We start from the raw sequence: 115343 nt of genomic DNA, 5'->3' as shown, positions 1-115343 counted from the left end.
TGATCGACCGATATCATGAGATAAGGTACTTAGCTTGGGTGTTCAGTACGCGCGATCCCCTTGACGAGGTCTTAATTGCGACTCCATTTCTCAGATTATCGCCCAAAGCATCGATTCTACATAACCCCGAACAGAATTTTCGGCAGCGTTCTATCCTCGCTCCGATCCGCCTGCAAAAATTTGTAATGGATTCAAACGAAAAGGCGAAGACAAGCTACATACCAGAATTATCTGTTCGAAAGGATCAATGGAAGGAAAATCAAAAACCGCATGAGCTGCTTAGATATTCAGGCATACAAATATACGATAAGGACAAATATTACGCACGCATGAGCCTCGAAGAAATAAAAGGATTGCCATGGCTGAATAAACACACAATCCGACTGCCCGTTGACTTGTTTTCCGATAACAAGCTTGTTGCAGTTCTCGTCGCAGAAAAACCCGAATATGACGTCAAACCAAGGGTTAAATATGACAAAGCATATTTCGATATTTCCGTTAAGGTGAAGGCCGGAGTAAATGAGCTACATGCAGACGTTACGGAGCAAGAACTCACGCAACTGGCTCAAAAAAAAATTGAGCATCAAATTAGGCAGACCTTTCAAACCGCGTTTGAAAAGAGAATAGATATTTATAATCTAGGGGAATCTCTTTTTCGCAGGAATCCGTATGCGTGGAAACGGATTGCATCTGGGACTGTACTAAACAAAGATTCCTTACGAACGATCAACGTTAACGTACAAATCGTATACCCTGGCAGGTATAAACTTTCACCTTGATATTTGGTTGTGATTTACTTTGCGGGTGGTGTCAGCTTCGCTGGTACTGCCCCTATATGGGGCATTGGGCGACCGGTGCCCGTTTCATTTGAGTTATAACCTCCTTGACAAACTGCACTGGAAGGAACGGGCTATCGGGCGAAAACCCGGTTTGCCCGTTTTTACAATTTGCCGGAACTGATGAATATGTTCAAGGAAGTGGCCGACATCCAGACGGCGGACATGCTTCAGCTTCCCGTGCCGAAAGCTCATTTCAACAATGTTGCTGTGCCGCCAAGCGACTTTCAGCGCGATATGGTTGCGGATCTTGCCCGCCGCGCCGAACGGGTGCGGGCGAAGGAAGTGGAGCCGCACGAAGACAATATGCTGACGATCACCAACGACGGACGCAAACTCGCGCTCGATCAAAGGCTGGCGAATCAGATGCTTCCCGACGACGAAGGCAGCAAAGTGAGCGTTTGTACGGACAACGTTTACCGGTATTGGGCGGAACATCAGGAGCAGCGGTTGACTCAGTTGGTGTTCTGCGATCTATCCATCCCCAAACAGGATGGTTCCTTCAACGTCTACGACGAGCTGCGGCGCAAGCTGATGGAATGGAAAAAGGTGTTCCTGCTGAGGAAATCGCCTACATTCACGACGCCAATACCGAAGTCAAGAAAAAGGAACTGTTCGCCAAAGTACGCAGCGGCCAAGTTCGGATACTGCTCGGATCGACGTTTAAGATGGGGGCGGGCACGAACGTGCAAACGAAGCTGATTGCACTTCACGATCTGGATTGCCCGTGGCGTCCAAGGGACCTGGAGCAACGCAGCGGACGCATTATCCGGCAGGGGAATCAAAACAGCGATGTGCACATTTTTCGCTACGTCACCGAGAACACGTTGGACGCTTATCTTTATCAGACGCTGGAGAACAAGCAACGCTTCATTTCGCAAATCATGACCAGCAAGTCGCCGGTGCGTTCCGCCGAGGACATTGACGAGACGGCCCTCTCTTATGCCGAGGTCAAGGCGCTGGCGACCGGCAATCCGTACATCAAGGAGAAGATGGACTTGGACATTCAAGTGTCGAAACTCAAGCTGCTTAAAGCGAACCACTTGAGCCAACGCTACGCGCTGGAGGATCGGCTGCTCAAAATGTTGCCGCAGCAAATCAAGTCCACGGAGGAACGGATTGTCGGCTATGAGCAGGATGCCGCTTTGTTTTTACGATCCAAAGCGAATGTACAGGAGGAATCGGAGGAATCGAAGTTTCCCGGAATGGTTATCAAGGATTTTACCTATACGGAGCGAACGGCAGCAGGCGCGGCTTTGATGGACGCTTGCAAAGGCATGACTTCGCTCGATCCGCAGGAAATCGGCAGCTACCGCGTTTTTTTCTCATCAGGGGGCATTTCTCGCATGTATTCTTTATCAAACGTTTTGCCATCTGGCATTCCTCCTAGACATAAAAAAAATAGAACCGGCAATCAAGACCCGCTCCTTGTTCATTCAATATGGGATTACATTTGCTGCAGCATAGATAACCGTTCGATTACCTACTTGCGCGCTGAGTACCCTTTTGATCCAATAGAATCTCCTCCCTCGCATATGATTTCCTACGCAAAAAAAAGCCCCAGCAGAGGGAATCCTTGGAAACAAGCAGACTACACCTGTTCTCATAAATTCCGCCACTAGGGCATTTGACTTCACGTAAGGTTAAAACAAGATTCTTAGTTAAATATACCACAACCCCCTCTCATATGGAATAGAATACCACGCATTTTTTCATTTATGCGTCTTATAACCTTTTACATTGAAGAAATCCTACCTGCTGCCTCTTCTGCTAGAAGTCTCTCAATGATCATCATATCTTCGTTTGTGCAGCGGTAGCCTTACCTTGTTACTTAATAAATTACAAGAACATCCTTTTGTAGTGATTTGCCATGTCTATGACCTTATCAAATTCAGCCTTAGCTTGTTCGAACGTACCGTCGACGAAGGCAATCGTCGGAATATATTCTTCCTTAAGCTGCCTCGGCTCGTACTGGCAGTATCCCAGTTCATGCACCCCAGTGCTGCCCCGGCTTGGTTCGGCTTCGAGCAGATGGGCGACCATTCTCGCGTATCGCCCTACCCAGCTAGGGTTTTTCAGAAATGGTCGACTTTGGAACGTGGGGAATATTGTAAGCAAGCCGTCGTACCAATTCTCGGCGGTGACCAAGACATCCGGTCTATCCTTCACAATTGCATTTTTCAAGCCCTTGAGTCCCTGACATACATCGAAATCCGGATCGTTCACCCAGTGATGGGCGGTATCCAGGAAGACGGAATCGAAGCCATATCGATCCATCAGACGAGTGACCTGCCGAGTCAACTCTGTTTGCCAGGAGGGAGCTCCCGGATTGAGCCAAGCCTGCCATCCGGTATCGTGAGATCGGCTCAAATCCCAATCCGGTACGTTGCCATGATATTGGTTTCGCGAAGCCGTTTTCATATTGGCATCTGTCCCGTACTGCGGGAAATTAGAGAACCAAGCATTCACGCAGTTGGCCCCGAACATCGGCATGATATGGACCCCCAGCTTTCGTGATTCCTCGCATAAACGCTGGAATCCTTCCTCCCCACCAAGGAGCGGATCCGGACGATAATCCCCGTATTGCCAGTAATACCGACCTTCCCAACCTGGTAAATAGGCCAAAATATTTTTGCCATCTGTACGCTCTGCGGCATAGCGGATAATCTCCAGCATTTGATCGTATGTGTTGAATATGTAACCGGACCAATGCATTCCATGCAGCGTGAGACAAAGCGAGATTTGCTTCGCCCAGGACGGCATATCGGTTCTGTCCTTCCAAGGTATTAAGCCGATACCGTTTGGAGACTCGGCAAACTCAAGATATTGGTTGAGGAATGCTGTTGGCTCTACATTGCGGCCAAGCACCCAGGCTGGAACGTCGATTTTATCGTCAAATTTGCTTGCGGACTCTTCGTGAATCAATTCGACCGTATAGGTACCTGTGTTTGCACCCATTTTTTCTGGATAAACCGCAAACCGCTTGTCCCTCACTTTATGATCTTGGCATTGAAACGCCAAGCAGCCATCCTTATCGATCTCACGCACAAAAAATGCAGGAATCTTCAAGTTATTCTCACGATGAATCCAATTATACGGGTAATGATAAATATCCCCAGCAGCACCCACGACATCTTCTTTTTCGGTGCTTGCATTGTACACCGCTATGGCATCCAATTCACGCACAAGCACCTTCACACAACGGATTTTATGAGAGGCCTCTGCCGATATTTTTAACACCAACTGCCCTTGATCATTAGTAACCGCTTGGAGTGTGAAGCGGCCTGGTTTCTGCTGCTGCTGACCGGCGAAGCTTAGCTCCTCACAAACCAGCTTCCAAGAGCCGTCCTCTTGCGTAAACTGTGTTTTTTCTGGATTTAAGCCATAAGTGTTTTCGAGTGTAATAATTTGAAAACTAAGTTTCCATCCGTCGAAATTGTAAATCGGATCTCTGAAATCAAAACTAAAAAATTGCAATTATTGTCATCCCCTCAATATTAAATGGCAGCTTTTTACTTGACAGCACCGTTCGTTAGGCCGCTGATGAAAAACCGCTGGAGAAACACAAACAAAATGATCATTGGCAAAAAGTTGATGATGGAACCTGAAGTTAGCAGTCCCCAATCGTTGCCGTACTGGCCAATAGCCATATTCGTCAACCCTATGTTCAGGGTTCGCATATCATCCGTTGTCGTGAATACCAGCGCGACAATATAATCGTTCCATGTTGTGTAGGCAGAATGTATCGCTACCGTTGCAAGCCCCGGCCAAGCGAGTGGAATCATCAGCTTAAAAAAGATTTGGAATTCCCCTGCCCCGTCGATCAATGCGGATTCACGTATGGCGTCCGGCACAGCGTCGAACGAATTAAGCATCATAAATACCGCCACCGGAAGATGGAAGGTGACATAAATGATAATGAGAGCAAGATAGGTATTTAGCAGATTGAGGCTCTTCATTATGGAAAACAGCGGAATTAACAGCGTCTGAAACGGAATCATGAGCGCTATTAGAATCAACAAAAGAAATATTTTGCTGAAAGGGATCTCAAGCTTGGAAAACCCATACCCTGCGAGCCCACCAACCAAAACGATGAGCAACACTGAAATGATTGTCAGTACGATTGTGTTGAACAAATACGTTTGAAACAAGCCGTTGTTCATGCCCCAGATTTCCTGATAATGCTCAAAGGTGATCGAGGACGGGATCCATTCCGGAGGAGTTTTAATAATTTCCTTTGACTTCTTCAGCGATGTGCTTAGCGTCCACGCGAACGGAAGAAGAAATAAGACAGAAAGTACGATATTGAATAAGTATTTGAATTTGTGCCGCTTCAATGTATCGAGAAAACGAATCAAAGCCATAAAGTCCCACCTTTAATAATTTACCGGATTCCTCAGTATACGCATTTGAATTAAACTTAATATAATTAGGATAAAGAGCAGAACGAAGGTCATCACCGAGCCATATCCCAGATGGAAATATTTGAATGACGTTTTATAAATCAAGTGAACGACGGTTGTCGTCGTGTTAGAAGGCCCGCCTTGAGTCATGATAACAAACTGCTCGAAAGCAAGCACCGAACCGATTACCGATAATATCAAAGCTAAGGCGAACGAAGGACGCAGCAAGGGAAGGGTAATATACCGAAGCACTTGCCAGCGGCGTGCGCCGTCCACATTAGCAGCCTCATAAATGTCCTGAGGTATAGATTGCAGTCCAGCGAGCAATATGATCATCGTAAAGCCCGAGGTTTTCCATGCGATCATAAGCACGATAGCCGGCAACGATGTGCTTGCATCGCCCATCCAAACAATAGGCTGCTGAATCAAGCCCCACTCCAGCAAATAGTAGTTCAGCAGACCATATAAGTCATTGTATATCCATAGCCAAACCAAGCTGGAGGACACCATAGAAATCACGACGGGTGTGAAATAAACGGAACGAAAGAAGATAATTCCCGGCAATCGTTTATTTATAAGGAGCGCTAGGCCAAAAGCAACAATAAAGATGAGCGGAGTTACCATAAGCGTATACTTCAGGGTGAACCATAAGGTACTCCAGTAAGTTTTATCCTTGAACAAATCGATGTAATTATCCAAACCAATAAACGTTTTTTCCCCCAGCACCGGCCAGTTATAAAAGGACATGATGAGGGAACGGATTAGTGGATAAATAAAAAAGATCAGATTCAACAAAACAGCAGGAAGTACGAATAGCAGATGGACTGGTTTGATGCGGATTTTAGTCATGTGTCCTCCACTGCAAGGAAAGGGGAGGTCTCTCCCCATTCCGTTGCATTATGTTTTATTTCTTTTGCAGGATGGCGTCCATGTCTGCAGCGGCTTTCGTGAACGCATCTTTAGCTGGTGTTTTACCTAGAAGCGCCGATTGAACGTTACTGAGAATCGGATCATATAGTTCATTGTACTTCGTGGTAAAAGGCGTTACCGCCACATCAAGTGACTGTGCGAACATCTTATACTTCGGTTCTTTATCGAAATAAGGATTGTTGTAGAAGTCCTTGCGTACCGGAATAGATCCATTTTTCGCGAACGTCTCGACCTGAACTTCTTTGGACAACGCGAACTCGATAAATTTCCACGCTTCTGGCAGCTGTTTTGAACCGGACGTGATTGCGATAAGCTCTCCTCCACCGAAGGAAGCGTGGCCTTTGCCCTCATTTTTCGGGATCATTCCGACACCGTACTCGATATTGGAAAACTTCAGATTCAAATCAGACACTCGGAAGTTACCATTGACCATCATGCTCGCCTTGCCAGACGTGAAGGCGTCAAAGGCTTGTTGGGACGTATAGGTCGGCGATCCAGGAGGAACCACTTTATCCTTATTGGTAAGGTCCGATAAAAATTGCAGCGCTTCGATCGCTTGAGACGAATTCACCATCGCCTTGGTACCATCTTTGTTGAGGAACTCCCCACCGTTGCCCCAAACGTAAGGCATGAAAGTAAACATGAGTGTACCGGCAGTACCACCGCCATACACGTATCCAAAACGGTCTTTATTCGTTAATTTTTTCGAGTACTCTTGAAGCTCCTTCCAGGTAACCGGCGGTTTTTCCGGATCAAGTCCTGCATCCCGGAAATGTGCCTTGTTGTAAATAAAAGCAGAGACGTCTGCGTTAAACGGTAAAGCGAACTGTTTGCCATCCTTCTGTCCCTGGTTCAGCATACTCTTGCTAAGCTGGTCCTTAAAGCTTAGACCATTATACTGCTGTGTGATATCTTTGAACGCACCAATTGATGAGTAATAGGGAGCCAGAACAAGATCCACGGATACGATATCCGGAACCGAATTGGACGATAACGCAGCGGTAAATTGCTGATTAAAGCTCTCGGTAGGAATCGATGTGACTTTGATTTCTACGCTTTTATTTTCCTCGTTGTATTTTTTAACTGCTGCTTCTAATAACCGGGCGCCATTCTCACGAGTCCACATCGTTACGACTTTTTTGGCTCCACCTGAATCCGGAGCAGCTTTCGCTCCGTCATTCGCCTTTGCCCCACCATTCGTTGCGGCCGGTTGTCCGGAGCAACCGGTCAAAGCGAGTACGAACAAGCTGGCAAGCAGTGCTGCATTCACTAGTTTTTTTTGCATACATAAAACCTCCATTGATATATCTTTTGGGCATTTGGATTTGCTTGTTGAAAAGGATCTAAAAGCTCCCCGCTTCAATTACATCCCTGCCGATTCGATTAGCAACCGCTTACATAAGTACTTTAAGAGCGTCTCCTTATTGCAGTTCTCAAGTATATCGAAGATCGTATTTTCTTGTGTGCGAATCTCTTACCGCTCATATCAAGCAATATCTTAAAGGACGTTTTACCACAGTTCTTGCACATTGTACATATTTAGAAGCGGAGATGCACTCTCCGACTCGATATGGTATCAGTTTTTGATAATAGGCTGATACTACCATTGCACTCCAAAAACATCAATACGATAATCCGAGTTTTATATAAGAAGACGATTTACAAATTTCAACTTATTATCTTCGGTAAAAACTGACACACCCTTTTCAGCTCGATAACTACAAGGTTAGCGTTTACACTCCTAAAATGAGGAAAACTAACGATAACTCCCCCCTTTGATTCTGCTCCTTAGTTTACTAATGCTAACAATTTCAAGTATATTAATAATAGTGAATGTGAAACAGTATAATGTTGACCCAATTTTAGCACAATATGACACAATATAATTTAGGTGATAGACTTGAGTTATTTCCATTTTGAATCACCACCGTTACCTCATTTCGTCGCTTGTGGGGAAGCTACTTATGCGATTGGAAGAAGCCATGCCGAACGTTCAAACATCGGTGTGTTCGATATGATTTTCGTCACTCGTGGAAGCCTACTGATGATGGAAAGTGATACACAGTGGAGGACGGGACCGGGTGAATGTCTAATTTTGCGGCCCGATGGTTATCATTTTCAGTTGAATCCATGTGATGAAGAAACCCATTTTTATTGGCTTCATTTTCAAAGCATCGGCAAATGGATCGAAATACAAGAGCAGAATCGCGGCTTCTTAGGTGTGCAAAGCCATTTCATGCTTTCTTTTAATGTTTCGATACCCCGATATTGGAAATTGCTAAATCCGACCAATGCTTACGAGCAAATACGCAATCTACTCACATTAAAGGGCCAGCCTGCTTATTCGTCCCGTTGGGAAGAGCAAACCATTTTTCAAAAGCTGTTCTTTGATCTTCATATTGAACAAGAGCCTTTATCCTCCGCCGTCAGTAGATTGGCCGATGATACGGCCCGATATTTACGGCAAAATTCCCCAGAGCAAATTACTTACGAACAGCTCGGGAAAATTTTTAACTTTCATCCCTCCTACATCACGCGCTGTATGAAAAAAGTGTACGGTTGCACACCTGTGGAATATTTAACGATTGTTCGGCTCGACCAATCGAAAATTTTACTGCTTAATACCGATTTACCGATTGGGCGCATTGCCGAGGAAGTCGGCTTTCACAGCAGCTCCTACTTCACGAAATGCTTTTGCAAAGCCGAAAAAATTACCCCCCACAAATTTAGACAGCAATTCAGATATAAAGGCGGAAATTAGAGAATAACTCAAAAAATCCGCAAGCATCGACCGAGGTCGAGCTTGCGGATTTTTGTATAGTAATTATTGTGTTCGCGTTACTTTTGCACTACCGGGAATTCACCAATACGTAAACGGGCACTGCCATAAGGGACCAACTCCAGATCTACGACTGGCTGCGTCGGATCCAGCTTTGGCTGCATCGGCGGCGTTGCCGCGGAATGCATGTCAAAGCCCCAATTGGGCAGCAGTTGTCCTTTTAGTATTACGCGCACCGGGGCATTGGATGCCTGATAGGGTTGATAAGGTATTTCATCTTCACTGATGGTGATACGTGTGTCCGTCCCGTCAATTAGACCGTATTTCCAAGGAGAAGCTGGATATACCTCCCAATCACTGAAACGTTCCCGGTTGCGCATGCAAGTCCAGCTTTCGGTAATAGGCAGCACGTACACCAAAGGCCCTCTTTCCACGCTTGCCGCGAAGTTGCTGCGGCGAGATTGCTTTACTTCCATCGGAAGCGACAAGTCAATCTCGTCGCCGTCACCCCATTCGCGTTCGATGCGTGCATAACCATCCTTCGTGGTGAACGTTTGACTGCTTCCGTTGATCTTCAGGACGGCACCTTGGCACCAAGCTGGAACCCGCAGGTAAAGCGGGAATGTCTCGCTGCCCTGCAGCGAAAGCCGGATGTGAATGCTTTCTTTAAAGGGATAATCGGTGATCACCTCAGCAGTGATTTGCTTGCCGCTACCCGTCGTTGTACGAACGAAGCACGGTGCGTAAGCAACAGCAGCAATCCCGCCATCCTGTGTGGACATCCAAAGATGAGACACAAGCTTGGGCCAGCCTTGATGCATATTTGCTGTGCAGCATCCGAAATTCGGGGCTAGTCCGAACGTATTGGCATCATCCCGATTCACCCAGTTACGTTTGGCCACATTACACACAACCTGATTCACCTGCTGATCGTATTGATGTGAAGTCCAATCCGCCGAGATCGTAGCCGGCAGAGCGTTATAGGCAACTTTCTCCAAGGTGTCTCCGAATCTCCCGTCCCCAAGGATGCTGGCAACATGCTCCAAGCTGAACATGTACTCAACCACGGCGCATAGTTCGACCCCCTGGCTTGGATGGGTACCGGATAACCACTCATCGCCGGAGAACATCCCGTGGGCTTGCCCATGATACTTCATTAGGCTTTCCAGTCCTCTGTACACAGCCTCCCGGTGTTCCTCCTGTCCGGTCAACCGATAGAACAACGCCGGCGTTTTCAGTGCCATAGCCACATTCACTACATGTGTGCGATGATCGAACTTCCCTTCATATTTTCGCCAAAATGGGAAGTCATTGAAGATGCCTGGCCAATCCAACGTTTGCTTTCTTATTTTATCTGCAATCTGAAGCAGGAACTCTTCATTTGTCCGTTGATGCAACCAGAGTATGGACAGCATCAAATCTGCTCCGCGTGCTTGTGCCCAACCCTCTAGAGGCATCTGCTCGATCACCCCGTCAAGATACCGGAAAAACCGCGTTAAGAATGGAATGACCCGCTCATCACCGCTGGCTTCTTGATGCTGGGTCAGTACCTTCAGCATAATGGTAAAATGCCACCAGTCATGTCGTTTATTCACATCATTATTAACGGTCGTGATGTGATTGGGGCCAAACATGCCGTCTTCCCTTTGACTGGATAACGCCCATTCCACCCACTTCATGGCTTTGCGGATGAGTGTCTCATCTTCCAGTAAGTAGGCGAGCGGAAAAAGCCCGTCTACATAGTAAGGACCACGCTCCCAGCTTTCTCCTTTGCCGCCCAACCATCCATTGTCTGAACCGACGTCTTCCCAATGCTCCTCCAAATGTCCAGTTAGTCCATCTGCCTGTATGTTCAATTGGTTGCGAATCCACCCAGATGGTTTGATACTCCCCAGCGGCAAAGGGGTAAAAATCGGTTGTTTTAACATCATGCCATCCCATCCTCCCAAGAATATTGAAATCATGTCCCCCCACATTGTAGTGGATGCTAGGAGTGTCAAAAAACTACATTCCCAACTATTTTTAGTCCGATTTAAACCAACGAGCTGGATTTACAATCAAGATAATAAAGGTTACGATGAGGGGCGAAGTAGAATAATGCTAACGTTCCGATGAAGAAGGGGCCTGCTCACATGAACTCATTTCAATTGGTATGTCCGCCTTTGCCGCACTTTCTAATTTGTGGAGAAGATGTGTATGAAAGGGGACAGCGACATCCCAGCCGTCATTCCATTGGCGTGTTTGATTTGCTCGTGGTAACTCGCGGTTGCTTATATATTGGAGAAGAAGAACGCCAGTGGCGTTTAGAGGCCGGTACCTTCCTGCTGCTTCGCCCGGATCGATACCATTATGCGACACAAGGCTGTGAGGAGGAAACCCATTTTCACTGGCTGCATTTTCAACCGATGGGTGAATGGTCAGAGGTTCCAGAGGGGGCCGCTATTCCGCAGCCCTTCCCGGAAGAATCGCAGTTCGTTGCATTCATCCCCCGCTTTGGCCGACTGTCACTAGACAGCAGTGTTTATCAGCAGCTGGAGTCGTTACTTGGCATGGTGCGTCGTTCCAGTGTGCAGTGGAAGCATCAGATTGCTTTCCAGCAGCTGCTTCTGGCGTTGGGTCAGGACAAGTCGGACAGCCATACGTCTTCCGTTTACCGCATTGCCGAACAAACCGTCACCTACTTGCGGATGCATTACCGTGAGCCGTTTCGCAACGAACTGCTTGGAACGAGCCTACGCTTTCATCCGATGTACATCACTCGCTGCATGAAAATGGTGTACGACTGTACTCCGTTGGAGTACATCACAAGATACCGTATTGAACAGGCGAAGCGGATGCTTATGAATACGGATCTGCCAATCGGGCGAATTGCCGAGGAATCCGGATTTGAGACCTTTTCTTTTTTCAGCAAATGCTTTCGTAGGACTACGGGTACCAGTCCGCGAGATTACCGCAAGCGAATGTGGACACCTGATTGATATTAATAACGATCAGGCGAATGAAGGAGTTTGGGACATCCCGTTATGTCTGTCCTTGTAGATGCTCTTTTATTTTTCTGTACAGAGTAGCGCGGTTAATGCCTAACCGTTTTGCAGTTCTGGACTGATTGTACTCCTCTTGCTCGAGTACCATGAGAATAATGTGTCTTTCAATTTCCTCCAGGGTCATATCTTTAGTTAAATCAGGGACAAGCTGGTTTCTAGGATTTATCGAGAATTGCTTATCAAGAATGGGCTTCGCAATTTCCATTGTAACGAACATCGAATTCGCCCTTTCAATTAATTCGCACAGGACGTGTTTTAGCTCCGTCAGGTTACCGGGCCAATGATAAGACTTTAATTTTTTAAGAACATCCGGCTTAAAGCCTATGACTTGCTTGTTTATCGTCATGCTAACTTCTGCAAGATACCAACGAATGATGTCATCCAGGTCTTCAATCCGTTCGCGCAGAGAGGGAATCGAGATACATTGCGGCCGCAATTGGTAGTAAAGCTCCATATGGAATCGGTTAGCGTGCACTTCCGAAAGTAAATCGATGGAGCTCGAAGTCACCAATCGGAAACGGGACGATTGATTTAGCAATATTTCGCTTAATTTCGACTGAGCTGTGAGTGGTAATTTACCTATTTCTTTAATGTAAAGCATTCCTTCGCGGGCCTTTTCAATTAACCCTTCCGTTTGCTGATTCTCTGTCCCGAAAAGGCGGTTAACCACTACTTCAGGTGGCGATACGAGATGCTCGTCAAAAGCAATAAAAGGGCCTCGATTAAATTGGGAGTTATGATATAAAGCCTTTGCGAGTACGCCTTTATTGGTGCCTGCCTCTCCACAAATAAGAACGGGTTTGCAAGCCCGATCCCACGCTTCTAAGTTACTCAAATCCCCCTCGGCTACTCTCAGCTTTTTCATGACCTGTTTAAGGGTTACTTTTCCTTCCGGCAATAAGGTGTCACCGTTTAGCTTTCGTCTCAGTATTCGCTCGAGATCTAAAATTTGCTCTGTCTCTTGCAAGGTAAAAATAAGTTCATCCTTTGAGGATGGGCATTTTTGAAGGATAAGCCATTTTTGATTCCAATTTATTAAACGATGCTTCCGGCTCGTGAGCCCGGCTAAGTCGTCCAACTGCCATTTTTCTAGCCACTCTTTCCATGTTAATTGGGTGATTGATTCTTTAGGTAGATTAAGTAATTCCTCCGTTTTATTATTAATCAGGATGATACGGTTATTGGAATCAATGATAAATATCCCTTGATTTAACTTATCCAGCAAGGATGAGAACCTGATATTTCCATCCTCGATCTGATTATAGAAATAATACAGGTCCGTAACTTTTTTTAAGGCACCATCAATAGCTTCCTTGCCTGATGCGATCATGACGGTTTGGATCCCTTTGGACTCGGCCAGAGAAGCCGTAAGCGCATCTCCGATAATAACTTCAACCCCCTGCCTAATGGCCTCCATGACCGCTTGCTCAAATTGTTCGAAAGTCTCAATTGTTTGCGCCAGCACCTCTATTTCCAATAACTCCGTTATCAGTTTGACATTTTGGAGCACGTTGGCGGAACCGATCATCCCCATTTTACCTTTAAATCCTTTAAGTATCGTAAGCGTGCGGAGTATGTCATAGCTTGTAATTTCTATCTCAATAACTGGAATTTGACTATGCTTCTTAAATAACTCAAAGGTTGCTCCTCGGCAAATGACGACATCATACCCGTGATACTCTACATGATTAAGAAGCTCCTCACCCCTTCGGATATTCCCAATCTCTACATCGATTCTAAAAGGGTAGTTTTCTCTTATATTAAGAATCATCTCTTTAAAGCCCTCATACGGTGCTATGACAAAACACTTAAACATATATGGTATCTCCTTTGTTTATTTCTAAAGCCGGCATTTTTACTGGATAAGTATATATTACAACCTTTTATATTTGTACATAACCATTGGAGGTCACTAATGTTTAATTTCAATAAAATTTTAGTACACTATGCTATATTTTGCATCACATCTCTCTTCTTAGCGTGTTGTATTATGAAACTTCGAAAAATATAATGATTTCAGATAGGCAAAACGAATGAGAAATTACATCCATTATATCGAAATGGGGAGATTAAATGAGCGGCAATCGCAAGGTTACGATGGGGCTTCTGTACGGTGATGCGACGGGTATAGGATCTGAATTGGTGGCAAAAGCCCTGCAAAATCAGGACTTATTTGAAGACGTTACTTGGGTATTAATTGGAGATGAGAGGGTCTTTCGATTAGGGGCGGAAATTGCTAATTGTTCGCTCCAATACAGAAAGATTGAGAGCATAGACCAGATCGACCCGAATGAAGAAACGACTTGGCTCATAGATACGGCAAACACCGATCCCCTTACGTTACCGTTAGGTAAACTTTCCGCTGAGTCCGGCAAAGCAACAGGCGATAACTTGACACTCGCAACTCGACTCGCCCAAAACAAGAAATTGGATGGTGTAGTTTACGCTCCATTAAATAAAGGCGCGCTTTATAAAGGCGGGTATCAATTTGAGGACGACATTCACTTACTTGCGTCGCTGTTTGACTATAAATCGGGTTTCGGTGAAGTCAACGTCCTAGAGGATTTATGGGTAACAAGAGTTACATCCCACATCCCCATGAAGGAAGTCGCGCAACATATTACTAAATCAAGAGTACTGGAAGTAATTCGGTTCGCGAATGTAATTCTCAAAAAAGCTGGTTTTACGAACCCGAGGATTGCAGTATCTGCATATAACCCACATGCAGGAGACAGTGGTTTGATTGGAATGGAAGAGATTGAGGAAATTATTCCTGCAGTTGAGGCTGCTCAACAAGAAGGACTTAACGTAGTAGGACCATTTCCAGCAGATACGATTTTCCTTCGTTTAAAGGAAAACCCGTTTGACTGTTTAGTATCCATGTACCATGATCAGGCACAGACGGGGATGAAGTTAATAGGATTCGATAAAGGTGTCACTGTAAACGGAGGACTTCCCGTTGTATTGGATACGCCTGCCCATGGAACGGCATTTGACATCGCCGGTAAAGGAGTAGCCAATCCTGGCGCTATGATCACTGCGATGAAATTGGCGGTTAAAATGGTTCGAGAATAAATCCCGGGGTCATGGCAAGGGCTATAAAAACATCTCCGGCCGCTTTTGGACCGGAGATGTTTTTACCCCTCGGAACTTCTGCGGAGCAATTCGAAAGCAACGAGGCCATGTTGTTTTTCCGAAAAAATGAATAGAGGAGCCAAGAAACGGATGAGCGAATTAGGCATCATTGCCGATGACTTAACCGGGGCTTCCGACTCCGGTATGCAGTTTTCGCGGCTTGGTCGGAATGTGAAGGTTATCTGGGATATAGGCAGATTGGAGCAGTCACCGACCGGCCGAAGTGATTGTAAAAGCTTTGTCAGATCAGGTTGTTTATGAGAAGTGCAGACCTTTTGTGATTGGGGACATCAAACGGCTGCAAAAGGCGGAAGCTATATTGAAAGCGGGTTTGGTTATCCGTTCCATTCAGCCGTCGGATGACGCCGACTTCCGCTTCGGAACCGTGGACTGCCTGGATCTTGATCTGCTGCCTGTTGACCTGCCGTTCGGTGCAGTTTCCGCTGAGGCGGGGAACGCGGGGTTCTAATATTCGGTAACTGCGATGCCGCTTCCGGGGGTGACGACTCGACGGCAGCGCTGCTCTATATGCTTTATGGCTATAATGTACCAAAGGAAAAAATAACTCTTTTTCATTCTCGCGTGGATGGTCCCCCCGAAAATGAAGTCTTCTTCGGTTGGCCTGAAACCGAGTCGTATCTGGAATATCTTAGTCGTTACTTTGATTTGCCTCTTATTATTGCTTGGGGGAAAAGGGGTTTCTAAAACGAATTGAAGATAGGGGAATGTTTCCGGACAGTTCCGCGAGGTACTGTACATCTTATCTCAAGAGAGATGTGTACTTGAAATATGCGAGGACCAGGAGCGGAAACATTTTATGCGTTACTGGCGATGATAAGAAGCCTGCCATAAAGCTGTTGTTCCGACATGAGATGTTGCATTAATGTTTGCTCCTCGGTCTAGTACAAATTGTACTTCTTAAATATTCCCCCTTCTAGCTGCACCAACAATTGCGGGGCAATGTGAATCATTAAGTTCCGCTCCATTATTAATCAACAACTTTACTATTTCAAAGTCATATTCGCGAAATCCACACCAACAGTAATCTAAATATGTTCCAGTTCCTGGGGCTCAATAATTCAAATCGATCCCTGAAGAGATTAATGATTTAACAGCCACAATATCTTTATTTTTAAACACATTTATCAACTCTTGATTCATCACTGAGTATTCACCATCCTAAGATTTATACCATACAAATGCAATATATTTGTAATAATTCCATCCTTACAATCATTATTCTGCCAGTTAGTTTAATAAAAAGAACGCTTCCCGCGCCTTCGCTTGGGCTACGTCCTCCTCATTACATTCCATTTCCAATTACCTATTATTGGACATACGCGAGTAGCATGTATTGCTTAAACAGGGGTCTCATCTTAACCTAAGCACTAAGAAAATACTTTATTTTCTCAGTCTAGAACTTTATTTTCTTCGAACATTTAGGAAAAGTAAGATTATCAGTTTTTTTTAGTCTAATGGTTTATTTTCTTTTACCACCATGAAGAAAATATTCTAGAATGACTTAGACGAACGGGCGGGGGGCAGGAAAAATAAAGAAGCACCCACATAAGCGAGTGCCTTGATAATGCTGTTATGGATTATAGGTAAATTTATTATAACCATTTTTACGATTACGAATATATTCGGACATTGCTGACTTTGATTCAGCCGTTTGCCCTCCTGATTGAGCTAAGATACCAACAGGATCAATGATCTGAGCTTCTTTAAAATTAACTGTTCCGATAGTAACACATAAAGGCTGTCCATTTGGATTTATTCGGATACCAAACAATAATTTTCCAATCATAATACTATTATAGTATACTCTAATCCAGTGGTTTGATACAACACCATCAATGCCAAATTCTGCGCGTTGGTTTAGCTGCGCCGCTTTATTTTTTCAGTCTTAGTACTTTAATTTCTTGGAACACCATTTTCTAAAGTGGACACCAGTATTATCAGGACTCCTTCGCCATCGCTACTGAGCCTAGTCAATAGTTCTTAATCTCGCTTTCAACAGTGCAATCTCAATAATTTCCCTTTTATCATAATCATTAAGATTCCTAAAAACCTCAATTAATTTTTCTTCATAATAGTCGTCATATGTATCCCCATCATTCGAATCAACTCCGGTTAACAACCAGTTTAGGTTCACATTATATTGGGTTCTAATTGAAATTAGTGTTTCCGCAGACGGGTTACTATTTCCTTTTTCAATTTCACTCAGGTTACCTTGGGAAATCCCTATACTTTTCGCGAATTGAGATTGGTTCTGTTTGTTTTCTTTTCGGATACACTTTATTCTATATCCAATTTCATTCATACATCTCACCAGCTCTCTCTACAAAAATTAAAGAGGGTAGCCTTAGAATATTCCATCAGCTACCCTCTTCGATGTAGATAAAAAAGTTCACTTTCCGACTTTCTTAACTACTTTCCAACATTCTTTACTACTTTCCGAGTTTTTTACATCGGGACAACAGGTGTTAGGTGTAAAAGATCTCTTGAACCAATCTTGTTGATTTTATTGGGTTTGCCGCGGCACATGATAAACACAAAAAATAAAATGTCATGAACCACCAGTAATTACCATGAAAAGAATATTGTGAACCACTCTGCTAACTGCTATTACTAACTCAACTTTCGCAGCTTAGTTTCCCAAACAAACCCTTGATGTAGTTAGGTAAACCAGCCATCCATTCCTGCACTTGACTCAAGATGGTAGACTGTTTTCGTTTTGGCTTCGACTAATTCTACAAAGAATGAAATGAGTTGTTGCAAGGCCAGTTTCAAATCTATGTCACGGACCTCGTCCGAAAATAGGAAGAACAAACCGCCAAGCGAGCGCTGGTCATTCTCCTGACGACGCTCCCACTCCATGACTAAATAGCGGGTAAACACAATAGTGGTATGGCTTATGAGCATGTCGAAGGAACGCCCCTGAAATTCAGATCCAAGCTTTAGGAACGACTTGGTGAATTTGAAAAAGGTTTCGATGCTCCAGCGCATTCCGTAAATTCGGACGATTTCCTGATCGTCTAAATCGAGATCAGTGCTAAGGATAACCAGCCACTCCCGACGTTTGTTTCGGTTTTGTACGAATACCAGCTTAATTGGCAATCCGCAAGCCGTATGAACCAATACCGAGCCCAGGATATCTGCTTTTTTGGATTTGGGTAAGGAGGCATACAATTCCTTCAGAGACAATCGTTTGTCGCCAAGGAAGTAGCGCTGCTTCATGTCCTTGATCATTCCAATCACATGCAGTCCCCGGGTCATCAGATCTTTTAATAACGGAACTTGCGTAAACCAACTATCCATCAGCACGAAATCAGCCGAAAATCCGGCTTTTAACGCATCGTCCAACAAAGAGACCACCGCATCGGGTTTGCGAGTCAGCGCTTCGGTCCGGCGCTTGTAACCCTGTGAACGCTTAAAGAGATGATCTTTCATTTCGCAAAAGCGGTTTGCCAGTTTGGCGGAGCTTAGCATGACAAAATCGATCGGCGCAAAGCTGAATCCATCCGACCAGCCAAGCGTCAACATCGTATATCCGCGAACGAAGCGACCGGTCGTATGATCATGGACCCGGGCGAGTAGTTCAGCCTTCTTACTGCGATTACGGTTAATAACGGAATCATCGATGATAAACGCTTTAATGCGTGAGGATGAAGTGAGCGATTCAAAATGGCTGACCATCTTCAAACTGAGTGCATGCAGAAATCGCCGCCAAGCAAATCGAGAGTGATTCAGAAAACGATAGACTACGTCTTTTCCCGGCAAGGAGGATCTTCGTTCTCCTTCCAAAAGACGAAACCAGTTTCGACCCTGGAAAACTAGAGAGAAGATCAGTTGAAAGACCGCTAAACTAGACATTCCAAAGGATTTTTTGATGCCAGCTTTACGAAGGATCTGTCCAATACCTAAAGTCGAAAATAAGTCAGAAATGCGTTCTTTATCCTTCTCAGACAGCGGATTGTGGTGTAACATAGGAAGTACAACACCTTTCTTTGTTTGGGATGGTTGCTAGTCACTTCCATTTTACCAAACAAGTGAGGTGTTTTTCTGTCAAGAACGATCATTTTGCGGAGGCATTGCCTGTTACATCAAGGGTTTGTTCGAAATTTCAAGCTGCGAATGTTGAGTTACTAATTTATTCGATGAGCCCGCTATCCCAATCAGATTTATCTTCAACTATAACATTGTTTAATCCTGTCATTAACATTTCTTCACCACTTTGGTTCTGTAGGAAGAAAATATATTCATTTTTTCCTTGAAGCCTTCACAAAAGGCCTCAAACCCACCAGTATTTTTATCAGTAATTCCAGAAATCATATACTCCACTCAAAGAAAAATCATTTGTCATTTCAAGTCCCAAGCTTTTTATAGAAACAGGACTATTGCTTAAATAATTAAAAAACATATATAGGGCTACTGTATCTTGATACTCAAGACCTGAGGAATTGTGCCCCTCCGGTATACAGAGGACCAAAATATGAATGATCCACTACAACAACCCCTTATCTGATTTCTTAAAATACTATTTGTGTTTGCTTTTGCACGACAGGGTTTACTGTTGGTCATGAAATATAAGAAAGGACCTTTCAAATTATACCTTTGAGATCCCATACATTTCTTATAAACGTTTTCTTACAGATCCCGGTAATTTGTTTTTTGTTATCGGGTAAGCATGAAAACCGATGTTTGCGATGCTGAATGGATTGCAAGACTGTTACGAGTCGGATTAATCGAACCGAGCTTTATTCCCTCTGAGGATCATGCTAGGTTTGCGAGCGAAGATCATGAAGGTTTATTACTATACATCTACCCATCAATGCATTTTGGGATACCTTTGAAATCTCCGGCACACAAATAAACAAATTCTTTTTCGCCCTACTACAAGCTACATAGTTAACCCTGTGATCTTCATTCCCATTTATATCAGGATCAAGTAAGAACCCTAAATCCCTTTCTTCATTGTACTTATAACCGTCCTTACCTTTGACAATTACCATTACATTATTGAACTCGCTGCCTTTAGCTTTATGGATAGTACGATGTAAGCTACTATCCTCTGTTATCTTCACACTTAACGCTATGCCCGAATATATCGTAGATTTATAATAGTCTTCTATTAATGAAGGTGCTTTTTCTCCCTTACTCTCCATAATCTTTGGAATGTCAAAATATCCTGTCTCTTTTACCCTACAATAAAGTTTCCACAATGGTTCATCGCTATATGTACTGTAATCATTCAACATCATCCTAATAAAATCTATTGCGGACTTTTGTCCATTATAATCATCTTTATTTCTTAAATGTCTACTTAACTCTCTTATTGCATCCTTGAAATGATTGAGCCTTGCATACTCTATGGCCTTGATAATTGAGATTATAACCTTTCTGCGATCAGCGTTGGAATCTACAAATGCCTCATCGATCAACATCCACTTTTGCCCGTCTTTATAATCCTTCTTATTTCTAACGGAATTCGCCATGAGATTGGAATATGAAAGAGTAACAACTTCTTCCTCGCCTACAACATCCTGCACATGTTTTAACGCCTGCAAAGGTTCGCCTACGATAATACATGGGGTGCTCCCTACTTTATTGTCTGGGCTTCTTTGGATAATATCTTTCCTAATTACGTTCAACAGCTTAATTATGTTTTCAGTACTTCTGTGGTTATCTTCCATTTTGTAGGAAGCCATACCTGGCAAGAAAAAATTATCAAATTGCTTAACATCCGCACCTTGGAACTCATATATAGATTGAGCTTTATCTCCAATGACACCTACAATTGTTTCTTTCTCAGCTATTAGTTTTATTATTTCAGTTTGGACTGGGTTCGTATCCTGGAACTCATCAATGAAGAAATAAGGGAATTTAGAACGTATTATACGAAGGATTTCTTTAGATGAATTTAAAATCTCCCAAGCAAAGGCCAACACATCTTCGTAATGTATTATCCCTTTTTCCCAAAACATCTTCTTATATTTAAGTAGGCTCTTATGAAAGTCACTCTTCCTACCTCGTATATGTAACTTGCACGAAGTACCCTCAATAAACCAAAATACTTTCTTCATGTCTTGCTCTTTTATGTTTTTCATACCCAAATCTGTTTTTCTAAAATAACCATTAGAGATAATATGTTCGTAGGGTGCATCTATTTTTAAATGATTGATCCCATGTTTATCACTAATTAAATACAGATATGGCTTAACGATATGCATAAAGAGAAAACTATGTATAGTACTAACTTCTACATGGTCAAGTTCATCACCAAGTCTTTGTACAATGGTCTCGACGCCCACATTTGTGTAAGTGATACAAGCTATTTTTCTATTTCGCCCCAACCGATTTGAATTATGGAGAACGTTCTTAATATGACTAATTAGAAACTTTGTTTTCCCTGCTCCTGGACCAGCAGTAATTTTAAAGTGTTTTTCGATGTCAATCAAAGAATCCGAGTTAATTAACTGCAAACCCATGCTATCGCATCCTTAATATAAGCTGGAACTTTAAAATTCTCGATATTCTTCTTTCGGTAGTTTTCTTCTAACGCTATTGCTAACTCGTAAGCATTCTCACCCTTTTGTAATGAATTTAAGTATCTCGATGCAATCAAATGTTCCCTATTATCAGAACCAACATACTGAGCGATGCTTTCAGCAATTCTAGAATTCTCCTTACCCTTCTTCCCTAATAATTTGAGCATCTGATCAAGTGTTTTACCTTGCTTATAAGAATCGATTAATTGTGAGAGTTCCTTCGAATTAGAAATAGACTCGGTAACTATCAACTTACAACCAGGATTTGTATACGCAAGAGCATATTCGAATGTCTTCCCTTGGCCGATTTTTTGTGAAAAACAAGCAATATTTCCTTTGAGTTCTTTCTTTTGAGGATCAATTGAATACTTTCCAACTAAATCGTTTGAACATGATTTATAAGTGTATTTTTCCTTATCTTGGTCTAGTTCATATGGATAACATTTTTCGAAACTTGCGTCTTCTACGTTCTCTTTCCTAACAGGATCAAGATCTGTAATGCAGGCAACTTTCTTGTGAATGGTATGTTTATTATCTGAGTCGAAAAGTTTAAGAAAGTGCCCGAAATAGCGTCCAGCTATATTAATAACCGATATGTGGCTGCTCTCTAAATCGTAACCTTCGTATTGAGCGAATAAAGACATATTTAGTTGCTCAGTAATTCCCTCAACAAGGATTACCCCCTTAGCAAACAACATGTCACACTTTGTGGAATCCAAAAAACGCTGTACGTATGCTTTTGACTTTAAATCGTCACCAAAAGCTTTGCCTAAATATCCAACATTTAATGTATTATCGTTCTTCCGATGAAAACAGATAATTTCATCTAAACTAACTGCCGCGGTTATATTCGGCGAATGAGTTGTAACAAAAACTTGTCTAGCCTTATCCTTTATATTATTCCTTATAAACTTTAAAAACTTATACTGCATAGCAGGATGTAGATGTGCTTCAGGCTCCTCAATAACTAATATGGGAAAAACCTTCGCATTACTGCCAAGATAATCACCCGAAGCATCTTTCTGCATTTTAGCCAATAGTAGAGACATAAATATTAGATTGTTGTATCCCAACCCATTATGAGTTGCAGGAATAGATATGCCTGTTTGATATTTAACAATTAATCTTAGGGCTGAATACAGTTCTGTATCCATTATGTGACCATCGAAATCTGGCTCTGCATTACCAAACGAAGCTCCAGTATTATTTGCGTAACTAAGCATTTCTTTTTTTCCATGCTCCATTCTTCGTTGCAAGGTCTTAATCAACGAAGATGCATGAGTAGAGAATTCTTTTTTTAATTGCTCTATCTCTCCCTGTTGTTTTGTTTTATCCTTGGTTTTATCACTCTTTATTTCATAATCCATAAAAAAATCAATGACTTCTCGTAAAAGTGTGTTCTTGCCAGTAAACAGATCGCGCTCAACATCCCTGATGGCATCTAAAAATTGAAAATCAAATTTCTTCAAGCTTTCTGTATCTGCAACTTGTTTAAAATCTGGGTTTCCCCCGTAAATGTTGCTCTTATACTTTCTTAGAAAATTATGTTTTATTGCTAACCAATACTGTTCAATATCATCGGAAGCAATGTTTGCTAATGTTCTTTTATATTCCGCCTCTTCCTTTTCAGGCAAATAAAACACATACGTTAATTGCGCTTGATAAGGACTTTTCAATTGAGTTAACCATGTCGATACTGTTATCAAATCCTCAGAATATTCAACTTCATTAGCAGATTCTGCAAAAGTCACCGTTATTGACACTTTAGGTGATTTTTCTTTTAATTCTTGAATGCTTACTTCCTTGTTAAAGTCATCTATTGATAATCTTTTGGAAGATCCATAGTTTAATACTAAATCAAGTGCTTTTAGTAGATTCGATTTACCAGAGTTATTGTGGCCAATAATTACATTGACGCCCTCATTAAATTCTACAATGTTGTTTGATCCTTTAAAATTTCGAAAGTTTTCTACACTGATTTGTGATATATACACTTTCTATGACTCCTCTTCTCTTGCTTAGCATTATTTAAGTTATCTATCTGTTTATGTACATGAATCGTATTGGCCCCCAGAAAATACAATGAAGAGAATCCATGACACTGGTATGATCGCCATCTTAAAACAAAAGCTGATCTTATGTAACTCCATAAGTCAAATCAATTCTTATTATTTTCGAATGACCCCTTCGATTTGTCTTGCTTTGGTCGGTTAACTTGTTCTAATAACCAAATAACGTGCCACATTCCGGGGAGAAAGAGAGCCGCAGCCCATTCATTGTAGATAAAATCTGTAAAGAAGATAATTCCTGCGGATAGGATGAAGAGAAGAAGATGCACAGCCATCTTACTTAGTTCTAATCGCCAAATAGATGGGCAATAGCGATTTGCTATTGATTTCCCTAAAAAATACAAACAAGCCATTAGCAAATAAAGAACTACAAACAAAGCATGTGCTCTTGTAATGTCAGAACCATATAGACTTACATAACTTTCATAAAAGCTCGAGAGCACACGGGATAAAAGACCTGACATCACTAAAATAACCCAACCAACTGCTAAAAATAAAGCTATTGTAAGTCTAACCCCAAAATGTCGCTTATTCCGAGCTTGCTCAAACTCTATACGTAAGTTTTTGAAGCCTGTATAAACAGAGTCACCGACCTGAGTCAACGTCCGTCGAACTGAATTTGGTATATTGCGCAATCTATCTATCCTTTTTCTACATCGCGAGATAATTGCTGCACGTTTTTTTTGCAGCCAACTTTTGCGACGAGATCGGTACGCGTTTAATAACGGTACGTATGAGTGAAGGAGATAGTGGCCATGAATCATTCCACGGATCGAGCCTCCTCCAAAATAGATCGCCTTACGTAACAAGGGCATCATTTCAGAGGCGGGGACGTTGGTATTGCTGCATGCACTATCAAATACTTTTTGTCCTTTGCTCTTACTGGCCGCTTCTCTATATTTGAATATAAGGATTGGAAATGTTGTACCTAATGAAAAGGGCAAGATCACATATTTCAATGTTTGCTCATAAAACAATCTGAACCCAGCTTCGTCCTTAAACTCAAGATAAGAAAGCATCTCTTTGTTAGTCTGCAAGTAATCGAACAATATTTGTGAAATAGGCTGCGCCATAAGAAGACCGAGAACCGATACTGCTCCAAAAAGGAAGGCCACTGTCTCTAGGGCCAGCCTACTTTTTTCTAGTTTATAGACAGGTTGAATGATAACATACAACAGTTGGAATGCGAACGAATACATAAAATTATAAAAGGCAAACCTTTTGTCTGTTCCAGATTGAACAAACATGTAAACATAGCTATCAAAAAAGCTGTTCAGTGGTATCGAATATGGAATGCCTGTAATATGAGATAAGTATTGGTTTATTTCATTTAATACACTTAGGAAAAGTGATAAGGAAATAAATGGGCTGGTTAAAGAAACCAATGGTATAAGCCAGCGTCGGCTCGTAATGGATAAAAAGCAAAAAGCATAAAAGATTAACCCAAGCCATCCTGTAAAGACAAAGTCATTAAACAACCACCTATCAATTGAAAAGGCGAAAGGTCCCCACACCCAACTTACAATAACACTAAAAGATACAAAATAAGAAAATAGCAGCGAAATCCCTTTTCTGAACAATCTCAATCTAGCCTTTAAATCCTCAGCTGTACTATCAATTCCAATATAGTTAAACTTTCTAATTCTATGCCACAGACGACAAGTTAGCTTGGTCTTTGCTACAGTTATTCCCAAGTACGGAATTAACCATAATGCTGCTAATAACACTTTTAAGCACCATGGCAATAAAGAGGAGAAGTAAATCAAAAGAAGGAGAACATCAATAATCAAAAAGCGACTTACTAACCCCAATTTTCGGCTACGGCGCAAAACTTTGAAAATGATTTTTTTGTTGCAATTCTTATAGATTCTTATAAAAGTGTTTAACCTGGTCAATTCATAGACCTCCGTTAGGAACCAAGTAAGCTGTAGCGGTTTGAGGCCGCCCTTTTATACTGTGCGAAGCGGCATCATCCATGCCGTATAATAATTAGGGCTCCTAGGTTTCCCAACGCTCCTTACAAATATTCTCTGCTTCCTCAAGAGACAATTGTTCAAGAAGCTGCTCAAACTCAAGAATGATCGCGGCTGCATCCATCGCTTCCAAATAGCCAACTTTATTCAACGAAGCTATTAACGTACCTACTGCTCTTTTGGCAGTAATCTGGTTACTTAGATGATAGGCAAGATTATCTATGAATAATTCACTATTGGAAATTGCCGCCTTTTGATTGATTGAATCTTTTGTACTTAAGAAAAAACGGATTGATTCAAGATAATTAGCAAAGGTATCTTCACTGGGAAGTTTTTTAATATGATGATCCAAAATACTTATCAGAAATGCCACTTTCTCTGTATCGTTTAGTAAAGTCAAGTTCTTTCACCCCCATGTTTATTCGTAAATACTGCCGCGGCAATGCATGTACGAAGTTTGGACAAAGCCTATTGCAATTCATGAAAGTGCTTGGTAATACATGGTTTTCGCATGCACATGAGTCCTTAATTTCCAACAAGCTCCCCAACTTTTTCAACAAGCTTTTGCCAATCAGTAAGTAATGCAGTTGTTGCAACAACCCCCTTTGAAGCTGATGCCATATAGCTTTTTATGTTTTCCATCGCCTTCCTTAATCTAGGCAATTTGGGATTAGGTGATTCCACCTGCTCTTGAATAGTCTCCAAATCGTCAGTCAAACTTTCTTTTTCATCTACTGACAGTTCACTTACCTGAATAGCAGGCAACAATTTTTCAATCAGTGCCTTAATCTCGTTTACATCGTTATTGGTTATATTGCCAGTGTAAGTGACATCTCTTCCAGCTGCGTTGACGTTCCCGTAGTTATTGCCAATGTTTTGATATATATTGCCCATAACCTTATCTCCTTCCAGCAGCATCATTTTCTTAGCCAATGCATCAACAACAAAATCAACCAAGGACTTGAACGCGCTGTCCAAAAAATCCCTGACTATGTCATCCCAACTTCCTTTGCCGTGAATAAAGCTGTGCGCAACCCCTTTAACATCCTTATTTTCTGAGCACAAATACGACATATAATCATATTGGGCTTTCAAATGACTAGCCTCATCAACAGGAGGTTCTATATAGTTCCATCCGGAACCTTCTATCAGAAAACACTGCTTATAGTCGAACTCCACTCCTCTTATTCGATCCTGAATAATGCTGCTTATAACCGGAGTTGAGTCGATATAGTTTTTGAAGCGTTTTAATTGAACCGTTGCAGTATCCGCATCACACATCAGCATGTTGCTTGAAACTCTTCTAAACTCTAAGCTCAAGAGTCTGTACTCTTTGTACTCCGTTGTATTCACTATATATCCACCCCACAATAAGGACAGTAGACTTTCGAAACACCGGCACAATAAAGAACTTTCACATGCTGCTCGCAACAGCTGCAGGCAAAAATCTCTTCCGTTGTGTCACGATCCTTCAGTTCTCTAACGTTAACCGTCTTAAGAGGCTTGAAATCCATTTTTATGACCCCTTTGCTCGTGCTATTAATGTTACGAGCCATTTTACCAAAAGTCTTATTTAGTTGTTCAATAGCATAATTCATGGCCAATGCTTCTATCTTCTCGACAGTCTCTTTGGTGTAAAAGTTATTTTTGTTGCTCGTTAGCCCGCAATATGGACAAAACAGATCCATAACTGGCTTCTCGTCGTGTTGTAATTCATCCGCTCTCACCTTAAATTCCGAACTGCAGAACGGACATTCAAAAGTCACAAATCCTTCACTATCGCCCTGGATTGTAAATGATAGGGTTACCTGGGTCACCCAAATCCCCTCCCGAGTTCATTTCGTATGCTTTACCCTCAGCCCCACTAATACTTTATACCTAGTTTATCATCCCATATTTCTATTGTTAAGTCTTGTAAAAAGAACCAAGCAGATAGATTGCTTGGTTCTTCTACAGTCAAAATGTCATTGTCTCCAATTGGTTAATGATCCTTTCGTCCACCTCTGCTGTACTTCTCCTGTACATCGGGCTGAACGTTTTTATACTATCAAGGGAAACGACTCTCTTGTTGTATTTTTTCATCTGTTCAATAATTACTGGAAGATGGCGGATTAAGTAGTTTGCGTCTGACTCAACCTTGCTTTTTAGTAATTCTGTAACTCTTGGGAATTTTTCAGGTGCATTCTCTAAATGCTCGGTAATAATCTTGGGGGCATGAGCCAAAATAGTATACTTTCTTATCTGCTCAGCGGGATTTGATCTGTACAGGTCATCTGCTGCCGCGGCTAAAATTTTGCTGTATTCAAGATCTAACTTGGCCCAATCCTTTCGAATCCGATTTTTTTTGCTGGGAGGCAAGTTTTTCTCCATCCAATCCCGGTCGTTCTTTAACATTTTATGATACAGATGATTATATCTTTTAGCCAACTCAGTTCTTGAAATGTCGCTATTTTCCCGCATTATTGCAAGTATCTTTTTGCGATTTTCTGTTAACAACGTGGTGACCTCTGATGTTGCAGCAACCTCGTCATTATTATCCATAGACGATGCCCATAACATTTCAAGCGACTGAAGTATTCTAGTGTCTGAAGCCGGCTCTTTATGCCGGTTCAATGAACGTTTTATTTGGGTTGGGGATGTCTTTAACCTTTTTGCAATAGCATTATTACTTAAACCACTTGAATGAAGTTCCAATACAGTTGAATGCCACAATGGACCCATTGTTAACACTGCATAAGGCTTCTCGTTACTATGATCGTTTAATTTCCATCTTCTTGAGAAACTAAAGCCACATAGCGGACAACCAAATAATCCCGAAATATATCTTCCATCATGATCAACACGAACACATTTTTTGATAACTCCTAAGCCATATCCTTCACATACCGGGTTATTGCAAATCCATGGCCCATTCCCAAATGGTATCGGTATACAAAAGGCTCCGTTCTCCGATATAAAATGTTCAACTGAACCAGATAAAAACATCATAATCAGCACATAGAGCAGAATATTTTTAACACCCTTACATGAAAGAAAGAAACTGTCCGAATTAACCTGTGCTTTCAAGTCGGTAGTCAAGTATCCCTTTAAACCATTGTCTTTCAGGAAATTATCAAAGTGCTGAAGAATTTGTTTTCTGTCAACGCCACCCGAGTACTTCATGTATCCTTTTAGTCCCAATGCATTTTTCAATTTTGCAAATATCTCTTCCCGCGATACCTGCTTGGAGTACCTAACCATCTGATAGAAGTTCGTAAGGACTCTCTGTTCGATATTATAGTTGGAGGAAACCGATTCTTCTTGACAATCTGATAGATTGCAACCACATTCACACTCTATAGAAGCTAATAATTGTCCATCTTTCGCTCTAGCCAACTTCTTATTACAGCTTGGGCAATGCACAATCAATTTACTGCCATGTTCTGGGCAGCATGTTATAAAAGTCAGTTGGTGTGTCCTATGCAAATAGACTTCACCATACTTTTGGTTGTCATTCTTCATGCACACGGGACAATAACGTAAGTCCTCTGAAATAAACCGATCTTGACCTTTGCCTAGTAAAACAGCAATATTGGAATCGCCTGCATTTTCCATGATCTCTTCAATGGCCCTTGATAACCGGTCTTCAGGTATGAATGGTTTGACCCAGTGAAAATAGGTATGGTTAAACAAAAAATCACCCACGGACATAAAGCGACTTGGCAACTGTTTAATTAAAAAATTTAAGTTGCGAGGAAATACGGTTAAACTGTAGACCTTTCTTCCGAACAACTCTGAATTTGTTACTGAAAAATCGCTGTTACCCGAAAGCACATGGTACCTAAATATTATGGACCTACTATCTTCATCTGGATATAAGATCGGTAAATACGATAACATAAGCATCGTCCCTCTTTCATGACTGACACTCAACGAGTTCCATAAATTTGTCTTTAACCATTTTCTTTAATGGATGATTCAAGCCGGCTAGCTTCAATAATCTCCATCCTAACACCTTACCTTCCGTCTCATTAAGCTTGCTTGCTGCCCATATTAACCTGCGAACTTGAAATGTCTCTGTAGAATCGACATGTTTCTTAATGAATTCATTGGTTCTGGGGAGCTTGTTTAGATTCTTCATAAGCTTATGTGTCAGGTTACCTGAATCCGTATATCTAGCTATTGAGGCCAACGATATTCTTAGGGGATTAGGCAACTGTTTCATCTGTTCGACCGCCTTTGCCACCACATCATACAAAATCTCGTCTCGCTGATTCCAATCCACTTTTCGTTTGACTTTCGATAGCGAACATCCTTTCTCGTTGTTTCTGTTTCTTCTCGACCTGGCAGGTTGACTTTGATTTCTCATCTTATGCAAAGCTGCTTTATTAGTATTAAGAAGCTCCGTTTGAGTTTTTACAGTCCCAGGGTCGACACCGAGAATTTTTGCTTTCTGACGAAGGGATGTATTGGTTTCATTAAGACACCTTAGTTTGTCATACCAAACTGGACCAAAAGCTTTAATTCTGCCTATGCGGTTTCGATCCTCATCACTTGTATCCGGACCTCTTCTTGAATATACAAATCCGCAACAGCAATGGAAGGTGCCGACCGGCTTTGAAGTTGTTGAGCAACGAGTAACTACACATTTTTCAACAACACTTTGATTGTAATGATCAGCCGCTTTATTGAGACATGGCCAGGGGCCGCTTCCAAATGGAAGATTGTTGGGGGTGACCGAAAAACCACCGACAGATTTTTCAAAAAAACCGATTAGTAATAGATGCCTTAGCGGATGCGTGATTTCTTCTTGATCCCTGATTATTTTATGTAACCACGTATCAGAGCTGTTTGAATCGATACCACAGTCTAGATAATCCAGCAGTTCATCAGTGTAGAAATTCCGAAAATCATGTATAAGACGATTAAATCGTATCCGGCCGCCTACTGTTTGGTATCCTTCCATCGGCAGTACCCTTCTATAGGATGTGGTCTCCTCTTTAGATTTTGACTGGGACTGTAGAAGTAAATTCGATTGAACAGCAATGTATTCCAGATGATCACACCAGTTGGCGTCAATAACGGGTTCGGTAAAATTCGATTCACCGTGTATTGCCAAAGGCACAAATGAATATTTGTGATGAAGAGTTGAGTATTCTACCGTACTGACCCTTAAGATGATCTTATGCAACGGACACATTATAACACCGGGCAGCTGATGGCAGCGATGCCAATAAGGCTCGCAAATCTCACTATCTGCTTTATAGCAATCAGTACAAAATCTTAGCCTTGCCGGCAATTTTATAGAAGTAGCAAGCAATCCCAGGAAGGCATGAACTTCCCCTTGTTTACTCCCATTTTCCATCAAGGATTGTACTTGATGAATTTTCTGTTGCTTCATAAAGTAAGTGTAATAGGGAAGTAGGGTATGATTGTTGATGATTTGATCGGTCGTATATTGTCCATTCAGATTATCGGCAAGACTCATTAGGTGACTTGGCAGATCTGCAGTCGCACAAACCGATCGATTACCGAAAAGGTCCTCGATGGTTTGTCTTTGTATCTTATTTCCTGAAATTACATGGTACCTGGCAATCCCGCTGTAAAGCAATTCATCCTCATAAAGAGTCGGAAAATAAGCTAGCAATAGAATCACCCTCTCAGATAAGATCCTATTGCTAGTTTTCCCTATTTTACATGTCCCTAGTACTCAAACAATCCATTAAATTATTAGCTTCGATAGCTCATCCTCCGACGGGATACTTCCTATATCCACTAGCTTTTCATAGATTACCTCTGTATCCTTTTCATTGTTTGCTACGGCATTTCTAAGGTCATCCTCACCAAGCATAACCTGCTGCTTTTTCTTCTTTTGGGCTTTACTGTTCCCCTTTTCTTGGGCTTCTTTCCCCTCGTTACCACGGTTTTCATCTTCATCCGTCATGGAGTTGAACGTAATATCTTTAATAAGTTGTTTTCGTAAATCAGCCATATCCTTCTCAGCCTCATTAGACTGAAGAACCCTATTAGCAGCTTCATAAGCCATATCGTAAGAAGCCCCGAAATCCATTGCTGTTTTTACAAGCTCAATTAGCTTCTCTTCGTCCTGCTCAATTTTTCCATCACGCAATATTTTTGTTCTGACCTCTCCTTGAATATTGACTTTCTCATCTGCCTTTTGTAAATATTGATCCAACACGTTCCACTTAGGATATAAATCATCTATTGCCTCTAACGCTCGGGGATCTTTACTTCTCAAAACCTTTAACATAGGCTGAACCAGCTGCATGTGCTGTTTGGCAACGGTCTCCAGGAGAGCCCCTGTTATTTTTTCATTATCGTTTCCGTCCTCGATGGCTTGCCACTGGGCTAACATGTACAACTTAACCGCAATATCTACAATTCCCTGAGAAAGCTCATACATTTTCTTACTCAAATGAGGCTTTAGAGGCGTTTCAGTAGCAGTCCATTGATATTTCCACAGAGCATTTAAGAAGAAATCCCACTCCTCGCCTTCATTTAGTCTATCCATGATCAGGTCCCCTTGTCCCGTGCTTCTTCTTGCTTGACTGAAGGAACCTGAAAGAAGCTTCATTGCCTTAAACGTCCCTACTAATACCACAGGAACACCAATCGTATTAATCAATTGAGTAAAGTAATTAAGCATCTTCTCAGCGCCGCCACTCTTAAGAAAACTCAAGTTTTGAATTTCGTCAATGACTAGTACTCCTAACCCATGTAATGTAGCGATATGAGCCATCACTGGAATTAACATATCTACCGATACTTTTTGAGTCGAAAATTTCCGGAAATATTTAGTACCCAAATGCGAATCTACGGATTGTAAAAAGTTAAAGCACAACCCTTTCAGCGAACCATCAAACGGGCAATTTAATTTCAGCCAAACAACTTGCTTACGGATAAAAGGTTGCCCTTTATAAGTCGAGTGATGGATGACCTGCGGGTATAAAAGTAATGAGCTCTCGATTGCCGTTGTCTTCCCCTGTCCACTTACTCCAAGGATAGCGAATCCGGCAGCGGTAGATCTCACCCCTGCAATATTGCTTCCTGTTGAATCAACTCCTCCTTCAAGAACCTCTTTAAACCCTATATGGAATTGTCTCATGACTGCTGGAGAGAAAGGATTTCTGGCTTTATAACCATGGCGGATTAATCTCGACAGCCTTTGTTCCACCAGAAAATGTGAAGGTAACGGCTCGACATAATCGGATATCTGTTGAACAAGATGCAGCCTTGTCTGCCGTCCTAATTTACGTTGCCTTTCATCGTAATCAGGGTATTTCCTGATTTGTAATGCGACATCTTCTTCTTCAAATATCGGAGGCAAAGCTTCTATAAAAGGATTACCCCTATAGTCAGGAATCTCCTGTTCAGAATAGCTTGCCTCCTCTTGCCTGCCTATAAGGCTCGGAGAATACTGGTAATAATCAACCTGCTGTTGAGCTTGCTTAACCATGCTTTTTCTCCTCCGTCTCCCTTAATTTTGCGAGTAGACCCAGCTTTGATTTAGGCTTATATGTTTCTAGAGGGATTACATGATCTCCAGGAATAGATGGTTCGTCCGTCTCCTCATTTGGAGACTTACCCAACTCATAAGCTTGTTCTTTTCGCAGCTTTTCTCTCTCAACGGCTTTAGTCCCTTTAATATTGGACTTCCGTTCAGACTTTGTTAAGGAATGGTCTTGGCTATCGGCACTCCGCTTCATTGCTTCTTTCTTAATCGCTTCTAACTTCGCGCTTAAGGTTACTTCTTCCTGAAGTTCCGTTTCATCATAGTACAAGCTTCTTGACAGTTTTTCCTCGTACCGGGTTGACTTGACCTCTTCAAGGCTCATATTTATGAATCGGGAAGACTTGGCCAATAAGTCGCACTTTATAAAACCCTTGCCATTGTCCGTCTTCACATAGACATGATTCATACATCTTCTGTCATAAGCGATCGGCACCTTTTGTGTTTTCCCTTTAACGAACCAACCCTGACGCGCTAATTCTTCACAACCATAATACATTCCTTCAAAGTATATCCCCTCCCGATTCACAGTAACTTTTGCCTCGGGCAATACATTCAATCGAACGATATCCGGATGAACATTCTTCAAATAGTGATTATGAGATATCCCCCAATTCCATAAATCCCTTGCAACGGGCCGCACTTTATCCAATGCCTGATCTTTGTCTAAAGGGTAGTATTCCATGTAATGATAGTTGTTCCTTTGAAGAATCATCTCGATCATCATTTGTGTAAATTCTCTAAGTGTGAGCTTCGCATCTAAAACGTAATCCGGTCCCCCGCGCTTTTTGTATTCTTTCTTCACAGCACCAGGCGTCCATGGTTGGAGCGTCACGTTCAATGTTCGAAATTGCTGTTCCACAATCCCCTTTAGATCAGCACGATACGGAGGCGCGTTCTTTAGTTTAATTCCTAGCGCTTTACCAAGCGAGTCGGCATTTTTACTCTCCATCTCGCCGCGGTCAGCCATAAAACTTTCTGGCATATGGTGACACGGCCACTCTTCCTCTGTAATTTCGATATCATACTGCCTGCAGAACTCAACCTTATTTTCCACTGTATTTTCAATAGCCATCATGACTCCAAGCCAAGACGGACCTTCAAACCCAACATATAACCCGACAACCATATGACTGTATACATCAACAACAATATATACGACAGGCCTGCCGACAATAATATTGGGATCAATTGCACTTACCAAATATACATCTGTTACCGTTGCATCAACTTCGAAGATTTGGCCTGGTCCATTAGCTTTCCTAGTTTCTGATCCTAGCAAAGGCCTGAAATCACGATTGAATGTAACCTCGCCTTCTCGGGCGATTAGCAGCTTGCGCTTGGTATAATACCTTCGAATGTGATATCGCAATTGAGCAATACTTGGTACATCGTGTCCTGGAGGTATTATCGGGATCTCATATTTCCCCTTCTTAATGGTATCAATTTTATAATGATTCTTTAGCATCTCAATATATGTATATTTCACGGAGTCCCTTCGATTTATTTTTAAATAAACATCTCTTATAGCCTTATCGAATATTTTTCGATGACCCTCACTTATTAAGACTCCTTTTAACTTGGGATCTACAGAAATGCTGGTTTCTCTGGGTCTGCCCATCTTTTGAGTTGGATTCTTCTTACTGCCCTTCCCCCCGCATTTTCTGAATCTGGGAAGTAGAGCATTCACCATCTTCCCCCCAGTCCAGTAATAGCGTAAGTATTTATAGTAAAGGTTTTTTCCCTTACCGGTTCTTTCCACCTCGCTCTTTATGATTTCATACCGCTCTTTTGGATTGTAGATGTTAGGCTCCAGTTCAACTATGTCTTTAATACATTCCCAGGCTTCATCTCTAAGGCGAATTTCTTTTGGGGTTAGAAGTTCTTCCGAAACCATAAATCTGGAATATGGGTCATGCTCGCGCTTAATCATCGTCCCTTCAATAAGCTCTTGTTCAATAGATGAGATACGCTTAAACTCAGGAACCCCGGTTTTTTTTATAATAGAAATGGTAACGGCACAATCCTCCGACTGATTCAGCCACAGGACCCTCTCGCAATCAACAAGCTTTGATTCCGCGTCTCTCTTTTCAAGCAGAGTATTGATAAATAGCTCCATTTTATTCTCCTCCAATTTCAATAATGGTTAGGATAGGTCTTGTAATTACATTAGGATTGGCCGAGTTAATTACGCATATATCAGCTATTGTTTGATCTATTTTGATCGCTTGAATCGTCTGGCTTTCCTTTATTAATTTGGACTCTAAAACAGACTTTAATGTAGCCTCGTTATCTTCTAGAGATGCTAATACGATTATTTTCATGGCCAGCCCTCCAGTTTTGAAAATGATTCACTCGTACTTCTAATCGTTTTTGTGTAGGAAGAATTCGACGACTCATATCAACTTCCCACAAGCGATTAGCGATCAGATATCGGACAACATTCATGCTGGTCCCCATTGGTAATTCCATCTTTGCATCAAGGTCCAAGGTGATTTTGGCTAACGGCTTGTCTATATTAACAATCGATTCGTATAGTACAGGCTCCAACTTATAAACCAGTTCATTATTTAGATACGCCATCTCATCCAAAATTTTGGCCGAATGCAACCATTCCACGTTTTTAACCAGATCATAATTGATTTGATTTTCAGTAATCAGCCGCCATTCAATATCCAGATCTTTGAAGTAGTACTTTTCTATTTGAAGCTTGTCTAATACCCTTCGATTTAACTTTGCCGATGGCTTTATGGAATGAGCTATAAACCTAAGTTCTCCACCTGACCTTACGGTCAATAACATGTCTGTGGTCATTACAATGGGATGCTTGGTCTTCGGATCAATTGGATGTCTGATGCCCAGCTTTTGTGCAATGAACAGTGTTTTTTCTAAAGGCAACAAAGGATATTGCTCCCTAATATCAACAACGTCCATGGCCCACTCCATTTGATAATGATGAGCTAATTCAAAATGCTCCGACAAATAATGGTGTAATCGTCCACTCTTCCAACCCCGAACTCTCGTTACAACCCCATGGGATGGAACATCATGAATGGTTAACCAAGGCTTATATTCCGCAAAATGCCCAATACCACGCCCTTCCTTAATCCACCTTTCAATTGTTGCTGCTGTAGTGCGCCGACGTCTTTTCGACATGAACAACTCCTCCATCAATTTATAGATTTTTTATTTACAATCGCAACGCATTAAAACGATTTACGATTGACTTTGATGATAAACGATACTAAATCGACTTGTCAACACCATTTAGTCGATTAATTTACAACTCCAACGTATTATGTTACCATTAAGTAAAGTGTTCACTTTACTGTTCAGTTTTGTATTCAGTTAAGCAGATTATGGGTAGGGGGATTTATGTTAATATTAGGAGAAAGAATTAAAACCTCGCGTATATCTAGAGGGTGGACTCAAGAAGAACTCGCCGGAAAGATCGACACAACGAAACACGTTATTTCTAATTGGGAACGCAACAAAGGAAATCCAGACCCAGAGCAAATTACCGCATTAGCTAATGCCTTTGAGGTTTCGGCAGACTACTTGCTTGGGTTAAGCAATTTTCCCGAACCACATTTTCGGGACCCATTCGGGCAAATCTCCTTGATGCCTGCAATTGACTATTCTTTTGTGAAAGGATCGACATGGGATCTCCTTAAATTGTTAAGCTCTGGTATTCCACTAACTGTAGATGGTAATGAAATTGCCCCTAAAGATAAGAAACTGATCGCCACCATTATTGAAGCCATTCTTACCAGAAGCAACGAAGATGCTTGCGGGGTTATAGAAGAACCGCTTAATTCTCAGTCCAATATGGATCAGGATTCTCAGCTGTTTTAAGGTCTGCCAGCTCATCACCAATCCTCTGTTAGATCCAGGACCCTTTTACATATATCACATCGCACCTCGATGATTAACCCAAGTCCAGTGGGAATGAAGGTATAAGCGAATTTAGCGCCTGTAACGTCAACAGGTTTGCATGAATCCCAAACTTGTATTTTCTGAAGCATCTCTTCTGTAATCTTAAAAATCATCGTTCCATCTCCATTCTCATGTTTCATTTTCATCTGATGAAGCGCATCGTGAATAGGGGGAGACATGAGATCTCGAGCCTCCCTCTATACAGAGATGCCTTCCAGTTGTTCGACTCTACTCTCTAAGCGCTTCATAAAGGTCAACATTGCGTCAAGAGTACATGGAGTCACAAATCCGGGCACGCCGTTCCTTTCGATGTTAATCCTGTTAGCGAACTCCTTGCTTCTTCTTGGCTCTACCGGTCCCCATCTATGTTTTTTGTACTTCAGGATTTTCCCCAGGCAGATTGTCCAAACCTCTAATGTCTTCTGCAGCATCATAAGTTTGTAATAATGATCCGGGTTATTTGTGAACGGGTAATCATAGTACTTCTTCTCTCTTTCAATGCTCAACTTGTAAACGCTGATGATTTGTTCGACATCTTCAATTAATTCTTCCATCTTCCCACCTTTGCTTATCTCGGTTTATTCTATACGCCTCGTTATTTTGCATTTTCCGCAATGCTTTAAGTTTCTGAATACTCTGAAAATAAAGCTGAAGTTTAACATCCGAAGGCGTCCTGCTGTCATCTATTCGGTTGCACTTTTCCAAGTCGCCATTATCTTCTACGACGTAAATTGCTGATAAATTCTTGTTGAGGGTATATACAATCTTTACCCGCCACTCTTTCTCAAAGGCAGCTTTTTCGAACCACTGATCTCTGATTGCTGTTGGGCACGTAAACCTGGCGCCCTTGAAAATAATGCCTCGTGCCGTCACTTTCGCACACCCATTTCTCATTAAATGTCTATTCATTCCCATAGAACAACTCCTTCATAGATTCTTCTATCACTAGAATATCCCTTATAATATATTTTATACGTATATCGTATTTTAGATATTTTGTGATAGACCTTCCCCCACTAATCTTAAAATATATACCTTTGATGCAAACGGCGCAGACAACTTCCTAAAGCTCATCATCATCCTTCATGAATCCATCTATCTTTCTGCCCATTAAGTAAATCGCTAACATTAACGTACCGATACCGATCGCCTCAATTGCTTTTCTCCAATCCTCCTGAATACTAATCATCCCTACACCAAAACCAAATAACATAACAATAGTGACTCTTATTAAAATATCCTCAAGCATCCCTGCCCTTTGCTTCATTAAAGCCACACTCCTGCTTCGTTTTGTTTGATCAGGTACTAGCCCAAACCCATTTCATATCAGTGTTGCCAACAGCGATGCCGGCTAACTGTTCACATTGATTTAACGGGAAATGTTCAAAAAATAAAAGCCCCAGCCGAAAGAATTCCTTGGCTGAAGCCGCTTGGTCATTCAACATTACAACACTAACTGAAGTTCCTTCCATTCCTCATCTGCAACATAGCGATACGACTGCGGGGCTACGAAATGTTCAAAAACCTCTTCAGGTTGAACAGGGGTCTCATATTCCCGATATTCCTTAATTTGAATCGCATATCCGGTTTCTCTATCTGAAAAATACTGCTTGAAGAAGTCTTCAGAAATTCCCGACTGCTTGTGAGTTTGATCCCATAGCGCTTGAGGAGTATCCGATAAAATATGATCGAATGTAAATTCCCCGACAATCATCCCTACTGGCTTCGTGCAATAAATGATGACGGATTCAACCTCTTTCTTAAAAATCCGCTTCCGGTATTCGAAGAGCTTCTTACCGTTTACAATCTGCTCCACAAACTCCGGTCTAATCGATAATAATACTTTCAAGTACTCCACCTTCTTCTAGTATACGAACAAACTGTTCATCCGTGATTTGAAAGAAGCCCCAATAAATGTCGCGGTCAATCCCAATCTGCTCAATAAGCTTCTGGCGAATCAATCGTTTGCTTAATGCTGCGTTATAGGTCATCTTTATTGTATAGCACCCGCCTCGGTTATACCAATATTGTAAATCATTTCGATCAAATACACTATATTTTGTGGCATAAGAATAAAACGCTTCAAAATTTTCAAATTCGGTTTGGTAACGGACTTCTTCCACTACACATATTGAGCTGACGACAGAGCTGTACTCTGCTTTTTTTCCTTCATCCTTGGTTCGATACATGACCAATATATCTCCTCTTACCAGAGGATATACCTTCATCCTGGTCACATAGATCTTGTGAATGCTATTCGTGTATGAGACATCTTCAAGGATGTTGACGTTCTCATTTCTTAAGATAGAATCCGGGAACATGACGGAATGATATTGAGGATAAATCGAAAGAATGTATTTGTTATTCCCTTTTATCGAAATCAAAGGATAATCCGTTAATATGTCGCCCGTAAATGTGGTCAGAGACTTTACAAACACCAACTCAGTTCCGTTTACTGTTACCTTTACTCCATGGCGCGAAAACCCATATTTTTCAAACAGATCCACGAGGGCCTTATGCTTTTCAAATACAGTGACGTAACACTGTTCCACACCCATCACAATTGCATAATCGACGGCCTTTTTGATAAAGCGTTCGCCTAAGCGCGTACCGTGTGGATTTATTTTGAGCGTACCTATCTTCAGGAGGTGTCTACCGGTAATGACGGGCTCTACATCTGTAATGGGTCCTGATTCAACTTTGAAATAAAGAAAGCCTTGAATAAACCCGTTTTCGTAATACAGATATGCCTCTTCATCTCCCTTCCGTTCAAACCAAGCTGCAAATTCCCGATAATCGGATTTAAGAGAATCAAAAAAGGGGTCGTTCAGATTAACCTCTCTAAACTTCTTCCGTTCCAGTATTCCGCTCATCGGGTGCCCTCCTTGAAACATTCGCTTACGAAACCGCTCAAATCAAACGTATCGGTCGGAGTAATAATACAAACAGGGCAATGCAATTTTTCCGACACGTATTGTGCGTACTCTATTTCCTCATTTTGAAACTTCTCTAGAAATGAAAGGTCATAATGCTGAGCATCTCTAGCACCTAATCTTTCGTAAATGGAACACACGGCATCCTTTAGAAGGATTAGTCCAGATGGATTAAGATCTGCAAATGTTTGGTACGGCACCCTTTCAATCTCATTCTTTTTGTTCACAAGACAAAAGTGCCCGTCTAATAAAAATTTCTGGGACGCGCGGGTACGCCTCACGGCGGATAGAAGCAACAGTTGGTTTTCCTCAACTTGATCCACTCTCTTGTCGCTTGTAAAGGAATCGTTTCTTTCTTGAGCTATTAGCGTACTTGCTGAGTAGTGAGCTATACCTGCATGAGCAGACCTTTCTTTGCACCAGCTTGTTTTGCCGACACCGTGTATACCACCAACGAATATCAAGGACTTCACCTCGGAAACATAGTTTTATTGCACTACTATTTCGACAAATTACAGTAATTTCCTCCGATCTCATTTAAGGAAAACTTGTTTTCAAGCAAAAAGAATAATTCCGTATATCGAAGGCCAAAATTTACAATGGTGTCAGTTGATCCTAACTGAGTAATAGGATACGGCGACTATGACTAATGAAAGTACCCGCACGTGAAAGAACTCTGCCCAGAATTGATCCAATTCGGCAGCGATTTAACTTGAAGGTGGAGACAGTCTATGGCAATCAAAGGTAGGAGCTGCTATAGGGCAGTCCAGTCAACGTTGCTTACCCTCGAAAGGGTTCGAAGCATTATGGAACCTTGTTTGCCTGTAGCGAATGATAAGGGCAACGCTCACCAAGAAACCGCTAAATGAGAGCTTCCTTCTGGAACTGTCGGAAATGAAAGAGCCGCTGGAAGCCCCATTCCAGCCTACCAACATAATAAAGTTGATTTAAAATCGTTGCACAAAATGCAGCAAACCCGGCCAATGATAACGCGCCGGGTCAGAAGCATAGTTTATTTATTGAGTTAACGTTTCCCGTTGCCTGAACCACGATTAATCAAAAGGAAAATCAGCAATACGCTGCTAAAGAAGTGTCGCGGCTTCATTCCGCTACGATTCTCAAATTTTTCAAAGACAGCAAAAGGTCTTGGTCCACTGCATTGGCCGAGGCAGGATTTACACCTAAACGGTGCACACCTTGTTAAGTTTCAATCCAATTTGCAATCGCTATTCAATCCAGTGAAGCAATTCATAATAATCGCCGGCCTCCTTCCATTCAAAATAATAATCCCGGTTCAGCCGAATTGGTTCCCCATATGGTTTCTCCGTGCGATAAGTAAGGACAGTTCCATGCTTGTAGGTCGCACCATGGGATAGGTCAAAATCGTTGGTCTGTAAAGATCTCGGCTTTATGGTGTAATGAATATGATCCGTGATCAGTATGAAGGCCCCTATGTCAGCTTGTTTTGCGGCCACATAAGCTTCAAGATTATTGAGATCCATGAACGCGTCATATCGATTGTTCGGTTCACGTTGATTTTTTGCTTGATAATGCTTTAACTCAATGGCAGCCGTCACAGTTTGTTCAGGATGCTGCAAATCTTGAAAGGTAACAACGAGATCGATCAGCGCCTTCTTGGTCTTACTTTTCATAAGTGTTGTTGCCGAAGTAAAGGGAACCTCTAACGCGACATGGAAAGATTCGCTTTTAGAAAAACAGTATGTATCGCCAATCTGTTGAAGGATCATTCCCATATGTAGTTGAAGAGAGGCTTCGCTTGTCAGCGATAAGCGGCCGCAGGCCAACTGTGTAGTTACCAGTTCCACACCTTGTGAAATGACAATTTTGAGTTTTTCGATTTGCGATAAAGTGAAGGCTGAGATTGACGGTATATTTCGAAGCATCGGATACCCTCGCTAACTTTATTCAGAAGTTGCTCCCATCATCATATCTAACATCTGATTCCTTTCCAATAACCAAACTACTATATCGATGAAAATGTTATTTGATAGTAAAGTTGTTTAAGAGGTCGCAAAAAGGCAGAAAACCCAACCTATGAGGTGGACCGGGCAAGAAATAAAGTTGTTTAAAATCATTGAACAAACGTCTCCGTTAGCGTAACGATTTCATATGATTAATGACTACCCCTTCTTTCGTAAGCGAATCGTAATGTATGTCTTTATCATAATTGGTTTTACAGTTAATTCTTTATAGGTGCTCTGGAAGTCTTTATACTCTTTGTACATCAATTTGGCTTGCTCAACAGAGTATCGTTTTGAAAGCCCCTTGTCTCTGTAAATATCTGCATCATTATCATTTTTACAACTAATTCTTATTGAGGATAGTTTTCCGATCAAGAATTCAACAGATACATTACTAATGAGTGTGGCCGATGGTTCGCTATCATGTATGGCTATCTCTGCAGTAAACTCGGCACTATCCACAGCATGAAATGCCTGACGAATCGCAGTTTCACTCTTCTTCATTGCTGCATCGGTCATATTTTTGCTGGTTGATTTCATTCTTTCTCACATCCTATCGCATAGAAATAAAAAATTTACAATAAATATAGCACTTTATATAATTTAGTTAAACGGTTAAATGGGGCGAAGAGCTTGTTATCCAACTTTGATGTTATGCGGGTTGTTAATTGGTATGTTGGCGTTGATGGCGGATATCTTGTTGGCTTTTCATAAATAAGTCATACCGAATTCTACCCTATGTACTACGGGCTGGATATTGAACCTAATCAATGTATTGGGAACGGTTTATGAAAATTCTTTCGGAAGCTGACGACACAAGCTAGGATTCTGCGCGGCGTTTTGGAGTATTGCCCCGCGGACGATGAATACCATGTGGAACGGTGCCGAAAGCATAAACCGGAAATCGAAGAAATGATTCGGCGCCTTGAAGGTGAATCACAGCCTATCGTTGACACGCCAAGTCTTACCATAACGTCCAAGGTCATTGAAAGAGCGATTGCGGAAGGATAAAGAACTGCCAGTCTTTTAAATATACATAAAATTCTTATTAGTGACTTGTTAAACAGACTCTTTCGTAAAGATATATATCGTCTTCAGTACCCTACTGGAAAAGAAATCAGAGGCCGTATAAAGCTGAGAACTCACGCCAACAATTTATGGAAGAAGGGGGGGCCTTATGTCGAAGGTATGTTGCGTGCACTGTTTCACCAACGATTTTATCCAGGCTACCATTCGGAAAGCTCGTAAAAAGGGGGAATGTGATTACTGTAACATGAAAGGGAATAAACAGGTCTGGGTCGCCGACGTTGGGGATGTCGGTGACTTCATTCGAGAGAGGCTTGCGCTCGGCTATACTAATGCGACTCGGGATGATGTCCCCTTTCATGCCTTGCGATCCATTTCCACGACCATTGAGGATGTTCTAATCTTTGAGGAAGAGATATTTTCGGAAGAGTTGGATAACAAGGGTAAAATTGGGGAGATATTGGGTGACCTGTTTAAAGAAAGCGGTCCGTCCTATAGAGACATCGCCCAGGGGGCAGATGACGAATGGGAGGGTGGTGACGCTCCCATCGTTCTCAAGGATGCTTTCTTTGTATCCGGAGACGATAATCCACTAACCCTTTCCTGGTCCGATTTTACTTATTATGTGAAGCATATCTGCCGGTACTTCGATATGGGCGCTGCCCCATACCGGGAATCCGCATTAGCACGTTTCCTACCGATTATTCGAGGGATGGCTACGACGCTGCCTCAGGGCACGGACATATGGCGTGCACGGATCATGAAGCCAGGGGACGGAAGAGTGTTAAAAGCGACCCGGCACTTGGAGTGCGGGCCCCCTCCGCGGAATAAGGCGATCCCACTCCGGATGAATCCATCCGGCATATCCTACTTTTACGGAGCGGAGGATATTGCTACGTGCTTGGAGGAAGTTCGTGTGAAGCGAAGGGACAGGGTGCTGCAGGGGAAATTTCGGACTAAACTGGACCTTACCATCGTGGACCTTAGTCACAAGGTGGTACTCGGAGTGCGAAGTGTCTTCGACCCTAATTACGACCATGACTATAACTGGGCCTCTCACTTTGTAGAAAATTTTATTGAGGAGGTTTCACGGCCGATTTCAACCAAGGAGGCCCCAATCGAGTATGTGCCGACCCAGATTCTGTGTGAATACATCCGGAAACTCGGTTATGATGGGGTGCGTTACAAGAGCAGCCTGACCGGAAAGATGAACTATGCGTTATTCTGCGGGCGGGCAGAGACGAATGTTACAGATGCCTGGTGGCGACATCCCGATCAAGTTCCGGATTTTACTGGTTGGCTGGAACTCGTAGAATTTAAACAAGAGCGGCACTAAGAAAAGGTGGGAGCTCCAAATGACTTTTATCTCGGCCGTCATGACAGATTTATTCTTATCGGTCACAGCAGACCGCCGAGTGACTAGGCTTACCCCTGACGGTAGCTGTGGACAGGTTCTTGACGAGGACACTGTAAAAATATTTTCGGTAGGGATCAATGGGTTCTATTCGATCACAGGCGCCGCGGACACGGCAATAGCCATAATGGATGCAACAGCGTTTCTAAGTACCGTCTTTTCGAGGATCGGTATTATTCGTAATTCTAGGCTTAATCAGTGGTTAGAAACAAATCGGGAACTGTTAAGGAATGAGCAGAACTCCTTTCAGTTAATCTTTGGAGGCTTGACCACCGAGGGAACCTATAAGTTATTTGATCTTGATAGTGAAGAGGGAGTTTTGGAATCCATTGTACGGGCACCGATTTTACAATATAAGGTGTTTTCCAGCGCACACTTTGTAGATGATGAGACTCTGCCGGCGCAGTGGTTTGAAGAAATGTTGGTAGCCACACCACCGCGATCCCTTGCCCATTTGCAGCAACTTCAATCCCGATTGAATGACAGGGGCGCTGACCGGGACCCGTCTGTGAACAATAGAGTGACCGAGTTTATCCTTCCTTTCTCGGATTAATGGGTGGTGAGGAAACCCGTACCTTATTTAATCAGCCGGAGCAGGACTGGAGTAACGTATTCGTATCCATGTTCTTTAATAAAGTTGTTGTTTATGGTTTCCAAAAATGCATTAAACCCGACCTATGATACAGGTCGGGTCAGAGATAAAGTTGTTTAAAATCATTGATCTGACGTACCCGTTAGCGAAATGAGTTGTTAAGCTGGGAACATTCTCCACATATTTTTAAATAACCATTTTCATTTAGGTTAAGTGGTTTGTCGGACACGGAGCTGGCGCCCCTAAAGTCAGTGAGGGTTCGTGAAATCCAGAACGTACGGATTTGGCCAGTGCGTGGTTGTCTACTGAGTCCACTTCCCCCGAAATGCCCTCTACAGACTAAGGCCGTTTAGGCCCGCAACGGGTTACGGCCATCGAAATTCATCCGATCAAATAAGCGTCGACCGCTGCCGACACGTTCTTGTCCGATAAGTAACAACGGCACATCCCCTTCCGAATCTCCACACGCTCCTTTCTTCCTGAAGGAAGTCAATAAGCTAGAGGGTCGATTGAAGGTCACCGTTCTCTATCAACCCTTGGATTACGCTCGTGGCATACTCTACGCGAATTCGCAGATCAGAAATTCGAGAATAACCATTGCCTCGAGGCAGCTATTTCATCTTGTAGCCCATAATGTTCCACAACGAGTTGCATCGCCCCCAACTGCTGTCGGTCGTTCGGTATGTTCTCTAACAACGCCTTCGCCTTTCGGACTTCATCCGTGAAGTTTATTAACTAAACTGTCGCCGCATACCTGAGACACATAATTGCTTCAAGTAACTTTATCTCGCAAAAAAAAAACGAAAAATTGTGATTGCTGCAGCTCGGCTTGTTCATTTCCGCCACTCATTGACCAGCGACACTTAATCCTAGAATTGCGTTTTGAAACCGAGCGAACTCCTCGTCTCGCTTCACTAGTTCCTCAATGTCTAGCTTATTTGCAGCTAATCGGGATTGCTCAATGCGATTCTTAGCGCCCCATTTCCGGAGTTGATCAACATCAAGGTCAAGCCAGACTTCAATAGAAGGATTGGGAATGACAGAAATCCATTCGTTAAATTCAAGGCCTTTCACCAACATATCTTTTGTAGCGGTGGGGTCACCGTCACCATCGACCACTATCAGGACCTTAGAGGCAGAATAGAACGTTTTCCAAAGTGCGTTTGCTACACGCGAAATTGTGATCTTCCCCATGGCGACCATAATTTTGATCGATCGATTGGAACCGGCATTACCCAGGATCCTCTCAGACAGCGTAGCAATCACTAACTGTATTACCTTCACACACGATTAAAAGATCTGCCTCAGCGGCTTCAACTGGATGCGTAGCCAAGACTCCGCCCGTTGTCGGGTCGTAATGAAGCTGGTCGATTTCGACGACCTGCTTCCGTTCGGCGGTGACGAGTTCGCCTTCTGAGGGGAAATAAATAGCTCCTTCCTCAGCAGCTTTCCGGAGCTTGAGTTTGAGAACATTTGTGAATCCCAATCCACGGTTGATCGCTGCGTCCATGTCACGACCGTCGAACAAAATGATGTTCAGCGCCTTGCCAAGGACAAGCGCATCAACGGCGTCCTCTGCGTATCCTGACATCGAAATAAATATTCCAATAGTACCAGACAACTTTCCTTCAACCTTACCCTTGAACTGATAGAGAGTCGATGCCGGTAGTGGATCTGCGTGCCATTTGGCTTCCAGGAGATATGTACGTCCGTCAAGATAGATGGAGCCATCAATCTGTTCGCCCGCCGGCCTGTAACCTGTGCGCGGTTCGAGTTGTTCAATGGTAAATAGCTTATTCAGCATGCGCTCGAAATTAAAGCCACGACGCCGTTTTTCGACCGCATCTGCGTCGGCGGCTAAGTTCAGGAGTTTCCAGTATTCTTCTTTAATGTCACTCAAATTGGTCCCCATTTTTCTTCCCCCAAATTTCTGCTTGGCGAATTAAGTTTTTCCAGCCCGGACAATCAACTCTATCGCTTTATATTGATCCGTAAGAATCTTTTCATGCCTTCTCTTTTATTTTAATTGAAGTCTACACTTTAATGTCTGTTCTTGGGTCTTTATCTCGATAGCTCCATGTATAGGTAATGTCATCTGGTTTTATCCTTTCATTGGACGGGATTGTCCATGTAGTTGGACTCACTGCTGCATTCTCAGGAATATGGGGGCAGTAAGAATAGAGAAGAGGTGCGCACTTGATGTCCGGTGAAGCTGGCAAATAAAAAGAAATGATTTTCGTTCCGTAAGTAAAACGTATCAAATAAGGGTAGTTTATCGAATCAGCATGAGTGGTCTTTAGTACCTCCAGTATAACATTAGCAAAACCATTACCTGGAACAAATGCTGTATCTAAATAAAGCGGATAGATGTCGATTTTCCCTAGCAACCAATTTGGTACATAGGAAACCAACGTCTTATCTTCATCTTCTAAAAGCGCCCAACCCATATGAGTTAAGCACTTACATATGTCTTCAGGTCTATAGGGAGGGGGATTATTTATTTTGAAAGTAATAATGTTTTGTCCTTCTTTTTCTGCAACATTAAAAATGCCTTCTTGCTCAAGAATAGCAATGTTGAGCTTACCGCTATTCATTTCTAACGCTGATTGCTTACCTTTTTGCTTATATTTTGGAGCGCCGGACCCAGGTCGTTTCTGAGCACTAATAAATATTCTATCGAAGGTTAGAAAGTTAACCAGTTCATTTTCATAATAACTGAATCGGGTATTACAAGTATCACACTCGTTCAGATAGAATAACGTTCTATTTCCTAACCCAGCTGGTATAACATGAGCATCTTTTTTAAAAGTGACATTCGGACGACTCTGTCCACAAAAGAGACAGGTCGTCTTCGAATTATCACCAACTAAATCTTTATCTGCTCCTGTAATATCATGGGGATAAAAAATAGAGCTCAGCTCTGCGTAATGATGTTGACCGTGATTCATATGTGCATTCATCCTTTTAAGCTTTATCGGAAAATCTATAAATGGCCCGAGGCCATCTTAAAAGACAGCTTCCGTAATTTGTTGTTTACGCTATTGTTTACTATTTTTATGGACTGTTCTAGATCCTATAGGATCATCAACAAAACAAGGAAGATATGATAGTTTGGGCTGAAACATGGTCTGATGAACAGATTAATAAAGTTAGAAGAGAAGAAAATAAACGTAGAGCGAAAGATAATAAAGGTATCGCAAATTTTCTTAAAAGGTTATTTAAATAGTCTTCAGATTTAGTCAAGTCTTAGAATCCTTTTGAATTTTTATAATCTTTCCGACTGTTCTGAGTTTTTCCTTCGGTCAGGGACTGTAAAATATTTTGTGTAAACTCTCAAACCTAAATCTATTACAATGGAGATTAACGAAAGGTTGAGGGAGAACACATCATGAAATTACTACCAAAAGATCAACTGCGCCAATTCATCAAAGACAATAACTTGAAAACCGTCGAAGACGTACAGAAAACGTTGAAGGAACTCTTTGCGGAGACACTTCAGGAAATGTTGGAAGCCGAACTGGAAACGGAACTCGGCTACGCCAAGCATGATATAAAGAATAAGGAGACTCGCAATAGCCGCAACGGACATAGCAAGAAAACAGTAACGTCGGAGTATGGTGAGGTCGAAATTGAAGTCCCACGTGATCGACTCGGCGAATTTGAACCGATGGTTGTCAAGAAGCATCAGACACAGGTCACCGGCATCGAGGATCAGATCATATCCATGTACTCCAAAGGAATGAGCACAAGAGATATCCAGGATCATCTAAACCAGTTGTACGGCATCGACGTCTCCCCAACACTCATTTCCAATGTAACGGCTAAAATTATGCCGCTTATCAAAGAATGGCAGAATCGCCCTTTACAAAATGTCTATTCCGTCGTCTTCATGGACGCCATTCACTTCAAAGTGAAGCAGGACGGGCAAATTATCAACAAAGCCGCTTACATGGTCGTAGGCATTGATTTAGAGGGTTACAAGGATGTACTAGGCATTTGGATTGGCGAGAACGAGTCCGCGAAGTTCTGGCTGAGTGTTCTAACCGATCTGAGGAATCGCGGCGTCCAAGACATTCTCATCATCTGCGTCGATAATCTGAAAGGATTTAGCGATGCCATTGCCGCATGCTACCCGCAGACAGAGATTCAGAAGTGTATCATCCATCAAATCCGCAATTCAATCAAATACGTATCCTACAAAGATTTGAAGAAGGTTACTGCCGCGCTACGCCCGATTTATACCGCTCCAACGGAGGAAGCTGCTTTGCAGGAATTGGAACAATTTGAGGCGGTTTGGGGCAAGCAATATCCACTGATCATACGTTCATGGCGAAACAATTGGGATGAACTCGCAACGTTTTTTAAATACTCGCCAGAACTGCGTAAATTAATCTACACGACGAATATGATTGAAAGCTACCACCGCCAGCTTCGTAAAGTCACAAAAGGAAAAAGTATTTTTCCGAACGATGAATCGCTGCTCAAGATGCTGTATCTTGCGACAATGGACGTTCTTCGCAAGTGGACAGGTCGTGTTCAAAACTGGGGACAAATCTTGCTGCAACTCACGGTGCACTTCCCTGACCGCGTACATGTCCGCTAAAGGACTTTACATGGAGAGGCGGGCATGATAGGCTGGTTAGCCACGCGATACCGACTTTCCAGTATCGCCCAATCGCGAAAAGTCATGCCCGCTGGAGGCTCCATGTCAAGTCCGGCACCAAACTTTGGCATAACCGAGTTTACACAAAATTCTTGACAGACTCTTCGGTCACAAACAATCATTACTCCCTATAGTTCAACAAAAAGGGGCCCATTCGGCCCGAGTTCAGTCTTCATTTTTCAGTTTCAAGCTTTATAAAGCTAACACCAATCCGCCGCGGACTCATTCTCCACTCCCTCAAACCAGTAGTGAGCATCTTCACATCCCAACGAATCGTATATTTTATCCAGAACTTCAATTCGCCTGCGATAAAACGTCCGGGGCGACCAGCTGAGTTCCGCCATGATCGAAGGGTTCAAAACTTCCTCAAAATATTTGAGCCTGACGAACTCCTTTTCCTCGGCACGCAACCCGGAGTAGGCAATATCGATGAGCTTCACCCGCAGTTCCAATCGCGGAAGCTCCTTTTCCCTGATCTGGAACCGACGTATGATCTCATTCGGTATGCTTTCATTGGGCTGCCCTTTTCCGTAAATCGGCACAAGGTCCAATCGCTGAGTCAGTCCTGGAATATGCTCGAGTTGAGCCTTCAGCGTTTCGATTCGCGTTTTCCAGGACGGATATTTCGTCAACCATCTTTCCACTTTTCCGTATGGCGTCCGCTTTTTCTTCCTATCATCCTTTTTCCCGTTTTGGTCATCTTTCACCTGTCATCCATCCTTTATCTTCTTTTTGACAACAGGCTCACCGGTGAGTGCCTTTGCAATTACATTGTACTTCCCGCCTCATAATGGGATAAGTTGGAACTTTTTATAGAACCTTTTTCCGCGAAGGTTCTATTTCATATAGAACTTTTTTAAATCCAATAAAAAAGGCTCAACTCTCCATAACGGGAAAGTCGAGCGCTTTTTCATTATTTACTTTCGACCAGATTCTCTTAACCCCCATGGAGTAAATCGTTGATGCCATGTATTTTCATCAAACGATTCCTTCTGGCTATCGCCCCATCCATAACGGGATCGAGAATTCGTTCATTGTGACATGAATCCCGATACAAAAGGAGGGATCACGTCCCCCCTGAAACCATTAATAACTTTGTTTGTTTTTGAGTTCGTTCAATTGACGACTCAGTTCCGCATTCTGTTTTCTTAGTGCGTCCATCTCAGCGTTTCCATGCTCACTCCGGTTTCCTTTGTTCCCGTGCATTCCCTTCATCATGATCAGCATCATGAGGGGACAAGCGAGTGCCAGCAACCAAGCCCAGTCCATTTGACCACCTCCTCCCGGACGAATTGTTTTGAAGCAGTCTCCTTTCTTCTTCGCGCGATTTCTCAGGTCCGATCGGGTCAGAAGCAACATTTCGCGTATCAGAAGGTAATATCCCTGCGGCATCATTCTGCTTCTCCTCCCTTTCCTCTTTTTTCACTTGCGTCGCTTGTCGGCTTTCCTTTCTTAAGAAGACGGATAATCCAACTCCCAACAACATCATCAAAAGATATACGGTTTGTTCCCCTGAGAAACTGAAAATAAACTCTGTTTTTGTATCAAAGAACGTCACCACCATCAATCCCATACCGTAATACGTCAGTGTGTTTAACAGCCACTTTCCCGTGCCCATGAGAAGAGCATTCCGCCATAACCATAGCAACATTGGCAAGGTGATGATCAAGCGATATATATTGACGGGATGGTACTTAAACTCAGGATTTTCAATCGAAATCCCCCATGGAAGCGAAGTGGGCATTCCATACTGCCAGCTGAGCAGGTTGTGTACCAAAACCGCGACAACACCCCCAACTGATAACATATCCCCAACCAACCGCCATGGCACGCCGATTTTCCTCCAACTTCGGTACAAATACAATGCAGCAACGGCAAGCCCAAACCACCATCCGATATCGGTTCCGGGTACCGTCAGCCATAATAACGGGTGCTCCCGTAAGAGAGACGGTGAAAGTAAGATCGGACTCATTTTCCAAACGAAAAATATGATAAGCAGAGCGTTCACCAAAGGTTCGAGAAAGGGTCGATCATGTATATCGGACCGCTTCCATTTCCATTGCATGGCGGCATATCCTGCGAATCCGGAAACCGCCAGCACGACCCAATCCATCCTGATCATAAAAGGACCCAACTGCAAGATGTCCGGCAACGTATCTCCCTCCACACTTTTTTTGTCGATGAGTTCGGTAAGCAAACCTTATGGCAACAGTTTTTTGAATTTAGCTTCCATCGACTGTGGGTCAACAAGTCCGATCACTTGATCGACAATCACACCATCCCCACCCACAAAAAACGTCGTCGGGATCGGCTGAATGCCGTATTTTTGCGAAACTTCTCCTTTATCGTCCAGCAGGACGGGAAACGAAAAACCGTATTCATCTGCGAAAGCCCTGGCTCCTTCAACCGAATCGCTGGCAGTCACATTAATCGCATAAATTTCGATCTTTCCTCTATATTTTTCATAAAGCCGTACCAATTCCGGAGCTTCGATCCGGCACGGCCCGCACCAGGATGCCCAGAAATTCAGAACGACAGGCTTGCCGTCCAATTTTTTCAGCGTATACGTTTGACCATCCAGAGCCGGCAATGCAAACTGCGGCGCTCTATACCCTTTTTTAGGCAGCTCCTCGCGATTGGCAGGCGAAGTTTGAAAGAGGGCAACAATTGCAAGAACGATAATGGCTGCAAGCACCAACCATTGCTTTTTCATGACCCTCCCTCCATTCTTCAGAATGTCCAATACGTCCATGTGTCGCTTACGCCTAAAATGACAAACAATACACCGGCTATTTTTTGAATCCGAATCCCCCAACGTTTGGCCCGTTTCACCATGATACGATCAAAGCCGAAACCTACGGTGAGCGCGGCAAGTAGCAGGAACGGCATGGCTGTCCCTATCGCAAAAACGGGGGGTAAAATACCGCCATATGAAGTTTGCATAGCGAGAGGCATGAGTGAACCGAAGAACAAGACGAACATGGTCGGACAAAAGCCGACCGAAAATGCAATCCCCATCAAAAATGCACCGCCTTTACCCCCTACCCGATCGGCAATGTTTCGCATAAACGAGGAAAAACGAGCACCCAACTGAAAAGGAAGTCGCACCCGCCCAAGCAAAAATAAGCCGATGACGACCAGCAATGGTCCTAACAGTTTCCTCGCAGATGCGAATAGCGGAATAAAGTCGCGGGAAATTTGCTGTCCGAAAAACCAGAACAATACGCCAAATAAGCTGAATAGCACGATTTTCCCTAAAAGATACATAACCGTTTCCGACCAGGAAAGCTTGGCTTGTGCCTGACGGTTGCCAAAATACACGATCGCGGCGACATTCGCCGAGATCTGGCAGGGCGCCACTGAACCGACAAATCCAAGAAACAGCGCGGCCAAAAAAGCAATATTCGAATGTGCTGCACCTAAGAACGGTTCGCTTAAGAAGGAACTGATTTTGCTGAAAAACGAATACATTCTCATTCCCCCTTAGAATCCGGTAAATCCACCGTAAAGCTTGATCAGATAGATCGTAATTTGCGTCATTTTATCCGTATACAGCAAAATCCCCGTCAATATCATCAAAGCTCCGCCGGCTTTCATGAATCCGTTCGAATATTTCAATATCCAACGCAGCTTTCCGATAAAAAAGGCCATAGCAAAAAATGGAAGAGAGAATCCGACGGTATAGGCAAAAGTATATACCACCGCCTGGCCGGGATTGCTTACTCCTAACGCCAGAACGGCAGCCAAAATGGGTCCGACACATGGCGTCCATCCAGCCGCATAAGTGACGCCCACCAAGATGGAACCCAAATATCCAAACGGTTTCCGTTTCCATTCAAACCGCGCATTTTTGAGCAATAATTTAGGTTTAAACACACCGAGCATGATCAGTCCCATGACAACGACCATAATGGCCCCCAATTGCCGGATCACATCCCGATTGCCGGAAAACAAATTCCCTACGAAGCTGGCCGATAGTCCCAAGGCGAAAAAGATGATCGAAAATCCGATGATAAAGAACAAGGTGTGCAAAAATGCCTGCTTTTGAAGCAGCCCTTTGCCCTCCTGCAAATCTTTAACCGAAACCCCCGTGATATATGATAAATACGAAGGGTAAAGGGGAAGACAACAAGGTGAAATGAATGATAAAAAGCCTGCACCGAACGCGATCCATACCGTTAAATCAGCAGCATTCATAGCAACCCTCTCATTTATACTACGAATTGTAGTGTTTTTGTTTAAGAAAAAGGCGGGCTTATGAACACCCGCCAAACAGTAGACTGCTCATCAAAAATAACGTCAAAGAAGATAAAAACAATGGTCGGTATAGTGTCAGCGGGACTTCAACTGTTTTTTGCGGTTCCAATAGCTGCTGAATCCGATAATTGATCGCGGTATTCGCAAAATAGACACCCGCCGCGCGGTATTGAACCATTTTTGTGTGATTCGCCAATGTCAACAGTACGTTACCGAGGTCAATCTCGGTTCCCATTTGTTTCACCGCGAAACGGTCAGCCAGCAGTTCTTTCCATGTCTGATAATATTGGGCGGTCGATTTCACGATGGGTAAGTACCCAAATGCATCGACCATTAACGTCGAAAGGAAGAACTTCAGATTGTCGCGGTTACGGCAATGGTACCACTCGTGCAGCAGAATGGCCCGAACTTCGCGTTCATCAAACAAGTCGAACAGCGCCGAGGATACAATGATTTTCGGTTTCCACACTCCCAGAGCGAGAGCGAGAAAAGCATGATCCTCAATAACGATAAACTCGGTATTCCAATGACGATATTTCTTATTCAACCGCTTTGTTAATTTTTGATGTTGTGCCTCGCGAAATCTGCACAGCCATTTACGGGTTAAAACCCACTGCTTTCCGATGCGCCAAGCTATTTTGCCCACAGTGTAGACGATAACCAAGTTGAATACCAGCTTCACCCAAACATGTCCTGACGATTTTTCGCCGATTGCGGTTACGCAGTATTGAATAATATTCCATCGAAGCGGTATGTTCCAGATTTGATGGGCTACATACATCCCCATTTGCAATAGCATAAGGAACCCGAACAGAAGCATCACGGCGTAAACCCACTTGACTTTCGTTTCGGGTTTCATGACTGTTTCCTGCTTTTCATTTCGTTTATTTTCCGTTCAAGCTTGGAAATCAGTTCCGGATCGACATCGTCCAAGGCATCGATCATATGATTGACAACAAGTCCTCCGAATTCCTCAATAAGTCCGTGAGTGACGGCTTTTGTTTGTTCCGCGAGAAATTGTTCTTTGGACAGTACAGCTTCAAAAGATGTAACCCGATTTCTTCCTTTGCCGGTCGTTGTTCTCTTCAGAAGCCCCTTTTCCTGCAAGCGGCTCATGACGGTCATTACAGCATTGAAAGAGATGGGATTTTCCTGGTTTAAAATGGATTGCATTTCCTTGATCGTAATACTTTCAGAAGCCCAAACGATCTCCATAATACGCGCTTCAAGCGGTCCGAAAAAATGATTCAACCCGGATTCATGCATATTGAATTTTTTAATTTTCATTTTCTTCACACCCTTACACTACAAATTGTAGTATACAAAAATTGTCGCTGTCAACATAACGAAACTTTCTTGTCCGTGCTCACAAGTTCTACACATTTTTGCTTTATGATCGAAATGAAGAGACCACAGTACAAAATAAAAAAAGAATGGGGGATAACCATGAAAACCGGTTGGAAATTGAAAAGCGCAGCTGTTGTTGGCGCCATTGCCGTTTTATTGACGGGATGCTTCAACTCCAGCGGTGGTTCGATGGGCGGCATGGATCATTCAAAAATGAACATGGATGATAAATCGGCGGCCCAACAACCAACGAATACGAATACTAGCACCACAGTGAAAGTCGCAACGTTAACCGGTAAAGAGTTTACACTTACAGCAAAAACGAGCAATCAAGAACTTGCACCGGGAATAACGCTGCCGGTCTGGACGTTCAACAATTCCGTTCCTGGTCCGGAGCTTCGTGTAAAACAAGGGGAAACCGTGAAAATCAACCTTAAAAATGAATTGCCTGAACCGGTGACTATTCATTGGCACGGGGTTCCGGTTCCGAATGCGATGGACGGTATTCCGGGCGTTACACAAAACGCGGTTCAACCCGGACAATCGTTCACTTATACATTTAAAGCGGACGTACCTGGAACATACTGGTATCATTCCCACCAAGACAGCGTAAACCAGCTAGACCGAGGATTGTACGGTTCGTTTATCGTGGAACCGAAAGATGGAACCAAAGTAGACCGCGACTATACGCTCGTCCTGGATGAATGGATGAGTACCGGCATGAGCATGTCTGATATGAATATGTCCGGCGGCAACATGTCTAAAATGGATATGTCCAACATGGACCACAGCAAAATGAATATGGGGAATTCGAATAACAAAGGCAGCAATTCGATGGATCATAGTCAAATGAATATGGGACATGATATGAGCATGTACGATTTGTTCACGGTTAACGGCAAATCCGGATCGCTCGTGGACAAACTGCCCGTAAAACAAGGGGAAAAAGTACGAATACGGCTCATTAATGCCGGTTACCTGTCTCATCAAATCCACCTTCACGGACATGAGTTTAAAATTACTGCATCGGATGGCCAGCCGATTCACAATCCGGGTATACTCAAAGATAGTGTCGTCACGATTGCACCAGGGGAACGTTACGATATTGAATTTGAAGCCAACAATCCCGGTCAGTGGCTGATTGAAGATCATGGCGAAAACAAGGCCGTTGCAGGGATGAAAGCCGTAATCGCTTATGAAGGGGTTGCCGCAGGTTCGGATAAACCGAACGACAAAGAAAAACTACCGGTTGTCGATCTAACCCGTTATGGTCAAGCCGGAAAAATGAACTTTACCCTTGATCAGAAGTACACGATGGAATACACGATGAATCTGAATACGGAAATGAAAAATGGCGATATGGTTTATACCATCAACGGAAAAACATTCCCGGAAACCGAACCGATTAAAGTCAAAAAAGGTGATACAGTCAAAGTTCGTCTCGTGAACAACTCCAAGACCGACGACCATCCGATGCACCTGCACGGCCACTTCTTCCAGGTGCTAAGCAAAAACGGCAAACCTTTGGAGGGTTCGCCAGTCATTAAAGATACGTTGAATCTGAAACCGGGTGAAGAATACGTCGTAGCGTTTGAAGCAGACAATGAAGGCAACTGGATGTTCCACTGCCACGACCTGCATCATGCATCGGCCGGCATGGTGACAGAATTGAAGTATACGGACTATAAAACCGACTTTGTTCCAGATCCGAAAGCCGGTAACAAGCCTGAATAATATTCAAATTGTTCTTACTTGATCCCCCTGGGAACGGACGCTCATCCGTTCCCTTTTTGCATGTTCAGTATCGGTTGCATAAGAAATTGAGGCCTATTCCTACTTTCTGATGAGAAACCCCTTTCCCGTAGTTCTGCATATTCTTCTATTATCTTTCCTTGTCGGAGTTTTCTAATAATTTACGTTTATGGTCGAACTCTTCATCACTGAGTTCACCTTTGGCATAACGTTCTTTTAATATCATGAGGGGATAATCTTCCACCTTGCTTTTCCTCATTAACAAGCGGACAACCACGTAAACAGATACGCCAACAGCTAAGATCAACAAAAGTAATCCGAGCACCATCATCATACACATCATGCCCATCATGGAACCATCCATCATCGTTGATCCGTCCATCATGATACATACCTCCCATCATTAGGATTATCATTTTGTGCACCGAGCATTCCTTTAACTTGCCTCGACCTTCTTTGTTAAGCCTTTTCGATCTTCCCCAACCATTGATTTACAATTTCGGTGACGTTACCTAAGCAACAACTGCCTTGCGGATTATTAACCTCACAGCCACAGCGGTTAGCTTGGACGTGCCCGCGAATTTGATCAATGGGATTGACATTTTGCTGAGATGCCTTGAAAAGCTTTTCTCTCGTCCACCCGAAACAGTAACAAACTAAAACATTGGGCGCTTCATCCTTCTGAAACACTGGAACTTTTAGATCCCCTTTGTCAAAAAATGAACCCTCTGTAAAATACACAACAGAACACGAGGAATTGGGGCAAAAGGCAAATGACGCTTCCGGATCGAGTCTTTCCAAAGCAGATGGAATAAGCAAAGCTTTCAGCGTGATAAGCTGCACACTTTTTCTCTTGAAGTTACAAATAGGACATCGCATAACGCTCCGTTGAGAAGCCGCTGAACTTTTACAACAATCGTTCATTCAGATGCACTTCCTTTATTCGAAAAGCGTTTCCGCTTTTTGTAATAGATCCAAACCGCTGCCGCGGCGACCAATGCGGCGCGTAAGAAGTAAAGCGTTTCTTTTCCTTACAAACGAAAGTTAATGGTCGAATCCTTCGCTCATCGCGCCCCTCACATCCCTTTTCCTTGATCGGCAATTTTTGTCCAATTGATTCCCTTGTCCTTGGATAAATAAACATCTTTTTTATACGTAGCGAAAACGAGCTCTTTATCGTTGACCGGATTTTGTGCAACGTAAGCTGCGGCGTCTTCAACGAGAACAGGAATGGTTATCTCCTTCATTTGCTTTGTTGCCGGATCCATCTCATAAAGTTCGCCGTTTTGCTTATAGGCACCAATAAACAATGCCCCCTGCTGATTAAAAGAAAGAGCTGTCACTTGCAAATCTGCCACTTTTTCGAAAAGGTTTCCGCTATCCTTCGAAAGATACAATGCTTTTTTAGTTCCAACCGCCACGATCGCATCGTTGGTCGGATGGACCGCCAATGCAACAGGCTCATCGGTCAAACCATTCATCTCAGATTTGGTCCAGGTTTTCGTTTCATCCATCGTATAATACAAACCCGCCGTTTTGAGACGTGTATTCGGTTCCGGGTTAAAGACGTACAGAGTGTGTGTATTATAGGCGGCATTCAAGAGATGAAAGTCAACTTCCCCGTATAAATCAAGATGTTCAAGACTTTTTCCTTCGTCGGAACTTTTCACGATTCCTAACGGATTCTTCATGTTTGACCCGGGCGCCGGGTGTCCGCTGCTATAGAACCCGTTACTCACGGTCGTGAATCCCATGTAATCATGCTTTTCTCCTGATGCTTCCGACCACGTTCCTTGCGAATACACTTTCAGCCCATCATGAGAAGGAATCATGATTCGCTGTCCATCTGAAGAATAACCCAATCCATGAAGGTGGGGCATGGTAATTGTCTTTGCTCCTTTACTTTGCAGCGTGAAGACACCGCTTATAAGGACACCGATCAGAGCTACGATCCATGCCCATTTTAAACTGTTAGCCTTTTTTGCGAATTGAAGCCTCTTCTCGCGGTCTTCCTGTTTTTTGGCATTGCTCAGTTGCTTCGCTTTTGTATTGAATGAAAAAAAGAAGTATAAAAATAAGACAAACAGAACGGACGAGCCAATAAATAGAAACCTCATCACAAAGCAAATCTCCTTCCAGATCCATTCTGATAAATAAACATTTTGCAAGGATAAAAACATTCCCGCATCATTTTATCATAACACTACATATTGTAGTATAATTATATATAATTGCACAAGTTTAACTCCCTCCTCGTGTTAGTCTGTACTTTTTGTCATAATAATACAAAATGCTTAACAAGGGTGAAACAATGATGAAGACGATTTTAATGGTAGATGACGAAGACAAAATACGTGATGTGGTGGTTTCTTATTTGCAAAAAGACGGGTTTCGTACTTTGGAAGCCGGTACAGGAACGGAGGCGTTACAAATGGTACGAAACGCTCCGATCGATCTGGTCATCCTTGATTTGATGCTGCCGGATTTTCCCGGCGAACAGGTTTGTCAAACGATACGCAAACTTTCATCCGTTCCCATTCTGATGCTTACCGCCAAAGTTGCCGAAGAAAACCGGATACAGGGGCTCACGATTGGTGCTGATGATTATATGACGAAGCCATTCGATCCCCGCGAGTTGGTGGCCCGGGTCCGGGCCATTCTGCGCCGGACAGATGATCATTACTTGTTAGCAGACCGAATCTCGTTTCACAATGACGAATTGGTTATCGATTCGGCCCGTAATGAAGTGTTTTCTCGCGGCGAACCGGTTAATTTGACCCCAAGCGAGTATAAACTGCTGCTCGTCCTGGCTCGTCACCCGCTGCGGCAGTTTACCCGCGAAGAATTGGTGGAGAAAGTTCTAGGCTTCGATTTCGAAGGGGATGCTCGCGCCATCGATCAGCACATCAAAAATTTGCGCCAGAAAATTGAACCCGATCCCAAACAACCGAAGTACATTCATACCGTTTATGGGAAAGGTTATCGATTTGTCGGAGGTGTATAATGAAACGCGGGTTGCAATTTCGCCTATCCCTGCTTTTGATCGGGGTTGCATCGGGAATTTTGCTTATTGCGGGAATCAGCTTCATGGCAGGAACCCATTATCATTTTAGATTGTACCAAGACCAGTACGGGATGGATCACAGCCTGCCGGGGCTGGCTTACCATCTGGAACAAGCTCTGCTTCAATCGATGATGTGGACTTTAGTTGGAGCCGTCCTTCTGTCCATCATGATCAGCCTTTATGTTGCCAAACGTCTTTCAGCACCTCTCGTAGAAATGAAAAACGCGGCGGAACAAATCACACGAGGAAAGCTTACGGTTCGGACAAGCATCCGAGGCAACGACGAACTCGCCGATCTTGGGAAAGCTTTAAATCACCTTGCGGAACAATTACAGAAACAAGAGAAATTACGTGTCACGATGACACAAGACATCGCCCATGAATTAAGGACGCCTCTCGCCACTCTGAAAAGCCATATGCAGGCCATGCTGGACCAAATCTGGGATCCGACGCCTGCACGGCTGCGAGCTTGTTACGAAGAAACTGAACGTCTCATCGCATTAGTCGCCGATTTGGAACAATTAACGGTGATGGACTCCCCTCATTTTCGCTTGCAGCGTAAACCGGAAGATCTATCGACGCTCATTCAACAAAGTTTGGGCATTGTAGCTGCTGCGTTTATGGAAAAAGGCGTTCGACTCGACGTGATGCCCCATCTTTCTGTCCGCCTGCATGTCGATCGGGATCGTTTCATACAGGTATTGGTCAATGTTTTAACCAACGCACTCAAATTTACACCTGAAAAAGGGCAGGTCAAAATACAGGTGCAAGACGAAAACGATACGGTTCTCATTGCTATACAAGACACGGGAACTGGCATTGCCCCGAACGATTTGCCGTATGTTTTCGAACGGTTTTATCGGGTGGACAAATCACGAAACCGGAAAATGGGCGGCGCCGGAATCGGCCTGACGATTGTCAAGAAGTTAGTTGAGGCGCATGGCGGTACAGTGTGGATCGAAAGCGACAAAGGTACAACGGTCTACCTTCGTTTTCCAAAGTAACATTAGTCCAATTTTTTAGCGCTATATAAAGATAGGGTACCATATACCGTCATGAATCGATTCTCCTCCTTGACGTCGGCAAAACCAGCCTTTCGGATCAGTTCCGGAAACACACCGGTTACATGATCGGTCGTTGTAAGGAACCCGTCAAGTAATTGAACAGAAAAGAATGCGGTTCGCATGATAGCATTTTGGGCTTTGCCCCAATCGGCAATATGCAGTTCTCCGCCCGGCCGCAGAACCCGATAAACCTCATGTAACGTTTTGCTTTTATCTTCCCGCGTCAAATGATGAAACATCAAGCTGGAGATAACCCGGTCGAACGCATTCTCCGGATAAGGCAGTTCGAACGAGAATCCGTGAACAAATTGAATATCGGAATGAAGCTTAGACATTTTATGACGGGCAATCTCCAACACTTTCTCATCCCCATCAAGTCCATCCACTTTGGCTCCGGATGGATTTTTTTGATCAGAAGTGTAAGCGTCCCCGTTCAAGTACCCGATGCCTGTCTCTGATATTTGCTTGTGTCACCAACTGATGTTTAAAAGTCTCTACACGAATTGTCCAACGCATTATCGGATCGTAAAGCGATGTCAACCAATTGTAGCGAAGTGCAGGTATGATTTTCTTACGTTCATCCATAATGATACCCCCCAGATACGGATTGGATGTCCTATACTGACGAATATTGAAGGTTCGCTTGGGAAATCTAAATGATGTGTTTAACACCATCACAGTTTTTGGAAAGGAGAGCTTTTTCATGTCTGTCATGATGCATACAGCTCAACGTCAAACTTGTATCGATGCTTGCAACGCCTGCCTTCAAGCTTGTGAACATTGCTTAACCGCCTGTTTGAATGAACCCGATGTACAGGCAAGAGTCCGCTGCATTCAGTTACTGCGGGACTGCGCAGACATATGCTCGTTGGCATCTCAATTCATGTCACGGGATAGTTCGTATGCCAAGCAAATTTGTAATGTATGTGCAACCATTTGCGATGCTTGCGCCGCGGAATGCGGCAAATTCAAAGATGAACATTGCCAAAAATGTGCCGATCTTTGCAAAAAATGCGCCGACGAGTGCAGAAAAATGGCTGCTTAATCATGGCAGAGGGAGCAACTGCTCCCTTTTTTCAAAACAACCGAAATAAGGGGTCGGTTTACGTGAACTTTCGCTGGTTATTTGTCATTTGTTTGACCATTGTACTGCTTTCAGCCTGCGCTCAAAAACCAAAGCAAAATCAGACGATGCCGGGCATGGATCACAATCAACATAATCAGCCGTCCGGCGGAAAAGAATCAACCAATACGTCGCAAGTTCAGGCCGTTTGGAAATTTGCCGATTCTGCACCGCAAAGCGGAAAGGACGAACAGATTTCCATTCAGATCCAGGATAATACGGGGAAGCCGATTGAGAAATTTCAAGTCAGTCATGAAAAACAAATGCATTTAATCGTTGTTAATAAAGATCTGTCATTTTTTAATCATATCCATCCTGATTACAAGGGAAAAGGGCTGTTCCAAATTCGCACTCAATTCCCAACAGGGGGAGATTATAAACTCATCGCTGATTTTATCCCAGAGGGCGGTGAAGCGAAAACGGAAAGTCAATGGGTCAAAGTCTCCGGGGATGTTCCTGCCGCTCAGCCACTTACACCGGAGACTAACTTAACCAAAGTCGTTGAAGGGAAAGAAGTATCTTTATCCTTCGACCAGCTTCAGGCAGGAAAAGAACTGACCATGACATTCAATTTTCTTGATGCCAGTACGAAACAACCGATTACAAACCTTGAACCGTACTTAGGTGCAGTGGGTCACGTCGTTATTTTGAGTGCCGACGCAGAAAAATACATTCATAACCACCCCCTGGAAGAAAAGGCAACTGGACCACAGGCTAAATTTGGAACAGCATTCCCTGCAAGCGGGATTTATAAGTTATGGGGGCAGTTTAAACATCAAGGTAAAACCTTCATTGTCCCCTATACAATCCAGGTTCCGTAAAAGTCAACGAAAACATGGTTGCAAGTAAATTGCGGCCATGTTTTTTGCAGATTTTATGCTAATTCATGCTGATAATTATCGGTAATAACCGCCCCTTCTTTTACCTCTGTCTTTTGTATTTTGCAGCAGGAGACGACCAACCCGATGATCACATCATCGCCCTCTTATCCGAATACGTTTTGCTCACTATCAACCTTATGTTTGTCGAAAATCAAAGCCGCGCATGGCTTGGATCGAGCCCGGAGGCGCGGGGTATAGTCTAACCTTGAATGGCTGACTTGGATTTGTTGTTTGATCGTCTCCGGAAAAACCAATAAATAAGAAAAACTACGGAAAGAAAGAGAACATAGATCAATGATGTCCAAAGAACATCACGCAAGTCGGAGAGCAATTGGTCTCCAATGACGGCAAACACAAACATAACAGGTATTTTCCCAAGCAACGTAGCCGCAAAAAAAGGTCCAAATCTCATTCGACTGATTGCAGTGTAAACATTTACAGCGGCAGCAGGTACAAAGGGGATAAGACGGGCCGTCAAAACCGCGAGAAACGCGTTCCGTTCCATCAACTCCGTAAACCGGTCCATTCGCTTGTATTTTGACAAAAGCCTTCTTCCCTGCTCCTGAAAAACCGTCCTCACAGACAAGAATAGCAGAGCGGCTGCAAGGGTGGAGCTAATGACATTCAGGAATCCTCCCCAAAAAGGGCCGTATTTGGCCCCCATTATTCCGGCAACAACGCCATAAGGGACAATAGGAATCAGGGCCAATAATACAGCTGCACCAAATAGCAGTAGAAGATGATTAGCACTCTCAGCATCCAACCAACGAAGGATCGGACCTTTGTTCATGACGATCACGATGATGGCCGCCACGTAGCCGAGAAGTGTAATCCACTTTTTTATCATCTTTCAGCATTCTCCTGAGAATTCTGTTATTATTGCCAGATGGTGAGAGGGCAAATTTCTTAATAAGCCAATTCCCTCACTCCCTTATTTAACAATGGCTCGCTGCAGCCTGAGTGCGTTGAGTACGACCGAAACCGAACTGAACGCCATCGCCGCGCCTGCCAGCCAAGGAGCCAAATATCCTGCTGCTGCGATGGGAATGCCGACTACATTATAAGCAAGAGCCCAGAACAGGTTTTGTTTAATATTTCGCATTGTTTTCCGGCTCATCAAGATAGCATCCGGAATGCTGTTCAGGTCGCCGCGCATCAGCGTCACATCTGCAGCTTCCATGGCAACGTCGGTACCCGTACCGATGGCCATTCCGATATCGGCTGTGGCAAGTGCCGGGGTGTCATTGATGCCGTCGCCGACCATCGCCACTTTCCTGCCCGATTGCTGTAATTTCTTAACTTCATCCGCTTTGCCTTCGGGCAGCACTTCCGCCAGTACCCGGTCGATCCCGACCTGCCTTGCAATCGCACGGGCGGTTCGTTCGTTGTCACCGGTGATCATGACGACATCGAGGCCGAGTTCTTTCAACCGGGCAACGGCTCGCCTGGAAGTGTCTTTGATCGTGTCAGCCACCGCTACGATACCGGCGTAACGCCCATCAACGGCAACAAGCATCGCGGTTTTTCCCGATTCCTCAAGTGCATTCATCGTTGCGAAAGCCGATTCCGCATCGATCTGATTTTTGACCATCCATTTTCTTGTTCCGATCAGAACCTCTTTGCCTTCGACGACCGACCGAATGCCATAACCCGGAACGGCTTCAAACGCTTCAGTTTGCGGCAGAACGATGTTTCTTTCCCGCACGCCGGCTACGATCGCTTCCGCAAGCGGATGCTCGGAGTTTTTTTCGGCCGCTCCCACCAAAGCAAGAAAGCGGCTTTCATCGATAAATTCCGAAACGATAACATCCGTCAGCTCGGGTTTGCCTTTCGTTACCGTACCGGTTTTATCCAACACGACAGTTGTAATTTTATGCGTCGATTCCAGGTGTTCTCCGCCTTTGAACAGAATTCCGAGCTCCGCCGCGCGGCCAGAGCCGGCCATAATGGAGGTTGGCGTTGCCAATCCGAGCGCGCACGGACAAGCGATGACAAGCACCGCTATCGCTTTTTCCAAAGCGCCGGAAAAATGACCGGGTTCGACACCGAAATACCACACCAGGAAGGTGATCACAGCAATCCCGACGACAATGGGAACGAATATACCCGAGATCACGTCCGCAATCCGTTGAATCGGCGCTTTGGAACCTTGCGCTTCTTCGACGACTTTGATGATTTGCGCAAGCGCGGTTTCTTTTCCTACTTTGGTTGCCTCAATGCGGAGCATGCCGTTTTTATTGATGGTGGCTCCGATCACCGGATCGCCCTGCCGCTTACCGACAGGAATGCTTTCACCCGTCAGCATCGACTCGTCCACAGAAGATGAACCTTCAAGCACGATTCCGTCAACAGGCACTTTTTCGCCGGGTTTCACGATTACAACATCACCTACGGCAACTTCCTCTATCGGTATGGAAACTTCCTGACCGTCGCGAACGACAAGTGCGGTCTTGGCCTGCAATCCCATCAAGGTTTTGATGGCTTCCGATGAACGGCCTTTCGCTAACGCTTCAAACAGTTTTCCGAGAACAATGAGCGTAATCAGCACGGCGCTTGTCTCGTAGTACATAGCAGGCACATGATGCGCCCCAGCCTGGTTGGCCCATTGAACCGTTAAATAAAGACTATAGAAGTAAGCGGCCGACGTGCCGAGCGCCACCAAAACATCCATATTGGCGCTGCCATTCCGAAGCGCTTTATACGCTCCGATATAAAAATGCCGGCCGACGATAAATTGAACGGGCGTTGCCAGAAGCAATTGAAACCACGGATTCATGAACAATTCGGGCACCCAGATCCAGGCGGTAAACGAAAAATGACCGACCATTGCCCATAACAGCGGCAGTGACAAAAGGGAGGAAATGAGAAGCTTCTTTTGTTGTCTCTTGATTTCTTTTTTTCTGTGGTCTGCAGACTCTTGTTTTTCCTGTTTTATCGCTGCTTTGTAGCCGAGCTGCTCCACTTTCCTCACCATATCCGAAGCGGACACCTCAGCAGGTGAATATTCTACTCGTGCCGTCTCCAGTGCCAGATTGACGGTTGCTTTGTACACTCCGGGCAGTTTGCTGAGCCCCTTCTCAATCCGGGCGGCACAGGCGGCACAGGTCATGCCGCTGATTTCAAAATCAACGGCTTCTTTGACGGTATCGTATCCGATCTCTTGAATTTTCCGCTCGATTTGGGGAAGTTTAACTTTATCCGGATCGTAAGTAACGGACGCCTGCTCGAGAGCAAAGTTAACTGTCGCTTCCGATACACCTTCCAGTTTGTTTAATCCTTTCTCAATCCGGTTTGCGCATGCGGCACAAGTCATACCCGATATTTGCAAGGTCGTTTGCTGTTTTTTTGGGGATTCCGTGTTTTGCATGTAAACCGCCTCTTTCATACCCCTATAGGGTATTTATAATAATAAAAAGAAAGGCCACCAGCAAGTGACCCCCCATGCCTGTTAGGCAACCTCGTAGCCTTGTTCTTCAATGGCTTCCTTCACGGCATCCAAGGATAATTTATTTTCATCGTATTCTACAGTAACCGAGTTGCCTTTCAGATCAACACGAGCCGACGCACCTATTTCTTTTAAGGCTTTCTCAATGGAATTGACACAGTGTTGGCAGGACATACCGTTCACTTTAAGTGTTGCTTGTTTCATACAAATCCCTCCGATATTTATGATTTCATTATTTCATTAATTTATTAACCGTAATCAACAATTCGTCAATGACTTCATGTTCTCCGGCCTGGATGCGTTCCACGACACAACTTTTCATGTGTCCTTCAAGCAAAAGCTTGCCAACGCTGTTTAAGGCTGACTGAATGGCCGCGATCTGGTTCAGTACATCGTCACAATAAGTATCCTTCTCAATCATCCCTTTAACTCCGCGAATTTGGCCTTCGATACGGTTCAAACGGGATATCAAGTTGTTCTTCATTTTGTCCGAATGATGGCTTTTCCTTTCGCTTTCTGGAGAACAACAAGAACGGTCAGCTTCATCCGGTAGCAATTCCTCTTGGTTCGCCACGACTTATCACCCCACAACAAATATACTATACCCCCTTAGGGTATGTCAAGATGAAATTATTCTAGTCAAATGAATTTGTTCGTCTTTAACTCAAGAAGAAGCTTAATGTTTGTAGGACAGAAAAACAGCCCGGTCTTCCATTAAAAGCCGGACTGTTTGCTTTGAGATTCTAATCAATTATCCCAAGACGCTTGGCTTTTCGGGCAGCTTCACGGCTGGAGCGGGTTCCCAGCTTCTTCAGAATACGATTCACATGCTTTTTTATGGTGCTTTCAGTTGCATGCAGTTTGCTTTGAATATTTGATTGCTTGTACCCTTTATGAATGAACCTTAATATTTCCTGCTCGGCTGAGGTTAACTGCTTACTACGTTGCTCTCTTTTCATCCGCCGAAATTCCTTCACCAGCACACCAGCCGAATCCGGATGAATGTAATTCAAATTATTGTAGGCAGCGCGAATAGCGCAGGGAATATCTTCGAAGTGGGCCTTCGTTACATAATTGACTGCCCCTGCCGCATACGTATCCATAATTGCCTCTTCCTCGTCGATGCCGGTCAGCATAATGATCTTGGTTTGCTTTATTTCCAAAATATCCATGGCCGCTTCAAGTCCGTCATACCCATTATCGGATAAAATAAGGTCCATGCGCACAACATGCGCGTCACTAAGCCTGGCGAGATGAACCGCATCCTCCCTGTTCGCCGCCGAACCGACGACGACAAGATCATGCTCGCGGCTCAGGAAACTTGTGAGTTGGTCACGCCAGACGGCATCATCCTCAACCAACATAACCTTGATTTGATCCAATGTCCCTCACCTCGGTTAACGGAAGCGAATGGGATCGAATCCTTTTGTGTGGAATTTGAATTACGACCGACGTCCCGACATTCAATTCGCTTTGAATATCGATCGATCCGTCATGCTGCTGAATAACATTGTAGCAGTACGTCAATCCGAGACCGAAGTTTTGCTTGCGATGTTTGGTCGAATAAAATGGATCGAACAAATAGGTAAGCTCGTCTTGTGATATTCCCTTTCCGTTATCCTTAAAGACGATCGTAAGATGCTTCCGCGTTTCGCATACCGAAATGAACAACATTCCTCCCGGCTCCATCGCTTCGGCCGCGTTCTTTTTAGCCCCCTAATGAACTTGGACAGAATAAGGTCTTTGAAGTACAATGTCCAGTGTTAGGGAGGAATGTAATATGCAACGTAAACAATACAGTCCCGAATTGAAAGAAAAAATCATTTTGGAAGCGATCGAAGTCGGCAGTCCAACTCTTGTGGCACGTAAATACGAAATCAATGCCAATATGCTTGGGAGATGGGTTCGCAAATATAAAGAGGGTAAAAAGACCTCTTCGATACCGGAAGAACATTCCGTTTCCGTATCGGAAATCACGATGGAAAATCGGCAGTTATCCCAGGAGAATGAGCAACTCAAAAAACTACTAGGCGAAAAGGATCTCGAAATTGCCATTTTACGTGATCTCATAAAAAAGAAAAACCCTCACTTGCTGACAAAATTGAAGTAGCCCGCAAATGGATTAACCTCGGATATCCGATTGTGAAAGTCCTTCGAATTGTGGGTGTAGCCCGGTCAACGTACTATTACCAGACCAGTTACAAAACAGCTGAGAAACGTGTAAGTGAGGGTAGACCGATTCCGGGCTACTCGTATACAAAGCAAGGCACTCCTGTGCCGGATGAGCAAATACAGGCTTGGCTTTTGCAGTTCATCGAAAATGAAGGGGCTTCTTATGGCTACCTTAAGCTGACGATTTTATTGCGCCGCTATTATCATCTGATCATTAATAAAAAGAAAGTATATCGGTTATGCAAGGCGATGAAGGTTCTTCGTCCTCAGCGCGTGAAGAAAATTCATTATCCAAAGCGACTGGCTCAAAACCGGACAGTTACTGCATCCAACCAGTTGTGGGAAGCCGATCTGAAGTACGGCTTCATTACAGGGGAACAACGTTTTTTCTTCATCTTGTCGATTATAGATGTCTATGATCGTTCCATCATCGATTACCATATCGGATTACGCTGTGAGGGCAAAGATGCCGTTCAAACGTTAAAGCAGGCTTTATGGAAAAGAAAACACTATGCGACCGATCAGAAGCCGGTCATCCGTACAGATAACGGTCCTCAGTTTACGTCTTACGCCTTTCAACGCGCTTGTGAAGAGCTCGGCATCGAACACGAGCGTATTCCGAACCGAACGCCCAACATGAATGCGCATATCGAGGCCTTCCATCGCATCTTGCAAGACGAATGTTTGTCCAAGCACGAATTTGAAACGTATGCCGAAGCTTATGAAGAAGTGGCAAAGTTTATTCGCTTTTACAACGAAACCCGTATTCATTCCGGTATCCATTTTCTATCGCCACATGAATTTTACAAGAGAAAAGAACTGATTATTCCATCGATTCACCTGTAATGCAGGGAGCTTGGCCGTCAGGCGAACCATTGACATGGAGTGGCGGCGGATGATAGGCTCATTTGCCTTGCGAAAACTTGTAGGCTTCGCCCTTTCGCAAAGAATCCATCCGCCGCGGAGGCTCCGAGTCAATGGCAAGCGGTGGAACTTTTTAAGCAATGAAAAACGAAGAATGAGCTTATTTTCGTGAGCATCTGTCCAAACTTAAGGGGTTAATCCGCGTTGACGATGATATTGTGGAACGTTTCCTGAAGATGAACCGGATCGCAGAGTAGATAAATCGCCTTATTATCAACATCCGTATGAACCTGAACGCTCCGCTTTTCCAAGAACACTTTCGTCATCGAAAGCGCGCGGCTTAGGATGTCCGTTACCTCATGAATCCCCTCTTTCAGCATGATATCTTGCGTCCGGTTTTGAATGCGCGGCACCATATCCAGCATATGCTTGGTCGAATCAAGCACAACGGCTGCATCGCTCGCAATTTTCTCCTGATGAGACGAAGCTGCCAGATTTCGAATCTGATCGGCGACAATCCGGATTTTTCCGACCTCATTTTTAATCGTGTGGTTCAATATGCTTGTCCCGTACGAGATGGCGCGCATCGTACCGTCCAACCGGTCCTTTTCGAACTTTATCCGGACGCCGAGTACGCCATATTTGATGCCGAGGAGCAAAAATGTTACCAGCAGAATCGTAATCACAAACGGCATAAACCGCCATACTTCCTGAACATCGAAAAACGCCTTTAATGTATAGTTCGCCACGATTTGAAACAGGATCGGGGGAAATGCAACAATATTGGAAAATAAACGGCTTCTTTTCCGTTTCGGATTCTTCTCTTTCATAAAACTGTATGTTAACAGGATAAGACCAACGATCAGATAAGGTACGCACCAAAAAAACAGCGCTTGAAAGTTATGCTGGATCGGGGGAGTGAACGACGTGAGGAAAAGCATCCCGATGATCGGGATGGGAAGCACCCCTGCGAGGATCATTTTCTTTTTACGGCGGAATAACCCGGAGTAGCTGACGGCGAACATCAAAAAACAATAAGGAAGTCCATTATGATTCATAAACGAGCCGAACATGTGCATCTTTAATAAGAATGCTTCAAGGGAAGGCGTAGAGATTTGATACTGCTCCAGATAGGGCAAGATCGTTTCGGTTACCGCGCGCGACAATCCCCCGCCACCGCCTGTAAATGCGGTAAATGCCGCCCAGCGTGTCGGTTCATTTTTGGGATTGATAATCAGCAAAATGGCTGCAATCGTCCACAATGCAATGAGTACAAAGACCATTCGGTCCAACTCCTTTAATCGTTTTGACTACCGATTAAAGAGGAGCGCCGTCGTGGACAGAGGCTTCAATTATGCTCGAATCAAGACAGCCTCCCTCTGTATCGACTTCATCCATTTCTTTTTCTTGTTTGCCACGATGATCGGGTAATGGACATGCTCCAGCATCGGCAGATCGTACTTGGAATCTCCAATCGCCATCGTCATTGCAGGATTCAAGCGTTGGATGTAATTGCGCTTAAATCCTTTCAGCTGAGAAAAGTCGATTCGAATCCTCGAATCCTGTTTAACGACGGGCAAACATACATAGGGAACCTGAAAATACGCTCCGTAATGCTTTACGATCAAATCGAAATTGGTTGACAACAACGTGACCTGAACTCCTTTTTCCTTCAAATAAAAGATGAGATCGTGCACAGGAACGATAAATTGCCTCTTGAGCATTTCTTCAAAATACCTTTGAGCGTATTTCTCTAGCTGTTCATAGGCGTACTTCCCGAACTTTCTTTGCACAAATACGTGATTAAACCAATCTCTCGACAAACGATCCACTGCAAGATAGAATGGAGCCGCAGCCAAGCAGTAAACAAGAAACAGCCACCATAGCAGCCGGTTCTTCAGGCGTTCTCTCTTGATGAACAAGTAAAACTGTACGATGTTGCTTTTGGTAATCGTATTGTCGACATCAATAACCGCATGATTCACCCCATTGGCCAATATTCCGTCAAACTGCGAAAAATCTCTACTGTGCTTCATTACATCTCCCCTCAGTTAGTTTGAATTTCCTAAGACCTCGATCTCACATTAATCCCAGGACATATCGAAGACGATCACTTCCTTTCGTCAATTTTTTCTAAAAAACAAAAAAGACACTACCCCAAACACGTAGTATCTTCTGGATGACTGTAGGGTAACCCGGCTATCATTGCATAATATTATGCAGAAGACCCGTGGCTTTGCGTCCCTGCCTTTCGAACAGGTTTGCCATTATCCAAGTCAGACTTATTACCTATTATTATATTACCAGGTTGTGGAACAGGCAAGAACCAAAATGGGAAATTTTTGAATTTGTCGAATAATCGCTTGAAAGAGTTTAGTACTTTTTTCCTCAGGCCCAGATAGTCTTTGTTCTCAAATCATATTTGGTAGATTATCGTGACATCTAGCGACACGTCTATTTCAACTCCACCGATGAGTGCAGAATTGAGTGATATTTGCCATGGTAACCCGACATTGGAATAATAAAAGGCTTTTAAACCTTCTTTGCTTACATGATTGGCTAACGAGAAATCGTCCATTCCAATTTGATATCGGTAATTCCATAGGCCGCCAAGGTACGATTGAGCAACGTCTTCATCCGATCGGTTTCTTCCATGCTCACTTCATTTGTCGAACGGAGCGTTACGACGCAAGAATCATGATGAAAGGAAACCCGCTCAAGCGAAGTGTCTGCCGGAAACGGATTGTCAAATCCTTCAGGCCGGGTGCGCAACAATTGTTGAATCGTTGTTATTCTTGGCGCTTTAACGGAAGTCTTGTTGATCACCGTTGTCTCCACCGGAACGGCGTTGCCGTTTTGGAACAAATAGATCGTGTAAGTTTCGGTAGTCTCCCGGTTTTCTTCCCGCGGCGCTTCCGATCGCAGCGATCCTTCTTCTATCTGTCTAATCAAGTTCCATACCTCTTCCGTTTCTTTAAAACCTTCAATACGGTACAATTCAACGCCGCTGTCATCCAAAAAGAGCGTGGTGGGATTCATCTTAATGCGATATCGATTGGTCGTTTCATGGTCAACATCCACATAGACGACTTCATATGCAAGCTCTTTTTTGCAGGCAAGCAATTCTCCGATGACCGTATTCATGGAGCGGCCCATCGGACAAGCGGATAGTGTTAACAAAATCAATTTTTTAACCGATTGACTCATGCGGCATAACCTCTCCCGTCTTATTTGATATTGGAAACAGCTTCTTTCATAATGTCGTAATTAATCGCGCCCTGAAACTTTTCCCGAATCACTCCGTCCGAGTCCAGCAAGAATGTCGTGGGATAGGCGACAACCTGATAGGTTTGCATGACGTCTCCTTCCTTGTCCAGAACGATGGGGAACGTGAGCTGTTGCTCTTTCACAAATGCTTGTACGTTATCCGGATTTTCCTCGGTAGGTGTCAGGTTAACACCCAAAATCACAACGTCTTTCGATTGGTAATCCTCATAAAATTTTTGCATATGGGGCATTTCCACCCGACACGGCGGACACCATGTCGCCCAAAAATTGACCAGCACTTTCTTGCCCTTAAAATCAGACAGGTGAACAGGATTCCCTTGCAAATCCGTAAGCGAAAATTCCGGCGCAAGCTGCCCCTTCAGAATGCCCGTCTCCAGGTTTGCTTCCCCCGATTCCGCAATTTTTCCGGTTTCTGAAGAAGACTTGTGAAAATAATCGTATCCGCCATAAACGACGAGCCCTATCAAAACCAGAACAGCGATCATGCTTTTTTTCATCCGTTTCATCTCCACTCGTTAAAAGTTGATCTCCCAAAACGTATATTGGGATAGCCAGGCGCTGATCTTCTGCAATTGCCCGGTAAACAACAGAAACCCCAGCCCAATGAGCAGCCAGCCATTCAGTTTGGACAGGAGAGGTATCCATCTGTTCATTTTTTTCATGAACTGCAGCGAATACGTCAGCAACCATGAAATCAGTAAAAACGGAATACCCAATCCGAGGGAATACACGGCCAACAACCCAACCCCGTTCCACAGCGTTTCGGCAGACCCGGCCAGAAGCAAAATAGATGACAACGCCAACCCTACACAGGGGCTCCAGCCGGCGCCAAAAGCCACGCCGGTAAGCAGCGAACGGATTGCGCCGCGGCTCCTGTTCGTTTTGATTTCCCATGTTTTACCGGACATCAACAGCCGGAGATTTAATAATCCGGCCATTTGCAGACCAAACACAATAATCAACAGACCGCTTATTTCTTGGATCAAATCGCGTTCCTGGGCAAAGAAGCGGCCAATAAAGCTTGCCGAAGCCCCCATCGCGATGAAAACGAGACTAAAACCCACAATAAAACTAAGAGACTGAACAATCAGTTTCCCCCGATGCACGACCAGTTTGCCATCTTGAAAGGACGAGCCCGTCAAATGGGAAACGTAAGCGGGAATGAGCGGAAAGACGCAAGGGGATAAAAAGGATAGCATCCCCGCGGCAAAGGCTGCGAAAACCGAAATATTATCCATGAGAACCTCCTTTTTTCACCTTCTCGTCCAACCAGGCCCATCCGGTCAAACCCGTGGCAACGAGCAGAAAAATCAACTGCTGTTTACTGAAGGACAAAAGCCACATCGGACGATCGGGGACCAGAAACCATAGCATCGCATGTCCAATCGAGAACCAAATGGCGTATGCAAGTCCTATTGGCGAATCGGATCCTCTTGAAGAAAACAAGAAAGACATGAAAAGAACCGCTGTTAATCCGGCGCTTGCCGCATGAAACCAGGCCGGCTCCTCCCCGATCATGAATAACAACACTTGGCAGGCCGACCAACCCGCGAATGCATACGTGATGAAAATGTCGACCCACATTTTTAAAGGAATGTTTTGCTTCAAAGCCTTCTGCCAAATATAGACCGCGGCAACCAGGCTTGCCATCCATTTCCCGCGTTCCCCGCCATCGAAATAGATGAAAGAAACAGGCTGTTGGATGGCTTCAACCGGATGAAAGAGCAGGTAGCTCGCTTTCCAGACGATCAGCCACAGCCAGAATGCGTTTGATACGCAGGACAAGATCAACCCCCGCTCCGGCATGTTTCGGAGCCGATATTGTAACATCAACCAGCCCGCCGCCCCAAAACTGAAATACAAAATCAGTTGTCCGTTCAAGACAAAAGAACCGATTTGAATGCTGCGCAAACCCCCACCTCCTTGCAGATGAGGATAACGCTTCTTTTTAAAGAAATGATTAAGCGATTGGAAAAATGTACATCCAGGTTCACTGCATCTCCTGTGATAGGCTTGGATTAGACCGCGAGCCGATATTTTCCGCCGCGGGAATTATCCAAATCCACAAGGAGGAATTGCAGTTGATGAAGAAAAAACTGGCTATGGCACTGTTTGTAACGACTTTTATTGCCGGAACGATTTCATTGGGACAAGACTCCGCTTCGGCGGCCAAGGGTGATGCCGTCATCGTGAAAAGTGTCAATTTTCGGGACAAGCCTTCCCTAAGCAGCGAGCGCATTCGTTATTTGCAGGCAGGTGAACATGTGAATATTTTGGAACGGGTGAACCCCTATTGGTACAAAATCAAGGATGGCCAGGGGCAAACCGGTTATGTCACAACACAGAGCCGGTACATATCAGTGGGAGGCGCCTCTTCCGGTGAAACCGCACAAACTGCTGCCGGCACAGCCAAAAACGTGATTGAAGCCGGTATAAAATATTTGGGAACGCCTTACGAATTTGGTTCCAGCCGCTCCAATACCAGGACTTTCGACTGCTCGGACTTTGTTCGACAAGCGTTTAAAGACGGGGCCGGCATCATTCTTCCCGGCAATTCCCGGACACAAGCCGAATATGTAAAAAAAATTGGAAAAACAACAACGAATTGGCGAGACTTGAAACCAGGAGACATCATGTTCTTTATGTCGTATAAAGGAAGCAAAAGTTCCAATTATTCCGGAATCGACAAATCCGCACAACGAATCACGCATAACGGCATTTACTTGGGGAATGGCAAGATTTTGCATACGTATTCCGTGAAATCCGGCGGGGTAAGAATCGATAGCATTGAAGGCAAGCACTGGGAATATCGGTTTGTGTTCGGCGGCAGTGTTCTCAAGTAACGCGGAGCGGAAGGGACAGCCATGTCCCTTCTTTTGTTTATGTTTTAATCCTGGGAGCCCTATTGCGGGTATTGGCGGAAGCACGGAGCATTTCCTTCCTTACGAAGGAAGGATCAAGATCGATGGCGGTACACAACGTTTCGAACCAGTCGGTCTTCAAGAAGCCAAGCGCTTCTTGTCGCATTTGGAAATTTCGTCCTCCTTTCCGGGCCTTTGTTTTCAAATCGAAATAAGTTTGGATCAAAATGGCGCAAACCAGAACCCGGTACCCAAACGACATCCTCATCTCTCCCTTCCCGGATGTTCTTCGTTTGATCGTACCGGCCTTGTGTTAAGTTCTGATAAAGAAGGTTTAAAAACAGGCTGGAACTCCCCATACTATCCATAAGCTTGGGATCACATGCTTCAACAAGGGGGCTTAAGTGTGGAACTCGTATTGATTCAACAAAATGACACGCACGGTTGTTTGGACGCCCATCCGGAATTCTTCTGGGGCGATCCGCGTCCGTTCTACATTCATTGCGGGGGCTTTTCACGCATCTTCCGCTATGTGACATGTTTAAAACAACAACATCCCCACGTACTGTTTGTTGACGGGGGCGATTTGTTTCATGGTACAGGACCGCTAGTTTTGTCCAAGGGTGAAGCCGTCTTGCCGCTACTCCGACAAATGCCGCTCGATGCTTGGGTACCTGGGAACTGGGACTTTGCTTACGGACCCCAACAGCTATTTTCTTTGATAAGTCAAGTTCCGGCACCGGCATTGGCAATGAATGCCAAGCCAATCTCCGGCAAAGTCAATCCTTTTCATTCGCATATGATTCGGGAAATCGAAGGTATACGGGTCGGTTTGACGGGATGGACTTATCCTTTTGTAGATCAAACGATGCCTCCTTCTTTCTCGGAAGGATTTACTTTTTCGCTAAATATAGACGATATGAGAAAAGTGGTTCATCAATTACGGGAGAAGGAGCGAGCGGATCTTATCGTGGTGATCAGCCATATGGGACTGCCTTTGGATATAAAAGCGGCATCCTGCATTGAAGGGATCGATATCATTTTAAGCGGGCATAGTCATGATCGAATCGACAAACCAATCAGACAAAATAACACATGGATTGTCCAATCCGGGGCAAGCACTTCGTTTCTCGGAAGAATCGATATTTCCTTTGAAAACGGAAAAATAACCCATATTCGGCATCAACTTATTCCGCTTTACGCGGACGAATACGAAGAAGACCCGGAATTCTCGCGTCTTATCCGGGAGATCAAGCAACCTTACGAGACGCTCCTGCGCGAAGAAATCGGCAAGCTGAAAACACCGCTTCATCGCATGTTTTTGAATGAAACGCCGATGGACCGTCTCATCACCGACGCGTACCTGTATGCGATAGATGCCGATATCGCTTTGTCTCATGGTTGGAGGTACGGCGCCCCGATTCTTCCGGGAGTCATAACTGTGGAAGATTTATATCAAATCATACCGACGAACCCGGAATTGTTTACACTAGAACTGGAAGGGCGATTCATTCTTGAAGCCTTTGAAACGAACCTGGAGCAAGTCTTTTCCCCGGACCCGTTTCAGCAGAAAGGCGGATATGTGTTGCGAACTTCCGGTGTCATCATGGCTTATAAACCATATAACCCCAAAGGACGGCGAATCGAACATTTTCTCGTTCAAAATAAACCGCTTAAACAGGATGCCATATACCGAATTGTCAGTGCCGGCGAACAAATCCTCGGGCAATATCAGTCCGTCAAAAAGCATTTGGGAATTCATGCCCATGATGCGATCAGGCACTTTTTTCAAGCCCATCAAACCATTGAAATTCATGATACGCCCCGCATTTTCAGTATTTAGCAGTTATGTGCACAAGCCCTTGCAACAATAAGATAGTGCTGATCGGAAGGATAGGTCAGTTTTTCAACCAAGAACCCATTCTCTTCAAATGCTTCTGCAAGCTCATTGGAATGTATTCGATGACGGAGAGGAGGGCCTTGTTCCGTTTGTTTTTTTTCCCATTCGATACATAATACTGTTCCGCCCGGCTTTAGCACTCTGCTCATTTCTTGGAGTCCTTTTTCCAAAGGTTCTACTTCGTGTAAGACGAATGAAGCGATCACATGGTCGGCGATTTGTCCTGCCAGGGGAATACATTCAATGGCTCCTTCAATTAACTCGACATTGTCCAGTTTTTCCTCCTTCACACGCTTTCCCAAATATTGCAGCATCTGTGGTGCAACGTCCAAAGCATACACTTTCCCGTTGGTAAGTCCTGCCGCGGGTATGGTAAAATAACCGGTACCTGCCCCCAAATCCAGAATAATGTCGTTATCTTGGATTTCCAATAATTCCAATAACTTTTCTGGAGGCAGAACTTTTCGCCGCTCCGGGTTGTCCAGTTTCTCCGTATGTTCAGGGTTAAACCGGCGCTCCGTCATGATTCTTAACCACCTTTACCGTTTTTATTTCCAAAGGGAGAGTAACCCAAAAATTATGCAGATTACCATCCGAGTGCAGTCCGACTTGTCCGCCGAACCGTTCCACAATTTCTTTTACAATCGCAAGACCCAGCCCAGTACCGTTCCTGTCTTTCTCCCGGTGTCTTGACGGATCCACGCGATAGAACCGCTCAAAAACCAAATCGCGAGCTTCACCCGGTATTGATTCTCCCATGTTGGAAACCGTGATGCGGTATTGTTTTTGTTCCCTTTTTCCCGTAATCTTTATCTCATTCCCTGTATTATACATGAAAGCATTCTTGAGCAAATTGTTCATGACCTGTTTGATTCCGTCTTCCTCGCCAAGAACGACTCCCTCTTGTATGGAGACGTCCAATGAAACACCTGCTTTGTCGCTTTCCAACTGAAAAGCCTGAATCGTTTGTTGCAGAAGTTCATGTATTTTGATTTCTGTCTGATACAGACTGTTATTCCCTCGAGCTTCCCAGACCGTCAAATGATGAAGCTGTTCTACGAGACGGGTGAGGTGCTGAGATTCTTCAAGCAGAGATTGATACAATTCCCGATTGCCTTCTATGACACCATTTGATAATGCCTCCAAATAGCCGTTCAAGTTGCTTAGAGGCGTGCGCAGTTCATGCGATATATTGCTTAGAAGACGTTTTCGGTTTTCTTCCGTACGCTTCAATGTTTTTGCCAATTCGTTAAAGTGCTTCGTAAGCTGACCGATTTCATCATGAGATTTCGGTTCGATGGGCTCCGGGTAATGTCCCTCGATCATGAGCTGCGTTGACTTCGCGAGCCGTTTTAAAGGAGAAAGTATTTTTTTGATAAAAACATAATGAATGATGGCGGCAACCAAAATGGCCAAAAAACTTGCTCTCCATAAATAAAACTCCATTGTTTCATTGAAGAACCTGCTTTTTTCCTCACCGACCAGCTCATATTGGCCCACCACCATGCAAGCAAAATCTTTTACGGATACCCCAGCGAGCCAGATCACAACAGCGATGACCAGGCCGTTGACCATAATGAGTTTCATCGTCAAACGCTTTCGCCAAAACATCCAATGTTTAATATGCATCAAATCGATATCCCATCCCTCTTATCGTTTCAATAAAACGGGGGGCTCCTTCCATTGCTTCGATCTTTTCCCGGAGCTTGCTGACATGGACATCCACGGTCCGGTCGATTACAGAACGTTCTTCATTCGGATACAGCTCTTGTAATATTTGTTCTCTTGTCAATATTTGATTCGGATGCCGCATCAGAAAATATAAAAGCTTAAATTCATGCATCGTCAGCGGAATAAGTTCTCCGTTGAACTTCACTTCTCCTCGAAGCGGTTTCAGCGTTAGTCCTTTGTAACTGATTTTACTGCATCGATTGGCCGTTCTTCGCAGGACGGTTTCGACCCTGGCAACGACCTCCTGCGGGCTGAAGGGCTTGGTAATATAATCGTCCGCCCCCATTTGCAGCCCCTGAATCCGATCCGATTCGTCCACCTTGGCCGTCAGCATGATGATCGGAATATCGCTTTTCATATCGGAACGGATCCATTGACACAGCTCTTCCCCGCTTTTATGCGGAAGCATGAGATCCATAATCACAAAACATGGATCGAGCTTTTCAAACAACTTCATTCCCTCAGAGCCGTCTGCCGCTTCTAAGATCTCATATCCTTCTTTTTCCAAATATATTTTCAGCAACTGCCGGATCTTGGCGTCATCTTCAACAATCAGGATCGTTTTGCCCTTCATTCCTCTAACATCCCCTAAACACGTTGCCGTTTGTCCGAGAATAGCATCCATTTGTTAAGATGCGTTAAAGAAAAAACCAATGAGATGAACTCATCGGTTTTCATATCATGGATTCGCAGCCTGATTGATGCATCCAATCAATCGGGCTTCCACATCGGCGGCAATGCCCATCAGAGCAGCATCCTCCAGCATATTCATGAATGCGGTCGGTTTCGGCATGCCGATTTTGGTCTTCCCGTCCGCTTCATAGACCACGATTTTGCACGGAAGAAAGTAACCCGCCAACGCACTTTCACTTACGACTCTGTTCGCTTCCGCAGGATTGCACACCTCCAAAACCACGTACTCCCGCTCAAAATCAAATCCTTTTTCCTTCAGTTTTTCGCGAAGATTAAACCGCCACAGCACGCCAAACTGTTCTTCCTTTAAAGATGTTTCCAAGGCGGCAATGGCATTCTGAACGTTCGCTGTTGTTTCTGCCGTATAATGAAACATGGCCGTTCCCCCAGTCAGTGTATTAACCCTAACGATAGTATGGTATCTTTTCCGGAAAAAACTCGTCTATTTTGTTAAAGGTCCGTCCCACGCCGTGATCCCGCCGTTCAAGTGAGCCACGTTACGGTATCCGCTCCGGCTCAGGATCCTACCGGCTTGCTTGCTGCGCATCCCGCTGCGGCAGTACAAATAGACAGGACTTTCTTTCGGAATCTCGCCTAGTCTCCTGTGAATCTGACTTAACGGAATGTTTACCGCTCCTGGAAGGTGACCCTGCTTAAACTCATGAACCTCTCTAACATCGATCAGCCTTTGCCCTTTGTATTCCTTCTTGAACTGCTCGATGTTCAGATTCCTCAATCCTTTCACCGGAGCGAATTGCTTAAACAGAAACCATGCTAAAAGAATAAATAATATGGCGTAAAAATAATAATTCATGCGGAATCACCTACCTGCTTTTGATCAATAATTCCACGGCCTCCTGAACGAGTTTGCTCGTATCTTTGCCGGCTTCCTTTTCTTCAAGAATGCACTGCTCCAGATTGACCGCAACGATATAGGCAATGGCTTTGTCGACTGCGCTTCTGACAGCTGAGAGCTGGCTCACCACATCCTTGCAGTTTTTCTTTTCCTCCATCATTTTCAGTACGCCGCGTACTTGCCCTTCCACGCGGCGCAGTCTTCTTTTTACATCATCATCGTAATTCATATTCATCGTTATCCCCCATTTGCTTATACGTGTATAGGTATATTATAACCTAAATCCGGGGGAACTGGTCTTAAATAAACAAGTTCACTTTCGCGTCTGCAGCATCCCCCAAATAGGCTGCAACACCGGCATAATCGATCCCGTCGATCAATTCTTCTTTCCGCAATCCAAGCAAATCCATGGTCATTGTGCATGCAACCAGTTTAACTCCCTGCTCCTGCGCGAGCTCAATCAACTGAGGCAGGCTGAGCGCATTATGTTTCTTCATGACATGCTTGATCATTTTGGGACCGATTCCGGCAAAATTCATTTTGGAGAGTCCCAGTTTTTTCGCTCCGCGCGGCATCATTTTACCGAACATGTTCTCAAGAAACCCTTTCTTTACGGAAACAGGTGGATCTTTTCGAAGGGTATTCAATCCCCAAAAGGTGAAAAACATCGTAACTTCGTGATCATAAGCGGCCGCTCCGTTGGCAATGATGAAGGCGGCGATCGCTTTGTCCAAATCTCCGCTAAAAAGAACGATGGTGGTTTTTTCTTTTTGGCTCATATCTATCATCCTTTCTTTGTAAATCATACAGGTATGGGTATTAAAAAGCGAAAAAAATTAGTCATACTTGGTGCATACTTTCTTTTTACGTTGATCATAGGAGCTTCTTCCGGATATAGAAAAGCATACAATTCGTTCTATCCTGCACGCTTTCTTAAAATTTGCGCGGCTCAGCACTTCGCGAAGATTCACCGGCTTTGCCCCATTGTTTTTTCATTCTTTGCAATTTGGGGAAAGATATATAATAAAGACCTTGAACAGGCCCGTGATTTCGAATTTGGTAAGCAATGAAGGTTATTGCTGCAATAAACCAAATCATGTTTTCTTCCTTTCTTTTAGGAAGGAGATGCAGTGCCTGGAACCACATCCCCTTCAAAAACTTATCCTTTCTTTACGATAAACTTAAATACACCGTTGTCTTCTTTAGCTTCGATCAATTCATGGTTCGTTTGTTTAACCCATGCTTGGAAGTCGTTCATGGAACCTTTGTCGGTTGTGTGCAATTCCATGATTTGACCGGATTCGAGCGAATCGATTGCTTTCTTTGCTTTGACGATCGGCATCGGGCAAGCAAGACCTTTTGCGTCAACAACAATATCCGCCATAAGTTGAACCTCCTTCCTTACATTTTAACCGTGATGATGTACCGCGCAGCGGTTCGGTCCAATCTCGAGTTCGACCGCTTTTTCTGCATCGACTTGGAGTTCGCCCCGGTTGATGGCCACAATTTCTTCAAAATTTGGCGGTTTCTCCATGGAGACCGCGCTAGCCACTTGTTCCGTAAAGGCTTCTTGGTCGGCGTTTTGCATAATTTCGTTATTCTCGCGAATTTCACCGAATGTGGCCCCAACAATACCGTTATCGTTGATCTCCTGAATGTCGGCATAGTGAGCGGGCAGAACGAGACAATCGTCCGGGAGATCGCTCAGCTTGTTGAACACGGTATCGTACAGATCCATCGCCCATTCTTTTGCCTTGCCTCCAAGATCGGGTCTTCCCAAACCGCCGACAAAGATGGTATCTCCGGACATCAAGAACCGGTTGTTGATCAAGAAGGATGTCGATCCGGGGGTATGCCCAGGCGTGGGAATCGCCAAGACCTCCACATCAATTTCTCCGATTCTGATCCGATCATGCCGATCCAACGGCTCAAACTTCAAATTCGTATCCTTTACCTCCCCGGAAGAGATGTAATACGTTGCGCCGGTTTGTTCGGCAAGCTGTCGCCCTCCGGAAATATGATCGGCATGCAGATGGGAATCCACGACATGTTCAATCTTGAAACGATGCTGTTTTGCAAGTTCAAGGTAAACATCCACCTTTTGATTCGGGTCGATGATCATGCCTTTCCCTTCCGAAATGACGGCATAGGAGAGGCAGCCTTTAGACAAACGGTTGATTTGAATCAATTTGAACTTTTCGTCCATGTATACGATGGTCGGATGGTAGAACTGGCTCCAGGCCAGCATTCCGCCTTCCAACGAGTAGGTTTTATACCCTTTCTCCATCAACATTTCCGCTACAAAGTCGGAAGATCCGCCTTTTGCGCAAACGACGACCATTTCCGTATCCTTTGGCAGTCCGGCGTGCACCTGCTCATCCTCTTCCAGAAAGTTAAAGTACGGAATGTTAACGGATCTCACTTTTTTTCCTTCAATTTTCCAATCGTTATAATCTGTCTCGTTCCTTACATCGAGAATCACCACGTCTTCACCCGAATTCATTTTACGGTGAAGCTCTTCTGCCGTAATCAAGGGTACTTTTTCCATTCTTATTCTCCTTTCCCGCTTAAAAGTTCAGCGTCACCTGCGCGTCGAATGCAAAATCCAAAAATGCCGCGGCGCCGCCGAGTTCAATTCCATCGATAAAGTGCTCTTGGTCAAGTCCCATCACATCTACTGTCATTTGGCAGGCGATCATGCGGACACCCGATTCTTTGGCCACGTCCAGAAGTTGGGTTACTGTCGGAACATTAATTTTTTTGAAGCCTTCCGCCAGTCCTTCGTTACCCGGTCTGAGTTGCAGCATTTGCTCGGAATCCTTATGAATGATCGACAGTCCTTCAAAGGTAAAGAAGATAGCCACCTCAGCGTCCAGCGCCGCCGCTGCCGTTGCAATGTTCAATACTTTGTATGCAGTTTCAAGACCCCCGGAAGATGCGATAATCGCCACTTTTTTGTTTGCCATGTTTTGTTCTTTCTCCTTTACTCGATTATTATTCGTCGCTTTCTGTGGCCCCCTGCCACTGGGACATGCCTGGCACCACATTCTTTACTTTGGAAAATCCGCGCTCGGCAAGAATTTGGCAGGCCATATCGCTGCGGTTCCCCGTTCTGCAAACGACTGCGTACTCTTTGCCCGGATCCAGCTGACTCAGTTTTTCCTCCAGTTGTCCCAAAGGTACGGAAACGGCGCCGGGAATGCGCCCGAAGGCATATTCCGCAGGTTCTCGTACATCCAATACGCTGATGCTATCACCAGAAGTTAGTTTTTGATTTAGTTCCTCGTTACTCATGATGTGAGGGAATTTTATTTCCGTTTTTGTCTCGCTGTCCGATGCTTTTCTCAAGAAATGGCGGAAAACCCCGTTCTCTTCCTTCAGACCAATGTATTGATGGCCGGTGCGTTTAGCCCAGCCCTGCAAATCTGCGACGGAACCCTTATCGGTGGCCCGCACTTCAAGGACTTCCCCCGGCTGCATTTCATCGATGGCTTTTTTTGTTTTTACGACCGGCATCGGACATGCCAGCCCTTCGCATTCAAGGACGCGGTTCGTTTGGATTGCTATAGTCATTACAATCACCCTCCCGTTATAGAATGTTTATTTTCCGTATTCGATATCCCCGGTCCATTCGGACATGCCGCCTTGCATATTGACGACCTTATAGCCCATGGACTCGAGATATTCACACGCCAAACCGCTGCGATTACCGCTCCGGCAGATGACAATCGTTTCTTTGTCCGGATCCAATTCCTTGCGTCTTTCACCAATAGTACCTAGCGGGATATGCTTGGCGCCGGGAATATGTCCCGACTCCCATTCGTCTTGCTCGCTCACATCCAGTAAGTTCAATTTCTCCCCCTGCTCAAGCCGCTTTCGCACTTCATGGGGGAGGATAACTTTCGAATGTTTCCCAGCCATTTTCGTTCACACCTTGTTAAGTTAATATATCCACCCAAATCTTGATCACCGTTGCCGTAATGAGCGCGGCGAGAATCCATTGCAGCACCTTCACATTCATTTTCTTGCCAAGCTTGGCACCCAGCGGTGAGGCGATGATACTCGCTATTACCATCACCAGGGATGGAATCAACAGCAGGTGACCCCCCATCACTTTACCGACCGTAGTGCCAATCGAGGAAATGAACGTAATCGCCAACGATGAAGCGATAGCCACACGTGTAGGAATTTTTAGAACAACCAGCATGATCGGGACAGTGATGAATGCGCCGGCTGCGCCAACGATACCCGACAAAATACCCACGATTGCAGCGGCGATTGCTGCAACAGTTGTGTTGAAGCTAACATTAGAATAGTCAGCCCTATCCGTTTCTTTTTTTGGCATAAACATCATGACGGCCGCAACGAGCGCCATAACGGCATACGTCAAGTTAATCGCGGAATCGGGCAGAAATTTCGAACCGTAGCCGCCTATAAAACTCCCCGCAATGATAGGAATCCCCATGGCAAGGACGAGCTTCTTGTTGATAAACCCTCCTTTGCGGTAAGCAAACATGCCGGCTAACGTTGCGAAGAACACTTGCACAGCACTTACCGCAGAAACCTCTTGTGCGGTAAACGCCGCAAAACCAAGTAAAGGGGGAATATACAGCAGCATCGGATATTTAATAATGGAACCTCCGATCCCGATCATTCCTGAAATCAGAGAACCGATGAAACCAATAACGAAAAGTGTGAGGATCCAACCGAAATCCAGTTCCATAAGACACCCCTTTCGTTAGTATTATTCCGATTCAAGTTACTTCCAATATACCTATAGGGGTATTTTTCAATTAAAAAAAATTAATTTGCGTATTGCATGATGAATGCTTTCAGTTTATTTAACGGCTGAATACCAACGAATGTTGTGGCTTCTCTCCCGTTAACAAAGAGTTTTAATGTAGGAATACCTTGGATTCGGTATTTTACGGAGGCGAACGGATTTTGATCCACATTTAATTTTGCAATAACCGCCTCTTTATCCACTTCATCGGCCAATTGATCCAAAACAGGAGCCATCATGCGGCATGGTCCGCACCACGGGGCCCAAAAATCAACCAGTACGATTTTGTTATTCTTGATGATTTGATCCAAGGTATCGTCCGTTGCTTTTATTGTTGCCATGAAATCGCCCTCCTTGTGATTAATGTAATATACCAATACCCCTATGGGTATATTAAAATATTTGTGATTAACTGTCAAGATTATTTGTAACATCAGACGCCGAATCAGATTAAACAAACCAGATTTTTCGTCACAAAGGCGGTTGGATCACTAAGGCAAGAACCTTGCTACGCCCATTGTAGGCACCTGCCATCAATTGTTGGCTAGATTAGTTTCAATGATCTTTGTACATGAAGACTTGGAGTCTGAATGTGGGTGAACGAGACAGAAACATTGATGAAGCCAGACTGTATCCAGTAGGAGAGGCTACAATTAAACGTGTTGTCATAATAAATTCCCGAGAGGTTTTAATAAAGGGGTGTCTCAGATCATATGTAACGTTGGGAAAGCACAACAAATTAAAAGGATTTCAATTGGAGTAATCATTATTGTATTAGGCTTATATTTTAGAAGTTGGTAGGGACTAATTGGATTGGCACCAATCATTACTGGTGCGATTCGTGCCGCTAAATGCAATTCTAGGAATGCAATTCAATGACATCTTTCTGGTCCGTAAACCAGCTTGCCGCAAATGGTGCAAAAATAAACATAAGAATTCCTACAAAAGACATAAAGAGAACGGCCACGCCGGTCGGTCAGAAGCCCATATCGAAAAGCATCTTCGAACCGTTTAGCTCCATTATTCTGCCCGACAAGGGTTGCGGCCGCTACGCCAAACCCATATCTGGGCAGGCAGAAGTATATTTCAATGTTTCCGGCAATCATATGAAAATGCGATCTTTGATTTTTGAATCTTACCATACAACATGACGGTCCCAATGATCCGAACGATTACCGTAGCCAAAGCCGCCCTGACAATCCCCCAGCCAGCAAACTCATAAAGGCCTTAAATAAAGATTTAATCAAGACAGATATGAATGAATTGATCCTGATGCTTTCATCGGCGTTTTCATATCTCCAGAGGCACGAAGAATACTACCTAATACGCTCATAAGCGAAATAAAGATGGATGGAATGGCAACGATCAGTCCTTTATTTCGTTATTCTTCCCAACCGATCCCATTGAGAATCAATTGATGGAACATCCGATCCATTTCGTACGCAGAATAATGCGCATTCCGATCCATCCACCAAATCATGAGCGTCATCAGTGTATTGACGACAAATTCAACCGCCAAGTCTTGGGGAATCAACGATGAATCAGAAGATGACAACTGCATTTCGATTTCTTCCCTCGCCAAATCTGTGATCATCCGTTTCATATGGTGGAGAACAAGCGCCCCGCTCTGCTTGCCGACAGTTGCCCGGTAAATTTGCTTGTGGCTTTGTACATGCTGCAAGATGGCGAGGCTAAAGCCAAAACTTGTTCTCCCTGTTTCTTCTGCAATAGTGCGTTTGGACATCTGTTCCTTGAGAAACTCGCGAGTCCTGTTGATCGTGTCTACAAGAAGCTCCTCTTTGTCGACGAAATGAAAGTAAAAAGTGGATCGACCAATATTCGCCCGATCGATTAAATCCTGAACGGTAATGGCTTCATACCCCTTCTCGACGATTAAATCCAGAAGCGCTTCGTGCAGCATGGTACGCGTTCGCTGTACCCGCCTGTCTTCCTTCTTGTCTGACACGAATTACCCCCCTTTTGTTGAACAATGTGTAAAAAGTTGTTTCATAACGAACATGGAGACCGCCTTTGATTATTGTCGAGTTCCCACACGAACATTATGATCGAAATTGAACATCATGTTCAACAAAAATTTTAGAGGAGGAACCGAAAATGACTCAAGGGAGCCCGCTCATTTCTCTTCGCCGTGTGTTCAAAACATACGCATCGCCATCGGGGGACTTCACTGCGCTCAAAGAAGTGAACTTGCAAGTGCAAAAGGGGGAATTCGCGGCTATTGTCGGCAAGTCAGGCAGCGGAAAGTCAACCCTTATCAATGTGATTACCGGAATCGACAGCCCCACTTCCGGAGAAGTGTTCGTCGCCTCTACAGCCATTCACTCACTGAATCAGGAGCAGCTTGCGATCTGGCGCGGGAAAAACGTCGGTGTTATCTTTCAGTTCTTTCAATTGCTGCCTACGCTAACCGTAGCGGAAAACGTCATGCTTCCGATGGATTTCTGCCATACGTATCCGGCACGCGAAAGACGAGAACGGGCGGTTGCACTTCTGAGCAAGGTAGGCATTGCCGAGCAGGCGGACAAACTGCCATCCAATCTCTCCGGCGGACAACAGCAGCGTGCAGCCATCGCCCGGGCGCTGGCGAACGATCCACCCATCCTGGTTGCCGACGAGCCGACCGGCAATCTCGATTCTCATACGACGGACGTCGTGTTGAATCTCTTTGCCGAGCTGGCATCGGAAGGTAAAACGGTGGTCATGGTTACGCACGAGCGCGATTTAAGCCGATATTTCACAAGATCGATTTTGCTGTCCGACGGAGCCATCGTGTCCAATACAGCAGCGGTCAAGGAGGCTTTGCATCATGCTTAGTCCTCGCCTACGGAAAATGCTACGCGATCTCCGTATCGCCAAGGGACGAATGGTCATGATGGTTCTCTCCATCGCGGTCGGAATCTTTGGCATTGGAACGATTCTGAGCGCCTACACGATTCTAACCCGTGAAATGAGTCTGAATTATCAAAGCACGAATCCAGCTTCCGCTTTCTTGGAATTGGATCATATTGACAAATCCCTCTTAGACGGAGTACGTAATCGACCCGGCATCGCAGGTGCGGAAGCGACGGCTTGGGTGGAAGCCAGAGTCGAAGTGCGGCCCCAGGAATGGAAACCGCTCCTTATCTTCGGCGTGGAAGATTTCAAGAGCATGCGCATCAGTACTTTCCGTCCCGAATCCGGCGCTTGGCCGCCTTCGGAAGGTTCGATATTGCTCGAACGCACCGCGCTTCAGCTCTTAAAAGCAAAAATCGGAGATGCCCCGCGCATTCAAACACCCGACGGTCAGAAGCTGAATGTTGCCATCACAGGAACCGTCCATGATCCGAGCTTGGCACCATCGTGGCAGGAGCAAACCGCCTACGGGTATGCCGCCCCTTCGACGTTGGCGTTGCTTGGCGAAACCGACGCCTTTCATATTTTGAAAGTGCTCGTCAAAGATCAGCCAATGAACTCGCAGGCAATTGAACGGACAATCGGAGAACTGGCCGTATGGTTGAAACAGCAAGGACATAAAGTCGGAGAAATCCGAATTCCGCCTCCCGGAAAGCACCCGCACCAGTCCCAGATGACGGCAATTCTGATCATGCTTCTTATCTTCAGTCTATTGGCACTCACGCTCAGTGCCATTCTGATTGCCACGATGATCGGCGGACTGCTTGCAGGGCAAATTCGCCAAATCGGCGTCATGAAAGCGATCGGTGCGCGAACGAGCCAGATCGCCGCCCTGTATCTCCTATTGATCATGCTTGTAGGTTTTGCAGCCGTCCTGTTAGGTATGCCCACGGGCATTGCAGCTGGACGAGGTTTTGCGGTTACGGTTGCAGAACTTTTAAATTTCACGCTGTATAGCGATTCCATTCCGTTGTGGAATTACGTCGTATTGCTGTTGGCCGGTATACTCGTTCCTTTTCTTACGGCACTTGTTCCCATATGGAGAGCAACGCGGATTACCGTCCGGGAAGCCATCAACGATTTTGGCACAAGCAGGAAGTCTTTTGGCTCCAAGCGACTCGATATATGGCTCGGAAAAATACGAGGACTGGATCGAACACTGATCCTTGCCTTGCGCAATACGTTTCGTAGAAGAGGACGATTGTTGCTCACTCTTAGCTTACTGGCAGCTGCGGGCGGCATGTTCATGACAAGTTTAAATGTCAGAACAGGCTGGGAATCGATTTTGTCCGATGCAGTTTCGAATCGTCATTATGATTTGGAAATTCGGCTGAATCGTCCGGAGGCGGAGCACCGAATCATCCAGATCCTTCAAAGCATCCCCGAAGTCCGGCATGTGGAAGCTTGGAATCGTGAACCTGCCGCGGCGATCCGAACCGATGGTTTAGATATCATTCGAACTTACCCGGACGGGGGACACGGCAGCTTTACGCTTCGCTCCGTTCCAGCAGATACGGAAACGGTTGAATTGCCGCTATTGAAGGGACGATGGCTTCGAAGCGGAGATTCCGATAACGCCGTTGTGCTAAACCATAATGCCCATGCTTTATTTCCAGAGGTGAACTTGGGGGATCCCTTATCGCTAGCGATTAACGGAAATCCGGTTCAATTGCAGGTGGTCGGCATCGTGCGGGAAAACCTGTCACCCGCAGCAGCCTATGTATCCCCGTCAGGATATACCAAAGCCGTCGGACTTTCGGGGCAGACGAACGCCTTGAGAGTCGCATTGAAGGACCCCGGCACCGTAGACAGGGTTCAACAAGAAATCGAACGCGTGCTCGAGAAAGAAAACGTCAGGGTGGAAGCGGTGATTTCGGAGACGATGCTAAATGAAGCGGTAAGTGGCCATGTCTATATCCTCATCTTTGCCTTGATCCTGATGTCGGTCATCATGGCAGTCGTCGGCGCACTAGGGCTCATGTCGTCGATGGGTACAAACGTAGTCGAGCGCACCCGTGAATTCGGAATCATGCGCACCATCGGCGGTCGATCGAGGACGGTTCTTCGGAACGTCGTCAGCGAAGGGATATTTATCGGCCTCATGAGCTGGGTAATTGCCCTTGTCATCTCGTTGCCGGTGTCTGCAGCCGTTGGAAATCTGATCGGAAATTTGGCCTTTCGTTCGCCTTTGCCTCTCGTTTCGTCGCCGACAGCCATTTTGATTTGGCTCGTCATTATTATCATCGGATCAGCAACTGCAAGTGTCTATCCTGCATGGAAAGCATCGCGGCTGACCATTCGGGATACGCTCGATTACATCTAGGAAGGAGAGAACCATCCATGAGAAAAAAGGCACTCGTAACAGTCATTATCCTCGCTGTGATCGCGTGGATAGCAGTGGCCTTTCACCAGATCGACTTTATCGATATGGTTAAAAAAATGCACGGAGGATGAAACCATGCCAAATGATTAGCTGAGAGATCGTCTATTTTTTCAACTGAAAGCATCTCACTGAAAAGTCGCTGATTTGTTGCATAATGCAACAAATCAGCGACTTTTTCTAACAAGCGGTCTGACCCCCGGATACGCCGACATAAAGAACATCTCCGTTTGTATCCGACTCAAGTTTTGACTTTAAGCTCGATAACACGTCATCCCAAGCATGGATATGCCATTGTTTTGCTGCAGACCAACCTTCGGAATCTTTCCAACCGTTATGCTTTAACGAAACCTTTGTATTCTTCCCGTGTGCAGTGAATGTTACTTCAACGACCGTTAGCTCGTTAGGCTGATTCATGAGTTCGGCGAATTGATCCGGATCTTTCAAATCAAAAACCAAGACCTTCGGTATTTCAATCTTCAAAACCTTGCAACCTTTTGTGCTCATCGTATCTTTGTCAGCAGGGTTAAAATAAACCTCGTATTTGCCTCCAACTCTCGGCTCAATCTCAGCAGCATGTGTAAACCATTGCGCTACCCGTCCGATTCGGTCCATGTTCTCCAGACCGAATCAATATCTGATTGAATCACTACTTCTTTCTGAATGGACATGACTCTCTTCCTCTCTTTCTAAGCGTTTTTACCATTTTATTCTGATAAAAGATTTTCCCGAAATCATTCCGGATTTTGCTGACTCACCGGGTGTGTAGTCCACGCAGTAAAGGTAAAGAAGCCTATTTTTTCAAAGACTCTTTCATCCTGTAAAACGACACAACGCCCGCAGCCAAGGGCAAAAGGGATAGAATCGCTATGGCAGCCTTAGAATCAATCATATCTGAAACGAAGCCGGCAAACAGCGCTCCAAACGCATATCCGCTGTCTCTCCAGAAGCGATAGACTCCCATCGCCGATGCTCTCCAGGAAGGATCGGCCACGTCGCTAACCGTTGCCTGGAGAGTCGGATAAACCATCGCGGTTCCAAGTCCAATAACGATAGCGTCTAATAACCATGCGGTATAGCTGTGCGAAAAAGCAAAAGATAACAGGCCAAGCCCTTGCAAAGTCATTCCCGCAACGATCAGAGGTTTTCTTCCCCATATGTCGCTCAGGGCGCCGGTAAGCAGTTGAAAGGTTCCCCACGATATCGGGTATGCGGCAACGATAACCCCTATCTCGCCGACCGTTAACCCTTTATCCAGCAAGAATAATGGAAATAGCCCCCATGCCACCCCGTCTTTGAAATTGGTAGCCAGCCCGGAGATGCTGCAACTCGAAAGCGTTCGCTCTTTCCAAGTCACCAACTTCATGATGATTGTCGATGAATACTCGGATTGAGCAGATTTTGTCACGTTTTGAAGCGTCAAATGTTTTTCCGTAGCATTCACGGTTAACGAAAGCAGAAATCCGACCAACGCAAACCCGAGTCCCCATAAAAACGGCTCCGGGCGCAAAGATGAAACGGATGCGATGTACCCCGTCATGGCAGCGGCAGCCGAGAGACCTAAATAGCCGGCTGCTTCATTCAGACCGATCGCAAATCCCCGCTCATTGCTTTTCACCAGGTCGATCTTCATGTTCACCGTCATGGACCAAGTCAAAGCTTGATTGATTCCCAGAAATAGATTGGCAACAATAATAACCCACCATTCATGCGCCGCAATGACCAGCAGGGGCACGATGAAACCGAAGCCCCAGCCCGCCAGCAATACTTTTTTGCGACCGAATTGCTCCGCCAACCTGCCTGCAAAGTAGTTCACGATCGCTTTTGAGAACCCGAACGATACGATAAATGACAATGCTGCGCTAGTAGAAGCAAGTCCAAACTCTTGCTCGCCAATGAGCGGCAAAATGGTTCGTTCCATTCCCACCATGGAACCGACGAACAAATTGGTGAATACAAGCATGAAAAAGTTGAATGCGTTGTTGCGAATGCCTTGTCGAGGAGTCATTTCGGTCATGGCTTATTCGTTTGAAAACCGGAGTTATATGCTCGAATCTCCTGGTATCCTGCGGGAGGTTCGGGAATATTTTCGGTCATGAAGGCAACAAATGCTTCTCTCTCCTTCAGACGCAACGCTTTATTGGATTTCTTCTCAAATCCGATGGTGGAAGAAGGTTTGCCGCTCAAGCTCCTGCCGCATACCGAACCGGAATACGCTCCGGGATACACTTCGAGTTCATCCGGCAGAACCAGAATCTTTTGAAACAAGCTTTCGTACAGCTGCATTGCGCCCGCCTTGACGTCACTCGCCAGTTCCGTCCGACCCACATCTCCAACCATGAGAGTGTGCCCCGTTACGATAAACCAAGGATCGTCGCCGCGCGCCCGATCCGTTACGACAAGACTGAAATGCTCTGGGGTATGACCGGGCGTATGAAGAATTCGAATCACGGTGTTCCCGGCAACGATTTCGTCCCCGTCCTCGACGGATTGAAACGGAAAAGCGGTTGCCGCTGATTGATGCATGACATAAGCTGCGCCTGTCTTTTTCGCCAACTCTCGCGCGCCCGAAATATGATCGGCGTGAAGATGAGTATCGATCACATAACGAATGTCCATGCCAAGACGCTTGGACTCTTCGATATAGAAATCCACGGCTTCCTCGACCGGATCCACGACAACCCCTTGCGACCGGCTGCCGCACCCAAAGAAATAGGAAATGGCCACCACCGGATCGTGATGCAAGTATTGACGAAATAACATTTCAAACGCCTCCTTTTGTGATGCAAGGTATCCGTTCTTTGATCAACGATAAGGCTTCTTTAACCGTCTCTTCTGTCGTATTTCTCCCCAGACTGAATCGTACCGCTCCTCTTCCCTTCTCTTCAGGAACTTTCATTGCCGATAAAACCGGGGATAACGACGTGCTGCCTGTGTGGCAAGCGGAACCCGTCGTGGCCGCGATCTCGGGCAATCGCCGAAGTATTTCCTGCCCGCTGTAACCATGAAAATTGATATTGAACGTATTCGGCAATCGATGAACGGGATGCCCGTTCAATGATATCGCGTCTTGAAAGTGATTTTTCAATTCATTCCAGAAATATTGACCGAGTGCTTTGAGATGTTCGGCAGATAAATCCTGAGCGGCCAACTCTGCTGCTTTGCCAAGCCCGGCAATATACGGAACGTTCTCGGTTCCGGCCCGCCTCCCCGATTCATGCCCGGCACCATGGATAAGCGACTCAAGAACAACACCGCTGCGGATATATAACGCTCCGATCCCCTTGGGTGCATAGAACTTATGACCCGCGACGGATAACAAGTCAACCCCGAGCTCATGTACATTAACCGGTATCTTTCCGACGGATTGGGCAGCGTCCGAATGCAAATAAATTCCGTGCTTTCGGGCGATTCGGGAAATTTCCGATATGGGCTGGATCGTTCCCACTTCGTTATTGGCATGCATGATCGAGATGAGAATGGTTTGATCGGTGATCGCCTTTTCGACATCCTCAGGAGAGACGAGACCGAATTCATCAACCTCGAGATAGGTAACTTGCGCACCTACTCTTTCAAGAAAACGACAAGCCTCCAGAACGGAAGGATGTTCAATTTTTGTTGCAATGATATGATTTCCTCGTCTTTGACGGCCAAAGAATACGCCTTTCAGCGCCTGATTATTCGCTTCGCTGGCTCCGCTTGTGAACACGATTTCTTCCGGATTGCAACCCAAAAGAAGCGCAACACTCTCCCGCGATTGATGGATGGTCTCCTGAAGCGAATGGGATGCCCAATGATTTGCAGAAGGGTTGCCGAACCGGTCAACCAGAAACGACTGGATTTCCTTCGCTACTTCTGGAGCAATGGGAGTGCTTGCGTTGTAATCCAGATAAATTCGGTTTAGTGAAGGCTTCCCGTGTGTTTTTTCCATTCATGCACCCCCTCTTCCAATCGGTAAGCGAGGAAACCTTTGTTACGCAGCTCCAAGACGGCTTGTGCCGAGTACACACAGTATGGCCCGCGACAGTAGATTACAATTTCAAGATCGCTCGGCAGTTCATTCATATGTTCAGCCAGCTCATCAATCGGAATGGAAATAGCGCCAGGAATATGATCATATTCGTACTCTTCGGAAGGCCGGACATCAACGAGAATGATTTCCCCCTGTTTATGTTTGGCCAATGCTTCTTCCAGAGAAATCGTATGAAAACCGCCGTGTGGGGGCATAAATTCTTCTTTTATCTTTTGAATGTCTGCAAGCTGCTGTTCCCCTGTTTTCCACATAGACAGCAATAGTTCGTTTACTGCCGTGTTCGCCAACTCATAATACACATAAGTTCCCCTCTTCTTGGACGTCACCAAGCGGGCTTCGGAAAGAACCTGAAGATGTTGGGAGACGTTGGCGATGGTCATATCCGTCTGCTGGGCAAGCTTTTCGACGGACTTGGCCCCCTGTGACAGCAGGTTGAGAAGTTCAAGGCGTCTCTCGCTGGATAAGCATTTTCCGATCCGCGCGAATTGTTTATAAATCGCATCTTTGAAAGGTCTTCCGTTCATGTTGTCCATCTAAAACCACCCAATATTCAAGTATTCACTTGAATACTAAAACAAATTCATTGCCCTGTCAATACATAGAAATTGCCGATTGCCAGGGTCAATAAAAAAAGCTTTCATCCCGTATGCATGGGACAAAAGCCGGTTTGGATCTATTTATTCGGGGCAGCCCACACCAGGTATACAGCTCCCAACATATGCCGCTCTACTTTCTTTATGTTCAGGTTCGTATTCTTAAGAATCTGCAAGATGTCTCGTTTAAGATGGCATCCGACCATTTTCTTGAACAACGGATCCACCATCTTTTGAATCCGGCCGACGAACCGATATGAGCTGATTCCATGTTCCATTAATAAAATCTGTCCGCCCGGCTTGCACCACTTTTGAATATTACTTAATACTCGATGTGGATCTTCATACCCGCAAAACGTCAATGTGGATACGATGGTATCAAACAAATCGTCCGGAAAGGAAAGCGATTCAACATCGGAAAGAGTGAATTCCGCTTGAATACCGCTTTCAGCAGCTGCTTCTTTTGCTCTGCTCATCATTTCCTTACTAAAATCGACTGCCGTCACTTCAACGTCCTTAGGGTAAAAATGAAAGTTGGCTCCCGCTCCTACACCAACTTCCAGAACACGTCCCTTTGCGCAACGGATCAATTTTTCACGCCACTTTTTTTCCGATTGCTTCCTTCTTCTCATTTCGTATATTTTTGCTTGTTTGTCAAACTTTCGAATTAATTTCTCAGTGCTCATGTCATACACCCTCTTAAGATTCAGGCTTTGAACATCCTTAACAGGAGATCCGCGTGAAGCAGTGGCGGTTTAGTCGTATTCTGAACTTATTGCATCTCAATTCCCTGAATCATGGCAATGTATGCGATCCATTTTCAAATCAGTCCGAGCAGCGTTCCGCCTATCGCACCTATGATAACAACAACCCAAGGCGGTATCTTCCAAAAGACGAGCATCAAGAACAGAGTCGAAACCAAGGCAAAATCAGCAGGAGCCAGAATAGCCGTCGTCCACAGCGGGTTATATAATGCAGCTAACAAGATGCCGACGACCGCTGCATTAATCCCGATCAGCGCCCCCTGTACTTTAGGGCTTTTTCGCAAGGAATTCCAGAAGGGTAGCGCGCCTATGATCAACAGAAAAGCAGGCAGAAAGATGGCCGCTGTAGCGATCATAGCTCCTTTCACTCCGTTTATCATCGCACCTAAATAACCGGCAAAGGTGAATAACGGTCCAGGCACCGCTTGCGCCGCACCGTAACCGGCTAGAAAGTCTGCCTCGCTGATCCACCCTGTCGGTACGACTTCCCGTTCAAGCAGCGGAAGAACAACGTGACCTCCGCCAAATACAAGAGAACCTGCCCTATAAAAGCTGTCGAACAAGGACAGCCAGTCCGCAACACCAAATTGTCGAAGCAGAGGCAAAGCGATCAGGAGTCCAAAGAAAAGAGACAAGCAGATGACGGCAAAGCTGCGACTGATAGGAACTGACAGGTTCGGTGCTTCAGGTATTGCCGTTTTTCTGTATAACATAAGTCCAGCTATGCCCGCGACAACAATAAGCAGGAACTGGCTGAAAGCTGTCTGCCACAAGAGGGTGGCGGACGCTGCAATAATGGCGATTGTCGCTCTATTTCGGTCAGGGGTCAGTTTTTGTCCCATGCCAAGAACGGCTTGAGCGACAATGGCTACGGCGACGATCTTAAGGCCATGGATCCATCCTGCGCTTTCAATATCAAATCCCTGCAAAAGAAAGGCGAACAGAACCAGCGCGATGACAGATGGCAGCGTAAAGCCGAGCCAAGCAGTCAGCCCGCCAAGCAAACCGGCGCGAATGACACCAATCCCGATTCCGACTTGACTGCTGGCAGGACCGGGAAGAAACTGACAAAGCGCGACCAGATCCGCATAACTCCGTTCGTCCATCCATTTGCGGCGGCGTATGTATTCGTCATGAAAATAACCGAGATGAGCGATCGGTCCTCCGAATGAAGTGAGACCGAGTTTCGTGGATACGGCTAATACTTCCAGAAGGGCCCGAGGTTTGCTTTTGGGCTCATTCTGGACAGCGACATCATTCTTTTCCACGTTCTGTCATTCCTCCTTGTCAGTTCAGAAGAATACAACACCTAAATGACAGGGTCAGCTTGACTGGTGTTTTGATGCGATTTATGATCGAACCATCAGCCTCGTATATCTCGTAAAAATCAGGTGCGTATATCTTTTTCCGCGCATAACCTTTAAGTGCCTGGTTCGTATATCTTGGCTGAAAAAATCCAAGTTATGCGAGGACAAAGCGACAAAAGCGAAGTGGGGAATCAGCGAAATCCCTTATGGGACAAGGGTTTCAAGCATTTCTGAGGGAATAAAAAATGGCTCGCATAATGCGGCGTTACGCTGTCGAGGGCTTCTTCGCGTTTACCGACGGAAAGTCTGTATGCCCTGGCAACCATCTTAAATCCACTACGATCTATACAGAGTCCTTTTATCAAGACATCTTTGAATCCGCTCCGTTCTATGCAAAGTCTTCCAAACATCTTCGAAACCACTTTGTTTTATACAGACTCCTTCAAGCTAGTGAAGACTTCCTCGAACTCGCGCCGGCTAGTGTTATCATGTACTGATTCACTTAAAACAAATATACCACTACCAACAATAAATGGTAATGGCATATATTCGATCTTTCGTCCTTCCCCCAATTGCATATAACCGCTAATTCATCAACGTCACAGATTCTATTATTCTTTACCTTACAAAGGATTCCTTTTTTTGTCACTAAACTGCCCGCTAGTTCAAAAAGGACGCTCCCGCTCCTTCGCTTGGGCTACGTCCTCCTCATTATAATAAAAGTACATATGCGGGGAGCATGTATTGCTTTAATAAGAGACTTATCTTAAGCTAAGCGAAAATCCTTTATTTTCATTAAATAACTATATTGATCTTAAATTTATTTTTACTCGTATAAACTCAATTATTTCGTTCTTGTCATAATCATCAAGTTTTCTAAAAACTTCAATCAGCCTTTTCTCGAACTGATCTTCATATGTCGTCCCATCTTCTGCAGCGACACCAGTTAATAACCAGTTTATGTTCACATTATATTGTGTTCGAATAGATATTAATGTTTCCGCAGACGGATTACTATTTCCCATTTCAATTTCACTCAGGTTTCCTTGAGAAATGCCTATACTTTTTGCAAACTGAATTTGGTTTAAATTGTTCTCTTTGCGGATACATTTGATTCTATAGCCAATGTCACTCAACAATTTCACCACCAATCGTAAAATCCCGTATACATTTATTTCTACACAAATTAAAAGGGAGCCACGAATCATTCCCCGGGCTCCCTTCTAGATGCTGAATCATCTTGCATATCGGTTCATGACATCTTTTTTTGGTTCACAACATCTTTTACTGGTTCACGACATCTTTTACTGGTTCACGACATCTTTATCACTGGACAACAGGGGCTGTGCCCCCTCTTCTCTTTACTCTACCGTTACACTCTTCGCCAAGTTACGCGGTTTATCCACATCATGGCCCAGCGCCAAGGACGCATAGTAGCTAAGCAGCTGCAGCGGCACAACAGTCAGCGCCGGTGCAAGCAGCGGGTGCGTTTGCGGAATCGCGAATACTTCGTCAACGGCTTTCGCCAGCTCGGTATCGCCTTCCATGTGGATGCCAAACACTTGAGCGCCGCGCGCTTTCACTTCCTTGATGTTGCTCACCGTTTTCTCAAACAGCGCGTCTTGCGTCGCTAAGGCGATAACCGGGATGCCTTCCTCGATCAGTGCGAGCGTACCGTGCTTCAATTCGCCGGCGGCATAAGCCTCCGAGTGAATGTATGAAATCTCTTTCAGCTTCAACGAGCCTTCCAACGCTACCGCATAATCGAGGCCGCGGCCGATGAAGAACAAGCTGTGATGCGTCGAAATCTGCTCGGCTACTTCCTTGATCGCCTCGGATTGCTCCAGGATGCGCTCAACCTTCTCCGGAAGCTCCTGCAGTCCGCGGAGCACTTCCTCGATATAAGTCGCTTCTGCTGTTCCGAGCGTTTGAGCCAAGTATAGGCCGAACAAATAGAACCCGATCAATTGGGACGTATAAGCCTTGGTAGAAGCTACGGCGATCTCCGGACCGGCCCACGTAACAATCACATCGTCCGCCTCGCGCGCGACGGAGCTGCCCACTACGTTCGTGATGGCGACAACCCGAGCGCCGCAGCGCTTCGCTTCACGAAGGGCTGCCAGTGTATCGGCCGTCTCACCGGACTGACTTACAACGATCACAAGCGTTTCCGGCGTAATGATCGGGGAGCGGTAGCGATACTCCGAAGCAACATCGGTTTCTACCGGAATGCGCGCCAAGTGTTCAATGACGGACTTCCCAACCAAGCCTGCATGATACGCCGTGCCGCAAGCTACAATGTGCACTTGACGAATCGAACGAATTTGTTCCGGGGTCATCCCAATCTCCGGGAGTACAACCTTCGATGCGGCCGCATCGATCCGGGCTCCCATCGTATCGCGGTACGCCTTAGGCTGCTCGTAAATTTCTTTCAACATAAAGTGATCAAAACCGGCCTTTTCCGCCGTAACAATATCCCAATCGACATGAAATAATTCCCGGGAAATAAAATTGCCTTCCAACGTCATCAACGTAACGTCGTCTTTTGTCAGAAGAGCCATTTCCCCGTCGTTTAGAATATACACGTTGCGCGTGTATTCGAGGATGGCCGGGATGTCGGAACCGATGAAGTTCTCGCCTTCGCCCACACCGATAATCAACGGGCTGGACAAACGAACAGCGACCAATTTATCCGGCTCGTATTCGGTCAGCACGCCCAGTGCAAAAGCGCCTCTCATGCGCGTTACGGCCTTTTGCACCGCTTTAACGATATCGCCTTCGTACAAGCTCGCGATCAGGTGGGAAATAACCTCTGTGTCCGTTTCCGATACGAACACATGGCCTTTTGCCGTCAGTTCTTCTTTCAATTGCATATAATTTTCAATAATGCCGTTGTGTACGACCGAGAACTTGGACGAATTGTCCGTATGCGGATGCGAGTTCACATCCGACGGTTTGCCGTGCGTCGCCCAGCGGGTATGCCCGATGCCGATGTTGCCTTCGAGCGGCGCTTCATCGAGCTTCGATTCCAAATTGGCCAAGCGCCCCTTGGATTTCTTGATTTGCAGTCCGTCCTTCGTATAAACCGCCACACCAGCGGAGTCGTAACCGCGATATTCCAGTTTTTTCAAACCGTCAATCAATATATTCTGGGAATTCCGTTTACCTACATAACCAACAATACCGCACATATGTCGTGATCCTCCTAATTTAGAAAAGCTCTATCGCCTTTCTTCGAAAGATGCACATACGTTTCCCACGGAAGCTTCAACTTCGTGCAGAAATAAAGCTTCATCCGCGCCCTTACAGCGCACAATATTCAGTTTTCAGCACGATCCAAAAAGCTTCCCGGCTCGGCTCTCTCGAAGATGGCGTCCCATGGAAAGAAGCTTTTCTTTCGTTTTCGATTTGTCGTTGATCCCGCCGAACATTTGTCTGTCCGGTCACCCGGACGATTTGTAGTTCGACTTACGGTTCGGATCGCACACCGGAAGGTCCCCGCCGAATGTTTCGAACACCTTCACCTCGTCAACTGGCCGAATTCATCTGTCTTCCACCCGCTCCGCGTTGTCTGGGAAATAAGAGAAGTCCTCCTGACGGATGACTTAAGACCGATTCACAGGCAAGCTGAAAGCTGCTTCATTCCGCTCCAGTTCTGGCGCTTTATAGGGTTCCTGCCTCTGCCCACCTTTCTGTTTAGAATAAGACATAATCACATCTTATTCATTTTGACCGTAAAGTGCAACAAGTAATTTTCATTATGTTTTCAAAACACCGTCGCTTATGCAAAAATCCCCGGATGCCTGCATGAATCAGCCCCGGGGACCTCATGTTCGCTTGTTTGCCCTGCGTTATACCAGTTCGCGCTCGATCACGTCGGCAATTTGCTGTACGTACGCCTCGACCAGCTCTTTGTCCGGCCCTTCGGCCATGACGCGAATTAACGATTCCGTACCGGAAGGCCTGACGAGCACGCGGCCGTTGTCGCCAAGCTGCTCTTCCACTTTGGCGATCTCCGCTGCTACAGCGGCATTGTCCTTGAGCTTGCTCTTGTCGCCGACACGCACGTTCACGAGCTTCTGCGGATATTTACGCATAATCTGTTTCAGCTCGCTGAGCGGTTTGCCTGCTTGCACGAGCGTGTCCACCAGCTGAAGCGCCGTTAGAATGCCGTCTCCGGTCGTGTTATAGTCGAGGAAAATGACGTGACCCGACTGCTCGCCGCCAAGATTGTACCCGCCTTTACGCATTTCCTCCATGACGTAGCGGTCGCCGACGGCCGTCTTCGCCGCTTTCATGCCAACCGCTTCAATTCCTTTAAAAAAGCCGATGTTGCTCATCACCGTGGTGACGATGGTTTGCTCCTTCAGCTTACCGGCTTGGTTCAACGCATGCCCGCAAATGCTAAGGATGAAGTCGCCGTCAACCTCGTCGCCCTTCTCGTCAATGGCGATTAAGCGATCGGCATCGCCGTCAAAGGCAAGCCCGATATGCGCCTTCTGCTCCACGACGATGCGCTGCAGCGCTTCCGGATGCGTCGATCCGCAGTTATCGTTGATGTTGCGTCCGTTCGGCTGCGCCCCTACCGTGATGACTTCCGCGCCCAGTGCCTCGAACACTTTCGGCGCCAGCTCGTAAGCCGCGCCGTGTGCGCAATCGAGCGCCACACGAATGCCTTGGAAGGATGAACGAACCGTGGATTGGATATACTCCAAATAAGCAAACTTCGCTTCCGGATTGTCGGTCACCGTACCGATATCGCCTCCGGTTGGACGAGGAAGCTCGTCGAGCTCGGCATCCATCAGACGCTCGATTTCCAGCTCCGTCTCGTCAGACAGCTTGAAGCCGTCCGCGCCGAAAAACTTAATCCCGTTGTCTTCAACCGGGTTATGGCTGGCGGAGATCATCACACCTGCATCAGCCTTCAAAGCCCGCGTCAAATAAGCTACGCCCGGAGTCGAAATAACGCCTAAGCGGATCACATTCGCCCCGATGGACAGCAATCCCGCTACGAGCGAGGCCTCCAGCATAGGACCCGAAATACGCGTATCCAAGCCAATGACCACATTCGGCTTCTCCACTTGACCGGCCAGTACATACCCGCCGCAGCGGCCAATCTTGTAGGCAAGCTCCGGCGTCAGTTCCTGATTCGCTACGCCGCGCACGCCGTCCGTTCCAAAATATTTCCCCATTTGTTGTCCTCTCCCCCAAGCCAATACCTACTGTCAATACACTATTCTCATTATCTCTGATTCGTTACGGAGGGTCAAATTTCGACGCCGAGCCAGAATCATCCAAGCTCCTGTCGAAGCCCGTTGTTACTGGGTCGGCGACTACGGCGCGGCAGGTGTCGCCGCAGCCGGATTGACCGCTTCTGCTTTCGCACTGATTTCGACCGTTGCCTTGAAGTCCTGCGTCGGCCCCTTCTTCACGAAGGTCGGCAAGTTCCAAGTGACCGATACTTCATGCTTGCCCGGCGGCAAGTTGCTCACATCGAGAATGGCCTGCACATCCTGGGGCTTCAGCTTCTCGATGATCGAGGGCGCGCCTTCCACCGTCAAGTTGAGCTGACCTGACTCCGGCAGCACGACCTTCGTATTGAAGCCGTCATTCTGCCCGACGAACGATAACGGTATGGCCTCCAACGTTTTCGTCACCGACGGCACAATGCTCACATTGACTGTTACTTTATCCGGATCCAGCTGCTTCACGTCATTGCGCAGCGGAATCGTCAGCGTGAATTCCTCGTCCGCTTTCAAGTTCGTCAAGTCCACCTGCGGTCCTTCGTAAAACTCCATCCGATCCAGCACATTCTGCGCCCCGTAAACCGTTACCTTGTCGGTGCTTTGCCGTACCGAGGCTACACCAAACCCGCGCGGGGGCTCGCCGACCAGCTTGATCTGCAGCGGCACCAGCGTGAACGGACTCGTAATCGGCACTTCGACGTCCACGACTGCGGGACTGATCGTCGCCGTTTCGATGACATTGCCGTCTTTATCGAACGCCTGCAGCGTGGCATGTTTCGTTACGGCCGATGTCGCCTTCTCCACGTTCACATCAGCGCGAACCGAGTCCACTTTGTCATAGATGCGGCTCGGCACGGATACCGTCACCTGCTTCGGCTTCACAACCGGCTGCCCCGCTTTCAGGCCAACGCCCGGGATCCCCGTGACGTTAATCGTAACCGGCATCGATTTGTTCCCCTTCTCATCGATCACGACTCTCACCGTAGCCGGGATTACTTTCACCGTCACATTCGACGGAAAGCCGACCGGTGTCAAGGGCAGCACATGCTCCCCTTTCCCCACCTTCGTCAGATCAAGCTCGACGGAGAAATTGCCGGTATTCATCACTTTCTTCAATACAGACTCACGCCCGGATAACGTGACCGTCACTTGGGGCGGATCGATCGATTCGACAAAGAACGTACTGTTGTCGTATTTCGGGGTCACCGAGACGTTCCCGATTTGCTGTTCGACGATCTCGAGACCGGTCGATCCCGTAACCGAGCCCCCGTCCATCCGGACGACCGCCCAGAGCAGAATGCCGATTGCCAGCGCCACAATTTTGATGACATTCGTATTGCGAAGCCACTGATCCATTAGTTTCGCCGCCTCCATTTCCACATGGAGCTTATCGCGCTCTTTTCCTTCGTCTTTGCCTTAGGCTTCAATTCCTCGAACATTTTCGATAACAAGGCATCTTCCTTAATATCCCGCAAAATGTGCCCGTTCATCGTCACCGATACTTGTCCCGTTTCCTCCGAGACGATAATGCACATCGCATCCGATACCTCACCCATCCCGATTGCCGCCCGGTGACGGGTCCCAAGCTCCTTGCTGATGAACGGATTCTCCGACAACGGCAAATAACAGCCGGCCGCCATCAACTGATGCCTGCGTATAATAACCGCACCGTCGTGCAGCGGCGTGTTCGGGATGAAAATGTTAATCAGCAGCTCCGAGCTGATGTGCGATTCGATCGCAATCCCCGACTCGATGTAATCGTTAAGCCCCGTCTCCCGCTCGAACACGATAAGCGCTCCGATTTTCCGCCTCGCCATGTAATCGATCGCTTTCAGCACCTCGTTAATCTTCCGGTTGACGTCCTGGTCTTCTTCCGGCGTCGACCGGCTGAACAGCTTGCCGCGCCCGAGCTGCTCGAGCGCGCGCCGAAGCTCGGGCTGGAAGATGATGATCACGCCGACGAGACCGAACGTGAACATCTGGTTCATCACCCACTGCAGCGTGTTCAATTTGAACCATGAGCTGAACGCCCACGTTACGACAACGACCAGAATCCCTTTCAACAACTGAATGGCCCTTGTTCCCCGTACGACCAGAATCAGTTTGTAGATCACATAACTCACAATTAATATATCAACGATATCTAAAATACGGATGTCCGTAATCCAATCCATCGCGTTAGCCCCCAAACCGTACCGCAGATGTTTGTCTCTCTAAGCGTGCTTCTTTATAATACCATATTTGCAACAAAAAACCCTCCCCTCTCTACAAGAGAACCGGGAGGATTACAGGAATGGGGTCGCATCATCTATTTAACGTCCGAGACTTGCGCAAGCCAGGCGTTCATTTTGTACCAAGCCCAACTGAATACTTCGTCGATTTGTTTGATCTGCCCGGAGATGTGTGCGGTGGAAGCATAATTCACCGAACCGTCGATCACAACCACATTGCCTTTCACATCGCCGTCCACTTGCAATTTCCCGTTCTCCACTGTCAAATCGCCGGCCACTATACTGCCTGCCGGTACGTAAACCGTGTCCCCTTTGATGACAACCGATTGCAGATCCGGTCCTTTCACCGCCAGCACTTGATCGTCATTCCACGTCGATAGGAAGGACGAAAGCATCACCATGGCGAAGACCGCGGCAACCGACGCCGCCGGATGCTTGCGAATAAAGCGGTATAACGCATTGTGTCGTTTGACCGGGGGCAGCGCCCGCATAATCTTCTCGGTCAAATCGTCAGGTACGCTGGGCGGGGTCCAGGCGTGGACCAGCGCTTCCATCTTTTCGTACTCCTGCAGACGCGCCCGGCAATCCGCACATCCAAGCAAATGCTCCTTCAACTGCGAGGACTGAGCAGCGCTCAAGCCTCCGTCCAAGTATTCGTGCAACAAAGGGAGGGCTTCCTTGCAATCCATCTTGAGCCACTCCTTTCTTCTGTGTCCCTAATCCGTCGTGTAATACCATACGCAGCAGCAACGAAGTCGTTTCAAAAAAACTAAATCAGCGTTTCCAATTTTTTTCGCAAGTATTCCCGGCCCCGATGCAGTCTTGTCTTAATCGTCGTAACCGGCATCGACAGTGCCTCGCTGATCTCCTGTAGCGACAAATCCTGCAAGTACCGCAGCACGACGACCGCCTTATATTTCTCCGGCAGCGTATCGATCGAATCGCGAATTTGCGCCTGCGTCTCCGATAGCTCCACATGCTGGTCCGGCGTTTGATCGTTGCTCGCCAGCGTGGAATACCAGTCGTTGCCTTCTCCGTCGTTCATCTCTGCATCCAGCGAGTAAGTGATCTTCCTCTTGCGGAGCCTGTCAATGCACAGATTGGTGCCGATCCGGTAAATCCAGGTGGAGAACTTCTGCTGATCGTCATACCGCTCTAAATTTGTATACACGCGCAAAAACGTCTCCTGCACGATTTCCTCCGCTTCATGGCGGTTGTGCAGCATCCGGTATGCGAGATGATAAATTTTATCTTTATACAGCTCCACCAATTCGGCGAAAGCCGCTCGATCCCCGCCTCGGGCGAGCTTGGCGAGCCGGGTGTCCATATGATTCACCGATCTACCTCCACTCCGAACGTTGCCTCGTCTGAGCTCCAGGTCCGTTCAGATTGTTCAGGACGACGCCGTTCTTTCCGCGTTCACTATTCCTGTCAATATGCACAGCATACCAAACCACTATACCCCCTGTACAGTCTGCTGCCAAAGAAAATACACCGACACGGCCGCAGCTGCCGCCGCCGCGGGCCTGTTCACCAAAAGCCACACTTCCGACATAATCATCAATACGGCGGTCAGGTAGCTAAGTTTCAGCCGGCGACGGATAACGATCGCGCCTATCGCACCGTCATCCAAATACATGGAAATAGCAGCACGTCGCCGTCGACGCATCAAGCTTCGTCAAAGCGGTCTATACTATATGGTACACAGCATAGAAAGGCCGGGTGGCATGATGGAATCAAGCTCCCGGCCCTGTCGTATGTTATTTCAAAATGAAGGGAGATCCTCCGTCGATCAACCCGTATTCCGCAAGCCGGCCGCAATGCCGTTAATAGTCAGCAGCACCTCGCGCAGTAGAAGCGGATCGTCTTCGCCGCCGTCCTCGCGCGTTGCGCGAAGCTCCGACAACAAGTCGACCTGCATGTAAGAGAGCGGGTCTACATAAGGATTACGAAGGCGAATCGACTCTTGGATAACCGGCACGTTATCGAGAATTTCCTGTTGTCCGGTAATTTGCAGGATCAAATCGGAGGTCCGCCGGTACTCCTCCTCGATCAGCTCATATATACGCTTCGCGACCTGCTGGTCCTTGATCATGCTGCCGTATTCCTTGGCAATCAACAGGTCCGCTTTCGCTAAAGCCATCTGCAAGTTGTCGATTAAGCCGCGGAAGAACGACCAGTTGTTATACATATCCTGCATGGTAGCCAAGTGTTCCGGCTTTTCCTGATAGTAGCTGTATAATCCGGTGCCGGCCGCATACCAGGCTGGCAGCAAATAACGGCACTGCGTCCATGCGAACACCCATGGGATCGCGCGTAAGTCTTCGAAACGATCGCTGTTCTTCCGTTTCGAAGGACGGGAACCGATGTTCAGCTCGCCGATCTCCGGCAGCGGCGTCGATTCCTTGAAGAAAGACATGAAATCCGCATCGCGGAAAATCAAATCCTGATACTTCTGCTGCGCCTTCTCCGAGATCCCCCGCATAATGGATTCATACCGCTCCTCCGAAGCGTCTTGCTGCGGATTGCGGGCCCACAGCGCGCTCGTAATGAGCGCCGAGGTTGCCTGCTCCAAGCTGCGGTAGGCGATGCCTTTAATCGAATAACGGGACGAGAGCACTTCGCCCTGCTCCGTAATTTTGATCCCGCCGCCGACCGTGTCCGCCGGCTGGGCCAGGATGCTGCGGTTCAGCGGCATGCCGCCGCGACCGAGCGCTCCCCCGCGGCCGTGGAAGAACTTCAGCTTCACGTCGTATTTCTTCGCTGCGGCCGTGATGCTGCGGAGCGCTACGCGCAGCTCCCAGTTAGCGGTAATAACGCCGCCGTCCTTATTGCTGTCGGAATAGCCGAGCATAATTTCCTGCAGGTTGTTCCTGCTTGCCAGGCTTTTACGATACGCCGGAATTTGATACAGCGTGGACATAATGTCCGGCGCGGCATGCAGGTCGTCGATCGTCTCGAATAACGGTACGGACTGCAGCGTGCAGGTGACGGACCCGTCCGCTTCGTGCAGGTACAATCCCGCTTCTTTGGCGAACACCAGAACTTCAAGCAAATCGCTCGAGCCTTGGGTCATACTGATCAAGTAGCTGGAAATGCAAGCACGGCCGAATTCGGCTTGCGCCTTCTGAATGACGCGGTACACGTCCAGACACTCTTGCGTCGACTCGCTGTATTTGATATACGGCGATGTAATCGGCCGCGGCTCGTTCAACAGCGCTGTCAGCAGCTCGATCTTTTCCTGCTCCGACAGCGCGGCATAGTTCGGACAGATGCTCATGCCGGCTAAAATTTCCGTCATCGCCGACTCGTGCTCCTTGCTGTGCTGGCGCACGTCAAGAGTGGCCAGATGGAAGCCGAACAGCTCCACTTGGCGAATCAGTTTCTGTACATATGCATCGGCGATGAAATCTGCATAGTGATTGCGCAAGCTGCGCTCAATCACTTGCAAATCGGCCATGAATTGATCCGGATTCGTATATTTTTTCTTGTCCGCTATATTGGGGTTTCCGCTGTTGCGAATTTTCTCGATCATGAACCGCACCTTGATGCGGTAAGGCTCTTTCTCATTGCGCCAGCCTTCGTCGTTCGACAAATCTACCGTTTTACGGTCCTGCTCGATCGAGTCGAGAAGCTCGCCGGTCACTTCGACGATATTTTTGCTGAAGCTCATATGGGCCATCAGCTTTCGCAGCTCTTCCTCATATTTCTCGAGCGCCAGCTTGCGGTGCATGGTTAGGGTTTGCCACGTAATATCCGACGTCACGGAAGGATTGCCGTCCCGATCTCCGCCGATCCAGGAACCGAACTTGAGGAAGGTCGGCACGTGCCACGATTCCTCCGGATAATATTTCAACAGGCAGCGCTCCAACTCCTGATACACCTGCGGGAGCACGTCGAACAACGTCTCGTCAAAATAATAAAGTCCGTTGTTCACCTCGTCAATGACGGTCGGTTTGCGATCGCGCAATTCATCGGTCTGCCAGAGGGTGATGACTTCACCGAGCAACTGCTCGCGAAGCTGCTCCCGTTCACGGAATGTGAGATTCGGATTATCGAGCTCCTCCACGTCTTTGGCGATGCGTTGGTGAATGTCGAGCACGGCCCGTCTCGTCGCCTCCGTCGGATGCGCAGTCATCACCAGCTCGAGCGAAATGCCGGAGATCATCTCTTGCACTTCCGGGGCGGAGATGTTCAAGCTTTTCAACTCGCGCACGACGTCCTCGATCGACCCCGGCTGCACATTCTCGCCGGCGGTACGCTCATAATCGCGCTTACGGCGAATGCGGTGATTTTGCTCCGCTATATTGATTAATTGGAAATAAATCGCGAAGGCCCGAATCACCTGGTGGCGAATTTCCGGAGCCAGTCCGCTCACCGTTTCCTTTAATTCCTTGTACATTTCCGGCGTGTATTGGGCACGCAGAGCTTTACTCATCTCTCTGATTTTCTCTACGATGGTAAACAGCGTATTACCGCCCTGATGCACAAGCACCTCGCCCAAAATATGCCCCAAAAACCTTACGTCTCGGCGCAGCAAATTGTTGGACGTGTTTTTGTTGATAATTGCAGTTGAGTCCGACATGGTTTTCCTCCATCCTAAACAAGCAAGTCATAACCTCTATTTTAACACAACCCTGGACAAGCATGTAGTCCATTTATGCGCTAAAGCGAAAAAAACATCTTATTCCGATTCGGATTACCCGCACTCCCAAATTATTCGTTCTCCAATGATGACTTTGGAATGCTTACGGTCTTCAAGTTGCTTGGATAGGGTTACTTTCATGTTTTACCCATTCTCCCTGTTTATAACCACCGATCTTCGGTTTCATAAGTCCGTAGTGATTTCATATACGATGAACGCAGGGGGCTGCTATGCTGCGGGAATGTCTGTATCACGCGACTCGCAATAATTTGGGGTTATGCGTATGACGAGGAAACCGTCCATCTCCGGCTGCGGACGAAGCGCGGCGATGTCGAGGAAGCAGTGCTTATCGCGGGGGACAAGTCGAGTGGGATTTGACTTACATCGAGCAGAACATGACGCTCATCGCTTCGGATGCACGGTTCGATTACTGGGAAACCGCAGTAAAGCCCGCTTTTAAACGATTTTCCTACGGGTATCGGGTAAGTGCGGCCGATGAAACGGCATGGCTCGTGGAAACGGGTGTTCATGGTGAGCTGCCTGTCCCGTCTGGAGGCTATTATGACTTTCCGTGCCTAAATTAAACACGGTTCACCCGGAGGTCAAAGACTACTTGCTGGAAGGCGCTGATTATTGGATTCGCGAGGTCGGCATCGACGGCTGGCGTCTTGCTGTGGCCAACGAGGTTGACCACCGGTTTTGGCGGGAATTTCGCATGAGGGTCAAGGATGCAAAGCCGGACGCGTTCATTGTCGGAGAAGAGCCTGAATATTATAGCACCTAAGTATTTTATGCCAATTATAATTTGGTATATTAACTTTCCATTTTCGGCAGCATGGAGGCAAACGTATCAGGAGTGGCCTCTAATGAAGCTGAGTGAAGCAAGCAAAAGAAAGGGGATTTCGCAATCAAAGCTTGGTCGTGAGATCCATGTTTCCTTGAAGCACTACCCAAACATTGAACATGGGATGCCTAATCCGACCGCCGCCTGCGGCTGGAGCGGCCAACGACCGGCTCCAAGGGCTCCTGTGGGTCCAGTCGGCCGTCGTGCTCGCGACGCCGATTATCGTCGGGATGTCTTCCTATACTGGATGTCGCTCGCGATGAATATAGCCGGCTTCCCGCAGGTCATCGCCATTCCGTTTCTTCCGCTTCCCTAACGGCCCGTTTCCCGAGCTGGACAATCACCAAGTCCTCCATCGGAGGGTTGTGAAGGCCGAACCTTACGTCGCGGTATAAACGCTGCAGCGGATGAGATTGTGCAAGCCCGTGAGCGCCGACGATCCGCATCGCCTTGTCAACGACGGACTGCGCCGTCTGCAACGCGAACGCTTTGACCGCTGCCAGCTCCGGAATAAGCGTAGACGCCTCCGGTCTTCCCCGCAGCTCGTCCCAACGGGCGGCTATCGCGTATAAATAATGACGGCTCACGGATAGCTCCAAGTCAATCTGGCCCAACTGCTGCTCGACATTCGGCGCGTATAGAATAGCGTGCGGCAGCGAGTTCGGTTGATAGGCCTTGGCGAACTTCAGCGCTTCCTTGCGAGCGGCCAGCGCGATCCCCAAGTAACAAGCCGGGATGTGCAGCAGATACGGACTGGGAGACTGATGGTAAGCTTTCTTCGCTGTATAGACCAGCGCATCCTCCGGAACGGTCACATCTTCCAGGACGAGATCATGACTGGCAGTGCCCCGCATCCCGACCATCCGCCAAGTCGGATCGATCGACAGCCCAGCCGTTTCGCGCGGTACGAGGAATTCCGTCTCCGAATCGTCCAGCACAGCCGTTACGATAAAATAGTCGAGCACCGGCGACAGCATCGTAAACGTCTTGCGGCCGTTCAACCGGTAAGCGCCGTCTGGCAGACGCTCCGCCGTCGTACGAGGCTTGCCACCCCGTGCCGGACTGCCTGAATCCGCTTCGGTAGCAGCCCGGTTGACGAGCGCTCCGCGCTCGACCACGTCGCGGCACAGAGCGGCGTAGACTTCATCGTTCCAGGGGCGCTTCTCGTTGAGATCGAATATGACTCCAAGATGCCAGCCCATGCCCAGCGCGATCGCCGCATCGCCTTGTGCCAAGCGCTCCTGCAGAAGCACGAACTCGTACAAGGAGATATCGAGTCCGCCCCATTCGGAAGGAACAGTGTAAGCCGGGAAACCAGCCTTGCGCAGCGCATCGATGTGCGGGTAAGCGAAGCTGTTGCTCTCATCAGCTGCCTGGACCCCTTCGATGAACGTATCGGCCAGTTCGCCGATCAGCGAGAACCGCTCCTCTTGCTCCGACGTTCGTATAAACATCCGTTCTAGTCCACTCATATGACGTCAGCTCCAGTCGATTCGGTTGTGATTCTCATGATGCGATCCAACACCTTTTTCTCTAATTGGCTGAACACCGGATCCGCGGTCGTCCTTGGACGGGGCAGCGGATTCGCCAGATCCAGCGCGACCGCTCCGTCTTCGATCAGACTGATGCGATCCGCGAGCTTGATCGCCTCCGTCACGTCATGCGTGACGAGCAGCGTCGTGAACCGCTGCTCCTGCCACAGCCGCTCGATCAAGTGCTGCATATCCAGTCGGGTTCGCGCATCAAGCGCGCCCAGAGGTTCGTCGAGCAGCAGCAGCCGGGGGTTGCGGATAAGCGCACGGGCGAGGTCCACCCGCTGCTTCTGGCCGCCCGACAGAACGGAGGGCCACTCCTCGTCGCGGCCTTCCAGACAGACTTGTCGGAGCCGCGCTTCCGCCCGCTTCCGTACTGTTCGCGGGGAGCTTCGAACCAACCGACCGCTTTGCGAATCGGCGTTACTGCCTCCAGTTGCGGAAGCAGTCTGCCGATCCAGGCTCCTCCGCTTGCCAATACCCGCTTGGCGTAATAATCTCCGCCCGTCGTCCGGATGACATAGCCATCCGGCGTCGCTTCAATCGACAGCGCCTCTGTATAGGGGAGCAGCCTCGCGCCATGCCGAAGTGCCAGCTCGCGGTAGACGCGAAGGATGCGCTCGCTGTGCAGTACGCCGGCATTCGGCTCATAGAGAGCTTCCATCGAATCGGGAACGAACAGACCTGGCCACTCTTCTCTTGCTTCTGCCGCGGTCAGCCGCCGGTGCGCGATGCCGAATTCGATGCAGCTCTCAAGCTTGCTTCGGATGAAGCGGGAGCTGATCGGACCGATACTGACGACTCCCGTACATTCGAACAACGGCCCCGAACTGAAATCCTGCTCCGTACGCAGGCTTGCATAGTCCTGCTCCAATTCATGCCAGAGAGCGTTAGCCCGCAGAGCCAGACGGACGTACGCGGCGCCCATCGTATAAGCCGCCCGGAATATCCGGGTTCCGCCATGGTGGCTGCCGAGGGTATGAGGCGGGTCGCCTGAGTCGATCATCAGAACGCGCGCACCCGCCTTGGCTGCGTAATATCCTGCGCTCATGCCGAACGATCCGGCCCCCGCCACGATCACGTCATAATCGGCATGCATGTTCATTCACCTCCGAGATGCCTCTTTACAGTTCTGATATTTAAAATTATAATTCCTATGTGAACACTTGGAAATAGCGCACTTTCTCGAAACCTGGTTTCCAAATAGATACCGATTCAGGAGGGGACGGCATGAGCTTGCCCAAAAAAACGTTCTTATGCGAAAAGGAATTGACGATATCGGTTATCAGCGGCAAATGGAAGCCAATGATTCTCTGGTACCTGGGTCAACAGGAAACAAGGCGGTTCTGCGAGCTGAAGAAGATGCTTCTGCCCGTCACGCAAAAAATATTAACGAACCAGCTACGGGAGCTGGAGGAAGACCTGCTGATTCACCGCGAAGTGTATCCGGTGTATCCAGCGAAAGTCGAGTATTCTCTCACCGAACACGGCAAATCGATTATCCCTATATTGGAAATGATGAAAAAGTGGGGCGACAACTACAAGCAGTCTGTCGTCGGCTACGAGGTGGAGATCAAGGACCCGAACTGGGAGCAGATTGCCGTGCAATCTTAATCTCCGCCGATCTTGACGCTTTTTTCGCATTTGGATATTTAGGGAGGGTTATTGGCGGCCCGTACAACCAAATTGTCCGGGTGCCGGATCCTTGACCTCGGCGTTCTACAGCGAGCTGCTGCCTTATTCGACGTCGGTGGACAAGCACGCGAGTTTGAACCCAGGGTATCGTCTTCCCCGGCTGTCCATCGAGCGTCAACGGCGAGGACTCGCCGAAGGTCGATCCGGGTGTTTAGAGCTGGGCGTGCCGTTGCTCGATATCTGCTGCGGCATGCAGCTGATGTCGTACCAACTGGACGGTAAGGTCGAGTGTACGGACAAGCGCGGGTACGGAAGAGCGGAAGGCGATTTCAAGCCGCACAGACGGCAGACGTGTATCTTTATTGACCACGGCCTGCTGCGCAATGGTGAAGCGGAAGGCGTCATGGAGACGTCTGTTTATCGGGGAGATCGATATGAAGGTCGTCAAGATCGTGCGCGACCGGTTGCTCGGCAAGCTTGCCGGCGTGTCCGATCCGAAGAACAAGCGCAAAATTACGGGCCACGAGTTCGTCTCCAACGTTTAAAATCCACTGATTTTATCCTCAAAGAAAGTTTGGCTCCCTGGAAAAACAAAAAAAACCTTCATCATACAAAGGTTTTTGGCGCTTAAAAGTATGGAGCGGGTGATGGGAATCGAACCCACGCTACCAGCTTGGAAGGCTGGAGTTCTACCATTGAACTACACCCGCATATTGCTTCAACATTGAAGTTAAAAAATGGTCGGGACGACACGATTTGAACATGCGACCCCCTGGTCCCAAACCAGGTGCTCTACCAAGCTGAGCTACGTCCCGTTGTAATAATCCTATGAATTGAAAATGGCGTGCCCTGAGAGATTCGAACTCCCGACCTTTTGATTCGTAGTCAAACGCTCTATCCGGCTGAGCTAAGGGCACATATACATGAGTGAAAAAAATGGAGCGGAAGACGGGATTCGAACCCGCGACCCTCGCCTTGGCAAGGCGATGCTCTACCCCTGAGCCACTTCCGCAACAATATGGTGCGCGTAGAGGGACTTGAACCCCCACGGTCTCCCGCCAGATCCTAAGTCTGGTGCGTCTGCCAATTCCGCCATACGCGCATGCGTGATCTTAATGGTGAGCCATGTAGGACTCGAACCTACGACACCCTGATTAAAAGTCAGGTGCTCTACCAACTGAGCTAATGGCTCACGCATGGCTGGGGATCTAGGATTCGAACCTAGGCATGACGGAGTCAAAGTCCGTTGCCTTACCGCTTGGCTAATCCCCATTGTGATAAAAGCTGGTGCCGCCGAGAGGACTTGAACCCCCAACCTACTGATTACAAGTCAGTTGCTCTACCAATTGAGCTACAGCGGCAT

Annotated in this window: 108 protein-coding genes, 8 tRNA genes, 7 pseudogenes and 1 riboswitch (1 of these 124 running past the window's edge); of the genes and pseudogenes, 26 read left to right on the top strand and 97 right to left on the bottom strand. The window is 45.8% G+C overall.

Annotation, left to right across the window (positions count from 1 at the left end; genetic code table 11):
• Both PVA01S_RS11660 and PVA01S_RS11655 read left to right on the top strand, forming a co-directional pair.
• On the top strand, positions 1 to 779 hold the 3' portion of the coding sequence (locus tag PVA01S_RS11660; protein ID WP_127607707.1) for a Ger(x)C family spore germination protein. It extends 358 nt beyond the left edge of the window; only the last 779 of its 1137 coding nucleotides appear in the window; its start codon lies beyond the left edge, outside the window; its stop codon occupies positions 777 to 779.
• A 596-nt stretch (positions 780 to 1375) separates the two neighbouring features.
• Positions 1376 to 2458 carry a helicase-related protein gene (locus tag PVA01S_RS11655; RefSeq protein ID WP_459558708.1) on the top strand — a complete coding sequence of 361 codons (1083 nt, stop codon included), beginning with the start codon at positions 1376 to 1378 and terminating at the stop codon, positions 2456 to 2458.
• A 217-nt stretch (positions 2459 to 2675) separates the two neighbouring features.
• On the opposite strand, the gene PVA01S_RS11650 is transcribed toward PVA01S_RS11655, so the two are convergent.
• From PVA01S_RS11650 to PVA01S_RS11635, 4 genes are all read right to left on the bottom strand, one after another.
• Positions 2676 to 4313, bottom strand: coding sequence for an alpha-amylase family protein (locus tag PVA01S_RS11650; protein WP_127607705.1), 1638 nt, complete (start codon positions 4311 to 4313; stop codon positions 2676 to 2678).
• Positions 4314 to 4348: 35 nt separating this feature from the next.
• Positions 4349 to 4999, bottom strand: coding sequence for a carbohydrate ABC transporter permease (locus tag PVA01S_RS11645; RefSeq protein WP_236595706.1), 651 nt, complete (start codon positions 4997 to 4999; stop codon positions 4349 to 4351).
• Positions 5000 to 5212: 213 nt separating this feature from the next.
• Positions 5213 to 6088 carry a carbohydrate ABC transporter permease gene (locus tag PVA01S_RS11640; RefSeq protein WP_127607701.1) on the bottom strand — a complete coding sequence of 292 codons (876 nt, stop codon included), beginning with the start codon at positions 6086 to 6088 and terminating at the stop codon, positions 5213 to 5215.
• Positions 6089 to 6143: 55 nt separating this feature from the next.
• On the bottom strand, positions 6144 to 7454 hold the full coding sequence (locus tag PVA01S_RS11635; protein WP_164751807.1) for an ABC transporter substrate-binding protein: 1311 nt from the start codon (positions 7452 to 7454) through the stop codon (positions 6144 to 6146).
• Positions 7455 to 8069: 615 nt separating this feature from the next.
• Here PVA01S_RS11635 and PVA01S_RS11630 point away from each other — a divergent pair.
• The gene (locus tag PVA01S_RS11630) at positions 8070 to 8930 is read left to right on the top strand and encodes a helix-turn-helix transcriptional regulator (RefSeq protein WP_127607698.1); all 861 of its coding nucleotides are present in this window, start codon (positions 8070 to 8072) and stop codon (positions 8928 to 8930) included.
• Positions 8931 to 9007: 77 nt separating this feature from the next.
• Here PVA01S_RS11630 and PVA01S_RS11625 read toward each other — a convergent pair whose 3' ends face one another.
• The gene (locus PVA01S_RS11625; protein WP_244932939.1) at positions 9008 to 10879 is read right to left on the bottom strand and encodes a beta-L-arabinofuranosidase domain-containing protein; all 1872 of its coding nucleotides are present in this window, start codon (positions 10877 to 10879) and stop codon (positions 9008 to 9010) included.
• 201 nt (positions 10880 to 11080) lie between these two features.
• Between PVA01S_RS11625 and PVA01S_RS11620 the strand changes: the two genes are divergently transcribed.
• Entirely contained in the window at positions 11081 to 11926 is an 846-nt protein-coding gene (locus tag PVA01S_RS11620) for an AraC family transcriptional regulator (RefSeq protein ID WP_164751806.1), read from the top strand.
• 43 nt (positions 11927 to 11969) lie between these two features.
• Here PVA01S_RS11620 and PVA01S_RS11615 read toward each other — a convergent pair whose 3' ends face one another.
• Complete coding sequence (locus PVA01S_RS11615) at positions 11970 to 13808, bottom strand: sigma-54-dependent Fis family transcriptional regulator (protein WP_127607694.1); 1839 nt, start codon at positions 13806 to 13808, stop codon at positions 11970 to 11972.
• 257 nt (positions 13809 to 14065) lie between these two features.
• Between PVA01S_RS11615 and PVA01S_RS11610 the strand changes: the two genes are divergently transcribed.
• Together PVA01S_RS11610 and PVA01S_RS11605 are read left to right on the top strand one after the other, a co-directional pair.
• Positions 14066 to 15067: a 4-hydroxythreonine-4-phosphate dehydrogenase PdxA gene (locus tag PVA01S_RS11610; RefSeq protein WP_127607692.1), complete on the top strand. Its 1002-nt coding sequence runs from the start codon at positions 14066 to 14068 to the stop codon at positions 15065 to 15067.
• 337 nt (positions 15068 to 15404) lie between these two features.
• Positions 15405 to 15596 (top strand): hypothetical protein, encoded by a 192-nt coding sequence (locus PVA01S_RS11605; RefSeq protein WP_127607690.1) that lies wholly within the window; start codon positions 15405 to 15407, stop codon positions 15594 to 15596.
• 1518 nt (positions 15597 to 17114) lie between these two features.
• Here the strand turns inward: PVA01S_RS11605 and PVA01S_RS11595 are convergent.
• The 14 genes and pseudogenes from PVA01S_RS11595 to PVA01S_RS11530 form a co-directional block, all read right to left on the bottom strand.
• Entirely contained in the window at positions 17115 to 17450 is a 336-nt protein-coding gene (locus tag PVA01S_RS11595; protein ID WP_127607686.1) for a helix-turn-helix domain-containing protein, read from the bottom strand.
• Positions 17451 to 17763: 313 nt separating this feature from the next.
• Positions 17764 to 19117, bottom strand: a pseudogene (locus PVA01S_RS11590) (IS4 family transposase).
• Positions 19118 to 19908: 791 nt separating this feature from the next.
• Complete coding sequence (locus PVA01S_RS11585; RefSeq protein WP_127607684.1) at positions 19909 to 21618, bottom strand: UvrD-helicase domain-containing protein; 1710 nt, start codon at positions 21616 to 21618, stop codon at positions 19909 to 19911.
• Positions 21603 to 23672 (bottom strand): ATP-dependent nuclease, encoded by a 2070-nt coding sequence (locus tag PVA01S_RS11580; RefSeq protein ID WP_127607682.1) that lies wholly within the window; start codon positions 23670 to 23672, stop codon positions 21603 to 21605. The genes PVA01S_RS11585 and PVA01S_RS11580 overlap by 16 nt, the downstream gene beginning before the upstream one ends.
• 164 nt (positions 23673 to 23836) lie before the next feature.
• Positions 23837 to 25642, bottom strand: coding sequence for a hypothetical protein (locus PVA01S_RS11575; protein ID WP_127607680.1), 1806 nt, complete (start codon positions 25640 to 25642; stop codon positions 23837 to 23839).
• Between the two features lie 103 nt (positions 25643 to 25745).
• Positions 25746 to 26120, bottom strand: coding sequence for a hypothetical protein (locus PVA01S_RS11570; RefSeq protein ID WP_127607678.1), 375 nt, complete (start codon positions 26118 to 26120; stop codon positions 25746 to 25748).
• Positions 26121 to 26245: 125 nt separating this feature from the next.
• The gene (locus PVA01S_RS11565; RefSeq protein ID WP_127607677.1) at positions 26246 to 27073 is read right to left on the bottom strand and encodes a hypothetical protein; all 828 of its coding nucleotides are present in this window, start codon (positions 27071 to 27073) and stop codon (positions 26246 to 26248) included.
• The gene (locus tag PVA01S_RS11560; RefSeq protein ID WP_127607675.1) at positions 27073 to 27537 is read right to left on the bottom strand and encodes a hypothetical protein; all 465 of its coding nucleotides are present in this window, start codon (positions 27535 to 27537) and stop codon (positions 27073 to 27075) included. The genes PVA01S_RS11565 and PVA01S_RS11560 overlap by 1 nt, the downstream gene beginning before the upstream one ends.
• 139 nt (positions 27538 to 27676) lie before the next feature.
• Positions 27677 to 29599 (bottom strand): TnsD family Tn7-like transposition protein, encoded by a 1923-nt coding sequence (locus PVA01S_RS11555; protein ID WP_164751805.1) that lies wholly within the window; start codon positions 29597 to 29599, stop codon positions 27677 to 27679.
• A gap of 16 nt (positions 29600 to 29615) precedes the next feature.
• Positions 29616 to 31346 carry a TnsD family Tn7-like transposition protein gene (locus PVA01S_RS11550; protein WP_127607671.1) on the bottom strand — a complete coding sequence of 577 codons (1731 nt, stop codon included), beginning with the start codon at positions 31344 to 31346 and terminating at the stop codon, positions 29616 to 29618.
• 75 nt (positions 31347 to 31421) lie between these two features.
• On the bottom strand, positions 31422 to 33176 hold the full coding sequence (locus PVA01S_RS11545; RefSeq protein WP_127607669.1) for an ATP-binding protein: 1755 nt from the start codon (positions 33174 to 33176) through the stop codon (positions 31422 to 31424).
• Positions 33169 to 35349 (bottom strand): Mu transposase C-terminal domain-containing protein, encoded by a 2181-nt coding sequence (locus tag PVA01S_RS11540; protein ID WP_127607667.1) that lies wholly within the window; start codon positions 35347 to 35349, stop codon positions 33169 to 33171. Before PVA01S_RS11540 ends, PVA01S_RS11545 begins: the two co-directional genes overlap by 8 nt.
• 1 nt (position 35350) lies before the next feature.
• Positions 35351 to 35554: a hypothetical protein gene (locus tag PVA01S_RS11535; RefSeq protein WP_079914803.1), complete on the bottom strand. Its 204-nt coding sequence runs from the start codon at positions 35552 to 35554 to the stop codon at positions 35351 to 35353.
• Complete coding sequence (locus tag PVA01S_RS11530) at positions 35520 to 36386, bottom strand: TnsA endonuclease N-terminal domain-containing protein (protein ID WP_164751804.1); 867 nt, start codon at positions 36384 to 36386, stop codon at positions 35520 to 35522. Before PVA01S_RS11530 ends, PVA01S_RS11535 begins: the two co-directional genes overlap by 35 nt.
• Before the next feature lie 219 nt (positions 36387 to 36605).
• Here PVA01S_RS11530 and PVA01S_RS11525 point away from each other — a divergent pair, with 219 nt between their 5' ends.
• Positions 36606 to 37085, top strand: a complete 480-nt coding sequence (locus PVA01S_RS11525; RefSeq protein WP_084423316.1) for a helix-turn-helix domain-containing protein — start codon at positions 36606 to 36608, stop codon at positions 37083 to 37085.
• Positions 37086 to 37363: 278 nt separating this feature from the next.
• Here the strand turns inward: PVA01S_RS11525 and PVA01S_RS11520 are convergent, their stop codons facing one another.
• From PVA01S_RS11520 to PVA01S_RS11485, 8 genes are all read right to left on the bottom strand, one after another.
• Positions 37364 to 37720 (bottom strand): hypothetical protein, encoded by a 357-nt coding sequence (locus tag PVA01S_RS11520; RefSeq protein WP_027093147.1) that lies wholly within the window; start codon positions 37718 to 37720, stop codon positions 37364 to 37366.
• On the bottom strand, positions 37704 to 38081 hold the full coding sequence (locus PVA01S_RS11515; RefSeq protein ID WP_027093148.1) for a hypothetical protein: 378 nt from the start codon (positions 38079 to 38081) through the stop codon (positions 37704 to 37706). Before PVA01S_RS11515 ends, PVA01S_RS11520 begins: the two co-directional genes overlap by 17 nt.
• Positions 38082 to 38229: 148 nt before the next feature.
• Positions 38230 to 38433, bottom strand: coding sequence for a hypothetical protein (locus PVA01S_RS11510; protein ID WP_027093149.1), 204 nt, complete (start codon positions 38431 to 38433; stop codon positions 38230 to 38232).
• A 177-nt stretch (positions 38434 to 38610) separates the two neighbouring features.
• On the bottom strand, positions 38611 to 39024 hold the full coding sequence (locus PVA01S_RS11505; RefSeq protein WP_244932938.1) for an ASCH domain-containing protein: 414 nt from the start codon (positions 39022 to 39024) through the stop codon (positions 38611 to 38613).
• On the bottom strand, positions 38993 to 40039 hold the full coding sequence (locus PVA01S_RS11500) for a GNAT family N-acetyltransferase (protein WP_127607663.1): 1047 nt from the start codon (positions 40037 to 40039) through the stop codon (positions 38993 to 38995). Before PVA01S_RS11500 ends, PVA01S_RS11505 begins: the two co-directional genes overlap by 32 nt.
• Positions 40036 to 40572, bottom strand: a complete 537-nt coding sequence (locus PVA01S_RS27715; protein WP_084423317.1) for an ATP-binding protein — start codon at positions 40570 to 40572, stop codon at positions 40036 to 40038. The genes PVA01S_RS11500 and PVA01S_RS27715 overlap by 4 nt, the downstream gene beginning before the upstream one ends.
• Before the next feature lie 753 nt (positions 40573 to 41325).
• Entirely contained in the window at positions 41326 to 42003 is a 678-nt protein-coding gene (locus PVA01S_RS11490; protein WP_051318295.1) for a hypothetical protein, read from the bottom strand.
• Positions 42004 to 42240: 237 nt separating this feature from the next.
• Complete coding sequence (locus PVA01S_RS11485; RefSeq protein WP_027093153.1) at positions 42241 to 42621, bottom strand: hypothetical protein; 381 nt, start codon at positions 42619 to 42621, stop codon at positions 42241 to 42243.
• A gap of 637 nt (positions 42622 to 43258) precedes the next feature.
• On the opposite strand from PVA01S_RS11485, the gene PVA01S_RS11480 reads away from it, so the two are divergent.
• Both PVA01S_RS11480 and PVA01S_RS11475 read left to right on the top strand, forming a co-directional pair.
• On the top strand, positions 43259 to 44443 hold the full coding sequence (locus PVA01S_RS11480; protein ID WP_027093154.1) for an RES family NAD+ phosphorylase: 1185 nt from the start codon (positions 43259 to 43261) through the stop codon (positions 44441 to 44443).
• Between the two features lie 19 nt (positions 44444 to 44462).
• Positions 44463 to 45074, top strand: coding sequence for a hypothetical protein (locus tag PVA01S_RS11475; RefSeq protein WP_027093155.1), 612 nt, complete (start codon positions 44463 to 44465; stop codon positions 45072 to 45074).
• 885 nt (positions 45075 to 45959) lie between these two features.
• Here the strand turns inward: PVA01S_RS11475 and PVA01S_RS27010 are convergent.
• The 3 genes from PVA01S_RS27010 to PVA01S_RS11465 all read right to left on the bottom strand — a co-directional run bounded on the left by PVA01S_RS27010 (position 45960) and on the right by PVA01S_RS11465 (position 48061).
• A complete protein-coding gene (locus PVA01S_RS27010; protein WP_218029637.1) occupies positions 45960 to 46379 on the bottom strand; it encodes a hypothetical protein in 420 nt (139 codons plus the stop codon).
• Positions 46360 to 47025 (bottom strand): restriction endonuclease, encoded by a 666-nt coding sequence (locus PVA01S_RS27005; protein WP_218029636.1) that lies wholly within the window; start codon positions 47023 to 47025, stop codon positions 46360 to 46362. The genes PVA01S_RS27010 and PVA01S_RS27005 overlap by 20 nt, the downstream gene beginning before the upstream one ends.
• A gap of 121 nt (positions 47026 to 47146) precedes the next feature.
• Positions 47147 to 48061 (bottom strand): HNH endonuclease, encoded by a 915-nt coding sequence (locus tag PVA01S_RS11465; protein ID WP_164751802.1) that lies wholly within the window; start codon positions 48059 to 48061, stop codon positions 47147 to 47149.
• A gap of 440 nt (positions 48062 to 48501) precedes the next feature.
• Between PVA01S_RS11465 and PVA01S_RS11460 the strand changes: the two genes are divergently transcribed.
• Complete coding sequence (locus PVA01S_RS11460; RefSeq protein WP_127607660.1) at positions 48502 to 49716, top strand: IS256 family transposase; 1215 nt, start codon at positions 48502 to 48504, stop codon at positions 49714 to 49716.
• Positions 49717 to 49976: 260 nt separating this feature from the next.
• Here the strand turns inward: PVA01S_RS11460 and PVA01S_RS11455 are convergent, their stop codons facing one another.
• The 8 genes from PVA01S_RS11455 to PVA01S_RS11420 all read right to left on the bottom strand — a co-directional run bounded on the left by PVA01S_RS11455 (position 49977) and on the right by PVA01S_RS11420 (position 55320).
• Positions 49977 to 50483 (bottom strand): hypothetical protein, encoded by a 507-nt coding sequence (locus tag PVA01S_RS11455; RefSeq protein ID WP_127607659.1) that lies wholly within the window; start codon positions 50481 to 50483, stop codon positions 49977 to 49979.
• Between the two features lie 379 nt (positions 50484 to 50862).
• On the bottom strand, positions 50863 to 51003 hold the full coding sequence (locus PVA01S_RS11445) for a hypothetical protein (protein ID WP_244932940.1): 141 nt from the start codon (positions 51001 to 51003) through the stop codon (positions 50863 to 50865).
• Complete coding sequence (locus PVA01S_RS27230) at positions 50954 to 51928, bottom strand: hypothetical protein (RefSeq protein ID WP_062494055.1); 975 nt, start codon at positions 51926 to 51928, stop codon at positions 50954 to 50956. The genes PVA01S_RS11445 and PVA01S_RS27230 overlap by 50 nt, the downstream gene beginning before the upstream one ends.
• A gap of 48 nt (positions 51929 to 51976) precedes the next feature.
• Positions 51977 to 52489: a TlpA family protein disulfide reductase gene (locus tag PVA01S_RS11440; protein ID WP_019007645.1), complete on the bottom strand. Its 513-nt coding sequence runs from the start codon at positions 52487 to 52489 to the stop codon at positions 51977 to 51979.
• Between the two features lie 17 nt (positions 52490 to 52506).
• The gene (locus PVA01S_RS11435) at positions 52507 to 53247 is read right to left on the bottom strand and encodes an urease accessory protein UreH domain-containing protein (protein WP_019007644.1); all 741 of its coding nucleotides are present in this window, start codon (positions 53245 to 53247) and stop codon (positions 52507 to 52509) included.
• A gap of 12 nt (positions 53248 to 53259) precedes the next feature.
• Positions 53260 to 53973 (bottom strand): cytochrome c biogenesis CcdA family protein, encoded by a 714-nt coding sequence (locus PVA01S_RS11430; protein ID WP_026298444.1) that lies wholly within the window; start codon positions 53971 to 53973, stop codon positions 53260 to 53262.
• Positions 53974 to 54031: 58 nt separating this feature from the next.
• Positions 54032 to 54892 carry a M56 family metallopeptidase gene (locus PVA01S_RS11425; RefSeq protein ID WP_019007642.1) on the bottom strand — a complete coding sequence of 287 codons (861 nt, stop codon included), beginning with the start codon at positions 54890 to 54892 and terminating at the stop codon, positions 54032 to 54034.
• On the bottom strand, positions 54889 to 55320 hold the full coding sequence (locus tag PVA01S_RS11420) for a BlaI/MecI/CopY family transcriptional regulator (RefSeq protein WP_019007641.1): 432 nt from the start codon (positions 55318 to 55320) through the stop codon (positions 54889 to 54891). Before PVA01S_RS11420 ends, PVA01S_RS11425 begins: the two co-directional genes overlap by 4 nt.
• 159 nt (positions 55321 to 55479) lie before the next feature.
• On the opposite strand from PVA01S_RS11420, the gene PVA01S_RS11415 reads away from it, so the two are divergent.
• Positions 55480 to 57114 (top strand): multicopper oxidase family protein, encoded by a 1635-nt coding sequence (locus tag PVA01S_RS11415; RefSeq protein WP_062494059.1) that lies wholly within the window; start codon positions 55480 to 55482, stop codon positions 57112 to 57114.
• A 148-nt stretch (positions 57115 to 57262) separates the two neighbouring features.
• Here the strand turns inward: PVA01S_RS11415 and PVA01S_RS11410 are convergent, their stop codons facing one another.
• From PVA01S_RS11410 to PVA01S_RS11400, 3 genes are all read right to left on the bottom strand, one after another.
• Positions 57263 to 57517 carry an SHOCT domain-containing protein gene (locus PVA01S_RS11410; RefSeq protein WP_062494061.1) on the bottom strand — a complete coding sequence of 85 codons (255 nt, stop codon included), beginning with the start codon at positions 57515 to 57517 and terminating at the stop codon, positions 57263 to 57265.
• 74 nt (positions 57518 to 57591) lie between these two features.
• Positions 57592 to 58056, bottom strand: coding sequence for a putative iron-sulfur cluster-binding metallochaperone (locus PVA01S_RS11405; RefSeq protein WP_082655296.1), 465 nt, complete (start codon positions 58054 to 58056; stop codon positions 57592 to 57594).
• A 152-nt stretch (positions 58057 to 58208) separates the two neighbouring features.
• On the bottom strand, positions 58209 to 59249 hold the full coding sequence (locus PVA01S_RS11400; RefSeq protein ID WP_062494063.1) for a F510_1955 family glycosylhydrolase: 1041 nt from the start codon (positions 59247 to 59249) through the stop codon (positions 58209 to 58211).
• A gap of 197 nt (positions 59250 to 59446) precedes the next feature.
• Here PVA01S_RS11400 and PVA01S_RS11395 point away from each other — a divergent pair, with 197 nt between their 5' ends.
• Complete coding sequence (locus tag PVA01S_RS11395; RefSeq protein WP_019007637.1) at positions 59447 to 60136, top strand: response regulator transcription factor; 690 nt, start codon at positions 59447 to 59449, stop codon at positions 60134 to 60136.
• Positions 60136 to 61200, top strand: a complete 1065-nt coding sequence (locus tag PVA01S_RS11390; RefSeq protein ID WP_019007636.1) for a sensor histidine kinase — start codon at positions 60136 to 60138, stop codon at positions 61198 to 61200. The genes PVA01S_RS11395 and PVA01S_RS11390 overlap by 1 nt, the downstream gene beginning before the upstream one ends.
• Before the next feature lie 2 nt (positions 61201 to 61202).
• Here the strand turns inward: PVA01S_RS11390 and PVA01S_RS11385 are convergent, their stop codons facing one another.
• A complete protein-coding gene (locus PVA01S_RS11385) occupies positions 61203 to 61646 on the bottom strand; it encodes a class I SAM-dependent methyltransferase (RefSeq protein WP_244932937.1) in 444 nt (147 codons plus the stop codon).
• Between the two features lie 317 nt (positions 61647 to 61963).
• Here PVA01S_RS11385 and PVA01S_RS11380 point away from each other — a divergent pair, with 317 nt between their 5' ends.
• Positions 61964 to 62305, top strand: coding sequence for a four-helix bundle copper-binding protein (locus PVA01S_RS11380; RefSeq protein ID WP_082655639.1), 342 nt, complete (start codon positions 61964 to 61966; stop codon positions 62303 to 62305).
• 62 nt (positions 62306 to 62367) lie between these two features.
• Positions 62368 to 63204: a hypothetical protein gene (locus PVA01S_RS11375; RefSeq protein ID WP_062497031.1), complete on the top strand. Its 837-nt coding sequence runs from the start codon at positions 62368 to 62370 to the stop codon at positions 63202 to 63204.
• 259 nt (positions 63205 to 63463) lie between these two features.
• On the opposite strand, the gene PVA01S_RS11370 is transcribed toward PVA01S_RS11375, so the two are convergent.
• From PVA01S_RS11370 to PVA01S_RS11345, 6 genes and pseudogenes are all read right to left on the bottom strand, one after another.
• Positions 63464 to 64111, bottom strand: coding sequence for a TVP38/TMEM64 family protein (locus tag PVA01S_RS11370; RefSeq protein ID WP_019007633.1), 648 nt, complete (start codon positions 64109 to 64111; stop codon positions 63464 to 63466).
• A gap of 84 nt (positions 64112 to 64195) precedes the next feature.
• Positions 64196 to 66631: a heavy metal translocating P-type ATPase gene (locus PVA01S_RS11365; protein ID WP_127607657.1), complete on the bottom strand. Its 2436-nt coding sequence runs from the start codon at positions 66629 to 66631 to the stop codon at positions 64196 to 64198.
• An 81-nt stretch (positions 66632 to 66712) separates the two neighbouring features.
• Positions 66713 to 66913 (bottom strand): copper ion binding protein, encoded by a 201-nt coding sequence (locus PVA01S_RS11360; protein WP_019007631.1) that lies wholly within the window; start codon positions 66911 to 66913, stop codon positions 66713 to 66715.
• A gap of 28 nt (positions 66914 to 66941) precedes the next feature.
• Entirely contained in the window at positions 66942 to 67283 is a 342-nt protein-coding gene (locus PVA01S_RS11355; RefSeq protein WP_082655297.1) for a metal-sensitive transcriptional regulator, read from the bottom strand.
• Between the two features lie 169 nt (positions 67284 to 67452).
• On the bottom strand, positions 67453 to 68091 hold the full coding sequence (locus PVA01S_RS11350; RefSeq protein WP_127607656.1) for a response regulator: 639 nt from the start codon (positions 68089 to 68091) through the stop codon (positions 67453 to 67455).
• Positions 68063 to 68404, bottom strand: a pseudogene (locus PVA01S_RS11345) (sensor histidine kinase); the annotation flags it as partial. The gene PVA01S_RS11350 and the pseudogene PVA01S_RS11345, both read right to left, overlap by 29 nt.
• Positions 68405 to 68489: 85 nt before the next feature.
• Here PVA01S_RS11345 and PVA01S_RS11340 point away from each other — a divergent pair.
• Both PVA01S_RS11340 and PVA01S_RS11335 read left to right on the top strand, forming a co-directional pair.
• A complete protein-coding gene (locus PVA01S_RS11340) occupies positions 68490 to 68819 on the top strand; it encodes a transposase (protein ID WP_127607655.1) in 330 nt (109 codons plus the stop codon).
• Positions 68820 to 68851: 32 nt separating this feature from the next.
• Complete coding sequence (locus PVA01S_RS11335; protein ID WP_164751801.1) at positions 68852 to 69727, top strand: IS3 family transposase; 876 nt, start codon at positions 68852 to 68854, stop codon at positions 69725 to 69727.
• 212 nt (positions 69728 to 69939) lie between these two features.
• Here the strand turns inward: PVA01S_RS11335 and PVA01S_RS11330 are convergent, their stop codons facing one another.
• From PVA01S_RS11330 to PVA01S_RS11305, 6 genes are all read right to left on the bottom strand, one after another.
• Positions 69940 to 71028: a histidine kinase gene (locus PVA01S_RS11330; RefSeq protein WP_174817578.1), complete on the bottom strand. Its 1089-nt coding sequence runs from the start codon at positions 71026 to 71028 to the stop codon at positions 69940 to 69942.
• Between the two features lie 69 nt (positions 71029 to 71097).
• On the bottom strand, positions 71098 to 71781 hold the full coding sequence (locus PVA01S_RS11325) for a haloacid dehalogenase-like hydrolase (RefSeq protein ID WP_127607651.1): 684 nt from the start codon (positions 71779 to 71781) through the stop codon (positions 71098 to 71100).
• Between the two features lie 150 nt (positions 71782 to 71931).
• A riboswitch (cyclic di-GMP riboswitch) is annotated at positions 71932 to 72021 on the bottom strand.
• 283 nt (positions 72022 to 72304) lie between these two features.
• Entirely contained in the window at positions 72305 to 72952 is a 648-nt protein-coding gene (locus PVA01S_RS11320; RefSeq protein WP_127607649.1) for a thioredoxin family protein, read from the bottom strand.
• A 20-nt stretch (positions 72953 to 72972) separates the two neighbouring features.
• Entirely contained in the window at positions 72973 to 73530 is a 558-nt protein-coding gene (locus PVA01S_RS11315; protein WP_127607647.1) for a TlpA disulfide reductase family protein, read from the bottom strand.
• 18 nt (positions 73531 to 73548) lie between these two features.
• Positions 73549 to 74271 carry a cytochrome c biogenesis CcdA family protein gene (locus PVA01S_RS11310; protein WP_127607645.1) on the bottom strand — a complete coding sequence of 241 codons (723 nt, stop codon included), beginning with the start codon at positions 74269 to 74271 and terminating at the stop codon, positions 73549 to 73551.
• Complete coding sequence (locus PVA01S_RS11305) at positions 74264 to 74944, bottom strand: hypothetical protein (protein WP_127607643.1); 681 nt, start codon at positions 74942 to 74944, stop codon at positions 74264 to 74266. The genes PVA01S_RS11310 and PVA01S_RS11305 overlap by 8 nt, the downstream gene beginning before the upstream one ends.
• Positions 74945 to 75117: 173 nt before the next feature.
• Between PVA01S_RS11305 and PVA01S_RS11300 the strand changes: the two genes are divergently transcribed.
• Both PVA01S_RS11300 and PVA01S_RS11295 read left to right on the top strand, forming a co-directional pair.
• The gene (locus PVA01S_RS11300) at positions 75118 to 75876 is read left to right on the top strand and encodes a C40 family peptidase (RefSeq protein WP_062494073.1); all 759 of its coding nucleotides are present in this window, start codon (positions 75118 to 75120) and stop codon (positions 75874 to 75876) included.
• 424 nt (positions 75877 to 76300) lie between these two features.
• On the top strand, positions 76301 to 77737 hold the full coding sequence (locus tag PVA01S_RS11295) for a bifunctional metallophosphatase/5'-nucleotidase (protein WP_127607641.1): 1437 nt from the start codon (positions 76301 to 76303) through the stop codon (positions 77735 to 77737).
• Here the strand turns inward: PVA01S_RS11295 and PVA01S_RS11290 are convergent.
• The 16 genes from PVA01S_RS11290 to PVA01S_RS11215 all read right to left on the bottom strand — a co-directional run bounded on the left by PVA01S_RS11290 (position 77734) and on the right by PVA01S_RS11215 (position 87823).
• On the bottom strand, positions 77734 to 78318 hold the full coding sequence (locus PVA01S_RS11290; RefSeq protein ID WP_127607639.1) for a class I SAM-dependent methyltransferase: 585 nt from the start codon (positions 78316 to 78318) through the stop codon (positions 77734 to 77736). The genes PVA01S_RS11295 and PVA01S_RS11290 overlap by 4 nt on opposite strands.
• Positions 78299 to 79423: a sensor histidine kinase gene (locus tag PVA01S_RS11285; RefSeq protein WP_085170059.1), complete on the bottom strand. Its 1125-nt coding sequence runs from the start codon at positions 79421 to 79423 to the stop codon at positions 78299 to 78301. The genes PVA01S_RS11290 and PVA01S_RS11285 overlap by 20 nt, the downstream gene beginning before the upstream one ends.
• Positions 79413 to 80099, bottom strand: coding sequence for a response regulator transcription factor (locus PVA01S_RS11280; RefSeq protein WP_085170060.1), 687 nt, complete (start codon positions 80097 to 80099; stop codon positions 79413 to 79415). Before PVA01S_RS11280 ends, PVA01S_RS11285 begins: the two co-directional genes overlap by 11 nt.
• Before the next feature lie 105 nt (positions 80100 to 80204).
• Positions 80205 to 80594: a DUF302 domain-containing protein gene (locus PVA01S_RS11275; protein WP_127607635.1), complete on the bottom strand. Its 390-nt coding sequence runs from the start codon at positions 80592 to 80594 to the stop codon at positions 80205 to 80207.
• 66 nt (positions 80595 to 80660) lie between these two features.
• Complete coding sequence (locus PVA01S_RS11270; RefSeq protein ID WP_085170062.1) at positions 80661 to 81032, bottom strand: rhodanese-like domain-containing protein; 372 nt, start codon at positions 81030 to 81032, stop codon at positions 80661 to 80663.
• A 10-nt stretch (positions 81033 to 81042) separates the two neighbouring features.
• On the bottom strand, positions 81043 to 81309 hold the full coding sequence (locus PVA01S_RS11265) for a metal-sensitive transcriptional regulator (RefSeq protein ID WP_062494090.1): 267 nt from the start codon (positions 81307 to 81309) through the stop codon (positions 81043 to 81045).
• Between the two features lie 64 nt (positions 81310 to 81373).
• Complete coding sequence (locus PVA01S_RS11260; RefSeq protein ID WP_127607633.1) at positions 81374 to 81853, bottom strand: DsrE/DsrF/DrsH-like family protein; 480 nt, start codon at positions 81851 to 81853, stop codon at positions 81374 to 81376.
• A 154-nt stretch (positions 81854 to 82007) separates the two neighbouring features.
• Positions 82008 to 82172, bottom strand: coding sequence for a hypothetical protein (locus PVA01S_RS26595; protein WP_164751800.1), 165 nt, complete (start codon positions 82170 to 82172; stop codon positions 82008 to 82010).
• A 61-nt stretch (positions 82173 to 82233) separates the two neighbouring features.
• On the bottom strand, positions 82234 to 82458 hold the full coding sequence (locus PVA01S_RS11255; RefSeq protein ID WP_062494096.1) for a sulfurtransferase TusA family protein: 225 nt from the start codon (positions 82456 to 82458) through the stop codon (positions 82234 to 82236).
• A 24-nt stretch (positions 82459 to 82482) separates the two neighbouring features.
• Entirely contained in the window at positions 82483 to 83622 is a 1140-nt protein-coding gene (locus PVA01S_RS11250; protein ID WP_127607631.1) for an MBL fold metallo-hydrolase, read from the bottom strand.
• A gap of 19 nt (positions 83623 to 83641) precedes the next feature.
• Entirely contained in the window at positions 83642 to 84040 is a 399-nt protein-coding gene (locus PVA01S_RS11245) for a DsrE/DsrF/DrsH-like family protein (protein WP_062494102.1), read from the bottom strand.
• A gap of 28 nt (positions 84041 to 84068) precedes the next feature.
• Positions 84069 to 84647, bottom strand: coding sequence for a sulfurtransferase TusA family protein (locus PVA01S_RS11240; RefSeq protein ID WP_062494104.1), 579 nt, complete (start codon positions 84645 to 84647; stop codon positions 84069 to 84071).
• A 27-nt stretch (positions 84648 to 84674) separates the two neighbouring features.
• Positions 84675 to 84995 (bottom strand): rhodanese-like domain-containing protein, encoded by a 321-nt coding sequence (locus tag PVA01S_RS11235; protein ID WP_127607629.1) that lies wholly within the window; start codon positions 84993 to 84995, stop codon positions 84675 to 84677.
• 16 nt (positions 84996 to 85011) lie between these two features.
• Positions 85012 to 85797: a sulfite exporter TauE/SafE family protein gene (locus PVA01S_RS11230; protein ID WP_062494109.1), complete on the bottom strand. Its 786-nt coding sequence runs from the start codon at positions 85795 to 85797 to the stop codon at positions 85012 to 85014.
• An 80-nt stretch (positions 85798 to 85877) separates the two neighbouring features.
• Complete coding sequence (gene trxA, locus PVA01S_RS11225; RefSeq protein WP_062494110.1) at positions 85878 to 86198, bottom strand: thioredoxin; 321 nt, start codon at positions 86196 to 86198, stop codon at positions 85878 to 85880.
• 1040 nt (positions 86199 to 87238) lie between these two features.
• Positions 87239 to 87823 carry a TetR/AcrR family transcriptional regulator gene (locus PVA01S_RS11215; RefSeq protein WP_062494112.1) on the bottom strand — a complete coding sequence of 195 codons (585 nt, stop codon included), beginning with the start codon at positions 87821 to 87823 and terminating at the stop codon, positions 87239 to 87241.
• Between the two features lie 149 nt (positions 87824 to 87972).
• On the opposite strand from PVA01S_RS11215, the gene PVA01S_RS11210 reads away from it, so the two are divergent.
• The gene (locus PVA01S_RS11210; RefSeq protein ID WP_127607627.1) at positions 87973 to 88692 is read left to right on the top strand and encodes an ABC transporter ATP-binding protein; all 720 of its coding nucleotides are present in this window, start codon (positions 87973 to 87975) and stop codon (positions 88690 to 88692) included.
• Positions 88685 to 91093 carry an ABC transporter permease gene (locus PVA01S_RS11205; RefSeq protein WP_127607625.1) on the top strand — a complete coding sequence of 803 codons (2409 nt, stop codon included), beginning with the start codon at positions 88685 to 88687 and terminating at the stop codon, positions 91091 to 91093. Before PVA01S_RS11210 ends, PVA01S_RS11205 begins: the two co-directional genes overlap by 8 nt.
• A 237-nt stretch (positions 91094 to 91330) precedes the next feature.
• Here the strand turns inward: PVA01S_RS11205 and PVA01S_RS11200 are convergent, their stop codons facing one another.
• From PVA01S_RS11200 to ppc, 15 genes are all read right to left on the bottom strand, one after another.
• Positions 91331 to 91765 carry an SRPBCC family protein gene (locus tag PVA01S_RS11200; protein WP_225312755.1) on the bottom strand — a complete coding sequence of 145 codons (435 nt, stop codon included), beginning with the start codon at positions 91763 to 91765 and terminating at the stop codon, positions 91331 to 91333.
• 178 nt (positions 91766 to 91943) lie between these two features.
• Positions 91944 to 93158 carry an MFS transporter gene (locus PVA01S_RS11195; protein WP_127607623.1) on the bottom strand — a complete coding sequence of 405 codons (1215 nt, stop codon included), beginning with the start codon at positions 93156 to 93158 and terminating at the stop codon, positions 91944 to 91946.
• 5 nt (positions 93159 to 93163) lie between these two features.
• The gene (locus PVA01S_RS11190; RefSeq protein ID WP_127607621.1) at positions 93164 to 93913 is read right to left on the bottom strand and encodes an MBL fold metallo-hydrolase; all 750 of its coding nucleotides are present in this window, start codon (positions 93911 to 93913) and stop codon (positions 93164 to 93166) included.
• Position 93914: 1 nt separating this feature from the next.
• The gene (locus PVA01S_RS11185; protein ID WP_127607620.1) at positions 93915 to 95081 is read right to left on the bottom strand and encodes a cysteine desulfurase family protein; all 1167 of its coding nucleotides are present in this window, start codon (positions 95079 to 95081) and stop codon (positions 93915 to 93917) included.
• On the bottom strand, positions 95051 to 95707 hold the full coding sequence (locus tag PVA01S_RS11180; RefSeq protein WP_027093267.1) for a metalloregulator ArsR/SmtB family transcription factor: 657 nt from the start codon (positions 95705 to 95707) through the stop codon (positions 95051 to 95053). Before PVA01S_RS11180 ends, PVA01S_RS11185 begins: the two co-directional genes overlap by 31 nt.
• A gap of 149 nt (positions 95708 to 95856) precedes the next feature.
• Positions 95857 to 96462, bottom strand: coding sequence for a class I SAM-dependent methyltransferase (locus PVA01S_RS11175; RefSeq protein WP_062494123.1), 606 nt, complete (start codon positions 96460 to 96462; stop codon positions 95857 to 95859).
• Positions 96463 to 96596: 134 nt separating this feature from the next.
• Positions 96597 to 97808 (bottom strand): chromate transporter, encoded by a 1212-nt coding sequence (locus tag PVA01S_RS11170; RefSeq protein ID WP_127607618.1) that lies wholly within the window; start codon positions 97806 to 97808, stop codon positions 96597 to 96599.
• 842 nt (positions 97809 to 98650) lie between these two features.
• Entirely contained in the window at positions 98651 to 99055 is a 405-nt protein-coding gene (locus PVA01S_RS11165; protein ID WP_051318252.1) for a helix-turn-helix domain-containing protein, read from the bottom strand.
• Positions 99056 to 99208: 153 nt separating this feature from the next.
• Entirely contained in the window at positions 99209 to 101038 is a 1830-nt protein-coding gene (gene glmS / locus PVA01S_RS11160; RefSeq protein WP_054800318.1) for a glutamine--fructose-6-phosphate transaminase (isomerizing), read from the bottom strand.
• Positions 101039 to 101698: 660 nt separating this feature from the next.
• Positions 101699 to 103039 (bottom strand): phosphoglucosamine mutase, encoded by a 1341-nt coding sequence (gene glmM / locus PVA01S_RS11155; protein ID WP_127607616.1) that lies wholly within the window; start codon positions 103037 to 103039, stop codon positions 101699 to 101701.
• Between the two features lie 141 nt (positions 103040 to 103180).
• Positions 103181 to 104449, bottom strand: a complete 1269-nt coding sequence (locus PVA01S_RS11150; RefSeq protein ID WP_127607614.1) for a CdaR family protein — start codon at positions 104447 to 104449, stop codon at positions 103181 to 103183.
• A complete protein-coding gene (cdaA, locus tag PVA01S_RS11145; protein WP_127607612.1) occupies positions 104449 to 105267 on the bottom strand; it encodes a diadenylate cyclase CdaA in 819 nt (272 codons plus the stop codon). The genes PVA01S_RS11150 and cdaA overlap by 1 nt, the downstream gene beginning before the upstream one ends.
• Before the next feature lie 134 nt (positions 105268 to 105401).
• On the bottom strand, positions 105402 to 106013 hold the full coding sequence (locus PVA01S_RS11140) for a zf-HC2 domain-containing protein (RefSeq protein ID WP_054798261.1): 612 nt from the start codon (positions 106011 to 106013) through the stop codon (positions 105402 to 105404).
• An 80-nt stretch (positions 106014 to 106093) separates the two neighbouring features.
• A complete protein-coding gene (gene sigW / locus PVA01S_RS11135) occupies positions 106094 to 106651 on the bottom strand; it encodes an RNA polymerase sigma factor SigW (protein ID WP_155615828.1) in 558 nt (185 codons plus the stop codon).
• A 465-nt stretch (positions 106652 to 107116) separates the two neighbouring features.
• Positions 107117 to 109909 (bottom strand): phosphoenolpyruvate carboxylase, encoded by a 2793-nt coding sequence (gene ppc / locus PVA01S_RS11130; protein ID WP_127607608.1) that lies wholly within the window; start codon positions 109907 to 109909, stop codon positions 107117 to 107119.
• Between the two features lie 264 nt (positions 109910 to 110173).
• On the opposite strand from ppc, the pseudogene PVA01S_RS27225 reads away from it, so the two are divergent.
• From PVA01S_RS27225 to PVA01S_RS11120, 3 genes and pseudogenes are all read left to right on the top strand, one after another.
• Positions 110174 to 110553: pseudogene (locus PVA01S_RS27225) on the top strand (alpha amylase N-terminal ig-like domain-containing protein).
• Positions 110541 to 110729, top strand: a pseudogene (locus PVA01S_RS27220) (alpha-amylase family glycosyl hydrolase); the annotation flags it as partial. The pseudogenes PVA01S_RS27225 and PVA01S_RS27220, both read left to right, overlap by 13 nt.
• A 106-nt stretch (positions 110730 to 110835) precedes the next feature.
• Entirely contained in the window at positions 110836 to 111129 is a 294-nt protein-coding gene (locus PVA01S_RS11120; RefSeq protein ID WP_127607606.1) for a hypothetical protein, read from the top strand.
• On the opposite strand, the gene PVA01S_RS11115 is transcribed toward PVA01S_RS11120, so the two are convergent.
• The 3 genes and pseudogenes from PVA01S_RS11115 to PVA01S_RS27215 all read right to left on the bottom strand — a co-directional run.
• Complete coding sequence (locus PVA01S_RS11115; RefSeq protein WP_127607604.1) at positions 111098 to 112285, bottom strand: acyl-CoA dehydrogenase family protein; 1188 nt, start codon at positions 112283 to 112285, stop codon at positions 111098 to 111100. The two genes, PVA01S_RS11120 and PVA01S_RS11115, sit on opposite strands and share 32 nt — an antisense overlap.
• Positions 112282 to 112719, bottom strand: a pseudogene (locus tag PVA01S_RS11110) (ATP-binding cassette domain-containing protein); the annotation flags it as partial. The gene PVA01S_RS11115 and the pseudogene PVA01S_RS11110, both read right to left, overlap by 4 nt.
• A gap of 32 nt (positions 112720 to 112751) precedes the next feature.
• Positions 112752 to 113444, bottom strand: a pseudogene (locus tag PVA01S_RS27215) (FAD-dependent oxidoreductase); the annotation flags it as partial.
• Between the two features lie 131 nt (positions 113445 to 113575).
• On the opposite strand from PVA01S_RS27215, the gene PVA01S_RS11100 reads away from it, so the two are divergent.
• Positions 113576 to 113959 (top strand): winged helix-turn-helix transcriptional regulator, encoded by a 384-nt coding sequence (locus PVA01S_RS11100; protein WP_127607598.1) that lies wholly within the window; start codon positions 113576 to 113578, stop codon positions 113957 to 113959.
• 50 nt (positions 113960 to 114009) lie between these two features.
• A pseudogene (locus PVA01S_RS27210) lies at positions 114010 to 114513 on the top strand (glutamine amidotransferase-related protein); the annotation flags it as partial.
• A 103-nt stretch (positions 114514 to 114616) separates the two neighbouring features.
• On the opposite strand, the gene PVA01S_RS11095 reads toward PVA01S_RS27210, so the two are convergent.
• The 8 genes from PVA01S_RS11095 to PVA01S_RS11060 all read right to left on the bottom strand — a co-directional run bounded on the left by PVA01S_RS11095 (position 114617) and on the right by PVA01S_RS11060 (position 115341).
• Positions 114617 to 114690: transfer RNA gene (locus PVA01S_RS11095), tRNA-Gly, on the bottom strand.
• 28 nt (positions 114691 to 114718) lie between these two features.
• Positions 114719 to 114795, bottom strand: a tRNA-Pro gene (locus tag PVA01S_RS11090).
• A 25-nt stretch (positions 114796 to 114820) separates the two neighbouring features.
• A tRNA-Arg gene (locus tag PVA01S_RS11085) sits at positions 114821 to 114897 on the bottom strand.
• A 20-nt stretch (positions 114898 to 114917) separates the two neighbouring features.
• A tRNA-Gly gene (locus tag PVA01S_RS11080) sits at positions 114918 to 114992 on the bottom strand.
• A gap of 7 nt (positions 114993 to 114999) precedes the next feature.
• Positions 115000 to 115082 (bottom strand) — tRNA-Leu (locus PVA01S_RS11075).
• A 14-nt stretch (positions 115083 to 115096) separates the two neighbouring features.
• A tRNA-Lys gene (locus PVA01S_RS11070) sits at positions 115097 to 115172 on the bottom strand.
• A 5-nt stretch (positions 115173 to 115177) separates the two neighbouring features.
• Positions 115178 to 115252, bottom strand: a tRNA-Gln gene (locus PVA01S_RS11065).
• Between the two features lie 13 nt (positions 115253 to 115265).
• A tRNA-Thr gene (locus tag PVA01S_RS11060) sits at positions 115266 to 115341 on the bottom strand.
• Positions 115342 to 115343 lie beyond the last annotated feature (2 nt).

It is taken from the genome of Paenibacillus validus NBRC 15382 (genome assembly GCF_004000985.1).
Taxonomy (GTDB): domain Bacteria; phylum Bacillota; class Bacilli; order Paenibacillales; family NBRC-103111; genus Paenibacillus_G; species Paenibacillus_G validus.
The sequence above is the reverse complement of the archived record's forward strand: the minus strand, read 5'-3'. Positions and strand labels throughout refer to the sequence as shown.

What these genes read in the sequence shown, in the direction of transcription:
- PVA01S_RS11655 (WP_459558708.1), top strand. Translation starts at nt 1,376, where the DNA reads ATGGAAAAAGGTGTTCCTGCTGAGGAAATCGCCTACATTCACGACGCC.
- PVA01S_RS11645 (WP_236595706.1), bottom strand. Translation starts at nt 4,999, where the DNA reads ATGAACAACGGCTTGTTTCAAACGTATTTGTTCAACACAATCGTACTG.
- PVA01S_RS11640 (WP_127607701.1), bottom strand. Translation starts at nt 6,088, where the DNA reads ATGACTAAAATCCGCATCAAACCAGTCCATCTGCTATTCGTACTTCCT.
- PVA01S_RS11635 (WP_164751807.1), bottom strand. Translation starts at nt 7,454, where the DNA reads ATGCAAAAAAAACTAGTGAATGCAGCACTGCTTGCCAGCTTGTTCGTA.
- PVA01S_RS11625 (WP_244932939.1), bottom strand. Translation starts at nt 10,879, where the DNA reads ATGATGTTAAAACAACCGATTTTTACCCCTTTGCCGCTGGGGAGTATC.
- PVA01S_RS11620 (WP_164751806.1), top strand. Translation starts at nt 11,081, where the DNA reads ATGAACTCATTTCAATTGGTATGTCCGCCTTTGCCGCACTTTCTAATT.
- PVA01S_RS11615 (WP_127607694.1), bottom strand. Translation starts at nt 13,808, where the DNA reads ATGTTTAAGTGTTTTGTCATAGCACCGTATGAGGGCTTTAAAGAGATG.
- PVA01S_RS11610 (WP_127607692.1), top strand. Translation starts at nt 14,066, where the DNA reads ATGAGCGGCAATCGCAAGGTTACGATGGGGCTTCTGTACGGTGATGCG.
- PVA01S_RS11595 (WP_127607686.1), bottom strand. Translation starts at nt 17,450, where the DNA reads ATGAATGAAATTGGATATAGAATAAAGTGTATCCGAAAAGAAAACAAA.
- PVA01S_RS11585 (WP_127607684.1), bottom strand. Translation starts at nt 21,618, where the DNA reads ATGGGTTTGCAGTTAATTAACTCGGATTCTTTGATTGACATCGAAAAA.
- PVA01S_RS11555 (WP_164751805.1), bottom strand. Translation starts at nt 29,599, where the DNA reads ATGTTATCGTATTTACCGATCTTATATCCAGATGAAGATAGTAGGTCC.
- PVA01S_RS11545 (WP_127607669.1), bottom strand. Translation starts at nt 33,176, where the DNA reads ATGGTTAAGCAAGCTCAACAGCAGGTTGATTATTACCAGTATTCTCCG.
- PVA01S_RS11540 (WP_127607667.1), bottom strand. Translation starts at nt 35,349, where the DNA reads ATGGAGCTATTTATCAATACTCTGCTTGAAAAGAGAGACGCGGAATCA.
- PVA01S_RS11535 (WP_079914803.1), bottom strand. Translation starts at nt 35,554, where the DNA reads ATGAAAATAATCGTATTAGCATCTCTAGAAGATAACGAGGCTACATTA.
- PVA01S_RS11530 (WP_164751804.1), bottom strand. Translation starts at nt 36,386, where the DNA reads ATGTCGAAAAGACGTCGGCGCACTACAGCAGCAACAATTGAAAGGTGG.
- PVA01S_RS11525 (WP_084423316.1), top strand. Translation starts at nt 36,606, where the DNA reads ATGTTAATATTAGGAGAAAGAATTAAAACCTCGCGTATATCTAGAGGG.
- PVA01S_RS11520 (WP_027093147.1), bottom strand. Translation starts at nt 37,720, where the DNA reads ATGGAAGAATTAATTGAAGATGTCGAACAAATCATCAGCGTTTACAAG.
- PVA01S_RS11515 (WP_027093148.1), bottom strand. Translation starts at nt 38,081, where the DNA reads ATGGGAATGAATAGACATTTAATGAGAAATGGGTGTGCGAAAGTGACG.
- PVA01S_RS11510 (WP_027093149.1), bottom strand. Translation starts at nt 38,433, where the DNA reads ATGAAGCAAAGGGCAGGGATGCTTGAGGATATTTTAATAAGAGTCACT.
- PVA01S_RS11500 (WP_127607663.1), bottom strand. Translation starts at nt 40,039, where the DNA reads ATGAGCGGAATACTGGAACGGAAGAAGTTTAGAGAGGTTAATCTGAAC.
- PVA01S_RS11490 (WP_051318295.1), bottom strand. Translation starts at nt 42,003, where the DNA reads ATGCTTCGAAATATACCGTCAATCTCAGCCTTCACTTTATCGCAAATC.
- PVA01S_RS11485 (WP_027093153.1), bottom strand. Translation starts at nt 42,621, where the DNA reads ATGAAATCAACCAGCAAAAATATGACCGATGCAGCAATGAAGAAGAGT.
- PVA01S_RS11480 (WP_027093154.1), top strand. Translation starts at nt 43,259, where the DNA reads ATGTCGAAGGTATGTTGCGTGCACTGTTTCACCAACGATTTTATCCAG.
- PVA01S_RS11475 (WP_027093155.1), top strand. Translation starts at nt 44,463, where the DNA reads ATGACTTTTATCTCGGCCGTCATGACAGATTTATTCTTATCGGTCACA.
- PVA01S_RS27005 (WP_218029636.1), bottom strand. Translation starts at nt 47,025, where the DNA reads ATGGGGACCAATTTGAGTGACATTAAAGAAGAATACTGGAAACTCCTG.
- PVA01S_RS11465 (WP_164751802.1), bottom strand. Translation starts at nt 48,061, where the DNA reads ATGAATCACGGTCAACATCATTACGCAGAGCTGAGCTCTATTTTTTAT.
- PVA01S_RS11460 (WP_127607660.1), top strand. Translation starts at nt 48,502, where the DNA reads ATGAAATTACTACCAAAAGATCAACTGCGCCAATTCATCAAAGACAAT.
- PVA01S_RS11445 (WP_244932940.1), bottom strand. Translation starts at nt 51,003, where the DNA reads ATGCTGATCATGATGAAGGGAATGCACGGGAACAAAGGAAACCGGAGT.
- PVA01S_RS11440 (WP_019007645.1), bottom strand. Translation starts at nt 52,489, where the DNA reads ATGAAAAAGCAATGGTTGGTGCTTGCAGCCATTATCGTTCTTGCAATT.
- PVA01S_RS11435 (WP_019007644.1), bottom strand. Translation starts at nt 53,247, where the DNA reads ATGTATTCGTTTTTCAGCAAAATCAGTTCCTTCTTAAGCGAACCGTTC.
- PVA01S_RS11430 (WP_026298444.1), bottom strand. Translation starts at nt 53,973, where the DNA reads ATGAATGCTGCTGATTTAACGGTATGGATCGCGTTCGGTGCAGGCTTT.
- PVA01S_RS11425 (WP_019007642.1), bottom strand. Translation starts at nt 54,892, where the DNA reads ATGAAACCCGAAACGAAAGTCAAGTGGGTTTACGCCGTGATGCTTCTG.
- PVA01S_RS11420 (WP_019007641.1), bottom strand. Translation starts at nt 55,320, where the DNA reads ATGAAAATTAAAAAATTCAATATGCATGAATCCGGGTTGAATCATTTT.
- PVA01S_RS11415 (WP_062494059.1), top strand. Translation starts at nt 55,480, where the DNA reads ATGAAAACCGGTTGGAAATTGAAAAGCGCAGCTGTTGTTGGCGCCATT.
- PVA01S_RS11410 (WP_062494061.1), bottom strand. Translation starts at nt 57,517, where the DNA reads ATGATGGACGGATCAACGATGATGGATGGTTCCATGATGGGCATGATG.
- PVA01S_RS11405 (WP_082655296.1), bottom strand. Translation starts at nt 58,056, where the DNA reads ATGAACGATTGTTGTAAAAGTTCAGCGGCTTCTCAACGGAGCGTTATG.
- PVA01S_RS11400 (WP_062494063.1), bottom strand. Translation starts at nt 59,249, where the DNA reads ATGAGGTTTCTATTTATTGGCTCGTCCGTTCTGTTTGTCTTATTTTTA.
- PVA01S_RS11395 (WP_019007637.1), top strand. Translation starts at nt 59,447, where the DNA reads ATGAAGACGATTTTAATGGTAGATGACGAAGACAAAATACGTGATGTG.
- PVA01S_RS11390 (WP_019007636.1), top strand. Translation starts at nt 60,136, where the DNA reads ATGAAACGCGGGTTGCAATTTCGCCTATCCCTGCTTTTGATCGGGGTT.
- PVA01S_RS11380 (WP_082655639.1), top strand. Translation starts at nt 61,964, where the DNA reads ATGTCTGTCATGATGCATACAGCTCAACGTCAAACTTGTATCGATGCT.
- PVA01S_RS11370 (WP_019007633.1), bottom strand. Translation starts at nt 64,111, where the DNA reads ATGATAAAAAAGTGGATTACACTTCTCGGCTACGTGGCGGCCATCATC.
- PVA01S_RS11365 (WP_127607657.1), bottom strand. Translation starts at nt 66,631, where the DNA reads ATGCAAAACACGGAATCCCCAAAAAAACAGCAAACGACCTTGCAAATA.
- PVA01S_RS11360 (WP_019007631.1), bottom strand. Translation starts at nt 66,913, where the DNA reads ATGAAACAAGCAACACTTAAAGTGAACGGTATGTCCTGCCAACACTGT.
- PVA01S_RS11340 (WP_127607655.1), top strand. Translation starts at nt 68,490, where the DNA reads ATGCAACGTAAACAATACAGTCCCGAATTGAAAGAAAAAATCATTTTG.
- PVA01S_RS11330 (WP_174817578.1), bottom strand. Translation starts at nt 71,028, where the DNA reads ATGGTCTTTGTACTCATTGCATTGTGGACGATTGCAGCCATTTTGCTG.
- PVA01S_RS11325 (WP_127607651.1), bottom strand. Translation starts at nt 71,781, where the DNA reads ATGAAGCACAGTAGAGATTTTTCGCAGTTTGACGGAATATTGGCCAAT.
- PVA01S_RS11320 (WP_127607649.1), bottom strand. Translation starts at nt 72,952, where the DNA reads ATGAGTCAATCGGTTAAAAAATTGATTTTGTTAACACTATCCGCTTGT.
- PVA01S_RS11315 (WP_127607647.1), bottom strand. Translation starts at nt 73,530, where the DNA reads ATGAAAAAAAGCATGATCGCTGTTCTGGTTTTGATAGGGCTCGTCGTT.
- PVA01S_RS11310 (WP_127607645.1), bottom strand. Translation starts at nt 74,271, where the DNA reads ATGGATAATATTTCGGTTTTCGCAGCCTTTGCCGCGGGGATGCTATCC.
- PVA01S_RS11300 (WP_062494073.1), top strand. Translation starts at nt 75,118, where the DNA reads ATGAAGAAAAAACTGGCTATGGCACTGTTTGTAACGACTTTTATTGCC.
- PVA01S_RS11290 (WP_127607639.1), bottom strand. Translation starts at nt 78,318, where the DNA reads ATGACGGAGCGCCGGTTTAACCCTGAACATACGGAGAAACTGGACAAC.
- PVA01S_RS11285 (WP_085170059.1), bottom strand. Translation starts at nt 79,423, where the DNA reads ATGCATATTAAACATTGGATGTTTTGGCGAAAGCGTTTGACGATGAAA.
- PVA01S_RS11280 (WP_085170060.1), bottom strand. Translation starts at nt 80,099, where the DNA reads ATGAAGGGCAAAACGATCCTGATTGTTGAAGATGACGCCAAGATCCGG.
- PVA01S_RS11275 (WP_127607635.1), bottom strand. Translation starts at nt 80,594, where the DNA reads ATGTTTCATTATACGGCAGAAACAACAGCGAACGTTCAGAATGCCATT.
- PVA01S_RS11270 (WP_085170062.1), bottom strand. Translation starts at nt 81,032, where the DNA reads ATGAATTATTATTTTTACGCCATATTATTTATTCTTTTAGCATGGTTT.
- PVA01S_RS11265 (WP_062494090.1), bottom strand. Translation starts at nt 81,309, where the DNA reads ATGAATATGAATTACGATGATGATGTAAAAAGAAGACTGCGCCGCGTG.
- PVA01S_RS11260 (WP_127607633.1), bottom strand. Translation starts at nt 81,853, where the DNA reads ATGAGCCAAAAAGAAAAAACCACCATCGTTCTTTTTAGCGGAGATTTG.
- PVA01S_RS26595 (WP_164751800.1), bottom strand. Translation starts at nt 82,172, where the DNA reads ATGATTTGGTTTATTGCAGCAATAACCTTCATTGCTTACCAAATTCGA.
- PVA01S_RS11255 (WP_062494096.1), bottom strand. Translation starts at nt 82,458, where the DNA reads ATGGCGGATATTGTTGTTGACGCAAAAGGTCTTGCTTGCCCGATGCCG.
- PVA01S_RS11250 (WP_127607631.1), bottom strand. Translation starts at nt 83,622, where the DNA reads ATGGAAAAAGTACCCTTGATTACGGCAGAAGAGCTTCACCGTAAAATG.
- PVA01S_RS11245 (WP_062494102.1), bottom strand. Translation starts at nt 84,040, where the DNA reads ATGGCAAACAAAAAAGTGGCGATTATCGCATCTTCCGGGGGTCTTGAA.
- PVA01S_RS11240 (WP_062494104.1), bottom strand. Translation starts at nt 84,647, where the DNA reads ATGACTATAGCAATCCAAACGAACCGCGTCCTTGAATGCGAAGGGCTG.
- PVA01S_RS11235 (WP_127607629.1), bottom strand. Translation starts at nt 84,995, where the DNA reads ATGGCTGGGAAACATTCGAAAGTTATCCTCCCCCATGAAGTGCGAAAG.
- PVA01S_RS11230 (WP_062494109.1), bottom strand. Translation starts at nt 85,797, where the DNA reads ATGGAACTGGATTTCGGTTGGATCCTCACACTTTTCGTTATTGGTTTC.
- trxA (WP_062494110.1), bottom strand. Translation starts at nt 86,198, where the DNA reads ATGGCAACAATAAAAGCAACGGACGATACCTTGGATCAAATCATCAAG.
- PVA01S_RS11210 (WP_127607627.1), top strand. Translation starts at nt 87,973, where the DNA reads ATGACTCAAGGGAGCCCGCTCATTTCTCTTCGCCGTGTGTTCAAAACA.
- PVA01S_RS11205 (WP_127607625.1), top strand. Translation starts at nt 88,685, where the DNA reads ATGCTTAGTCCTCGCCTACGGAAAATGCTACGCGATCTCCGTATCGCC.
- PVA01S_RS11200 (WP_225312755.1), bottom strand. Translation starts at nt 91,765, where the DNA reads ATGGACCGAATCGGACGGGTAGCGCAATGGTTTACACATGCTGCTGAG.
- PVA01S_RS11195 (WP_127607623.1), bottom strand. Translation starts at nt 93,158, where the DNA reads ATGACTCCTCGACAAGGCATTCGCAACAACGCATTCAACTTTTTCATG.
- PVA01S_RS11190 (WP_127607621.1), bottom strand. Translation starts at nt 93,913, where the DNA reads ATGTTATTTCGTCAATACTTGCATCACGATCCGGTGGTGGCCATTTCC.
- PVA01S_RS11185 (WP_127607620.1), bottom strand. Translation starts at nt 95,081, where the DNA reads ATGGAAAAAACACACGGGAAGCCTTCACTAAACCGAATTTATCTGGAT.
- PVA01S_RS11180 (WP_027093267.1), bottom strand. Translation starts at nt 95,707, where the DNA reads ATGAACGGAAGACCTTTCAAAGATGCGATTTATAAACAATTCGCGCGG.
- PVA01S_RS11175 (WP_062494123.1), bottom strand. Translation starts at nt 96,462, where the DNA reads ATGAGCACTGAGAAATTAATTCGAAAGTTTGACAAACAAGCAAAAATA.
- PVA01S_RS11165 (WP_051318252.1), bottom strand. Translation starts at nt 99,055, where the DNA reads ATGATTCGTGGCTCCCTTTTAATTTGTGTAGAAATAAATGTATACGGG.
- glmS (WP_054800318.1), bottom strand. Translation starts at nt 101,038, where the DNA reads ATGTGCGGTATTGTTGGTTATGTAGGTAAACGGAATTCCCAGAATATA.
- glmM (WP_127607616.1), bottom strand. Translation starts at nt 103,039, where the DNA reads ATGGGGAAATATTTTGGAACGGACGGCGTGCGCGGCGTAGCGAATCAG.
- PVA01S_RS11150 (WP_127607614.1), bottom strand. Translation starts at nt 104,449, where the DNA reads ATGGATCAGTGGCTTCGCAATACGAATGTCATCAAAATTGTGGCGCTG.
- cdaA (WP_127607612.1), bottom strand. Translation starts at nt 105,267, where the DNA reads ATGGATTGGATTACGGACATCCGTATTTTAGATATCGTTGATATATTA.
- PVA01S_RS11140 (WP_054798261.1), bottom strand. Translation starts at nt 106,013, where the DNA reads ATGGATTGCAAGGAAGCCCTCCCTTTGTTGCACGAATACTTGGACGGA.
- sigW (WP_155615828.1), bottom strand. Translation starts at nt 106,651, where the DNA reads ATGGACACCCGGCTCGCCAAGCTCGCCCGAGGCGGGGATCGAGCGGCT.
- ppc (WP_127607608.1), bottom strand. Translation starts at nt 109,909, where the DNA reads ATGTCGGACTCAACTGCAATTATCAACAAAAACACGTCCAACAATTTG.
- PVA01S_RS11120 (WP_127607606.1), top strand. Translation starts at nt 110,836, where the DNA reads ATGAAGCTGAGTGAAGCAAGCAAAAGAAAGGGGATTTCGCAATCAAAG.
- PVA01S_RS11115 (WP_127607604.1), bottom strand. Translation starts at nt 112,285, where the DNA reads ATGAGTGGACTAGAACGGATGTTTATACGAACGTCGGAGCAAGAGGAG.
- PVA01S_RS11100 (WP_127607598.1), top strand. Translation starts at nt 113,576, where the DNA reads ATGAGCTTGCCCAAAAAAACGTTCTTATGCGAAAAGGAATTGACGATA.